The 101,143-nt window shown below is 72.3% G+C and carries 91 protein-coding genes, 3 pseudogenes and 1 riboswitch (1 of these 95 running past the window's edge); of the genes and pseudogenes, 56 read left to right on the plus strand and 38 right to left on the minus strand.

Features of this window, described 5'->3' with window-relative positions; genetic code table 11:
• Together aroA and ABTY04_RS04100 are read right to left on the minus strand one after the other, a co-directional pair.
• On the minus strand, window positions 1–996 hold the 5' portion of the coding sequence (aroA, locus tag ABTY04_RS04095) for a 3-phosphoshikimate 1-carboxyvinyltransferase (RefSeq protein ID WP_352211733.1). It extends 342 nt beyond the left edge of the window; the window shows 996 of its 1,338 coding nt (coding positions 1–996); its start codon is at window positions 994–996; the stop codon falls past the left edge of the window.
• 65 nt (window positions 997–1,061) lie between these two features.
• On the minus strand, window positions 1,062–1,775 hold the full coding sequence (locus ABTY04_RS04100) for a M50 family metallopeptidase (RefSeq protein WP_352211734.1): 714 nt from the start codon (window positions 1,773–1,775) through the stop codon (window positions 1,062–1,064).
• A 53-nt stretch (window positions 1,776–1,828) separates the two neighbouring features.
• Here ABTY04_RS04100 and ABTY04_RS04105 point away from each other — a divergent pair, with 53 nt between their 5' ends.
• The 9 genes from ABTY04_RS04105 to ABTY04_RS04145 all read left to right on the plus strand — a co-directional run bounded on the left by ABTY04_RS04105 (window position 1,829) and on the right by ABTY04_RS04145 (window position 10,267).
• Window positions 1,829–2,644: an SOS response-associated peptidase gene (locus ABTY04_RS04105; protein ID WP_352211735.1), complete on the plus strand. Its 816-nt coding sequence runs from the start codon at window positions 1,829–1,831 to the stop codon at window positions 2,642–2,644.
• Between the two features lie 18 nt (window positions 2,645–2,662).
• Window positions 2,663–3,319 carry an alpha/beta hydrolase family protein gene (locus ABTY04_RS04110; protein WP_352211736.1) on the plus strand — a complete coding sequence of 219 codons (657 nt, stop codon included), beginning with the start codon at window positions 2,663–2,665 and terminating at the stop codon, window positions 3,317–3,319.
• A gap of 384 nt (window positions 3,320–3,703) precedes the next feature.
• Window positions 3,704–4,348 (plus strand): sigma-70 family RNA polymerase sigma factor, encoded by a 645-nt coding sequence (locus tag ABTY04_RS04115; protein ID WP_352211876.1) that lies wholly within the window; start codon window positions 3,704–3,706, stop codon window positions 4,346–4,348.
• Entirely contained in the window at window positions 4,345–4,647 is a 303-nt protein-coding gene (gene rsrA, locus ABTY04_RS04120) for a mycothiol system anti-sigma-R factor (RefSeq protein ID WP_053784609.1), read from the plus strand. Before ABTY04_RS04115 ends, rsrA begins: the two co-directional genes overlap by 4 nt.
• Window positions 4,648–4,822: 175 nt before the next feature.
• Complete coding sequence (locus tag ABTY04_RS04125) at window positions 4,823–6,406, plus strand: HD-GYP domain-containing protein (RefSeq protein WP_352211737.1); 1,584 nt, start codon at window positions 4,823–4,825, stop codon at window positions 6,404–6,406.
• On the plus strand, window positions 6,403–7,674 hold the full coding sequence (locus tag ABTY04_RS04130; protein ID WP_352211738.1) for an HD-GYP domain-containing protein: 1,272 nt from the start codon (window positions 6,403–6,405) through the stop codon (window positions 7,672–7,674). The genes ABTY04_RS04125 and ABTY04_RS04130 overlap by 4 nt, the downstream gene beginning before the upstream one ends.
• A gap of 130 nt (window positions 7,675–7,804) precedes the next feature.
• Complete coding sequence (locus tag ABTY04_RS04135) at window positions 7,805–8,794, plus strand: tetratricopeptide repeat protein (protein ID WP_352211739.1); 990 nt, start codon at window positions 7,805–7,807, stop codon at window positions 8,792–8,794.
• Between the two features lie 66 nt (window positions 8,795–8,860).
• Window positions 8,861–9,496 carry a peptide deformylase gene (gene def / locus ABTY04_RS04140; RefSeq protein WP_352211740.1) on the plus strand — a complete coding sequence of 212 codons (636 nt, stop codon included), beginning with the start codon at window positions 8,861–8,863 and terminating at the stop codon, window positions 9,494–9,496.
• Between the two features lie 36 nt (window positions 9,497–9,532).
• A complete protein-coding gene (locus tag ABTY04_RS04145; protein ID WP_352211741.1) occupies window positions 9,533–10,267 on the plus strand; it encodes a hypothetical protein in 735 nt (244 codons plus the stop codon).
• 108 nt (window positions 10,268–10,375) lie between these two features.
• Here ABTY04_RS04145 and ABTY04_RS04150 read toward each other — a convergent pair whose 3' ends face one another.
• The 3 genes from ABTY04_RS04150 to ABTY04_RS04160 all read right to left on the minus strand — a co-directional run bounded on the left by ABTY04_RS04150 (window position 10,376) and on the right by ABTY04_RS04160 (window position 14,645).
• Window positions 10,376–11,392 carry a ribonucleotide-diphosphate reductase subunit beta gene (locus ABTY04_RS04150; protein WP_352211743.1) on the minus strand — a complete coding sequence of 339 codons (1,017 nt, stop codon included), beginning with the start codon at window positions 11,390–11,392 and terminating at the stop codon, window positions 10,376–10,378.
• A complete protein-coding gene (locus ABTY04_RS04155) occupies window positions 11,392–13,830 on the minus strand; it encodes a ribonucleoside-diphosphate reductase subunit alpha (RefSeq protein ID WP_352211744.1) in 2,439 nt (812 codons plus the stop codon). The genes ABTY04_RS04150 and ABTY04_RS04155 overlap by 1 nt, the downstream gene beginning before the upstream one ends.
• Before the next feature lie 140 nt (window positions 13,831–13,970).
• Window positions 13,971–14,093: riboswitch (cobalamin riboswitch) on the minus strand.
• A gap of 51 nt (window positions 14,094–14,144) precedes the next feature.
• Window positions 14,145–14,645, minus strand: coding sequence for a GNAT family N-acetyltransferase (locus ABTY04_RS04160; RefSeq protein WP_352211745.1), 501 nt, complete (start codon window positions 14,643–14,645; stop codon window positions 14,145–14,147).
• A gap of 78 nt (window positions 14,646–14,723) precedes the next feature.
• Here ABTY04_RS04160 and ABTY04_RS04165 point away from each other — a divergent pair, with 78 nt between their 5' ends.
• Window positions 14,724–15,308, plus strand: a complete 585-nt coding sequence (locus ABTY04_RS04165; protein ID WP_352211746.1) for a Uma2 family endonuclease — start codon at window positions 14,724–14,726, stop codon at window positions 15,306–15,308.
• Window positions 15,309–15,351: 43 nt separating this feature from the next.
• On the opposite strand, the gene ABTY04_RS04170 is transcribed toward ABTY04_RS04165, so the two are convergent.
• The 3 genes from ABTY04_RS04170 to ABTY04_RS04180 all read right to left on the minus strand — a co-directional run bounded on the left by ABTY04_RS04170 (window position 15,352) and on the right by ABTY04_RS04180 (window position 18,812).
• Window positions 15,352–15,549 carry a YbdD/YjiX family protein gene (locus tag ABTY04_RS04170; RefSeq protein ID WP_352211747.1) on the minus strand — a complete coding sequence of 66 codons (198 nt, stop codon included), beginning with the start codon at window positions 15,547–15,549 and terminating at the stop codon, window positions 15,352–15,354.
• Entirely contained in the window at window positions 15,546–17,792 is a 2,247-nt protein-coding gene (locus ABTY04_RS04175; RefSeq protein ID WP_352211748.1) for a carbon starvation CstA family protein, read from the minus strand. Before ABTY04_RS04175 ends, ABTY04_RS04170 begins: the two co-directional genes overlap by 4 nt.
• Window positions 17,793–18,047: 255 nt before the next feature.
• Complete coding sequence (locus ABTY04_RS04180; protein WP_030153577.1) at window positions 18,048–18,812, minus strand: GntR family transcriptional regulator; 765 nt, start codon at window positions 18,810–18,812, stop codon at window positions 18,048–18,050.
• 287 nt (window positions 18,813–19,099) lie between these two features.
• Between ABTY04_RS04180 and ABTY04_RS04185 the strand changes: the two genes are divergently transcribed.
• From ABTY04_RS04185 to ABTY04_RS04200, 4 genes are all read left to right on the plus strand, one after another.
• Window positions 19,100–20,386: an extracellular solute-binding protein gene (locus ABTY04_RS04185; protein ID WP_352211749.1), complete on the plus strand. Its 1,287-nt coding sequence runs from the start codon at window positions 19,100–19,102 to the stop codon at window positions 20,384–20,386.
• A 102-nt stretch (window positions 20,387–20,488) separates the two neighbouring features.
• Window positions 20,489–21,505, plus strand: coding sequence for a carbohydrate ABC transporter permease (locus tag ABTY04_RS04190; RefSeq protein ID WP_352211750.1), 1,017 nt, complete (start codon window positions 20,489–20,491; stop codon window positions 21,503–21,505).
• Window positions 21,506–21,558: 53 nt separating this feature from the next.
• Window positions 21,559–22,395, plus strand: coding sequence for a carbohydrate ABC transporter permease (locus ABTY04_RS04195; protein ID WP_352211877.1), 837 nt, complete (start codon window positions 21,559–21,561; stop codon window positions 22,393–22,395).
• A 6-nt stretch (window positions 22,396–22,401) separates the two neighbouring features.
• Window positions 22,402–23,889 carry a glycoside hydrolase family 3 protein gene (locus ABTY04_RS04200; protein ID WP_352211751.1) on the plus strand — a complete coding sequence of 496 codons (1,488 nt, stop codon included), beginning with the start codon at window positions 22,402–22,404 and terminating at the stop codon, window positions 23,887–23,889.
• A 150-nt stretch (window positions 23,890–24,039) separates the two neighbouring features.
• On the opposite strand, the gene nagB is transcribed toward ABTY04_RS04200, so the two are convergent.
• Complete coding sequence (gene nagB / locus ABTY04_RS04205; protein WP_352211752.1) at window positions 24,040–24,825, minus strand: glucosamine-6-phosphate deaminase; 786 nt, start codon at window positions 24,823–24,825, stop codon at window positions 24,040–24,042.
• Window positions 24,826–25,639: 814 nt separating this feature from the next.
• Between nagB and ABTY04_RS04210 the strand changes: the two genes are divergently transcribed.
• A complete protein-coding gene (locus ABTY04_RS04210) occupies window positions 25,640–27,109 on the plus strand; it encodes a sensor histidine kinase (RefSeq protein ID WP_352211878.1) in 1,470 nt (489 codons plus the stop codon).
• A gap of 170 nt (window positions 27,110–27,279) precedes the next feature.
• On the opposite strand, the gene ABTY04_RS04215 is transcribed toward ABTY04_RS04210, so the two are convergent.
• Window positions 27,280–27,537 (minus strand): WhiB family transcriptional regulator, encoded by a 258-nt coding sequence (locus ABTY04_RS04215; RefSeq protein WP_004937597.1) that lies wholly within the window; start codon window positions 27,535–27,537, stop codon window positions 27,280–27,282.
• Between the two features lie 322 nt (window positions 27,538–27,859).
• Window positions 27,860–28,825 carry a diacylglycerol/lipid kinase family protein gene (locus tag ABTY04_RS04220; RefSeq protein ID WP_352211753.1) on the minus strand — a complete coding sequence of 322 codons (966 nt, stop codon included), beginning with the start codon at window positions 28,823–28,825 and terminating at the stop codon, window positions 27,860–27,862.
• An 84-nt stretch (window positions 28,826–28,909) separates the two neighbouring features.
• Here ABTY04_RS04220 and ABTY04_RS04225 point away from each other — a divergent pair, with 84 nt between their 5' ends.
• Window positions 28,910–29,347 (plus strand): hypothetical protein, encoded by a 438-nt coding sequence (locus ABTY04_RS04225; RefSeq protein ID WP_352211754.1) that lies wholly within the window; start codon window positions 28,910–28,912, stop codon window positions 29,345–29,347.
• 42 nt (window positions 29,348–29,389) lie between these two features.
• On the opposite strand, the gene ABTY04_RS04230 is transcribed toward ABTY04_RS04225, so the two are convergent.
• The 3 genes from ABTY04_RS04230 to ABTY04_RS04240 all read right to left on the minus strand — a co-directional run bounded on the left by ABTY04_RS04230 (window position 29,390) and on the right by ABTY04_RS04240 (window position 31,293).
• A complete protein-coding gene (locus ABTY04_RS04230) occupies window positions 29,390–30,397 on the minus strand; it encodes an RNA polymerase sigma factor SigF (RefSeq protein ID WP_502996551.1) in 1,008 nt (335 codons plus the stop codon).
• 17 nt (window positions 30,398–30,414) lie between these two features.
• The gene (locus tag ABTY04_RS04235) at window positions 30,415–30,828 is read right to left on the minus strand and encodes an ATP-binding protein (protein WP_030153599.1); all 414 of its coding nucleotides are present in this window, start codon (window positions 30,826–30,828) and stop codon (window positions 30,415–30,417) included.
• A gap of 204 nt (window positions 30,829–31,032) precedes the next feature.
• Complete coding sequence (locus ABTY04_RS04240) at window positions 31,033–31,293, minus strand: UBP-type zinc finger domain-containing protein (RefSeq protein WP_352211756.1); 261 nt, start codon at window positions 31,291–31,293, stop codon at window positions 31,033–31,035.
• Between the two features lie 145 nt (window positions 31,294–31,438).
• Here ABTY04_RS04240 and ABTY04_RS04245 point away from each other — a divergent pair.
• The 3 genes and pseudogenes from ABTY04_RS04245 to ABTY04_RS04255 form a co-directional block, all read left to right on the plus strand.
• Window positions 31,439–31,618 (plus strand): annotated as a pseudogene (locus tag ABTY04_RS04245) (helix-turn-helix domain-containing protein); the annotation flags it as partial.
• A 242-nt stretch (window positions 31,619–31,860) separates the two neighbouring features.
• The gene (locus ABTY04_RS04250) at window positions 31,861–33,438 is read left to right on the plus strand and encodes a Na+/H+ antiporter (protein WP_352211757.1); all 1,578 of its coding nucleotides are present in this window, start codon (window positions 31,861–31,863) and stop codon (window positions 33,436–33,438) included.
• A 72-nt stretch (window positions 33,439–33,510) separates the two neighbouring features.
• Complete coding sequence (locus tag ABTY04_RS04255; protein WP_352211758.1) at window positions 33,511–34,392, plus strand: hypothetical protein; 882 nt, start codon at window positions 33,511–33,513, stop codon at window positions 34,390–34,392.
• On the opposite strand, the gene ABTY04_RS04260 is transcribed toward ABTY04_RS04255, so the two are convergent.
• The 4 genes from ABTY04_RS04260 to ABTY04_RS04275 all read right to left on the minus strand — a co-directional run bounded on the left by ABTY04_RS04260 (window position 34,376) and on the right by ABTY04_RS04275 (window position 37,831).
• Window positions 34,376–35,275, minus strand: a complete 900-nt coding sequence (locus ABTY04_RS04260; RefSeq protein ID WP_352211759.1) for a 1-aminocyclopropane-1-carboxylate deaminase/D-cysteine desulfhydrase — start codon at window positions 35,273–35,275, stop codon at window positions 34,376–34,378. The two genes, ABTY04_RS04255 and ABTY04_RS04260, sit on opposite strands and share 17 nt — an antisense overlap.
• Before the next feature lie 32 nt (window positions 35,276–35,307).
• Entirely contained in the window at window positions 35,308–35,898 is a 591-nt protein-coding gene (locus ABTY04_RS04265; protein WP_352211760.1) for an N-acetylmuramoyl-L-alanine amidase, read from the minus strand.
• Between the two features lie 152 nt (window positions 35,899–36,050).
• A complete protein-coding gene (locus ABTY04_RS04270; RefSeq protein ID WP_352211879.1) occupies window positions 36,051–37,256 on the minus strand; it encodes a globin domain-containing protein in 1,206 nt (401 codons plus the stop codon).
• 119 nt (window positions 37,257–37,375) lie between these two features.
• Entirely contained in the window at window positions 37,376–37,831 is a 456-nt protein-coding gene (locus ABTY04_RS04275) for an RrF2 family transcriptional regulator (RefSeq protein ID WP_352211761.1), read from the minus strand.
• A 246-nt stretch (window positions 37,832–38,077) separates the two neighbouring features.
• On the opposite strand from ABTY04_RS04275, the gene ABTY04_RS04280 reads away from it, so the two are divergent.
• The 5 genes from ABTY04_RS04280 (at window position 38,078) to ABTY04_RS04300 (ending at window position 42,121) form a co-directional block, all read left to right on the plus strand.
• Complete coding sequence (locus tag ABTY04_RS04280; RefSeq protein WP_352211762.1) at window positions 38,078–39,484, plus strand: family 2B encapsulin nanocompartment shell protein; 1,407 nt, start codon at window positions 38,078–38,080, stop codon at window positions 39,482–39,484.
• A 38-nt stretch (window positions 39,485–39,522) separates the two neighbouring features.
• On the plus strand, window positions 39,523–40,575 hold the full coding sequence (locus ABTY04_RS04285) for a family 2 encapsulin nanocompartment cargo protein polyprenyl transferase (protein ID WP_352211763.1): 1,053 nt from the start codon (window positions 39,523–39,525) through the stop codon (window positions 40,573–40,575).
• Between the two features lie 168 nt (window positions 40,576–40,743).
• The gene (locus ABTY04_RS04290; protein ID WP_502996552.1) at window positions 40,744–41,340 is read left to right on the plus strand and encodes a GNAT family N-acetyltransferase; all 597 of its coding nucleotides are present in this window, start codon (window positions 40,744–40,746) and stop codon (window positions 41,338–41,340) included.
• A gap of 131 nt (window positions 41,341–41,471) precedes the next feature.
• Window positions 41,472–41,852 (plus strand): dihydrofolate reductase family protein, encoded by a 381-nt coding sequence (locus tag ABTY04_RS04295; RefSeq protein WP_352211765.1) that lies wholly within the window; start codon window positions 41,472–41,474, stop codon window positions 41,850–41,852.
• 38 nt (window positions 41,853–41,890) lie between these two features.
• Window positions 41,891–42,121: a hypothetical protein gene (locus tag ABTY04_RS04300; protein WP_352211766.1), complete on the plus strand. Its 231-nt coding sequence runs from the start codon at window positions 41,891–41,893 to the stop codon at window positions 42,119–42,121.
• A 12-nt stretch (window positions 42,122–42,133) separates the two neighbouring features.
• On the opposite strand, the gene snpA is transcribed toward ABTY04_RS04300, so the two are convergent.
• Window positions 42,134–42,799, minus strand: coding sequence for a snapalysin (gene snpA / locus ABTY04_RS04305; RefSeq protein ID WP_352211767.1), 666 nt, complete (start codon window positions 42,797–42,799; stop codon window positions 42,134–42,136).
• 206 nt (window positions 42,800–43,005) lie between these two features.
• Between snpA and ABTY04_RS04310 the strand changes: the two genes are divergently transcribed.
• Complete coding sequence (locus ABTY04_RS04310) at window positions 43,006–43,938, plus strand: LysR family transcriptional regulator (RefSeq protein ID WP_352211768.1); 933 nt, start codon at window positions 43,006–43,008, stop codon at window positions 43,936–43,938.
• Window positions 43,939–43,944: 6 nt separating this feature from the next.
• On the opposite strand, the gene ABTY04_RS04315 is transcribed toward ABTY04_RS04310, so the two are convergent.
• A complete protein-coding gene (locus tag ABTY04_RS04315; RefSeq protein WP_352211769.1) occupies window positions 43,945–44,394 on the minus strand; it encodes a hypothetical protein in 450 nt (149 codons plus the stop codon).
• A gap of 98 nt (window positions 44,395–44,492) precedes the next feature.
• On the opposite strand from ABTY04_RS04315, the gene ABTY04_RS04320 reads away from it, so the two are divergent.
• Window positions 44,493–45,407 carry a DUF4097 family beta strand repeat-containing protein gene (locus tag ABTY04_RS04320; protein ID WP_352211770.1) on the plus strand — a complete coding sequence of 305 codons (915 nt, stop codon included), beginning with the start codon at window positions 44,493–44,495 and terminating at the stop codon, window positions 45,405–45,407.
• Between the two features lies 1 nt (window position 45,408).
• Window positions 45,409–46,314 (plus strand): PadR family transcriptional regulator, encoded by a 906-nt coding sequence (locus ABTY04_RS04325; RefSeq protein WP_352211771.1) that lies wholly within the window; start codon window positions 45,409–45,411, stop codon window positions 46,312–46,314.
• 25 nt (window positions 46,315–46,339) lie between these two features.
• On the opposite strand, the gene ABTY04_RS04330 is transcribed toward ABTY04_RS04325, so the two are convergent.
• The 4 genes from ABTY04_RS04330 to ABTY04_RS04345 form a co-directional block, all read right to left on the minus strand.
• Entirely contained in the window at window positions 46,340–46,900 is a 561-nt protein-coding gene (locus ABTY04_RS04330; RefSeq protein ID WP_352211772.1) for a Clp protease N-terminal domain-containing protein, read from the minus strand.
• Complete coding sequence (locus ABTY04_RS04335; protein ID WP_352211773.1) at window positions 46,900–47,109, minus strand: helix-turn-helix domain-containing protein; 210 nt, start codon at window positions 47,107–47,109, stop codon at window positions 46,900–46,902. The genes ABTY04_RS04330 and ABTY04_RS04335 overlap by 1 nt, the downstream gene beginning before the upstream one ends.
• Before the next feature lie 80 nt (window positions 47,110–47,189).
• Window positions 47,190–48,152, minus strand: coding sequence for a zinc-binding dehydrogenase (locus ABTY04_RS04340; protein WP_352211774.1), 963 nt, complete (start codon window positions 48,150–48,152; stop codon window positions 47,190–47,192).
• Between the two features lie 486 nt (window positions 48,153–48,638).
• The gene (locus ABTY04_RS04345; protein WP_502996553.1) at window positions 48,639–49,841 is read right to left on the minus strand and encodes an NAD(P)-dependent malic enzyme; all 1,203 of its coding nucleotides are present in this window, start codon (window positions 49,839–49,841) and stop codon (window positions 48,639–48,641) included.
• Window positions 49,842–50,366: 525 nt separating this feature from the next.
• Between ABTY04_RS04345 and ABTY04_RS04350 the strand changes: the two genes are divergently transcribed.
• Genes ABTY04_RS04350 through ABTY04_RS04360 form a run of 3 tightly spaced genes read left to right on the plus strand, consistent with a single transcriptional unit; the run spans window position 50,367 to window position 53,083 of the window.
• Complete coding sequence (locus ABTY04_RS04350) at window positions 50,367–51,329, plus strand: ABC transporter substrate-binding protein (protein ID WP_352211775.1); 963 nt, start codon at window positions 50,367–50,369, stop codon at window positions 51,327–51,329.
• 39 nt (window positions 51,330–51,368) lie between these two features.
• On the plus strand, window positions 51,369–52,319 hold the full coding sequence (locus ABTY04_RS04355) for an amino acid ABC transporter permease (protein ID WP_352211776.1): 951 nt from the start codon (window positions 51,369–51,371) through the stop codon (window positions 52,317–52,319).
• The gene (locus ABTY04_RS04360; RefSeq protein ID WP_053691788.1) at window positions 52,316–53,083 is read left to right on the plus strand and encodes an amino acid ABC transporter ATP-binding protein; all 768 of its coding nucleotides are present in this window, start codon (window positions 52,316–52,318) and stop codon (window positions 53,081–53,083) included. Before ABTY04_RS04355 ends, ABTY04_RS04360 begins: the two co-directional genes overlap by 4 nt.
• A 102-nt stretch (window positions 53,084–53,185) precedes the next feature.
• Here the strand turns inward: ABTY04_RS04360 and ABTY04_RS04365 are convergent, their stop codons facing one another.
• Window positions 53,186–53,941: a class I SAM-dependent methyltransferase gene (locus ABTY04_RS04365; RefSeq protein WP_352211777.1), complete on the minus strand. Its 756-nt coding sequence runs from the start codon at window positions 53,939–53,941 to the stop codon at window positions 53,186–53,188.
• A gap of 81 nt (window positions 53,942–54,022) precedes the next feature.
• Here ABTY04_RS04365 and ABTY04_RS04370 point away from each other — a divergent pair, with 81 nt between their 5' ends.
• Window positions 54,023–54,652: a CGNR zinc finger domain-containing protein gene (locus ABTY04_RS04370; RefSeq protein ID WP_053784645.1), complete on the plus strand. Its 630-nt coding sequence runs from the start codon at window positions 54,023–54,025 to the stop codon at window positions 54,650–54,652.
• Here the strand turns inward: ABTY04_RS04370 and sodX are convergent.
• Window positions 54,556–54,975, minus strand: coding sequence for a nickel-type superoxide dismutase maturation protease (gene sodX, locus ABTY04_RS04375; protein ID WP_352211778.1), 420 nt, complete (start codon window positions 54,973–54,975; stop codon window positions 54,556–54,558). The two genes, ABTY04_RS04370 and sodX, sit on opposite strands and share 97 nt — an antisense overlap.
• A gap of 172 nt (window positions 54,976–55,147) precedes the next feature.
• On the opposite strand from sodX, the gene sodN reads away from it, so the two are divergent.
• Complete coding sequence (sodN, locus tag ABTY04_RS04380) at window positions 55,148–55,543, plus strand: superoxide dismutase, Ni (RefSeq protein WP_008741558.1); 396 nt, start codon at window positions 55,148–55,150, stop codon at window positions 55,541–55,543.
• Window positions 55,544–55,670: 127 nt separating this feature from the next.
• On the opposite strand, the gene ABTY04_RS04385 is transcribed toward sodN, so the two are convergent.
• Window positions 55,671–55,856, minus strand: coding sequence for a DUF6104 family protein (locus ABTY04_RS04385; protein ID WP_010061466.1), 186 nt, complete (start codon window positions 55,854–55,856; stop codon window positions 55,671–55,673).
• 132 nt (window positions 55,857–55,988) lie between these two features.
• On the opposite strand from ABTY04_RS04385, the gene ABTY04_RS04390 reads away from it, so the two are divergent.
• From ABTY04_RS04390 to fxsT, 7 genes and pseudogenes are all read left to right on the plus strand, one after another.
• A complete protein-coding gene (locus ABTY04_RS04390; protein ID WP_352211779.1) occupies window positions 55,989–58,070 on the plus strand; it encodes a VMAP-C domain-containing protein in 2,082 nt (693 codons plus the stop codon).
• 25 nt (window positions 58,071–58,095) lie between these two features.
• Window positions 58,096–59,106 (plus strand): AAA family ATPase, encoded by a 1,011-nt coding sequence (locus ABTY04_RS04395; RefSeq protein WP_352211780.1) that lies wholly within the window; start codon window positions 58,096–58,098, stop codon window positions 59,104–59,106.
• A 6-nt stretch (window positions 59,107–59,112) separates the two neighbouring features.
• Window positions 59,113–62,274: an SAV_2336 N-terminal domain-related protein gene (locus ABTY04_RS04400; RefSeq protein ID WP_352211781.1), complete on the plus strand. Its 3,162-nt coding sequence runs from the start codon at window positions 59,113–59,115 to the stop codon at window positions 62,272–62,274.
• Window positions 62,275–62,384: 110 nt separating this feature from the next.
• On the plus strand, window positions 62,385–62,579 hold the full coding sequence (fxsA, locus tag ABTY04_RS04405) for an FxSxx-COOH cyclophane-containing RiPP peptide (RefSeq protein ID WP_352211782.1): 195 nt from the start codon (window positions 62,385–62,387) through the stop codon (window positions 62,577–62,579).
• Window positions 62,580–62,705: 126 nt separating this feature from the next.
• Window positions 62,706–63,944: pseudogene (locus ABTY04_RS04410) on the plus strand (FxsB family cyclophane-forming radical SAM/SPASM peptide maturase); the annotation flags it as partial.
• A gap of 419 nt (window positions 63,945–64,363) precedes the next feature.
• Window positions 64,364–65,620: an HEXXH motif domain-containing protein gene (locus ABTY04_RS04415; RefSeq protein ID WP_352211784.1), complete on the plus strand. Its 1,257-nt coding sequence runs from the start codon at window positions 64,364–64,366 to the stop codon at window positions 65,618–65,620.
• A gap of 64 nt (window positions 65,621–65,684) precedes the next feature.
• Window positions 65,685–68,690: an FxSxx-COOH system tetratricopeptide repeat protein gene (gene fxsT, locus ABTY04_RS04420; RefSeq protein ID WP_352211785.1), complete on the plus strand. Its 3,006-nt coding sequence runs from the start codon at window positions 65,685–65,687 to the stop codon at window positions 68,688–68,690.
• 176 nt (window positions 68,691–68,866) lie between these two features.
• Here fxsT and ABTY04_RS04425 read toward each other — a convergent pair whose 3' ends face one another.
• From ABTY04_RS04425 to ABTY04_RS04435, 3 genes are all read right to left on the minus strand, one after another.
• Window positions 68,867–69,193: a hypothetical protein gene (locus tag ABTY04_RS04425; protein WP_352211786.1), complete on the minus strand. Its 327-nt coding sequence runs from the start codon at window positions 69,191–69,193 to the stop codon at window positions 68,867–68,869.
• A gap of 219 nt (window positions 69,194–69,412) precedes the next feature.
• Window positions 69,413–70,141 (minus strand): hypothetical protein, encoded by a 729-nt coding sequence (locus tag ABTY04_RS04430; protein ID WP_352211787.1) that lies wholly within the window; start codon window positions 70,139–70,141, stop codon window positions 69,413–69,415.
• Window positions 70,142–70,844: 703 nt separating this feature from the next.
• The gene (locus ABTY04_RS04435; RefSeq protein WP_352211788.1) at window positions 70,845–71,423 is read right to left on the minus strand and encodes an HD domain-containing protein; all 579 of its coding nucleotides are present in this window, start codon (window positions 71,421–71,423) and stop codon (window positions 70,845–70,847) included.
• 135 nt (window positions 71,424–71,558) lie between these two features.
• Between ABTY04_RS04435 and ABTY04_RS04440 the strand changes: the two genes are divergently transcribed.
• The 3 genes from ABTY04_RS04440 to ABTY04_RS04450 all read left to right on the plus strand — a co-directional run bounded on the left by ABTY04_RS04440 (window position 71,559) and on the right by ABTY04_RS04450 (window position 74,205).
• Window positions 71,559–72,743, plus strand: a complete 1,185-nt coding sequence (locus tag ABTY04_RS04440) for a helix-turn-helix domain-containing protein (RefSeq protein ID WP_352211789.1) — start codon at window positions 71,559–71,561, stop codon at window positions 72,741–72,743.
• A gap of 113 nt (window positions 72,744–72,856) precedes the next feature.
• The gene (locus ABTY04_RS04445) at window positions 72,857–73,078 is read left to right on the plus strand and encodes a hypothetical protein (protein ID WP_352211881.1); all 222 of its coding nucleotides are present in this window, start codon (window positions 72,857–72,859) and stop codon (window positions 73,076–73,078) included.
• Window positions 73,079–73,434: 356 nt separating this feature from the next.
• The gene (locus tag ABTY04_RS04450) at window positions 73,435–74,205 is read left to right on the plus strand and encodes a hypothetical protein (protein WP_352211790.1); all 771 of its coding nucleotides are present in this window, start codon (window positions 73,435–73,437) and stop codon (window positions 74,203–74,205) included.
• 81 nt (window positions 74,206–74,286) lie between these two features.
• On the opposite strand, the gene ABTY04_RS04455 is transcribed toward ABTY04_RS04450, so the two are convergent.
• The 5 genes from ABTY04_RS04455 to ABTY04_RS04475 all read right to left on the minus strand — a co-directional run bounded on the left by ABTY04_RS04455 (window position 74,287) and on the right by ABTY04_RS04475 (window position 82,378).
• Window positions 74,287–74,652, minus strand: a complete 366-nt coding sequence (locus tag ABTY04_RS04455) for a hypothetical protein (protein WP_352211791.1) — start codon at window positions 74,650–74,652, stop codon at window positions 74,287–74,289.
• 1,101 nt (window positions 74,653–75,753) lie between these two features.
• Window positions 75,754–79,617 (minus strand): multifunctional oxoglutarate decarboxylase/oxoglutarate dehydrogenase thiamine pyrophosphate-binding subunit/dihydrolipoyllysine-residue succinyltransferase subunit, encoded by a 3,864-nt coding sequence (locus ABTY04_RS04460; protein WP_352211792.1) that lies wholly within the window; start codon window positions 79,615–79,617, stop codon window positions 75,754–75,756.
• Between the two features lie 259 nt (window positions 79,618–79,876).
• A complete protein-coding gene (locus ABTY04_RS04465; protein ID WP_352211793.1) occupies window positions 79,877–80,956 on the minus strand; it encodes a HAMP domain-containing sensor histidine kinase in 1,080 nt (359 codons plus the stop codon).
• Window positions 80,953–81,693 carry a response regulator transcription factor gene (locus ABTY04_RS04470; RefSeq protein WP_352211794.1) on the minus strand — a complete coding sequence of 247 codons (741 nt, stop codon included), beginning with the start codon at window positions 81,691–81,693 and terminating at the stop codon, window positions 80,953–80,955. Before ABTY04_RS04470 ends, ABTY04_RS04465 begins: the two co-directional genes overlap by 4 nt.
• 268 nt (window positions 81,694–81,961) lie before the next feature.
• Window positions 81,962–82,378, minus strand: a complete 417-nt coding sequence (locus tag ABTY04_RS04475; RefSeq protein WP_352211795.1) for a hypothetical protein — start codon at window positions 82,376–82,378, stop codon at window positions 81,962–81,964.
• A 330-nt stretch (window positions 82,379–82,708) separates the two neighbouring features.
• Here ABTY04_RS04475 and ABTY04_RS04480 point away from each other — a divergent pair, with 330 nt between their 5' ends.
• Window positions 82,709–83,983: a glycosyltransferase family protein gene (locus tag ABTY04_RS04480; protein WP_352211796.1), complete on the plus strand. Its 1,275-nt coding sequence runs from the start codon at window positions 82,709–82,711 to the stop codon at window positions 83,981–83,983.
• 84 nt (window positions 83,984–84,067) lie between these two features.
• Here the strand turns inward: ABTY04_RS04480 and ABTY04_RS04485 are convergent, their stop codons facing one another.
• Window positions 84,068–84,616: a GNAT family N-acetyltransferase gene (locus ABTY04_RS04485; RefSeq protein ID WP_352211797.1), complete on the minus strand. Its 549-nt coding sequence runs from the start codon at window positions 84,614–84,616 to the stop codon at window positions 84,068–84,070.
• A 69-nt stretch (window positions 84,617–84,685) separates the two neighbouring features.
• On the opposite strand from ABTY04_RS04485, the gene ABTY04_RS04490 reads away from it, so the two are divergent.
• The 8 genes and pseudogenes from ABTY04_RS04490 (at window position 84,686) to ABTY04_RS04525 (ending at window position 92,000) form a co-directional block, all read left to right on the plus strand.
• Window positions 84,686–85,120 carry a MarR family winged helix-turn-helix transcriptional regulator gene (locus ABTY04_RS04490; protein ID WP_352211798.1) on the plus strand — a complete coding sequence of 145 codons (435 nt, stop codon included), beginning with the start codon at window positions 84,686–84,688 and terminating at the stop codon, window positions 85,118–85,120.
• Window positions 85,117–85,539 (plus strand): hypothetical protein, encoded by a 423-nt coding sequence (locus tag ABTY04_RS04495; protein WP_352211799.1) that lies wholly within the window; start codon window positions 85,117–85,119, stop codon window positions 85,537–85,539. The genes ABTY04_RS04490 and ABTY04_RS04495 overlap by 4 nt, the downstream gene beginning before the upstream one ends.
• Before the next feature lie 120 nt (window positions 85,540–85,659).
• Window positions 85,660–86,517 (plus strand): annotated as a pseudogene (locus ABTY04_RS04500) (sulfurtransferase); the annotation flags it as partial.
• Window positions 86,500–87,054, plus strand: coding sequence for a DinB family protein (locus tag ABTY04_RS04505; protein WP_502996558.1), 555 nt, complete (start codon window positions 86,500–86,502; stop codon window positions 87,052–87,054). The pseudogene ABTY04_RS04500 and the gene ABTY04_RS04505, both read left to right, overlap by 18 nt.
• Window positions 87,055–87,153: 99 nt before the next feature.
• Window positions 87,154–87,906 carry a DUF4097 family beta strand repeat-containing protein gene (locus tag ABTY04_RS04510; protein ID WP_352211800.1) on the plus strand — a complete coding sequence of 251 codons (753 nt, stop codon included), beginning with the start codon at window positions 87,154–87,156 and terminating at the stop codon, window positions 87,904–87,906.
• Window positions 87,907–88,052: 146 nt separating this feature from the next.
• Entirely contained in the window at window positions 88,053–88,886 is an 834-nt protein-coding gene (locus ABTY04_RS04515; protein ID WP_352211801.1) for a hypothetical protein, read from the plus strand.
• A gap of 150 nt (window positions 88,887–89,036) precedes the next feature.
• Window positions 89,037–91,433: an endopeptidase La gene (gene lon, locus ABTY04_RS04520; protein ID WP_352211802.1), complete on the plus strand. Its 2,397-nt coding sequence runs from the start codon at window positions 89,037–89,039 to the stop codon at window positions 91,431–91,433.
• 114 nt (window positions 91,434–91,547) lie between these two features.
• On the plus strand, window positions 91,548–92,000 hold the full coding sequence (locus ABTY04_RS04525) for a MarR family winged helix-turn-helix transcriptional regulator (RefSeq protein WP_502996554.1): 453 nt from the start codon (window positions 91,548–91,550) through the stop codon (window positions 91,998–92,000).
• A gap of 35 nt (window positions 92,001–92,035) precedes the next feature.
• Here the strand turns inward: ABTY04_RS04525 and ABTY04_RS04530 are convergent, their stop codons facing one another.
• A complete protein-coding gene (locus ABTY04_RS04530) occupies window positions 92,036–92,809 on the minus strand; it encodes a protein phosphatase 2C domain-containing protein (RefSeq protein WP_352211804.1) in 774 nt (257 codons plus the stop codon).
• A gap of 399 nt (window positions 92,810–93,208) precedes the next feature.
• Between ABTY04_RS04530 and ABTY04_RS04535 the strand changes: the two genes are divergently transcribed.
• The 5 genes from ABTY04_RS04535 to ABTY04_RS04555 all read left to right on the plus strand — a co-directional run bounded on the left by ABTY04_RS04535 (window position 93,209) and on the right by ABTY04_RS04555 (window position 99,227).
• Window positions 93,209–96,385 (plus strand): sensor histidine kinase, encoded by a 3,177-nt coding sequence (locus ABTY04_RS04535; RefSeq protein ID WP_352211805.1) that lies wholly within the window; start codon window positions 93,209–93,211, stop codon window positions 96,383–96,385.
• Entirely contained in the window at window positions 96,382–96,861 is a 480-nt protein-coding gene (locus ABTY04_RS04540; protein WP_352211806.1) for a roadblock/LC7 domain-containing protein, read from the plus strand. The genes ABTY04_RS04535 and ABTY04_RS04540 overlap by 4 nt, the downstream gene beginning before the upstream one ends.
• Window positions 96,858–97,253, plus strand: a complete 396-nt coding sequence (locus ABTY04_RS04545; RefSeq protein ID WP_352211807.1) for a DUF742 domain-containing protein — start codon at window positions 96,858–96,860, stop codon at window positions 97,251–97,253. The genes ABTY04_RS04540 and ABTY04_RS04545 overlap by 4 nt, the downstream gene beginning before the upstream one ends.
• On the plus strand, window positions 97,234–97,866 hold the full coding sequence (locus ABTY04_RS04550; RefSeq protein WP_352211808.1) for a GTP-binding protein: 633 nt from the start codon (window positions 97,234–97,236) through the stop codon (window positions 97,864–97,866). Before ABTY04_RS04545 ends, ABTY04_RS04550 begins: the two co-directional genes overlap by 20 nt.
• A gap of 101 nt (window positions 97,867–97,967) precedes the next feature.
• The gene (locus tag ABTY04_RS04555; RefSeq protein WP_352211809.1) at window positions 97,968–99,227 is read left to right on the plus strand and encodes a styrene monooxygenase/indole monooxygenase family protein; all 1,260 of its coding nucleotides are present in this window, start codon (window positions 97,968–97,970) and stop codon (window positions 99,225–99,227) included.
• Here the strand turns inward: ABTY04_RS04555 and ABTY04_RS04560 are convergent.
• On the minus strand, window positions 99,179–101,143 hold a 1,965-nt coding region (locus ABTY04_RS04560), incomplete at its 5' end, for an NlpC/P60 family protein (protein WP_352211810.1). The genes ABTY04_RS04555 and ABTY04_RS04560 overlap by 49 nt on opposite strands.

Genomic DNA, 101,143 nt, shown 5'->3' on the forward strand with positions numbered 1-101,143 from the left:
CGTGAGCTCGCCGACCTCGCCCAGGTCCACGTCGATGCCGTGGATCTCGCCGCTGCCGGTGAAGACCAGGCCCGCTTCGGTCAGCTCGCAGGAGCCACCCATCGCGGTGAAGATCCGGCGCAGCGCGTCACCGGGCTGGGTGGTGCGCAGCGGCCAGTCCGGGACCGTGACCGTACCGCCGGTGATCAGCGCCGCGGCCAGGAACGGCTGGGCGTTGGAGAGGTCCGGCTCGACGACCACGTCGCGGCCCAGCAGCGCACTCGGCGCGACCCGCCACACGTTCGGCTCGCCGCCCGCCTCGGGGGTGTCGACCTGGGCGCCCGCAGCGCGCAGCATCTCCACCGTCATCCGGATGTGCGGCATCGACGGCAGGGTGGTCCCGACGTGCCGGACCTCGACGCCCTGGTTGAAGCGCGGGCCGGAGAGCAGCAGGGCCGAGACGAACTGCGAGGAGTTCGAGGCGTCGATCTCGACGACGCCGCCCTCCAGGGCCCCGCCGCCCTGGACGGTCAGGGGCAGCGCGCCCCGGCCGTCGTCGTCGATCCGGGCGCCGAGGGTGCGCAGGGCGCTGATGACCTGGCCGAGCGGGCGCTCGTAGGAGCGCGGGTCGCCGTCGAAGCGGATGTCGCCGGCGGCCAGGGTGGCCACGGGGGGCAGGAAGCGCATGACCGTGCCCGCGTTGCCGACGTCGATGGTGGCCGGGCCGTGCAGGGCGGCGGGGATGATCCGCCAGGCCTCGCCGCCGGCTCCGTCGCCGGAGCTGGAGGAGGCCGTCTCCTCGATGCCGACGCCCAGCGCGCGCAGCGCGTCCGACATCAGCTGGGAGTCGCGCGAGCGCAGCGGGCGGCGTACCCAGCCCGGCTCGGCGGCGAGCGCGGCCAGGACGAGGGCACGGTTGGTGACCGACTTCGACCCGGGCACGGTGACGGTGGCGTGGACGGTGCCGTCGGCGAGCGGAGCGGGCCAGAGGGCGGGGAGCGCGGGGGTCTCGGTCATGGCCCCCACTTTAGTGGCTCCCCCAGGACCCAGATCTTGATCGCGCCGCCGGTGCGGGGTCGGTCTCAGAGGGTGAGAAGCCAGCGCCCGCCGCCGATGAGCGAGCACAGCGCGACCGCGTGGAAGAGGAGCAGCCAGGCCACCGGGTGGACGTGGGTGAGCCGCCCCAGCTGGTCCGCGTCCGAATCGGGCGCTCCGCCGTGCCGCCGCTTGGCCCCCAGCTCGAAGACCGGCCGCACACCACCCATCAGCAGGAACCACACCGCCAGGTACGCGAAGACCGCTTGGACCCCGGCCGGGGCCAGCCAGGAGACCAGGACGAACGTACCGCCGGACAGCACCACCGTCAGGGCGCCGTACGCGTTCCGGATCATCACCAGCATGGCCAGCAGCAGCGCGGTGGCCGCCCACAGCAGCAGGGTGATCCGGTGGGCCGACAGCAGCGCGGCCCCGCCGAGCCCCAGCAGGGAGGGCGCCGTGTACCCGGCGGCGGCGGTCAGGATCATCCCGAGCCCGGTCGGCTTGCCGCGGCTGACGGTGACCCCGCTGGTGTCGGAGTGCAGCCGGATCCCGTCGAGCCGCCGTCCGGTCAGCAGCGCCAGCAGCCCGTGGCCGCCCTCGTGGGCGATGGTCACGGCGTTGCGGGACAGCCGCCACAGCGGGCGCGGCCCCACGGCGGCCAGCGCGACCACGCCCGTCACGATCACCAGCCACAGGGCCGGCGGGGTCTGTATGCCGGTCAGCCGGTCCCACAGGCCGGCGGTCGTGGTGCTGTCCATAGAGTGGCGTACTCCTTGCGATGGTGGTCGGATGTCGTGGCAGTGTGGCAGCCATGTGCGGAAGGTATGCAGCGAGTCGCGGACCCGAGGACCTGGCCGAGGCCTTCGGTGTCGAGAAATGGGAGCCGGAGGAGACCCTGGCCCCCGACTGGAACGTGGCCCCGACGAAGGAGGTCCACGTCGTCCTGGACCGTCCCCTGAAAGACGCTCCGGACCGGCGTCCGGTTCGGCAGCTGCGGACCCTGAAGTGGGGGCTCGTCCCGTCCTGGGCCAAGAACCCCGACGGCGCCGCCCGGATGATCAATGCCCGGTCCGAGACCCTGGCCGAGAAGCCGTCCTTCCGCCGCCCCTTCGCGCAGCGCCGCTGCATCGTCCCCGCCGACGGCTACTACGAGTGGGTCACCGCCCACGACGAGCGCCAGCTGGAGGTCGAGGGGAAGAAGAAGCGGGCCCGCAAGCAGCCGTACTTCGTGCTGCCCGCCGACGGCTCCGTCTTCGCCATGGCCGGCATATACGAGTTCTGGCGCGACCGGACCCTGCCCGACGAGCACCCGCAGGCCTGGTGGGCGACCTGCTCGGTGATCACCGCCGAGGCGGAGACCGGGCCGCTGGGCGTGGCCCCCGCCGAGGGGCCGGCGTCGCTCGCCGACATCCACCCCCGGATGCCGCTGATGCTGACCCCGGACCGCTGGGACGCCTGGCTGGACCCGGCCCGGACCGACGCCGCTGAACTCCAGGCCCTGCTCGCACCGCCCCCGGGCGGGCTGATGCGGGCCTACCCGGTGTCCACCGCCGTCAGCAACGTGCGCAACAACGGGCCGGAGCTGCTCCACGAGCTGGCCGCGCCGGAGGAGGGCACGCTCTTCTAGGCCGTGCAGGATGGCTGCATGACCACGCGTACCGAGAGCGTCGACACCCCGGCGGGCGAGGCCCGCATCACCTGGCACCACGCCCCCGCCCGCACGGCCCGCCTCGTGCTGGCCCTCGGCCACGGCGCCGGCGGCGGCATCGAGGCCCGCGACCTCCAGGCCCTGGCCGCCGCCCTGCCCGCCCAGGGGGTCACCGTGGCGCTCGTCGAGCAGCCGTGGCGGGTCGCCGGGAAGAAGGTGGCCGCCGCGCCCAAGGTGCTGGACGAGGGCTGGCGGGGCCTGTGGCCGGCGCTGGCGAAGCCCGGACTGCCGGTGGTGGCGGGCGGACGCAGCGCCGGGGCCCGGGTGGCCTGCCGGACCGCCGCCGAGCTGGGGGCGGCCGGCGTGCTGGCCCTGGCGTTCCCGCTGCACCCGCCCGGCCGGCCCGAGAAGTCCCGGGCCGAGGAGCTCACCGGCGCCGGGCGGCCCGCCCTGGTCGTCCAGGGCGGCCGGGACCCCTTCGGGCGGCCGGCCGAGTTCCCGCCGCCGACCGCGCAGGCCGCGTACGAGCTGGTGGAGGTCCCGCACGCCGATCACGGCTTCGCCGTGCCGAAGACGGCCGGTCCGACCCCGGAGGAGACCCTTGAGGTGATCACCGGGGCCGCTGCCGCATGGCTCGCCGCACTTCCCCTCTGAACCCCGCTCGAACCCGGCCACAGGGCCGCTCGAAATCCGGTGGAGCGCCGTCGCGGGGGCGCGACGGATTTCGCGGGTCCCGTACGTGATGTGGACCACCGTGCGGCCCAGGACCTGACAGAGGCGGAAAACCCGGCCCCCGCCCGGGAATGCCCGGCCCCACCCTTCTGTTGTCCCCGATGTCAGAAGCACGGGAAATCGTCGGAGGAGAGGGAGCGCATGACCCAGGTCATCAGCCAGTACCGTCCGCAGGCGGCAGGCCTGGACTGGACGGTCCTGCCCGGGCCGAAGCGCGGCCCGCTTCAGGCGGCGGAAGGCCGGGATGGTCGACTATTCTCCGATTCGAGCGGGTCCGCTTTCGGAGCCGTCACGCAGTCGGAGGAGGTGGGTCCTGTCGCTGGGACCGACGAAGGCCACGCGGAGGAGACGACCCAGGAGCGCAATGCGCGCTTCGAGAGGGACGCCCTCGGCTACCTCGACCAGATGTACTCGGCCGCACTGCGCATGACGCGCAATCCGGCCGACGCCGAGGACCTGGTCCAGGAGACGTACGCGAAGGCATACGCGTCCTTCCACCAGTTCCGCGAAGGCACCAATCTCAAGGCGTGGCTCTACCGCATTCTGACCAACACGTTCATCAACTCCTACCGTAAGAAGCAGCGTGAACCGCAGCGCAGCGCCGCGGAGGAGATCGAGGACTGGCAGTTGGCGCGCGCCGAATCGCACATGTCGACCGGGCTGCGTTCCGCCGAGTCGCAGGCGCTCGACCACCTGCCCGATTCGGATGTGAAGGAAGCGCTCCAGGCCATTCCGGAGGAGTTCCGCATCGCGGTCTATCTTGCCGACGTAGAGGGCTTTGCGTACAAGGAGATCGCGGACATCATGGGTACACCCATCGGTACAGTCATGTCGCGACTGCACCGTGGCCGCCGTCAACTCCGCGGAATGCTGGAGGACTATGCCCGTGAGCGCGGGCTGGTCCCCGCCGGCGCGGGAGAGTCGAACGACCTGAAAGGCTCGGGCTCATGAGCTGCGGAGAGCCGCACGAGACGGAGTGCTCTGAGGTCCTGGACCACCTGTACGAGTTCCTGGACCACGAGATGCCGGACAGTGATTGCACGAAGTTCGAGACGCACTTCGGCGAGTGCAATCCCTGCCTGGAGAAGTACGGCCTCGAACAGGCCGTGAAGAAGCTGGTGAAGCGTTGCTGCGGTTCGGACGACGTGCCGACCGACCTGCGCTCGAAGGTCATGGGACGGATCGAGCTGATCCGTTCCGGCCAGGCCGTCCCCGATCACGACGTGACCGCGGATCCCGCCACCGGCTGACCGAACAACCGCCCCTGGAAGCCCACTTCGTTCACCCGAAGGTGCTAATCCGGGGGCGCCCGTACGGCGCAATACGAAAATGTGGCCCACTGCGCAAAGGGCCCCACCTATTCTCCCCAGACGGCGCCGGTGAGATCCGGTGCCGGGTGTGCACGGCACAGGGGAGGAGAGCGCCATGCGGGTACTTCCGCCGGCGGCGCGTGCATACATCCTGTGCGCCGTCCTCGCGGCATCGGCCTGCGCCGCCCCGGCCTTCGCCGGCTCCGGAACCCCCTGGCCCGCCGTGGGACTGCTGGCCTTCCTCTACCTCGGCTGCGAACTCGCCAAGATGTGCCCGTTGCCGGGCGGCCGGGTCCCCGAGGGCATCGGCTCCTTCTTCCCCGTGGTGCTCGCCGCCGTCTTCCTGCTGCCGCCGGCCGCGGCCGCGCTCGTCGCGCTGCCCGGCGGGTTCGCCCAGGCGGTGGTCCGGCGGCCCGTCAGGGTCCGCCGGGTGTGGCACGCGGCGCAGCAGGCCACCGCCGCCTGGGCCGCGGGAAGGACGTTCGGGCTGCTGGGCGGCCCGGCCGCGCTGGGCGGAAGCTCCTTCGGCCGGGCCTTAGGGGGGTCAGGGGCGTCCGGTGCGGCCGGCCCGGTCGCCGACTTCCCGTACGTGATGCTCCCCGCGGCGGCCGCGGCCGCCGCCTTCTGCCTCGTACTGACCGCCCTCGACGCGGGCGTCCTGGCCGCCGCCGAGCGCCGGCCCGCGCGGCCCGCCGGGCGCGGACCGCTCAACCTCCCCCGGATTCCGTCCGGGGGGACCCCCACCCTGGCCCCGCACTGCGTGCACGGCCTCGCCGGGCTGGTCATGGCCGTCATGTGGCGCAGCCCGTACGGGGTCCCGGCCGCGCTGCTCGCCCTGCTGCCGATGTACATCTCCTGCTGGGTCTTCGCCCAGTACCAGCGCGAGCGGGCCGCCCACCAGGCGGCCGTCCGGGCGCTCGTCCAGGCCGTCGACCTCAAGGACCGCTACACGCGCGGCCACGGCGAGCGCGTCGGCCAGGCCTCGGCGATGATCGCCCGCGAGCTGGGCATGGCCGAGGACCGGCTGGAGGTCGTCCGCATCGCCGGGATCCTGCACGACGTCGGCAAGATCGGCGTCCCGACCCGGCTGCTGCGCAAGGACGGCCCGCTGACCCCCGAGGAGCGCCGGGTCATCGAGCTCCATCCCGAGTACGGGCACGAGATGGTGCGCGGCATCGGCTTCCTGGGGGAGGCCCGGTCCGCGATCCTGCACCACCACGAGCGGGTCGACGGCTCCGGCTACCCGTACGGGCTGTCCGGCGAGCAGATCCCGGTGCTGGCCCGGGTGGTGGCGGTGGCCGATGCCTTCGACGCGATGACCTCGACCCGCTCGTACAGCCGGGCCAGGCCGGTGCCGACGGCCCTGGCCGAGCTGGAACGGTGTGCGGGGGCGCAGTTCGATCCGGCGATGGTGCACGCGCTGGCCGACGCGATCGGCCGGGACGGCTGGCACCCGGTGGTCACCGCGGACGACGACGACCTCCAGGTGATCCCGGCCGGTTCCGGTTCCGGTCCTGGTTCCGGTGCCGCGTGTGCCGCCGCCGGGGCGGCCCCCCTGCCGGGCGGGACCCCCGCGCCGGCACTGCCCGCACTCCCCGCCCAGGGCCGGCTGGCCATCCGCCGCTCGCGCACGCGCGCACGCTCGCGTACGCGCACCCGCACACTTGCCCGGGATGCGGACAGCGGGGACGGCGCGTGAGGGCCCGGGTGGTGTGGACGGTGCGCGCGGCCGCCGGACTGCTCACCCTGGCCGGGCTCGGGCACACCCTGTGGCACGGCGTCGTCGAGCCCGGTACGGCCCTGGCCTTCGGCACCCTGATCGCCTGCGGTGAGCTCGCCCGCCGCGACACCCGGGCCGCCCGGGACGAGGGCGGGGACCGCAGGCCGGCGCCGCTGGGCTGCGCCGGCGCCCTCGCGTACGCCCTGCTCGGCCCGAACGCCGCCCAGCCCACCCACCACGGGGCGCTCCAGGTCGTCGCGGTCGTCGTCGGCGCCGCGCTCGCCGGGACGGTCCCGCACATCGCCCTGGGCCGCGGGCCGGCCGCCGATCACCTGGCCCGGCGGGTCCTGACCGTCGCCTTCGCCGCCGCCTGCTTCCAGCCGCTCTACGACTCCGGCCGGCTCGGGCACGGGATCGGGCAGGGCCCGTACCTCGTTCTCTACCTGGTCTTCCTGCTCGGCCTCACCGCCCTGTGCGACGCCGTGCTCGCCGCCGCGCTCGCCGGCGCCGGCACGGCCCGGCCGTACGGGGCCCTGCTGCGCGACGAGCTGCGCGCCCGGCTCGGCATCGGCTCGGCGATCCGCGCAACCGGGGTCGTCATGGCCCTCGGCGTGGCCGTCGCCGGCCTGTGGACCCTGCCCGTCCTCTGCGTGCCCCTGCTGCTGACCCAGATGTCCTCCCACCGGATCAGCGCGATCCGCACCACCTACCGCCAGACCATCACCTCCCTGGCCCGGGCCACCGAGATCGCCGGCTGCACCCGTCCGGGGCACTCCCGCCGGGTCGCGGCGCTGAGCTGCGCCGTCGGCCGGGAGCTGGGCCTGTCGGAGCGGGAGCTCACGGTGCTGGAGTACGCCGCCCTCATGCACGACATCGGCCAGCTCTCCCTCGTCGACCCGGTCCGGTCCGGGGCCACCGCGGCCCTGCCCGCCGCCGAGGCCCGCCGGATCGCCGCGCTCGGCGGGGAGGTGGCCCGGCAGACCGGGGTGCCCGCCGAGGTGGCCGTGATCGTGGAGCGGCAGGCCGACCCGTACCGGGAGCAGCCCGTCGCCGCGCGCATCGTGCGGGCGGTCAACGCGTACGACGACCTGCTGGGCGGGAGCCGTCACCCGGGAGGCTCACTGGCGGCCCTGGAGCAGCTCCGGCTGGGCACCGGGCGCGACTACCAGCCCGAGGTCGTGGAGTGCCTCGCAAGGGTTCTGGCCAGGGACGGACGTGACAGAGTTGTTCCCGTCCCACCTGGGTAACCCATGGGTAATGAGCGGCCGTCCGAGTGGGCATGGTTGGATGCCAGTAGGAGTGTCCGTGAGGGTGTCCGCAAGGCTGCACCGTAGTCCCCCAGCCACCGCTGGGGGTGCCCCCAAGCAGGCGGGAATCGTGAGGATCTTCGGGAAGGTACGGCATCGGCCCTCCGCCTCGTGGCGGCAGGCCACCGACCGCGCGTTCACGCTGATCGGCGACGGGCGGTACGAGGACGCGGGTGCGCTGCTGACGAGAGCCGCGGACCTGGAGCCCTGGCTGTCCGAGTCCTGGTTCAACCTCGCCCTGCTGCACAAGTTCCGGCACGACTGGGAGCAGGCCCGGGCCGCCGGGCTGCGCGCCGTGGCCCTGCTGGACCGCGAGACCGGCGCCCCGGACTGGTGGAACGTCGGGATCGCCGCGACCGCGCTCCAGGACTGGCCGCTGGCCCGCCGGGCCTGGCAGGCGTACGGGCTGAAGGTGCCCGGGGACCCGCACGGCAAGGGCGGCGAACCGGTCGGCATGGAGCTCGGCAGCGCCGCCGTGCGGCTGTCCCCCGAAGGGGAGGCCGAGGTGGTCTGGGGCCGCCGGCTCGACCCGGCCCGCATGGAGGTCCTGTCGATCCCGCTGCCCTCCTCGGGGCGGCGCTGGGGCGAGGTCGTCCTGCACGACGGCGTCCCGCACGGCGAGCGGGTCACCGCGGCCGGCCCTTCGTACCCGGTGTTCGACGAGATCGAGCTGTGGGCGCCCTCGCCGGTGCCGACCTGGGTGGTGCTCCTGGAAGCGGCCACCGAGGCGGACCGCGACGCACTGGAGCAGCTGGCCTCGGACGCGGGCTTCGCTGCCGAGGACTGGTCGTCCTCGGTGCGGCTGCTGTGCCGGACCTGCTCGGAGAGCGTGATGCCGAGCGGTGAGGGCGACGGGGAGCAGCTCGACCCGCACGACCACAGCGAACCGGGACATCCGGGGCCGCTGGGCCACCGTACGAACGGCTCCGGCCCGCTGTGGGTGCCGGAGCGCGAATGCGGCATCGCGGCGCCGGCCGGTCTGGTGCGCGGACTGCTCGACGGCTGGGTCGCGGACAGTCCGGACACCCGGGAGTGGCGGGATCTCGAAGAAGTCTGCTGACCGGGCACCGTAGGCTGTACCGGCACATTGGTGAACGGGTGGACTTACGGAAGGCGTACGGCGGACATGGCGCAGCAGGAGAACGAGGTCGTCGAGATCGTCAACGACGGGTACGTCGTGGACACCGAGGACTGTGAGGCGCGCGAGCTCGCCCACCGCGAGCGCGGCACCGTCCGCCCCATCACGGTGGTCGGCAACCCCGTCCTGCACCGCGAGTGCAAGGACGTCACCGAGTTCGGCGACGAACTCGCGCAGCTGATCGACGACATGTTCGCCAGTCAGAAGGCCGCCGAGGGCGTGGGCCTCGCCGCGAACCAGATCGGCGTGGACGCGAAGGTCTTCGTCTACGACTGCCCGGACGACGAGGGCATGCGCCACACCGGTGTCGTGGTCAACCCGAAGCTGGTGGAGCTGCCGGCCGCCTCCCGCGTGCTCGACGACTCCAACGAGGGCTGCCTGTCGGTCCCGACGGCGTACGCCGCACTGGCCCGCCCGGACTACGCCGAGGTGACCGGCCAGGACGCCCAGGGCAACCCGATCAAGGTCCGTGGCACCGGCTACTTCGCGCGCTGCCTCCAGCACGAGACGGACCACCTGTACGGGTACCTGTACATCGACCGCCTCTCGAAGCGGGACCGCAAGGACGCCCTGCGCCAGATGGAAGAGGGCACCCCGCGCTACGAGACGGTTCCGAACGCGTAATCCCTCCGTTCGACACGGCTCCCGGGGCGGGCCGGCATGGACGTGGTGCACGACTTCCGGCCCGCCGGCGCCTTGTGGTTCATCACGACCACGTTCGTCGGCGGGGTCGGGAAGGACACGAAGACCATCACCGCGACCCTGGGGGCGGCGCCTCCCGCCTGCGACCCGATCGCGCTGGACAAGGACGCGTTCGCGGTGGGCCACAGCGAGGGCCTCAAGGACGGCCGCGTGGACGGCTTCGCGGACACCTACCGCCAGAGCTACGACGACGCGTTCAACAAGAAGAAGCCCGGCCTCACGGCCGACGAGTGCCAGGACCTCGCGCTCAAGACCTTCCAGGACGCCTACGGCAAGGGCTACGAGACCGGGTTCAAGGAGGGCCAGGCCAAGGGCGGCAAGGTGGGCGAGAAGGAGGGCCAGGAGGACCGCCAGAAGGGGAACACCTCCCGCAACGTCACCATCAGGCTGGTCCAGGTGACGGCCACTCCGGCGTCCGGCGAGGCCGACTGCGCCCAAGGCATCCGGTTCACCGCGAACCTCGTGGGCATGGGCGCCGGCACGATCCAGTACCACTGGGAGCGGGCCTCCGGAAAGGTGCCGGGAACCGTGGAGTTCTCCGGCGGCGACAACGAGGTCAAGACGGTGACCGACCAGGCGGCCGTTCCGGCCGGTGTGACGACGGCCACCCTGACCCAGAAGATCGTGATCGACAACGGGCCTTCGCAGGGCAAGACGGCGCAGGCGAGCGCCAACGTCACCTGCAAGAAGTAGGGCGAACGGCACGCGCGCACGGCGGAACGTCCGCGCCCCCGGGTCTCCCCGGGGGCGCGGACGTTTCCGAGCCGGCTGCGCGGACGGGCCGCGGCGGCCGGACAGGACTTAGAAGTCCTCGTCCAGGTCGACCGTGCCCTCGACCGCGACCTGGTAGGCCGACGGACGCCGCTCGAAGAAGTTCGTCAGCTCCTGGACGCCCTGGAGCTCCATGAACGAGAACGGGTTCTGCGAGCCGTAGACCGGCGGGAAGCCGAGGCGGACAAGGCGCTGGTCCGCGACGCACTCCAGGTACTCGCGCATCGACTCGGTGTTCATGCCGGGCAGGCCGTCACCGCACAGGTCGCGGCCGAACTGCAGCTCCGCCTCGACGGCCTCCTTCAGCATGTCCGTGACCTGCTGCTGGAGGGTCTCGTCGAAGAGCTCCGGCTCCTCCTTGCGGACCGTGTCCACGACCTCGAACGCGAAGTTCATGTGCATGGTCTCGTCGCGGAACACCCAGTTGGTGCCGGTGGCCAGGCCGTGCAGCAGACCGCGGGACCGGAACCAGTACACGTACGCGAAGGCGCCGTAGAAGAACAGGCCCTCGATGCACGCGGCGAAGCAGATCAGGTTCAGCAGGAAGCGGCGTCGGTCGGCCTGCGTCTCCAGCCGCTCGATCTTCTCGACCGAGTCCATCCACTTGAAGCAGAACTGCGCCTTCTCGCGGATCGACGGGATCTCCTCGACCGCGTCGAAGGCGGCCGCGCGGTCGTCCGGGTCGGGCAGGTAGGTGTCGAGCAGCGTCAGGTAGAACTGGACGTGCACGGCCTCCTCGAACAGCTGGCGCGACAGGTACAGGCGCGCCTCCGGGGAGTTGATGTGCTTGTAGAGCGTCAGCACCAGGTTGTTCGAGACGATCGAGTCGCCCGTGGCGAAGAACGCGACGAGGCGGCCGATCATGTGCTGCTCGGCGGGCGTCAGCTTCGCGAGGTCGGCGACGTCCGAGTGGAGGTCGACCTCCTCGACGGTCCAGGTGTTCTTGATCGCGTCCCGGTAGCGCTCGTAGAAGTCCGGGTAGCGCATGGGGCGCAGGGTCAGCTCGAAGCCCGGGTCGAGGAGGTTCTTCTTTTCCGTGGAGCTCATTACTGGCAGGCCTCGCAGGACTCGGGGTTCTCAAGGGAGCAGGCCAGCGCCTCGGCGTCGAGGGCCTGCGGAAGGGTGGTGGCGTTCGCGGGGGCGGCGGCCTGGGCGGCGGCCGGGACGGCGGCGCCGGACGCGGCGCGGGCGATCTTCGTCGCCGGGCGGGAACGCAGGTAGTACGTGGTCTTCAGGCCCTGCTTCCAGGCGTACGCGTACATCGACGACAGCTTGCCGATGGTGGGCGTCTCCAGGAAGAGGTTCAGCGACTGCGACTGGTCCAGGTACGGGGTACGGGCCGCCGCCATGTCGATCAGGCCGCGCTGCGGGATCTCCCACGCCGTGCGGTACAGCTCGCGGACCTCGGCCGGGATCCAGTTGAAGCCCTGAACCGAGCCGGAGGAGTCGCGCAGCGCCTCGCGGGTCTGGGCGTCCCACACGCCGATCTTCTTCAGGTCCTCCACCAGGTAGCCGTTGACCTGGAGGAACTCGCCCGACAGCGTCTCGCGCTTGAAGAGGTTGGAGACCTGCGGCTCGATGCACTCGTACACGCCCGCGATCGAGGCGATCGTCGCCGTCGGCGCGATGGCCAGCAGCAGCGAGTTGCGCATGCCCGTGGCGGCGATGCGGGCGCGCAGCGCGTCCCAGCGCTCCGGCCAGGAGAGCTCGACGTCGTAGTGGTCGGGGTGCAGCACGCCCTGGGCGGTACGGGTCTGCTCCCAGGCCGGGAGGGTGCCGTGCTTCTCGGCCAGGTCCGCGGAGGCCTCGTAGGCCGCCAGCATGATCCGCTCGGCGATCCGCGTCGAGAGGGCCTTGGCCTCGGCGGAGTCGAAGGGCAGGCGCAGCTTGAAGAAGACGTCCTGGAGGCCCATCGCGCCCAGGCCCACCGGACGCCACTTGGCGTTGGAGCGGCCGGCCTGCTCGGTCGGGTAGAAGTTGATGTCCACGACGCGGTCGAGGAAGGTCACGGCCGTGCGGACCGTCTCGTCGAGGCGCTCCCAGTCCATCGCCCCCTCCTCGCCGCGGGCTCCTGTGAGGACGAACGCGCCGAGGTTGACCGAGCCGAGGTTGCAGACGGCGGTCTCGCCGTCGTTGGTGACCTCGATGATCTCGGTGCACAGGTTCGAGGAGTGGACCACCGTGCCGGGCAGGGCGGTCTGGTTCGCGGTCCGGTTGGAGGCGTCCTTGAACGTCATCCAGCCCTGGCCGGTCTGCGCGAGGGTGCGCATCATGCGGCCGTACAGGTCGCGGGCGGGCATGGTCTTCCTGGCCAGCCCGGCGGCCTCGGCCTTCACGTAGGCGGCGTCGAACTCGGCGCCGTACAGGTCGACCAGCTCGGGCACGTCGGCCGGGGAGAACAGCGACCACTGGCCGTCCGCGTTCACGCGGCGCATGAACTCGTCGGGGATCCAGTGCGCCAGGTTCAGGTTGTGGGTGCGGCGGGCGTCCTCGCCCGTGTTGTCGCGGAGCTCCAGGAACTCCTCGATGTCCGCGTGCCAGGTCTCCAGGTAGACGGCGGCGGCGCCCTTGCGGCGGCCGCCCTGGTTCACGGCGGCGACGGAGGCGTCGAGCGTCTTCAGGAACGGCACGATGCCGTTGGAGTGGCCGTTCGTACCGCGGATCAGCGAACCGCGGGCGCGGATGCGGGAGTACGAGAGGCCGATGCCGCCGGCGTGCTTCGACAGGCGCGCGACCTGGTGGTAGCGGTCGTAGATCGAGTCGAGCTCGTCCAGCGGGGAGTCCAGCAGGTAGCAGGAGGACATCTGCGGGTGCCGGGTGCCGGAGTTGAAGAGCGTGGGGGAGGACGGCAGGTAGTCGAGGCGGCTCATCAGCCGGTACAGCGAGGCCACTTCCTCGACGGCCTGGACGCTGTCGTTCTCGGCGAGGCCGCAGGCCACGCGCAGCATGAAGTGCTGCGGGGTCTCGATGACCTGGCGGGTGATCGGGTGGCGCAGCAGGTAGCGGCTGTGCAGGGTGCGCAGGCCGAAGAAGCCGAAGCGGTCGTCGGCGCCCTCGGCGAGCGTGTGCTCGACCAGCGCGTCCAGGCGGCTCGCGTGCAGCGCCACGAACTCGGCGGTGCGGTCGGCGATCAGGCCCTCGCGGTGGCCGACCGCGACGGAGGCGGAGAACGAGGTGGCTCCCTGGCCGGCGGCTTCCTCGGCGACGGCCAGCGTCAGCAGCCGGGCGGCGAGCCGGGAGTACGCCGGGTCCTCGGAGATCAGACCGGCGGCGGCCTCCGTGGCCAGCCCGCGCAGTTCGGCCTCGTCGGCGGCGGCGCTGCGCCCGCGGAGCGCGGCGGCGGCGACCCGGCCCGGGTCGGTGTCGGGGAGGTCGGCCGTCAGCTCGGTGAGGGTACGCAGCAGCGCGGCCCCAGGTCCCCCGGTCTCGATTCCGGTGTCGGACGGGTCGGACTCGGCGCGCGGTGCGGAAGGCGCGATGGTCACGGGGGGAGCTCTCCCTCGCTCGGCTCCGGGACACCTGTGGTGCGGGCGCGAGCGGGCGCGCGCGGGCCCTGTCGGGGCACACCGCGCGGCGTCCACCGGCCCAACCGCGAGGCCCGGACGTGTCGGCACCCGGTTCGGTCGAGCCGGGCGCACTGTCGGCAGGTCCTCGGACTTCGGTGACACCTATGGGTGTACTTCATACCGTTGCGGGACAGTTCCGGATTCGCACCGGATTCCCCTGCGGCGACAGCGAAGATGAGCATACATGTGGGGGCCACCCCCTGGGTGACCCCCTAGATGTTGTGTCGCAGTGGCTACAGATCGAGACCGTACGTGAGCAGAGAGAGGCCGGGGAAAGGCTCCCAGTCGCGTTCCGGGGTCCGTGTGAAGCCCAGGCGTTCGTAGATCCGGTGGGCCCCGGTCATGTCGTCCGACGTGGACAGCACCAGGCGCCGTACCCCGTCGAGCGCCCGGGCGCGCTCGATACAGGCCCGTACGAGAGCCTCGCCGGCGCCCCGTCCGCGGCCCTCCCGGGCGACTGCCAGCATCCGGAACTCGGCCTCGTCGGTACCGGCGATGTCGCGGAACGAACTCCCGGGCGGGGCGAAGGCCACGCCTCCGAGCAGCTGCCCGTCGCTCCGCGCGGCGACCAGTATCTCGCTGACGGCGGCCCGCCCGGCCACGTCCCGCAGCCGCGCGAGGTACGGGTCCTCCTCGCCGAAGGTCAGCAGCCCGTCGCCGAGATAGGCCTGGGCGGTGATCTCTCCGAGCGTCCCGTACTCCGCCGCCAGCGCCTGCCTGATCACGATGTCCATGCGGTCGAGTGTGCCGGACGGCTGTCGGCGCCCGGCGCTATCGTCGGAGACAGCACCGTCGAGGAAGGCGAGCGAGGCATGACCGTGATGACCGACCGGCCCCACATGACGACCGAAGACTTCGAGGACCTGGCGCGCATAGCGGCTCGCATGAGGGAGGGGACGCGGCTGGAGTTCATCGACGGGGTTATCAGGAGCAAGGCCATGCCGGACGGCGACCACCAGACGATCATCGAGTGGCTGACGCGGATCTGCATGCAGTACCGGCCGGAACTCTGGCTGCACGGGGGGCAGGGCATCAAGGCCCAGTCGTATCGGGGAGGGCGGGCCATCCCGGACGCGGTGCTGGCGCCTTCCAGGGCGTTCGCCGGGCAGGGCGACTGGGTCGACCCCGACCCGATCCTCATGGCCGTCGAGGTGACCTCGTGGGATTCGGACACCCACCGGCGTGACCATGTCGAGAAGCCCCGCGCATACGCGGAGACGGGTATCCCGGTCTACCTGCTGATCGACCGGGCCAAGTGTGAGATCTCCGTCTACAGCGAGCCCAACGGCCGACGTTACGAGAACGTCCGTACTGTCCCCTACGGCAAGGACATCTTGCTCCCGGACCCTGTCGACATCACCCTCCAGACCGAGCCCCTCAAAGACTGGGTGCGCTGAACGGTGAAGGGCCGCCGCGGTGCGCGGCGGCCCTTCACCCGGTTCAGCAGCAGCGGAAGCCCTCGCGGGGGTCCGCCTCGCGGGAGTCCGTGCGGGCGCGTTCGAAGGCGCGCCGGGTCAGGACCTCGGCCTTGGGGTCGTGCGAGCGGGCGTGCGCGACGTACCGGTCGTACGCCGCCTCGCCCGAGAACTCCCGTACGAAGAACCGCGCCTTCGCCAGCGCCGCGCGGACGCCGCTCACGCCACCGGCTCCTTCGCGCGGCCGCCGCCCGCGTCCAGGCCGGCGGCGGCGAGCTCGGCCCGCTCCTCGGCCGTCGCGATGAGCCCGGCCGGGGCGATGATCTTCGACTCGGTCCACGGGACCTCGGACAGCCTGACCGTCTCGGGGCTGCCGACCGCCTTGAGGCAGGTCCGTGCCGCGTCCAGCAGCACGATGATGATCAGGGCCGCGAAGAGCGCCGACAGCACGCCGTCGACCGTGGCGTTGGTGACGATGGTGTGCATCTCGTCCATGTTCTTGGCGGGCTTGAGTACCTTCCCGGCGTCGATGCCCTCCTGGTACTTGTCGCGCTGCGCGAAGAAGCCGACCTTCACGTCGTCGGAGAACACCTTCTGGTAGCTCGCGGTGAGCGTGACGGCCACGTCCCAGGCCAGCGGGACGCCGGTCACCCAGGCCCACGTGAGCCGCCCGGACTTCACCAGCAGCGTGGTGCAGACGGCCAGGGCCACCGCCGCCAGCAGCTGGTTCGCGATCCCGAACAGCGGGAACAGCTGGTTGATTCCGCCCAGCGGGTCCTTGATGCCGACCCACAGGAAGTAGCCCCAGCCGCCGACGACGAGCGCGCTGGCCAGCCATACGCCCGGCTTCCAGCTGATGTCCTTGAAGGGCTTGTGCACGTTGCCGAGGGTGTCCTGGAGCATGAACCGGCCGACCCGGGTGCCCGCGTCGAGGGTGGTCAGGATGAACAGGGCCTCGAACATGATCGCGAAGTGGTACCAGAACGCCTTCGTCCCGGCGCCGCCGATCACGGACGAGAAGATCTCCGACATTCCGAGTGCGAAGGTCGGCGCGCCGCCCGTCCGGGACAGCAGGCTCGCCTCCTCGACGTCCTTCGCGGCCTGGGTGAGGTACTCGGGCGAGATGGCGAAGCCGAAGTGGGCCACGGCCTGGGAGGCGGTCTCGACCGTGGTGCCGATGACGCCGGCGGGGGAGTTCACCGCGAAGAACAGGCCGGGCTCGATGATGGTGGCCGCGATGATCGCCATGACGGCGACGAAGGACTCCGTCAGCATGGCGCCGTAGCCGATGACCCGGACCTGGGTCTCCTTCTGGATCATCTTCGGCGTGGTACCCGAGGAGACCAGCGCGTGGAAGCCGGACAGGGCGCCGCAGGCGATGGTGATGAAGACGAAGGGGAACATCGACCCGGCGAAGACCGGACCGTCCCCGCGGGCGGCGAAGTCGGTGACCGCAGGCATCTTCAGGGTCGGCATGGCGACGACCACGCCCAGGGCGAGGAGCGCGATGGTGCCCACCTTCATGAAGGTGGAGAGGTAGTCGCGGGGCGCGAGCAGCATCCACACCGGAAGCACCGACGCGATGAAGCCGTACGCGACCATCCAGAGGACCAGGGTCTCCTTCTCCAGCGTGAAGGTGCTCGCCAGCGAGGACTCGGCGACCCAGCCGCCCGCGACGATGGCGAGCAGCAGCAGCGCGACGCCGATGACGGAGATCTCGGTGACCCGGCCCGGCCGCAGTACGCGCAGGTAGAAGCCCATGAAGAGGGCGATCGGGATCGTCATGCCGATGGAGAAGACGCCCCAGGGGGAGTGCGCCAGCGCGTTGACGATCACCAGGGCGAGCACCGCCAGCAGGATGATCATGATGGCGAACACGGCGACCAGGGCGGCGGCTCCGCCGACGGGGCCGATCTCGTCGCGCGCCATCTGGCCGAGCGAGCGCCCGTCGCGGCGGGTGGAGAAGAAGAGGGTGACCATGTCCTGGACGGCGCCCGCGAATATGACGCCCGCGACGATCCAGATGGTGCCCGGCAGGTAGCCCATCTGCGCGGCGAGCACGGGGCCGACCAGCGGGCCGGCGCCGGCGACGGCGGCGAAGTGGTGGCCGAAGAGCACCCGGCGGTCGGTGGGGTGGAAGTCGACACCGTTGTCGAGGCGTTCGGCCGGGGTGGCCCGCGTCTTGTCGACCTTCAGGACCCGCTCGGCGATGAAGCGCGCGTAGAACCGGTAGCCGATGGCGTACGAGCCCAGCGCGGCGGCGAGCAGCCAGGCGGCCGAGATCTCCTCGCCGCGCGAGAGCGCGAGGATGCCCCAGCCGAGTGCTCCGACGAGGCCGACGAGCACCCAGACGGCGACGGACTTCGCCGATTGCGGGGACGCGCCCCCTGCCGGGGAGGGCGAGTCCACCGCCGTGCCCGGACTCGCCTCGTTCCGTTCTGTACCTGTTGCTTCCGGTTCCGGCATGATCCTCGTCCCCTCGTTGATCATCTGCGTAAGCGCAGGGAATCTACGGGGGCCCGCCCGGTGAACGTAAGCCCCCGTCCGTATAGCGGAACGAGAGTCAAGCACGGATCAGTTGGCCGGGCCCAGAGACGAGCGACGAACTTTTGACGTAGCCCCGATCTTGCCGAAGCGGCGACCGACGGGTGGGGTGGGGCCGGACGGGCCGGTCCGCCCGTGCCGAGCGGGGCCCGTCCACGTGCTGCGGTCGCCGATCCGTCAGACGGCAGGGCGCTGGAGGCGTGCCACGAATTTGTAGCGATCGCCGCGGTACACCGACCGCACCCACTCGACGGGCTCGCCGTCGGCGTCCAGCGAGTGCCGGGAGAGCATCAGCATCGGCAGGCCGACGTCGGTGCCCAGCAGGCCCGCCTCGCGCGGGGTGGCCAGGGAGGTCTCGATCGTCTCCTCGGCCTCCGCGAGCCGTACGTCGTACACCTCGGCCAGGGCGGTGTAGAGGGAGGTGTACTTGGCCAGCGACCGGCGCAGCGCGGGGAACCGCTTGGCCGAGAGGTGGGTGGTCTCGATGGCCATCGGCTCACCGCTGGCGAGGCGCAGCCGCTCGATGCGCAGCACCCGGCCGCCCGTGGCGATCTTGAGGAGCCCGGCCAGGGTGTCGTCGGCCGTCACGTAGCCGATGTCGAGGAGTTGGGAGGTGGGCTCCAGCCCCTGCGCCCGCATGTCCTCCGTGTACGAGGACAGTTGGAGGGGCTGGGAGACCTTCGGTTTCGCGACGAAGGTGCCCTTGCCCTGGATGCGCTCCAGCCGGCCCTCGACGACGAGCTCCTGGAGTGCCTGGCGCACGGTGGTCCGCGAGGTGTCGAACTCGGCCGCGAGCGTGCGCTCCGGCGGTACCGGCGTGCCGGGGGGCAGCGTTTCGGTCATGTCGAGCAAGTGCCGCTTGAGTCGGTAGTACTTGGGCACGCGCGCCGTGCGAGTGGCTGCCCCGCCCTCCGGCTCCGTGGTCGCCCCTTCGGTGGACATCGCCGCCCGCCTTCCCGACTCCAGTTTCGCTGCCGTCACCGGCTCCTCCGATATGTGCGGTCACATGGTGACACGGGTGGGAGGGCAGGCCTCCTCCCTCCCCCAGGTGTCGGTCCGGTAACGGACCGATCACCCGCTCATTAGACCCTTGACACCCCTAAAGGTCTAGGCCAAGCTCCCGGTTACTGGTCTACACCAATATGGATCGGATCCCGGCCCCACGGGCAGTACTTGGTACGTCACCGCGGCGGGCGAGGGAAGTGCAGAGCATCCCTGAGGAGGGTGGCGTGAAGCGCAAGCTCATCGCGGCGGTCGGTGTCGCGGGCATGGTGGTCGGCCTCGCGGCGTGCGGCGGCAACGACGGCGACGACAAGGGCAAGACCGACGCCGGCGGCGCCAAGGAGATCACCGTCTGGGTGATGGACGGCTCAGCGCCGAAGGCCTGGATCGACGAGGTCAACAAGGAGTTCTCGGCCAAGCACCCGGGTGTCACCGTAAAGGTCGAAGAGCAGCAGTGGAAGGGGATCCAGGAGAAGGTCACCACGGCCCTCTCCGAGAACACTCCGCCGGACGTCCTCGAGCTCGGCAACACCCAGACCGCCGGCTACGCGGTCACCGGCGGCCTCGCCGACCTGACCAAGGACAAGCCCAAGTTCGGCGCGGACGCCTGGCAGAAGAGCATGCTCGCCTCGGCCGAGTACGAGGGCAAGCTCTACTCCGCCCCGTGGTACGCCGCCAACCGCGTCGTCGTCTACGACAAGAAGGCCTTCGCCAAGGCCGGCGTCACCCCGCCGACCACCCGCGACGAGTGGATCGCCGGCCTGGAGAAGCTGAAGGCCTCCGACCCGTCCACCCAGCCCATCTACCTCCCCGGCCAGAGCTGGTACGTCCTCGCCGGCTTCATCTGGGACGAGGGCGGCGAGCTCGCCGTCAAGGACGGCGGCAAGTGGAAGGGCGGTCTCGGCACCCCCCAGGCCGCCTCCGCGATGGAGTTCTACAAGAAGCTCCAGGCCTACTCCACCGCCCCGAAGGACAAGGACGAGGCCACCCCGCAGCAGTCCACCGACATCGTTCCCAAGGGCGGCGTCGCCTCCTGGATCGGTCTCGGCTGGGAGGCCGGCGGTGCGGAGAAGGCCCTGAAGGACGCGGGCAAGGAAGCCGACTTCGGCTACTTCCCGATCCCGGGCAAGACCGCCGACAAGCCGGGCACCGTCTTCCTCGGCGGCTCGAACCTCGCCGTCGCCGAGCGCTCCAAGAACAAGGAGCTCGCCAAGGAGTGGCTCGCCCTCGCCGCCGGCAAGGACCAGATGACGAAGTACGCCGCCGAGGTCAAGGGCGCGCTGCTCCCGAACCAGGCCGCCGCGAACTTCGCCCCCGCCGCGGGCTCCTTCGCCGAGGCCATGGGCAAGGGCGGCGTCAACGGCCGCATCACCCCGGTCACCCCGGGCTGGGCGAACGTCGAGACCGAGCCCAACCCGCTCAAGGAGTTCATGACCAAGGTCCTGAAGGGTGAGGACGCCGCCAAGGCGGGCGCGGACGCGGACAGGGAAATCGCGAACCGCATCAACAAGTAGCACGCAGCACCGGGGGTGCGGCCGGCGCCCGGCGTCCGCCGTACCCCGGTCGCGCATTGACAGACGTATGCGACGCCCGACCGCAGCCGAGGTAACCAAGACATGACCGTGCACTCCCAGGGAGCGGTGACCGCTCCACAGGACGCACCACCGAAGTCCGCCGGACGGCAGCAGACGCCGCCCACCACCACCGGGACCACTCCCTCGTCTCCTCGCCGGGGCAGAAAGTCGCTTCCCTCGGGCTGGCTGCCGTACCTCCTGATCGGGCCCGCGGTCCTCAGCCTGGCCACGCTGCTGCTGTACCCGCTGGCCAAGAACGTCGTCCTGTCGTTCCAGAAGGTCGACAAGATCGAGTTCATCCAGCGGAAGGCGCCCTTCAACGGCGTCGAGAACTACACCCGGCTGCTGGGCGATTCGCACTTCTGGACCGTCGTCGCGCGCACCTTCGCCTTCACCGCGGCCAACGTCGCCCTGATCATGGTGATCGGCAGCCTCCTCGGGATCCTGCTGAACCGCCTCGGCAAGTGGATGCGCCTGGTCCTGTCGATGGCCCTGGTGATGGCCTGGGCCATGCCGATCGTCGCGTCCGTCACCGTCTTCCAGTGGCTGTTCGACGAGCAGTTCGGCGTCATGAACTGGGTCATGCGCACCGCCGGCTTCTCCGGCTACGAGCAGCACAACTGGTTCGAGTCCGGCTTCTCCACCCTGGTGATCGTCACGATCCTGGTGGTCTGGGGCTCCGTCCCCTTCGTCGCCCTCAACATGTACGCCGGCCTGACCACCGTCGGCGGCGAGCTGTACGAGGCCGCGCGGATGGACGGCGCGAACGGCTGGCAGACGTTCTGGCAGGTCGTTTTTCCGAACCTCAAGCCGTTCTTCCTCGTCACCACGTTCCTTGAGGTGATCTGGGTCTTCAAAGCCTTCACCCAGGTCTACGCGATGAACCGCGGCGGCCCCGACCGCGGCTCCGAGACCCTGCCCGTCTTCGCCTTCGTCGAGGGTCAGAGCCAGAGCCACTACGCGCTCGCGGCCGCGATCTCCGTCCTGACGATCGTGATGCTCGTGATCGTCATGTCCTTCTACTTCCGCCTGATCCTGAAGCAGGAGGAGGAGCAGTGAGCACCACCACCGCGCCGAAGCCCGCACCCGCCGCCCCGAAGCCCGCGCGGCAGCTGCGCACGCGCCGCCCGCTGCGTCCCGCCGCCGTGGCGAAGAACCTGGGCGCCCTCGTCCTGGCCGTGGTCTTCGTCTTCCCCGTCTACTGGATGTTCTCCTCGGCCCTCAAGCCGTCCGGGCAGATCCTCTCCAAGGACCCCGTCTTCGTCTTCACCCCGACGCTGGACAACTTCACCAAGGCCACCGGTGTCGAGCTGTTCTGGACGTACGTGCAGAACAGCCTGCTGGTCACCGTCGGCGCCGTGGTACTGGCCCTGGTCGTGGCCCTCGCCGCGAGCTTCGCCATCGCCCGGATGAAGTTCAGGGGCCGCAAGGGCCTGGTGCTGGGCGTCATGATGGCGCAGATGGCCCCCTGGGAGGTCATGGTCATCGCGATGTACATGATCGCCCGTGACGCCGAGATGCTGAACAGCCTCCCGCTGCTGACCGCGATCTACTTCGTGATGGTCCTGCCCTTCACCATCTGGACCCTGCGCGGCTTCATCGCCGCGGTCCCGGTGACGCTGGAGGAGGCCGCCCAGATCGACGGCTGTACCCGCGGCCAGGCCTTCCTCAAGGTGATCTTCCCGCTGCTGGCGCCCGGGCTGATGTCCACCTCGCTCTTCGGCTTCATCACCGCCTGGAACGAGTTCGCAATGGTCCTGATCCTCAACAAGGACAAGACCGCCCAGACCCTGCCCCTGTGGCTGACCCAGTTCCAGACGGCCTTCGGCAACGACTGGGGCGCCACCATGGCCGCGTCCACGCTGTTCGCGGTCCCGGTCCTGGTGATCTTCGTCTTCCTCCAGCGCAAGGCCGTCGGCGGCATGACCTCCGGCGCCGTGAAGGGATAACGGCACATGACTGTCCTTGCGCACCGCGTCGACACGTTGACCCGCGACGCCCTCGCGGTCCTGCAGCCCGGCTTCGAGGGCACCACCGCCCCGGCGTGGCTGCTCCGCCGGGTCGGCGAAGGGCTGACCGCCGTCGGCCTCTTCGGCCGCAACATCGCCACGCCCGAGCAGCTCGCCGCGCTCACCGCGCAGCTGCGGGCCGAGCGGGACGACGTCCTCGTGGCGATCGACGAGGAGGGCGGCGACGTCACCCGTCTGGAGGTCCGGGGCGGCTCGTCCTTCCCCGGCAACCTGGCCCTCGGCGCCGTCGACGACACCGTACTGACCCGCGACGTCGCCCGCGAGCTGGGCCGCCGCCTCGCCGAGTGCGGGGTCAACCTCAACTGGGCCCCGTCCGCCGACGTCAACTCCAACCCGGACAACCCCGTCATCGGCGTCCGGTCCTTCGGCGCCGACACCCGCCTCGCCGCCCGGCACACCGCCGCGTACGTCGAGGGCCTCCAGTCCGCGGGCGTCGCCGCCTGCACCAAGCACTTCCCGGGCCACGGCGACACCAACGTCGACTCGCACCACGCGCTGCCGCGCATCGACGTGGACCTCGACACGCTCCAGGCGCGCGAACTGATCCCGTTCAAGGCCGCCATCGAAGCCGGCACCAAGGCCGTGATGAGCGCGCACATCCTGGTGCCTGCCCTCGACCCTGCCCGCCCGGCCACGCTCAGCCCGCAGATCCTGACCGGCCTGCTGCGCAAGGAGCTCGGCTACGAGGGCCTGATCGTCACCGACGGCATGGAGATGAACGCCATCGCCGGGACGTACGGCATCGAGCGCGGCTCGGTCCTCGCCATCGCGGCCGGTGCCGACGCGATCTGCGTCGGCGGCGGGCTCGCCGACGAGGCCACCGTGCTCCGGCTGCAGGGCGCCCTGATCGCGGCCGTGCGGGAGGGCGCGCTCCCCGAGGAGCGGCTCGCCGACGCCGCCGCCCGGGTACGGGAGCTGGCCGCATGGACCCGGCAGGCCCGGGCCGCCGCCGTGCCGGGCGCGCCGGAGGGGGGCGCGCCCGGCATCGGCCTGGCGGCGGCGCGGCGCGCGGTGGTCGCCAGCGGCGCCGCCGCGCCCGTGTCCGACCCGTACGTCGCCACGCTGGCGCCCGTCGCGAACATCGCGGTGGGCGACGAGACCCCGTGGGGCGTGGCCGGTGAACTGGCCGCGCTGGTGCCGGGGTCCGGGTCCGGGGTGTTCGCGGAGGGCGCCGCGGCCGGGGACGTCCTCGCGGCGGCCGGCGGGCGCACCGTCGTGGCGGTGGTCCGCGACGCGCACCGGCATCCGTGGATGACCCGGGTCCTGGACGCGCTGGTCGCGGCCCGTCCGGACACGGTCGTCGTGGAGATGGGCGTTCCGCGGGCCGAGCCGCGCGGGGCACTGTACATCGCGACGCACGGTGCCTCGCGGGTCTGCGGCAGGGCGGCGGCGGAGCTCATCGCCGGGGTCTGACCAGCCCCGGATCCCGGTCCGCCCTGTCCCGTGCCCCCGGACGCCCTGTCCGGGGGCACGGGCATGCCCGGGGCCGTTCGGGCCCCCACGCGCACGAAGGGCCGGGCCCCCGCGGGAGCCCGGCCCTTCGTACGTGTGGGGAGGTGCCGCCTAAAGCCCCTGCCACGCGGGCTTGTTGGCGTAGGTGTGCCGGAAGTAGTCCGCCAGCTTCAGCTTGGAGGCGGCGGCCTCGTCCACGACGACGGTCGCGTGCCGGTGCAGCTGGAGCGCGGAGGCGGGGACCAGCGCGGACAGCGGGCCCTCGACGGTCTGCGCGACGGCCTCGGCCTTGCCCTCGCCGGTGGCGAGCAGCACCAGGTGGCGGGCGTCGAGGATGGTGCCGATCCCCTGGGTGATGACGTGGTGCGGAACCTGGGCCATGTCGTCGTCGAAGAAGCGCGCGTTGTCGATGCGGGTCTGCTCGGTCAGCGTCTTGATCCGGGTGCGGGAGGCGAGCGAGGAGCAGGGCTCGTTGAAGCCGATGTGCCCGTCCGTGCCGATGCCGAGCAGCTGGAGGTCCACGCCGCCGGCCTCGGCGAGGGCGCGGTCGTACGCCTCGCAGGCGGCGACGAGGTCCGTGGCGGAGCCGTCGGGGCCCATGAAGGAGGCCTCGGACAGGCCCAGCGGCTCGACGACCTCGCGGAGCACGACGGCGCGGTAGGACTCGGGGTGCCCGGCCGGCAGGCCGACGTACTCGTCGAGCTGGCAGATGCGGGCCCGGCCGGCGTCGACCTCGCCGGCCTTCACCTTGGCGGCCAGGGCCTCGTAGATCGGCAGCGGGGTGGAGCCGGTCGCCACGCCGAGCAGGGCGTCGGGCTTGCGGCGGACCAGGGCGGCCACGGCCTCCGCGATGAGCTCGCCGCCTGCCTTGGCGTCCGGGACGATGACAACTTCCACGCGGGGCCTGCCGATCTGGAGTGGGACGATGTGGTATAGACCAATCTAGCAGAGGCCGGGCGTCCTGGACCGGTCTTCCGCCCCTCTCATCGTGATCCGGGTCCCCGCCCCGCCCCGCCCCGCCCCCGGCCTCCCGGCGCCAGGACGTACAGCGCACCCGCGGCCGGCTCGGCGGCCAGGGGGACGGTCAGCGCGTTCACCGCGCCCTTGTTCGTGATCGTGGCCGGGATCCGCCGGATGGGCGATCCCGGGGGTGCCGGTCACGTTCACAGATCCGGCCCCCGTCCCGCAGCCGCGCCGGCCCGTGCTCGATCACGAAGAACGGCGCCTTGGTGCTGTACGTGGGGATGTCCCGGCAGTCGCGCGACGGGGCGGGCCGGGAAGGACCGGAAGCGGTGGCGGAGCCGGCGACGGGGGCCTGGCCGCAGTAGGGCGGAAGCCGGACGACCCCGGGATCTTTCCGCCGGAATTCCTCTGGGCCACGGTGCCGGGACGGGACCCTCAACCCGTCCGGCACCGTAGCCCGGAGTACTTTCGGCCGGCGGGTGTGCGGTTCCCGGCGGCCGTTTGAGAGGTGCCTGCGCGGTCAGGGCAGAGCGCGCCGCTCACCTCGATCCGTCCTCCTGTGCGGGGAGGGCGGAAGCTTAGCCAATTGTGGACTAGACCATTCTGTTCTGTCCATCCAATGTCGGGCCCTGGAAACCCGTCACTTCCTCCAACAGTACGCGGACTCGGCCCTTCCTGGGTACTCCTGAGTAGTCGCCGTGGGGAAAGTCATGGCCCATACCCGAGGTACGCTCGCCACGTGCCCTCCATGAACGACCTCGTACGCCAGCACACCGCTCTCAGTGAAACCGACCTGGAGTGGCTCCACCTGCTGGTCTCGGAGTGGCAGCTGCTCTCCGACCTCTCCTTCGCCGACCTCGTGCTGTGGGTTCCCACGCTCGACGGCACCCGGTACGTCTCGGTCGCGCAGATGCGCCCCAACACCGGCCCCACCTCGTACCAGGACGACATGGTCGGCCACCTGGTTCCGCGCGGCCGGCGCCCGCTCCTGGACGCCGCGCTCGACGAGGGCCGGATCGTGCGCGAGGGCGACCCGGAGTGGCGCGAGGAGGTGCCCGTCCGGGTCGAGTCCATCCCGGTGCGCCGCGAGGGCCGGGTCCTGGGCGTGATCGCGCGCAACACCAACCTGCTCACTGTGCGTACACCCAGCCGACTGGAGCTCACCTACCTCCAGTCCGCCTCCGACCTGGCCCAGATGATCGCGGCCGGCTCCTTCCCGTTCCCCGGCCAGCAGGTCGACATGGACGCCTCCCCGCGCGCCGGGGACGGCCTGATGCGGCTCGACGCCGACGGCGTGGTCACGTACGCGTCGCCGAACGCGCTCTCCGCCTACCACCGCCTCGGCCTCGCCTCCGACCTCGTCGGCCAGCACCTGGGCACCACCACCGCCGAGCTCGCCCCCACCCGCGGCCCCGTGGACGAGGCGATCGGCAAGCTCGCCAGCGGCTGGGCCCCGCGCGAGACCGAGGTCGAGGGCAACGGCGGGGTCATCCAGCTGCGCGCCATCCCGCTCAAGCCCAAGGGCACCCGGATCGGCTCCCTCGTCCTGTGCCGGGACGTCACGGAACTGCGTCGTCGCGAACGTGAATTGATCACCAAGGACGCGACCATCCGGGAGATCCACCACCGGGTGAAGAACAACCTCCAGACCGTGGCCGCACTGCTGCGGCTGCAGGCCCGCCGGATGGATTCCGAGGGCGGCCGCGAGGCGCTCAACGAGGCCGTGCGCCGTGTCGGTTCGATCGCGATCGTGCACGAGACGCTCTCTCAGAACCTGGACGAGCGGGTCGAGTTCGACGAGATCGCCGACCGTGTGATCGCGATGGTCGCGGAGATCTCGCCGGGCAAGGTGGAATGCCGGCGTACCGGCCGGTTCGGGATCCTGGACGCGGAGGTCGCCACTCCGCTGTCGATGGTGCTGACCGAGATCCTCCAGAACGCCCTGGAGCACGCCTTCACGCAGGGGGAGGGCGGCCGGGTGGAGGTGTCCGCGACCCGCACCGGCTCCGGCCGTACGGACGGCCGGCTGCTGATCACGGTGCTCGACGACGGCTCCGGTCTGCCGGAGGGCTTCGACCCGCAGAAGGCCGGCAACCTCGGGCTCCAGATCGTACGGACCCTCGTGGAGGGCGAGCTCGGCGGCACGTTCGACATGCTCCCGGCCGAGCCGCGCGGCACCAAGGTCGTCCTCGAAGTCCCGGTCAGCCCGCAGAAGTAAGAGCGGAACCGGCAGCACGCCGGTCACTCAGTGTGACGAGTGCGTCCGGACGGACCCCGGACAGCACTGAGCCCCGGACCGAAAGGTTCTCGGTCCGGGGCTCAAGAGCACGTTGCTGAGCGCTTGTCTGGTGTTGCTACGCGCTGCGGCTCGAGGCTCGAAAGTCGATGTCAGGCGGTGGCGTTGCGCGCCCGATTGCGAGCGGCGCGGCGCTTCATCGCGCGGCGCTCGTCCTCGCTGAGACCGCCCCAGACGCCGGAGTCCTGACCGGACTCAAGCGCCCACTGCAGGCACTGCTCCATGACGGGGCAACGGCGGCAGACGGCCTTGGCTTCCTCGATCTGCAGCAGCGCAGGACCGGTGTTGCCGATGGGGAAGAAGAGTTCCGGGTCTTCCTCGCGGCAAACGGCGTTGTGACGCCAGTCCATGGCTGCTCCATCTCCTTGTATTGCGGGCAGGTTGCTTGTGAATGTGAACGCTTTCACGAATCCCCCCGTGAGGGAAGGGCGACCGCCCAGTTTCCTGGAAGGTCAGTCAGGGACTCGTGGAGGGGTTCTGGCGGTCTGTGTGGGTGCCGGGTTTTGCGGGCTGTCCCGATCGCCATGAAGAGATTCGCAAACCTCGGACGGGGATACAACCCCTTCCGGAAAGTTTTTTTTGATTCGTCGGTGTCTACTAGGTCACAGCCCTACATCGTGAGGGTGGACCGGCGTGTAAACGTTCGAGTGAAAGGACTTTTGCCCCTTCCACTCACACAATCACACGCAGTGCACGGCGTACGCCTGTGAACCGAACGCTGGTCCGCACGCCGAGATGGTCTCCGTCCATCTGGAACGGAAGCGGAACCTTCGAATGCAAGGTGAAGTCGGTCAGATCGTGCAGAGACACCGCGTGCTTGCCGCGTGGACCGCGCTCAGGAGTCGAGGTCAGGAGCTGTGTCGCGTAGCGCGCGACCGCCGGAGTTGACAAACGATTGAGTGCCAATACGTCAAGTGCGGTGTCGAACGACGCCTCGGGAGAGGCGTAAAGCGGACGATTGCCCAGATAAGTCCACGGCGAGGTGTTGCAGACTATCGACAGCACCAGATCGGTCACGGGATCCGCGCCGGGGCGCTCCAACGTCACCGTGCCGTGGCGCCGGTTCGGCTCCTCCCAGAACTGGCGCATCAGCTGCCGTACGTACAGGGCGTGCGTCGAACGCTTGCCGCGCTCCCGCTGCTGCTCGACCCGGCCCACCACGCCCGCGTCGAAACCGAAGCCCGCGCAGAACGTGAACCAGCGCGCCGGTACCGACTCGTCCTCCGTGCCCGGGGTGCCGGCCGCCAGGCCCAGGCCCACCGTCCGCTCGCGCCGCTCCCGCAGCGCGTCCAGCAGGGCGCCGGTCGCCTCGACCGCATCGTTGGGCAGTCCGAGCGCGCGGGCGAACACGTTGGTCGAGCCGCCGGGGACCACTGCCAGCCGGGGCAGCCGGTCCGGATCCGGCCCGTTGTGCAGGAGGCCGTTGACCACCTCGTTGACCGTGCCGTCGCCGCCCAGCGCCACGACGAGGTCGATGCCCTGCTCGGCCGCCCTGCGGCCCAGGTCCCGGGCGTGCCCGCGGTATTCGGTGGTCACCGCTTCCAGCTTCATCTCGCTGGCCAGGGCGTGGGTCAGGACATCGCGCGTACGCGCACTGGTGGTCGTCGCTGCTGGGTTGGCCACGAGGAGTGCACGCATGAACGCCAGCCTACCGACCCGTTTACATGCCGCCCATACTGCCCGTCCCCTCCGGGGCCGGGGGTGCGCGGCTACCCTGCTGGGGTGAGTACGAAGCCCACCGCCGCCACGGCCCAGCCGACCGCCCCGCTGCCCGGACGGCTCACCGCCGCCGCCGCGCTGACCGCCCTGGAGGGTCTGGCGCTGGCCGGCCTCGGTGTCTACATGCTGTTCGTGGGCATCGCGGGCGACCCCGATTCCCCGCAGCAGGCCGAGACCGGCGGGGTCACCCTGCTCGTGCTCGCCGCACTGCCGCTGATCGCGGCCCGCGGGCTGCGGCGGGCCCGCCGCTGGAGCCGCGGGCCCGCGCTGATCACCCAGTTGATGGCGCTGCCGGTGGCGTGGACCCTGTACTCCACGGGCGGGGCGATGATCGCCGCCGCCGTGGCGCTGGCCGTGGCCGCAGTGGCCGTCGTGGCCCTGCTGGTGAACCCGACGGCGACCGAGGCGCTGGGAATCGGGCCCGGCGAGCAGACCCGATAGCCCGTACGAGCCCTGCGGCCCGTATTCGTATCCGTACTCCTGCTACTCCTCGACGAGGAGCTTCTCGCGCAGCTGGGCCAGGGTGCGGGCCAGCAGGCGGGAGACGTGCATCTGGGAGATGCCGACCTCCTGCGCGATCTGCGACTGGGTCATGTTGCCGAAGAACCGCAGCAGCAGGATCCGCTTCTCCCGCGGAGGCAGCCCCTCCAGCAGCGGCTTGAGCGACTCCCGGTACTCGACGCCCTCCAGCGCCTCGTCCTCCGCCCCCAGGGTGTCCGCCACCGCCGGCGACTCGTCGTCGGTGTCCGGGACGTCCAGCGAGAGCGTGCTGTAGGCATTGGCCGATTCCAGCCCCTCCAGCACCTCCTCCTCGGAGATCCCGAGCCGTTCCGCGAGCTCGTGGACCGTGGGGGAGCGGCCGTGCTGCTGGGACAGCTCGGCCGTGGCCGTGGTCAGCGAGAGCCGCAGCTCCTGGAGGCGCCGGGGCACGCGCACGGCCCAGCCCTTGTCGCGGAAGTGCCGCTTGATCTCTCCGACCACGGTGGGGGTCGCGTACGTGGAGAATTCGACCCCGCGGTCCGGGTCGAACCGGTCCACCGACTTGATCAGACCGATCGTGGCGACCTGGGTCAGGTCGTCCAGCGGCTCACCGCGGTTGCGGAACCGCCGGGCGAGGTGCTCGACCAGCGGCAGGTGCATCCGCACCAGCCGGTTGCGCAGCTCCGCCTTCTCCGCCGAACCGTCGGGCAGCGCCCGCAGCTCGATGAACAGGGCCCGCGCGCCGCTGCGGTCGCGCGGATCGGGCAGCGCCGCGGACACCGGCGGCACCGGTGCGGATACCGCGTCCGGGGCCGCGGCAGCGGCACCGGGTGGCTGTGAGGATTGTGGTTCTTCGTGCTGGTTCTCGCTCATAGGGCCCGCCCGTCGCTCCGCCGAGTCCAAAAAGCCGTATTCCGCATCCGCGTCAGCCGGGTGCGGCCGGGCGTGCTGCTGCTCCGGGATGCCGCCGTCGACCTCGTGCCGTACCCGGGGCCGATCCCCGCCCCGCACCGGGATCTCCCCGCCGCTCACGCCGGGCCTGGACCCGCGCCGCGCTGTTTGTAGAGGCTGATGCTCACTGTCCGGTCCTCTTCGACCGTGGACTCGACCTTGCCGGCCAGCGCCGACAGGACGGTCCAGGCGAACGTGTCGCGCTCCGGTGCGCGCCCGTCCGTGGTCGGCGCCGAGACGGTCACCTCCAGCGAGTCGTCGACCAGCCGGAACACGCAGCTGAGGACGGAGCCCGGCACGGCCTGTTGGAGCAGGATCGCGCAGGCCTCGTCCACCGCGATGCGGAGGTCCTCGATCTCGTCGAGGGTGAAGTCCAAACGTGCCGCGAGGCCGGCCGTGGCCGTTCGCAGCACCGACAGGTAGGCACCCGCAGCGGGCAGCCGGACTTCCACGAAGTCCTGGGTCCCGGGCTCGCCTGCGATCTGGGACACCCTCACCTCCAAGGTGGTACGAGCTCTGTTCGCCGGTGACGCTATCGCGATCCGGTCGATCGTGTCGCGGCACCCCTGATGGCGCCCGTTTCAGGACCCCCGACCCGCGGTCAGTGACTGATGGTAAGCCCATGGGTACGCACAGTGGCTAGGGGTCTGCGGGCCCAAATCAGGGGAACCGGCGGAGGGTTGACCTACCCCGGTTCAGACGATCGAACCGTCGACAAAACACCACCGCCACGTCTCGCCCGGCTCGAAGCTGCGCATGACCGGATGGCCGGTGCTCTGATAGTGCGCAGTGGCGTGCCGGTGCGGGGAGGAGTCGCAGCACGCCACGTGCCCGCACCACAGGCACATCCGCAGCTGCACCGGATGGCTGCCGAGCACCTGACATTCGGGGCAGGTCAGGGCGGTCGGGACAGGCTCGGGGTGCGGCAGCTCGGGAACGTGGGTGCACTCTCTCATCGCACTCTCCTTGTACGGATACGACGGCCTTCAGTTTCGGGGCGAACCGCTTCCATGGGCCGGAGCTGCGAAGCAGCGGGGTGTTCTTGCATCACGCCTTGACCGGAGCTTGATCCTTACAGGGTACGTCCCTACTGTGTGAGCCGTGCCGACCCCCACCGTCAAACGGGCGTTCAAGTACCGCTTCCATCCGACCGGGGAGCAGGCCTCCGAGCTGGCGCGCACGTTCGGATGCGTGCGGAAGGTCCACAACCTGGCACTCGCGGCGCGCACGGAAGCCCGGACCCGTCAGGAGCGCCTGAACTACGCCCAGACCTCGGCCATGCCGAGGCCGTTGCCGGAGGGTGTGGAGCCGACCACGGTCACCGGGTCAATCTTCTGGCCGCCGGGCTGGCGGTGTCTGCCTGCGGAGCGGGCGTAAGACCTCAACGGGAGTCTTCCCGGACGGGCGGGCCGTGCTGAACCAGGAATTCCCGTCCACGAGGTCGGGGCTTTCCGCTCGTCAGAGAGGAAAGGAAGCCAAGATGGCCCGCGTACGGGTGGCCGAGGAATAAGGATCGATCTTCGATGGAGGTATTGCCGCTGGTGGCGCTGGTGGCGGGCAGCGCGATCGTGGCCGGCGCCGCGCGCTGGACCCGGGTGCCCGCGCCCCTGCTGCTGGTCGCCGCAGGCCTGCTGGCCTCGTACATCCCGGGCGTGCCCTCGTACGCCCTCGATCCGCACATCGTGCTGCCGCTGCTGCTCCCGCCGCTGCTGTACACGGCCGCCGTGGACAGCTCGTACCTGGACCTGCGGGCGAACGTACGGCCCGTCGCACTGCTGTCGGTCGGGTACGTGCTGTTCGCGACGGTCGCCGTCGGGTACGCGGCCTACCTGGTGGTGCCGGGGCTCTCGCTGCCGGTGGCGCTGGTGCTGGGGGCCGTGATCGCGCCGCCCGACGCGGTGGCCGCGACGGCGATCGCCCGCAAGCTGGGGCTGCCGAACCGGATCACGACGATCCTCCAGGGCGAGTCCCTGGTGAACGACGCCACCGCCATCACCGCGTACAAGGTGGCACTGGCCGCGGCGATCGGGGTGAGCGCCGGCTGGGCGGGCGGGATCGCGGAGTTCCTGCTGGCCTCGGTGGGGGGCATCGGCGTGGGCCTGGTGCTGATGGTGCCGATCCACCTCCTGCGCAGGCGGCTGCGGGAGCCGCTGCTCCAGAACACCCTGTCGCTGCTGATCCCGTTCGTGGCGTACGCGGCGGCCGAGCGGGTGCACGCATCGGGCGTGCTCGCGGTGGTCGTGGTGGCGCTGTACCTCGGACACCGCAACTGGCAGGTCGACTTCGCGACCCGGCTCCAGGAGGAGGCGGTGTGGCGGATGATCGCCTTCATCCTGGAGTCGGTGGTCTTCGCGCTGATCGGCCTCCAGCTGCCGGTGGTCCTGAAGGGGGTCGCGGAGTACGAGGGCTGGGACGCGGCCTGGTACGCGCTGGCGGTGTTCCTCGCGGTGGTGGTGGCCCGCTTCGTGTGGGTCTTCCCGGCCACCTTCGTGCCCAGGCTGTCGGAGCGGATCCGGATCCGGGAGCCGGACACCACCTGGAAGGCGCCGGTGATCGTCGGCTGGGCCGGAATGCGGGGGGTGGTGTCGCTGGCGATCGCCTTCTCGGTGCCGATGAGCGTGCCGCACCGGAACCTGATCCTCTTCCTGACCTTCACGACGGTGATCGGCACGCTGGTGGTGCAGGGCCTGACGCTGCCTCCGCTGATCCGGCTGCTGCGGCTGCCGCCGCGGGACGTGCAGGCGGAGACGCTGGCCGAGGCCCAGGCCCAGAGCGAGGCCTCGCGGTCGGCGGAGGACCGGCTGGCGGAGCTGCTGGCCCAGCCGGAGAACGCGCTGCCGCCGCCGCTGGCCGAGCGGCTGCGCACGGTGATGGAACGGCGGCGCAACGCGGTGTGGGAGCGGCTGGGGGAGGTCAACCCGGTCACCGGCGAATCGGCGGACGACGTCTACCGGCGCCTCGCGCGGGAGATGATCGCGGCCGAGCGGGAGGTGTTCGTGGGCCTGCGCGACCGCCGCCGGATCGACGACGAGATGCTGCGGAGCCTGCTGCGCAGGCTGGACCTGGAGGAGGCGGCGGCGTACCGCGAGGACGCGGCCTGATCCCCCGGGCGGGGGAGCGGGATGGCACCGGGGGCGGACGCGCGGGGCCTGCGCCGCCGCGAGGCTCGGGGCATGACATCGAAAAGTCTCGGATGGTGGGCCGCCGTCGCGGGTCCCGCAGGGCTCGGGGCCGGCGTGCTGGGGTGGGGGCCGCCGCTCGCGGCGTGGCCCCTGGCCGTGGCGGCGGCCGTGGCGGCCCTGGCGCAGGCGGCTCGCCTGCGGGTGCTGTGGTGGGCGGCGTGCGGGCTGTCTGCCACGGCGGGGTGCCTGCTGCTGATGGACGTGATCACGCTGCTGTTCGGGCAGCCGCCGGACAGCTGGACGGGCGCGGTCCTGCACACCCTGGGGCTGGTGGGCGCGGTGCTGTCGGGAGTCGCGGCAGGGCGGGGCCGGAGCCTGGACGCTGCCGCACCGGGGCGGCCGGGGCGGTGGATCGCGTACGTGGGGGTGCTGAGCTTCCTGCCGTACGCGGCGATGAAGCTCACCTGGGCCCTGGGCGGCACTTTCGCCGGCATCACCGGAGCCGAGATGCTCGCCGCGTACGAGCGCAACGGCGCGTCCGGGCTGTGGATGACCCTGGAGCGGTGGGGGCTGGACGGCACGGTGCTGATGGCGCTGATCGGGATCCTGCTGCTGTTCTGCCTGATCCGCCCGTGGGGCATGCGGCTGCCGCGGTGGCTGCCGCTGACCCCGGCGCTGATCGGCGTGGGCACGCTGGTCCCGTACGGACTGCTGGGGCTCGGCTGGCTGGCGCTGGCCCAGCTGGGCGCGGTCCCCCTCCGCCAGGGGGACAGCCCGTCCCGCAACAGCACCCTGCTGGTGGGGTGGATCGGGTACGTCGCGTTCGCGGGTTACGGCGTGGCCCTCCTCGCGGCGACCCGCTGGTACTGGCGCCGTACGTCGCGCCGGTCCGCTTCCGGCTCCGCCGCGGGCAGCGTCACGGGCGGCCCGTGACGACGGCCGCCAGCGTGGTGCCCGGGGGGAAGGCACCCGACTCCGTGAGGGCCGCCAGGGCCCAGAGCAGCTTGGCCACGTAGATCCGCTCGACCGGGAACCCGTGCCGCTCCTCGAAATCGGCGGCGAACGCCTCCAGGAGTGCGGGGACGCGGGCGTAGCCGCCGTGGTGGAAGTCCTCCGCCAGGCTCCAGACCCCGGCCGGGCCGCCGAAGGCCGCCTGCTGGAGGGAACGTATCTCCGCGCCGAGGAACCCGCCCGCCAGGACGGGGACGCCCAGCGCCCGCTGGTCCGGGGCCAGCCCCGCCGCCAGGCCGGCCAGGGTGCCGCCCGTGCCGCAGGCCACCGCGACGACGTCGGACATGCCCCGCAGCTCGCGCCCGAGCTCCGTACAGCCGTGCAGGGCGAGGGCGTTGCTGCCGCCTTCCGGGACGACGTACGAGGCGGCCGCGCCGGCCCCTGCGAGCAGCCGGGCCAGCATCTCGGGCTCGGCCTTGCGGCGGTACTCCGTGCGCGTGACGAAGTGCAGCCGCATCCCGTCCGCCGCGCACCGGGCCAGGGAGTCGTTGAGGGGCCGGCCCGCGAGCTCGTCGCCCCGGACGATCCCGGTGGTCGGCATCCCCAGCAGCCGCCCGGCCGCCGCGGCGGCCCGCAGATGGTTCGAGTACGCCCCGCCGAAGGTGACCAGCCCGGGGAAGCCCCCCTCGACGGCGGCCCGCAGATTCGGCGCGAGCTTGCGCCACTTGTTGCCGGGCAGCTCCGGATGCACGAGGTCGTCCCGCTTCAGCAGCAGCCGTACGCCATGCGCGGAGAACCGCCCGTCCACCGCTTCGACCAGCGGGGACGGGGGGCGGGGGCGCAGGGCGGGGGGCTCGGGCGTCACCCGTACATTGTCCCCGGCGCGCCCCCGGTGGGTTACTTGAGGCGTTCGCCGACGCGGGTGCGGAAGTCGTCCATGCTGAAGCCCTTCGGGTCGATCTTGCCGGGCTGCCATTCGAGGTGGCCGATCACCGAGCGCTCGGTCCAGCCGTGGATGCGGCACACGGCCGCCGCCGCGCGGGCCATGGCGTCGAGCTGGACCTCCGGCCAGGGGTCGTCGCCGTCGCCGAGGTTCTCGCACTCGAAGCCGTAGAAGTGCCGGTTGCCGTCAGTGTTTGCCTGGCGGTCCGGCGGCAGCCGCTTCTCGACGATCACTGCCGCCAGGACGTCGGAGTCGCCCAGCCCTGCGTGGTTGGCGCGGCCGTAGCCGACCAGGTGGACCCGGCCGTCCTTGGTGATCACGCCGTGGCAGAGCGGGCCGGGGAGGTCCTCGTCGCCGTCGCGGCAGAGTGCGACGGTGAACGCGGTGCCGTGGGTGACGGTGTGGTGGATCATCACCCCGTTCACCGGGCCCCACGGGCCCTTGTGGTTGCGGTTGTGGGTGCGCCAGGCGCCGACCTCGACGACGGTCAGGCCCTCGGCCCTCAGCGCGCTGATGAACCGGTCCGCGGACATGGGTGCGGACATGGCCGCCTCCTCTCCGGGTGCATGGCGGTCACCTTGCGTGTCCACCTCGTTGCAGTCCGGTGTAGTGGAGGCCGCCCTTCCGGGCTAGTGTGTTCGTACAGTGAGCGAGCCGATCCGGACACTCGTCCCGATCGGCCCACCCGTCGCGGGGGTTACGCGGAGGCCAGCCACAGGTCCGGGCCGAACACCTCGTAGTGGATGTCCGAGGCGGGGACGCCCTTGGCGAGCAGCTGTGCGCGCACGGCCCGCATGAAGGGGAGCGGCCCGCACAGGTACGCCGTGGTGCCCGGGGCCACCGGGACGTCCGACAGCTCGAGGAGGCCCTCGCCGTCACCCGGCTCCGCGTCCTCGGAGGCGGCCTCGTACCAGAAGCGGGCCGAGGCGTCGGGCAGCTTGCGCGCCAGCGCCCGGTGGTCGTCCCGCAGCGCGTGGTCGGCGGGGGACCGGTCGGCGTGCAGGACGGTCACCGGGGCGGTGTGCCCGGTGTCGGCGAGGTGCTCCAGCATCGACAGCATCGGGGTGCAGCCGATCCCGGCCGAGGCGAGCAGGACCGGGCCCGCGGGATCTCGCAGGACCAGGTCGCCGTACGGGGCCGAGACCCGCAGGGTGTCGCCGGGTGCGACCCGGGCGTGGAGGTGGTTCGAGACCTCGCCGTCGGGGCCCTCGGCGGCCGGGCCGTGGACCCGCTTCACGGTGATCGAGCGGACCGGGGAGCCGGGGGCGCTGGACAGGCTGTACTGGCGTATCTGGCGGGCCCCGTCGGGCAGTTCGACCTGGACGGAGACGTACTGGCCGGGCTTGAAGGAGGGGGCGGGGCCGCCGTCCGCCGGGGTGAGGTGGAAGGTGGTGCAGTCCGCGGTCTCCTCGACGCGGCCGGCGACCGTCCACGTGCGCCACACGTCGCCGGCGAGGACCTGCTGCTCGGCGTAGAGCCGCTCCTCGATCGCGATCAGGGCGTTGGCCATCAGCCAGTAGACCTCGTCCCAGGCCTCGGCGACCTCGGGGGTGACAGCCTCGCCGAGGACCTCGGCGATCGCCGCGAAGAGGTGGCGGTGCACGACCGGGTACTGCTCGCGGGTGACGCCGAGGGAGGCGTGCTTGTGCGCGATGCGGTGGAGCATCACGTCGGGGCGGGCGTCCGGGCGGGCGACGAGGTGGGTCGCGAAGGCCGCGATGGAGCCGGCGAGGGCCTGCTTCTGGAGTCCGGCGTTCTGGTTGCCGCGGTTGAACAGGTCGCGGAGCAGTTCGGGGTGGGCCGCGAACAGCTTCGCGTAGAACAGCTCCGTGATGTCCCCGATGGCCGCGCCGACGGCGGGCAGGGTGGCGCGTACGGTCTCGGTCGACTTCTCGGACAGCATCCGGATCTCCTGGTGGTCGTTCAAGGTTAATTGGCATTTGGGATGCGTATTTTTGGGTGTGGGTCACCCGTTCGGTCCGCCCTGCGCGGGCGGCGGGAACCGGCCATCCGGTCCCGGGCTCAGAGGGTTTCGGTCCGACCTGGCGGTCCGCCCGAAATGCCCAGCAGCAGCGGGCCGGTGGGCGCCGCGACGAGGTCGTTCACCGTCAGCGGGTCCAGTGCGGCGAAGAACGCCTCCTGGGCCCGGCGCAGTGCGCCCCGCAGGAGACAGGCCCCGCGCAGCGGGCAGGGGGTGGCGCCCTCGCATTCGACGACGTCGCCCGCACCCTCCAGTTCGCGGACCACCCCGCCCACCGAGGCGGCCCGCCCGGCGGCGGTCAGGGCGAGCCCGCCGCCGCGCCCGCGCCGCGCCTCGACCAGGCCGAGGTGCTGCATCCTGGTGACCACTTTCGCCGTGTGCGTGTACGGGACCTCCATGGTCGCCGCCACGTCGCGCGTGGTCGGGAGGTCCGCCTCCGCGACGGCCAGGCGCATCAGGACGCGCAGGGCCAGGTCGGTGAATCGGGTCAGCCGCATGACTGCACTCTAGAAAACTCGCATCTGTGATGCAACTTAAAGCCTTGCGGGGGCCTCGGAGGATCGTGTTGGCCGGGTGGCCGGTGGCCGGAACCGGTGGGCCGCCAGAGGGCGTGAGGGAGGTGAACTCCAAAGGGTGCCCACGCCCCGACGGAGTAGTCCCACCCTTTTGTGTAATGGTCCCATCACGTTCCGTGCTGGAAGGCTGCATCCTGCAGATCCATGGAGTGATCGAAAGGGAAACACATGTCGGTCCAGGCGGGTTCCGAATCCGAGGTCCGGACACCACAGCGGAGTCTTGCGACAGCGGCCGCGCGGAACTTGGCAACCACGACCAAGTCGGCGCCGCAGATGCAGGAGATCACCTCCCGGTGGCTCCTGAAGATGCTCCCGTGGGTGTCGGTGCAGGGCGGCACGTACCGGGTCAACCGGCGGCTGAGCTACTCGGTCGGCGACGGACGCGTGGAGTTCGTCAAGACCGGCTCCCAGGTCCAGGTCATCCCGGCCGAGCTGGGCGAACTCCCGCTGCTGCGCACCTACGAGGACCTGGACGTGCTGGGCGAGCTGGCCCAGCGGTGCCGGCAGATCGATTTCGAGGCCGGCCAGGAGCTGACCTCCTTCGGCAGCGCCTCCGACAGCGTGTTCCTGCTCGCCCACGGACGCATCGAGCAGATCGGCCCCGGCCCCTACGGCGAGGACGCGGTCCTGCGGACCGTCGCCGACGGCGCCTACTTCGGCGAGGACTCCCTCGTCGACGCGGAGGCGATCTGGGAGTACACCGCCCGCGCCGTCACCTCCGGCACCGCACTCGTCCTGTCCCGCCAGGACTTCCAGCTCCTCGCCGACCGGGTCGACTCGCTGCGCGCGCACGTGGAGACCCAGCGGTCCCTGCCCGCCCAGCGCACCAACACGTACGGCGAGGCCGCGATCGACCTCTCCGCCGGCCACCGGGGCGAGGCCGTCCTCCCCGGCACCTTCGTGGACTACGAGGCCAGGCCCCGCGAGTACGAGCTGTCCATTGCACAAACGGTCCTGCAGGTGCACACGCGCGTCGCCGACCTGTACAACCAGCCGATGAACCAGACCGAGCAGCAGTTGCGGCTCACGGTCGAGGCGCTGCGCGAGCGCCAGGAGCACGAGATGCTCAACAACCCCTCGTTCGGCCTGCTCCACAACGCCGAGTACGACCAGCGCATCCAGCCGCACGACGGCGGGCCCGGCCCCGACGACATGGACCAGCTGCTCAGCATGCGGCGCGGTTCCAAGATGTTCCTCGCCCACCCCAAGGCCATCGCCGCCTTCGGCCGCGAGTGCAACAAGCGCGGGCTGTACCCGGAGTCGATCGACGTCGGCGGCAACCGCATCCAGTCCTGGCGCGGCGTGCCGATCTTCCCGTGCGACAAGATCCCGATCAGCGGCGCGCGGACGACGTCCATCCTCTGCATGCGCACCGGCGAGGACGAGTCGGGCGTCATCGGCCTGCACCAGCCCGGCATCCCGGACGAGATCGAGCCGAGCATGTCGGTGCGCTTCATGGGCATCAACGATCAGGCGATCATCTCGTACCTCGTCACGGCCTACTTCTCCGCCGCGGTGCTGGTGCCGGACGCGCTCGGCATCCTGGAGAACGTCGAGATCGCCCGCTGGCGCTGAGCGGCCGGCCGGGCACCACCGGGGATCGGGGACACGCCATGGGCACCACTGAGGTGATCACGACCAGCGAGGGGCAGGAGGCCGCGGCCCTGCTGGAGCGGACGAGAGAAACGGTCAACCCGGAACTGCGCCGCACGGTCGAGAGCCTGCCGGGTTCGATGCGGCGCGTGGCGATGTACCACTTCGGCTGGGAGGGGGCGGACGGCACCCCGGCCGCGGGCAACGCGGGCAAGGCCATCCGGCCCGCCCTCGTGCTCGCCGCGGCCGGGGCGCTGCAGGGCGGCGGCGGCACGCCGGCCGAGGGCGCCGTGCGGGCGGCGGTGGCCGTGGAGCTGGCGCACAACTTCACGCTGCTGCACGACGACGTCATCGACAAGGACGCGGAGCGCCGGGGCAGGCCCACGGCCTGGACCGTGTTCGGGATGCCGGACGCGGTCATCACCGGAGACGCCATGATGGCGCTCGCGCTGCGGCTGCTGGCGGAGGATCCGCATCCCGCCTCCGCGGCGGCCTCGGCGAGGCTCGCGGCCTGCGTCATCGAGATGTGCGCCGGCCAGCAGGCGGACTGCGCGTTCGAGCAGCGGCCGTACGTCTCGCTCGACGAGTGCTTGGCCATGGCGACGGCCAAGACCGGGGCCCTGCTGGGCTGTGCCTGCGCGCTCGGCGCCCTCTACGCTGGTGCCGGGCCGGACGAGGTCGACACGATGGACGCCTTCGGCCGGGAGGCCGGGCTGGCCTTCCAGCTGATCGACGACCTGATCGGCATCTGGGGGGATCCCGGGCACACCGGCAAGCCCGCCGGGGCCGATCTGATCGCCCGCAAGAAGTCGCTCCCGGTGGTGGCCGCCCTCACCTCGGGCACGAGGGCCGGCGAGGAGCTCGCGGCCCTGTACGCGGGTCCCATGACCGGGGACGACGTACGGAAGGCCGCCGACGCGGTGGACCTGGCCGGCGGGCGCGACTGGGCGCAGGCCCATGCCGCGGACCGGATGGGCCGGGCGGTGCAGTTGCTGTCCCGGGCCGTACCGGACCTCGGGGCGGCGGGCGGTCTGCTGGCGCTGGCCGAGTTCGTCACGCGGCGTACCCGGTGAGCCCGTGGCGGGGCCCGTGGCCGGGGCCGTAGCGCGGGGAGGGCGGTACGCAAGCCCTGTTCCGGCACCGCATGGTGCCGGAACAGGGCTTTTCGCCGTTCCGGCCCAACTCTAGTATCGCTCGCGGCAGTTGAACGCGAGCGAAGGGTGTGACCAGTGGCGCTGGAGATGCGGCGAGCGGATCAGTCGGACCGGGATGCGGTGGCGCGGCTGCTCGACGAGGCCTTCCGCACCGACCCGGTGAGCAGCTGGGTCTTCCCGGACCCCGGGCACCGGGCCGCGGTGCACGGCAGGTTCCTGGGTGTCTTCGTGGACGTGGCGCTGGCCGAGGGCCGCATCGACTACGCGGCGGACGGCTCCGCGGCCGCCCTGTGGCTGCGGGTCCCGGCGGGAGATCCGGAGGGGGAAGCCGCCGAGGACGACGTCCCGGCGATGATGCGCGCGGCCGCCGATCCCGACAACGAGCGGTGCGAGCTGGTCGGCCGGCTGACGGGCGCGGTGCACCCGACCGCCGAGGAGCACGAGTACCTGCTGATGATCGCGGTCGCCCCGGGCCGCCAGGGTCAGGGGCTGGGCACCGAGCTGATGCGGCCGGTGCTGGAGCGCTGCGACCGCGAGGGCGTGCCGGCCTACCTGGAGGCGAGCAGTGAGCGCAGCAAGGGGCTGTACGAGCGGCTCGGCTGGGAGTTCACCGGCGAGGCGGTGCAGCTGCCGGAGGGGCCGCTGATGTGGCCCATGTGGCGCAAGCCGCAGGGGCCCGCATGAATTCACCTTTGCATGACCACTGCATGCGAAGTACTTTGATCGACGTGTACCGGAGTGGTGGCACTGTCCAGTGAAAGAGATCCCGGCTCGGGATCGGCGACACCCCGCCGAAGCGCTTCGACACGGTCCTGATGGGCCGCAACTCGTACGAGCCGGGCCTCAAGGCGGGCATGACCAGCCCCTGCGGCCACCTGCCCGAGCAGTACGTCGTCTCGCGCTCGCTGACCACCTCGCCGGACCCGCAGGTGCAGCTGATCAGCGGCGACCTCGTCGCCGAGGTGCGCGAGCTGAAGGCCAGGGACGGGCTCGGCATCTGGCTGTGCGGCGGAGCGGACCTCGCCGCCCAGCTGATCGACGAGATCGACGAGTTCATCGTGAAGACCTACCCGGTCTTCGCCGGCACCGGCATGCCCATGTCCCGCGCCGGATTCGGGGCGCGCCCCCTGGAGCTGACCGGCGTCCGCACCCTCGGCGGCGGCCAGATCGTCAGCTCGTACGCGGTCAAGCGCTGAAACCGGCCGAACGCCCGGAACCGGCCTACCGTGGAGGTATGGCCGGTGAACAGCACCAACAGCACGATCGGCGCCACCCGCACCCGTACGAGACGGTCGCTCCGCAGGCCGGGCACGAGCAGCACACGTGCCCGGTCTGCGGGCGCTCCGTCGAGACCGTCGTCCGGCGGCGCAAGGCGCTCGGGATCTTCATCCCGGAGTGGGTGCCGGGTCCCTGCCGGAACCCGGACTGTCCGGAGTACGTACCCGAGGTGGGGAAGCTGCCCTAGCTCTCCGGGCGCCTAGCCCTTCGAACCCAGACCCGACGCAGCCAGCCCGTTGCGCCACAGCTGGTCCACGCGCGAGCGCTCCTGGCTGTTCGGGTAGGGGTTCTGGCACGAGGTGCCGGGGCCGCCGCCGGACATCAGCTCGGAGCAGGGGCCCGAGTAGTGGTCCGGCAGACCCAGCACGTGGCCGGTCTCGTGCGCGGTCACCCGGGTGGAGTTGTACTGCTGGTTCTGCTGGTAGTCGAGGAAGATGTAGCCCCGGCCGTGGCCGTCGGTGCTCGCGTACGAACCCCGCGAGTCGTTCCCCTCGTAGTACGAGAAGTTCCCGCCGGAGGAGACCTCCTGGAGCTTCACGTTGGAGACCGAGCTGTTCCATATCTGCGCGGAGCGGGATATCTGGCTGCGGAAGCTGGGCGCATTGCGCGTGTTGTAGGTGACGGTCACCGCGAGGGCGGCCGGGTTCGCGGCGCGCTGCTCGGCGACCGAGCGCTGCACGGCCTCGAAGAAGGCGCGGTTGGCGTCCTGGTTCTCCTGCGAGCGCTCGTACGCCGCGTAGGACGCGGTACTGGCGACGGGGGCGGGGGCGGCGCTGGCGGTGGGGACGACGCCGAGGGCGGCCGCGAGGCCGAGGCCGACGGTGGCGGCCACTACGGCCTTCCGGGACATACGGGAGTGACGCATGTGGGGGCTCCTGCTCAATCCGGTGTGGGGGGTGGATCGTTCGAACCGGAGTCTGAGGGAGCGGGGGCGGCCGGCGGATGATGTCAGCCACCGATAACGCCGGCCTATCGGGGAGATTTCAGAAGGTCAACTTCCACGAGAATGGCGGGATTCGGTGGGGTATCAGTGGCTGGTGCGGTCCGCTGGGACCGGCCTACCCTCGGGTCATGGAGCTCGAGGTGAGGCACCTGCGCGCACTGTGCGCCATTGCCGACGCCGGCAGTCTGCACAAGGCCGCGCGGCAGCTCGGTGTGAGCCAGCCCTCCCTGACGACCCAGCTGCGCCGAATCGAACGCGCCCTGGACGGCGAGCTGTTCCTGCGCGAGCGCACCGGCTGCCGCCCGACCCCGTTCGGCCGCAGCGTCCTCGGCCGGGCCCGGCCGCTGCTCGAAGACATGGCCGCACTCGTCGCCGAGGCCAGGGCGCTGGCCCGCGGGCCGCGGCTGAACATCGGCTCCACGGCCAGCCGCGCCCTGCCCGGATGGCTGCGCCGCATCCACCGCCGGCTGCCCGACACCGAGACCTCGCTGGTGGTGGACGTGTCCGCCAACGCCCTGCTGCGGATGGTGGCTTCGGGGCAGCTGGACGTGGCGTACGTCCACGAGGTGGAGGGCAGCCCGCTGCGGGTGCCGGCCGGGCTGGAGCTGCGGGTGCTGATGGAGCGGGAGCCGCAGTTCGTGTCGATGTCCCGGGACCATCCGGCGGCGCGTCGGCCGGTGGTGGAGTTACAGGACCTGGCGGCCGACCGGTGGACGGTCGACCCCTCCGTCGACGGCGAATGGGACGGCCTGCGCCGGGTGTTCGCCGGGGCCGGACTGGACCCGCCCGTACTGCACGCCGACTACCACACCGCGACCTCGCTGATCGTCTCCGGCGAGGCGGTGGCCCCCTGCCAGCCGACCTCGGGGCCGCGCGACGACATGGCGATCCGGCCGCTGTCCGGCGACCCCCTGGCGGTCCGCCTGCTGGTGGCCACCCGGCCCGGCGCGCATGCCGAGGTCTACGAGGACCTCCGGGCGGCCTACCGCGAAGCCGCCCTCCGCACACCGCCGTACCGCGCCTGGCTCCACCACCACGCGAGCCCCCTCCTGGTGGCCTAGGCCCTGTCACCAGACCCCGATCGCGAAGAGGGCGGTGGCCACCTCTAGGAGCGGTGCCCGGGAGAGTCCGCCGCAGGGCAGCGGGGTGCAGCCCATGCCGGTGATGAGCTCGGTGGTGAGCCGTACGGCCTCCGGTGCGTCCGCGGCGAAGGGCACGGCGAGCGGGGCGCCCTCGAAGACGGGCTCGTCGAGGGTCCGGATGCTCTCGTGGACGAGGCCGGACACCTTCGCCAGGTGCGCGCCGGGAGCCGCTGCGGCGAGGCGCAGGGCTCCGTGTCCGGACGGCTCGGGGCCGCCGTCGCCCGGCCGCATCGGGACCGTCCGTGCAGTCGAGCAGGACCCGCCCGGCGAGCACGGGGCCGGCTGCCCCACGACGGCGCAGGCGGCGTCGGCGGCCAGGGCGAGCAGCACGGCGTCGCCGTGGACGGCGGCCTCGGCGAGGGCGGGCCGATGCACGGGAACAGTCTTGACTTCGCGCTACCGCGATATATCGTGTTAGCCAGAAGACGCGATATGTTGCGTGCCGAGTCCGTACGCCGAGGAGGATCAGCACCATGGCAGAGCAGAAGACGTGGTCGGTCGCCGAACCGCAGAAGCTCACCTTCGAGGAGCCGGTGACCGAGCTCCGCGTCCGTCTCGTCGGCGGCACGGTGAACGTCGTCGCCGACGAGGGTCCGGCCCGTCTGGAGGCGGCCGCGGTCGACGGACCGCCCCTGTACGTCGTGCAGGAGGGCGGCATCCTCACGGTGTCTTACGAGGACCTGCCCTGGAACGGTTCCCAGGGCTTCAAGAAGTGGTTCGAGGGCAAGCCCTGGAAGGCCTGGTCCCGTTCCGGCGAGGGACGCAAGGCCTGGGAGCGCAGCGCCACCGTCACCCTCACCGTCCCCGCCGCGACCCGCGTGCAGCTGGCGGCGGTCAGCGCCGCCTCGGTCGTCTCCGGCATCGGCGGTGGCACCGACGTCCACGGGGTCTCCGGTGACGCCACGCTGGTCGGCCTGTCCGGCCGGGTCAACGCGAACACCGTCTCCGGCAGCGTCGAGGTCCAGTCCGTCGCCGGCGAGCTCGGCTTCCACTCCGTCTCCGGCGGCCTGACCGTGGTCGACGGCGCCGGCGGCAGCGTACGGGCCGACTCGGTCAGTGGCGACATGCTCATCGACCTGGCCCTCGACCCGGCCGAGCCGCGGCCCGTGGACATCTCCCTGAACTCCGTGTCCGGGCAGGTCGCGATCCGCCTTCCGCACCCCGCCGACGCGCGCGTGGAGGCCAACACGGCCAGCGGCGGCATCTCCAACGCCTTCGAGGACCTGCACGTCACCGGCCAGTTCGGCGCCAAGCGGATCACCGGCACCCTGGGCGCCGGCACCGGTACCCTGCGGGCCACCACGGTCTCGGGTGCCATCGCCCTGCTGCGCCGCCCGGCCGCCGACACCCAGGCCGCCCCCCTCGTGCTCGACAAGAAGGTGCTCTGACATGCCGCCCGTCTTCGCCCACGGCCGACTCCGCCTCTACCTGCTCAAGCTGCTGGACGAGGCCCCGCGGCACGGGTACGAGGTGATCCGCCTGCTGGAGGAGCGCTTCCAGGGTCTGTACGCGCCCTCGGCGGGCACGGTGTACCCGCGCCTGGCCAAGCTGGAGGCCGAGGGGCTGGTCACGTGCGCCAACGAAGGCGGGCGCAAGGTGTACTCCATCACCGAGGCGGGCCGCGCCGAACTGGCCGACCGCGGCGGTGAACTCGCCGACCTGGAGCTGGAGATCCGCGAATCGGTCTCCGAACTGGCCGCCGAGATCCGTGACGACGTACGGGGTGCGGCGGGTGCCCTGCGGCGCGAGATGCGGGCAGCGGCCTCCGCGACGGAGACCCCGGTCGAGGACGCCTCCTGGGCGGCGACCAAGGAGGAGCTGCGCAAGGCCAGGCAGGAGTGGAAGGAGCAGACCCGTCGGGCGAAGGACGAGAGCCGCCGGGCCCGCGAGGAGGCCCAGCGGGCCCGCCGCCAGGCCAAGGAGGCGCAGGAGCGGGCGCGCGAGGAGGTCATGCGGATCGCGGGCCAGCTCCAGGAGCAGTTCGCGAAGTCCGGCGGGGTGCTCGGCAACCTGGCCGGCAGCTGGCTCTCCGCGGCCACGAACGGTCCGGACACGCCCGCGCCGGCCACCGTGCCCGAGTCCGCCGCCGCTGCGGCGGACTCGCACTGGGCCGAGGACCTCACCCCGACCGGCGACCCGGCCCGTGACCTGGACCGGCTGCTGGACCGCTTCCGCGACGACGTCCGCGACGCGGCCCGCGACCACGGCGTCACCCCGGCCGGGCTGGCCGAGGCCCGCGCCCACCTCGCGGCGGCGGCGGACCGCCTCGCCGCGACGCTCCGGCCGTCGCGATAGGTCGCGAGCTCGCGAGCTCGCGCGGTCAGGCCGCCAGGCCCGCCTCGGCCGCCGCGTACGTGATGCCGTGGTCCGCGAGGACCTCGGCGGCCGTGCCGGGGCGCGAGAGCAGGGCGAGCAGCAGGTGCAGGGTGGCGATGTGGCGGTCGTGGCGGCCCAACGCGATGCGCAGGGACTGTTCGAGGGTCTTCCTCGCGCCCTGGGCGAGGGGGACGTGGCGGCCGGCCGGCTCCGGGCGGCCCAGTGCCGAGCGGAGCGACGAGCCCAGGGTCCGCCGCCGGGGGGCCGTCGAGGCCAGTGCGCCCTCGCCGTGGGTCTCCTCGACCCGGGAGACGATCTCGGTGAGGTCGATGCCCAGGTCCGCGAGGGCCTCCTGGTCCGCCCTGGACATGCCGCCCCGGCGGCGGGCGGCGGCGAGGTCCGCCACCACGGCGGCGCGGTCGACGCCCAGAGGGTCCAGTGCGCCGCGGTCCAGCAGGGCCAGGAGCAGGTACTCCTCGGTGACCGCGGCGGCCCCCGCCTGCCGGGCCCCGGCCACGGCGTCCGTCACGACGTCCCGGGCGTCCTGAGTGAAGCGTTCGAACATCAGACCCTCCCGTGCTTCTTGTGTACGGCCTGCCGGCTGACGCCCAGCTCGGCCGCGATCTCCTGCCAGGACCACCCCTGCGTGCGGGCGCTGCGTACCTGCACGGCCTCCAGCTGCTCCAGCAGCCTGCGGAGTGCGGCCACGGCACGCAGGCCCACACGCGGGTCGCGGTCACCGGCCCGCTCGGCGAGATCGGTTGCTTCCGTCACGCCTGTCAATTTAGGTTGACGAACATGACGGTGTCAACCACCGTTGACGGACGGATCGGGTTCCCTGCCGGGGTCTCCCCTCACACGGTCAGGACGATCTTGCCGAAGAGGTCGCCCGCCACCAGCTTCTCGAAGCCCTCCCGGGCCCGGTCCAGCGGCAGGACCTCGTCGATCACCGGCCGTACCCCGGTCGCCGCGCAGAACGCCAGCAGGTCCTCCAGCTCGTCCTTCGACCCCATCGTCGAGCCGACCACCTTGAGCTCCAGGAAGAAGATCCGGGTCAGTTCGGCGTGCGCGGGGCGGTCGCCGCTCGTGGCGCCCGAGATGACCAGGGTGCCGCCGGGGCGCAGCGACTTGACCGAGTGCGACCAGGTGGCCGCACCGACCGTCTCGATCACGGCGTCCACCCGCTGCGGCAGCCGTGCGCCCGGCTCGTACGCCTCCACCGCGCCCAGCTCCACCGCGCGCTTGCGCTTGGCCTCGTCCCGGCTGGTCGCGAAGACCCGCAGGCCCGCCGCCTTGCCGAGGACGATCGCGGCGGTCGCGACCCCGCCGCCCGCGCCCTGCACCAGCACCGAGTCGCCGGGGCGCACGCCCGCGTTCGTGAACAGCATCCGGTACGCCGTCAGCCATGCCGTCGGCAGGCAGGCGGCCTCCTCGAAGGACAGCTCGGCGGGCTTGCGCAGGACGTTCCAGGCGGGGACGGTCACCTGCTCCGCGAAGGTGCCCTGGTACCGCTCGGTCAGGATCGAGCGCGGCTCGTCGGGGCCGACCCCGTGGCCGCTCTGGCCGATCACGGAGTGCAGGACGACCTCGTTGCCGTCCTGGTCGATGCCGGCGGCGTCGCAGCCGAGGATCATCGGGAGTTTGTCCTCGCCGAGGCCGACTCCGCGCAGCGACCACAGGTCGTGGTGGTTGAGGGAAGCGGCCTTGACGTTCACGGTCACCCAGCCGGGGCGGGCCTCGGGGGCCGGGCGCTCGCCCAGCTCAAGGCCGCTCAGCGGCTGGTCACGGTCGATTCGGGCGGCGTAGGCAGCGAACATGCCGCGACGCTACCCCTCGGTAGCGCGGCGGACCAGCCCTGCCGGGGCTCTGTGGGTGAGGCCTTCGTCGCACGGATGCCTGGACGAACGGTGTCCGCAGGCGGGAACCGAACGGGGGTGTCCGTGCGTCCGTGATGGGTCCGCGAAGAGCCTGAACGGAATCATTCAGTGCACGCTCAACTACGGCTTGTACGTGCAGTCTTGTGTGATTGGGATGCGGAAGTGGAACGTCAAGATCAGGCCTCGGGGGGCGGTAATATTCACGCCATGCGGCCCGGCTCGTCACGAGTCCGATACCTTCCGGCCGCATTCCCATTGACGAAGCGTCAGTTTCGTCGAGGCGCTGAGCGGAGCACCCCCTCCCGGTTCGGGGGCGGGGAGGGTGTGCCCTGTGCGAGCGGCGAGAGCAGTGCGTGAAGGTGCGAAAAAGGCGGGGCCCGGCCGGATGTCGCATCCGGCCGGGCCCCGCCTCGTGTCTGCCCCGGGTCAGGCCAGGCGGGCCACACCGTCGGCCTTGGCCGCCGCGGCGACCGCGGCAGCGACAGCCTCGGCTACGCGCTCGTCGAACGGCGACGGGATCACGTAGTCGGCGGCGAGCTCGTCACCCACGACACCGGCGATGGCGTCGGCGGCGGCGATCTTCATGCCCTCGGTGATCCGGCTGGCGCGGACCTTCAGGGCACCCGCGAAGATGCCCGGGAACGCCAGCACGTTGTTGATCTGGTTCGGGAAGTCCGAGCGGCCCGTGGCCACGACCGCCGCGTACTTGTGCGCGACGTCCGGGTGGACCTCCGGGTTCGGGTTGGCCATGGCGAACACGAAGGCGTTCTTCGCCATCGAGGCCACCGCATCCTCGGGCACCGTGCCGCCGGAGACGCCGATGAACACGTCCGCGCCGTTCAGGGCCGCTTCCAGGGAACCGGTCTGGCCGGTCTTGTTCGTCAGGCCCGCGATCTCAGCCTTGACGTCCGTCAGGTCGGAGCGGTCGGCGGAGACGACGCCCTTGCGGTCGGTGACGCAGACGTCGCCGATGCCCGCGTCCACGAGGATCTTGGCGATGGCGATGCCCGCCGCGCCCGAACCCGAGATCACGGCGCGCAGGTCGCCGAGCGTGCGCCCGGTCAGCTTGGCGGCGTTGCGCAGGGCGGCCAGCGTCACGATCGCCGTGCCGTGCTGGTCGTCGTGGAAGATCGGGATGTCCAGCTGCTCCTGCAGCCGGCGCTCGATCTCGAAGCAGCGGGGGGCGGAGATGTCCTCCAGGTTGACCCCGCCGAAGGACGGAGCGAGACGGACGACCGTCTCGATGATCTCGTCCGTGTCCTTGGTGGCGAGCGCGATCGGCACCGCGTCCACACCGCCGAACTGCTTGAACAGGATGGCCTTGCCCTCCATCACGGGGAGGGAGGCCTCGGGACCGATGTCACCGAGTCCGAGCACGGCCGTACCGTCGGTGACGACGGCGACCACGTTGGACTTCCAGGTGTACTCGTTCACCAGCTCGGGCTGCTCCGCGATGGCGCTGCACACCTTCGCCACGCCGGGCGTGTACGCGAGGGACAGGTCATCCTTGTTCTGGACCGGCACCGTGGCCTGGATGGCCATCTTGCCGCCCCGGTGCAGCGCGAACACCGCGTCCGGGTTGTTGTCCGTCGCGCTGTCGCTGCGAGGATTGACGATCTCCGCTGCCACTTTTCTTGGCCCCTTAAGTCTTTGAATCATTGAGGGTGACCACTCCTGGTTAAGGGGTGGGCGGGCACCGCGTCCGTACTCCGCATCGACGGTTGGCCCGTCTCCGCGAAGGGGAGGTTCGTACGCGCGGGCGCGCCGCACGCGCGCCCTGAGCCCCGGATGAGGGGTGTAAGGATCCGTTGTACCCGAAGAACGCTTGCTCAGACGAGTCGATTCCTGCTCGACTGTAGACCTCTTGTCCTGTTTTCGGTGAAAGGTCCAAACGGGTCTGTCCAATGGGCGAGACGGACCGCAAATAGTCCGTCAAAAGGGCCTGGTCACGGCGGTTCCTGCGGCGGTGGAGGCCCCATCCCGCAGTCCTGTTGGGCACCCCCACTCACCCGTTATCCGATTTTGACCTGACGAACTGCCTGAATGCGTCAGTCCGAATGGCAAGATGCCGTAATCACACGAGGTCGCGACACTCGAAGGTGCGTGCCCGACCGCTCTCGGATGCTTTCCCCAGCCAGCCGGAGGAACCAGCTCATGACCGCTAGCACCACTCGTCGTACGACCGCCGCCCGGTCCCGGATCGCCGCGGTCGGCGCGATCGCGGTCGCCGGAGCCCTGATCCTCACCGGCTGTGGTGACCAGACGGACAAGGGTTCCTCGACGGCCCCGTCGGGCGGCACTTCGAAGGCCGACAGCTCCGCCCCGCTCTTCTCGGCCCTGCCGAAGAAGATCCAGGACTCCGGTGTCATCAAGGTCGGCACGGACTCCGCCTATGCCCCGATGGAATTCGTCGAGGGCGGCAAGATCGTCGGTGTCGACCCCGACATCGCCGAGGCGCTCGGCAAGCAGCTCGGCGTGAAGTTCCAGTTCACCGCCGGCACCTTCGACGGCCTGATCACCTCGATCTACACGGGCCGCGAGGACGCGATCATGTCCTCCATCACCGACAACAAGCAGCGCCAGGAGGGCCTGGACGACAAGGGCCAGAAGATCGGAAAGGGGATCGACTTCGTCGACTACTTCTCCTCCGGCCTCTCGCTCCTCGTCAAGAAGGGCAACCCCGAGGGCATCAAGTCCATGGACGACCTCTGCGGCAAGACCGTGGCCGTCCAGCGCGGCACGACCTACGAGGACGCCTTCAAGGCCCAGGCCGAGAAGTGCGGCGACAAGAAGCTCACCATCCAGGCCTTCGACACCGACGCCGAGGCGCAGACCCGCGTCAAGGCCGGCGGCGCCGTCGCCGACCTGAACGACTACCCGGTCGCCGCCTACACGGTGAAGACCTCCGGTGGCGGCAACGACTTCGAGATCGCCGGCCAGCAGAGCGGCGTCGGCCTCTTCGGCATCGGCGTCAGCAAGGACAACAACCAGCTCCGCGACGCCCTGAAGCAGGCCCTCGACGCCGCCATCAAGGACGGCTCCTACGCCAAGGCCCTGGAGAAGTGGAACGTGCAGGACAGCGCCGTCAAGTCCGCGACGGTCAACGCCGGTCAGTAAGTCCCTCGCTCCACGCTCCATTTTTGAAGGGCAGTCATTGTGACTGACAAGATCGAAAAGGGTCCGGCCGACAACGAGCCGGCCGGACCCGGCGCCTCGGGCACCCCGTACGAGGCAATCAAGGCCATCCCGGTGCGGCACTACGGCCGCTGGGTCAGCGGCGTGATCGTGGTCGCGCTGCTGGGCTGGATCGCCTACGCGTTCGCCAACGGCAACGTCATCTGGGCGACGGTTCGCGACAAGCTGTTCGACCCGGCGGTCCTCAGCGGTCTCGGCAACACCGTGATCATCAGCGTCTCCGCCATGGCGCTGGGCCTCGCGCTCGGCATCGTCTTCGCGGTGATGCGCCTCTCGAAGAACCCGGTGACGGGCGCCGTCTCCTGGCTCTACATCTGGTTCTTCCGCGGTACCCCGGTGTACGTGCAGCTGCTGGTGTGGTTCAACCTGTCGCTGATCTTCCAGTACATCAACCTCGGTCCGATCTACAAGAACGAGACCGTCGACGTCATGACCCCGTTCATGGTCGCCCTCCTGGGCCTCGGCCTGAACGAGGGTGCGTACATGGCGGAGATCGTCCGGGCCGGCATCCAGTCGGTCGACGAGGGCCAGACCGAGGCCGCCCACGCGCTCGGCATGCCGCAGTCGAAGACCATGCGCCGGATCGTGCTGCCGCAGGCGATGCGCGTGATCATCCCGCCGACCGGCAACGAGTTCATCAACATGCTGAAGACCTCGTCCCTGGTCTCGGCGGTGCAGTACACGGAACTCCTGCGGGCTTCGTCGAACATCGGCAACACGGCCGGTGCCATCATGGAGATGCTGTTCGTGGCCTCCTTCTGGTACCTGGCCCTGACCAGTGTGTTCAGCGTCGGCCAGTACTACCTGGAGCGCCGCTTCGCCCGTGGTTCCACGCGGAACCTGCCTCCGACGCCGTTCCAGCGTCTGAAGGCCAACCTGAACATGTTCCGCCGTACGGAGGTCGCGCGATGACCGCTCAGCCGATGGTCAAGGCCGAGGGCGTCCACAAGTCGTACGGCGCCGCCCACATCCTCCGGGGCATCGACCTCGAAGTCGCCCCGCGCGAGGTCTTCTGCCTGGTCGGCCCGTCCGGCTCCGGCAAGTCGACCTTCCTGCGGTGCATCAACCACCTGGAGCGCATCAACTCCGGGCGGCTCTCCGTGGACGGCCAGCTGGTCGGGTACAAGCAGAAGGGCGACAAGCTCTACGAGCTGAAGGACAGCGAGGTCGCGGCCCAGCGCCGTGAGATCGGCATGGTCTTCCAGCGCTTCAACCTGTTCCCGCACATGACGGCCATAGAGAACGTCATGGAAGCCCCGGTCATGGTCAAGGGCGAGAGCAAGGCCGTGGCGCGCGAGCGCGCGGTCAGGCTCCTCGACCGCGTCGGCCTGGGCGACAAGGGCGGGAATTACCCCTCGCAGCTCTCCGGCGGCCAGCAGCAGCGCGTGGCGATCGCCCGCGCGCTGGCCATGGAGCCGAAGCTGATGCTCTTCGACGAGCCCACCTCGGCGCTCGACCCGGAGCTCGTCGGCGACGTCCTCGACGTCATGCGGGACCTGGCCGAGTCGGGCATGACCATGATCGTGGTGACCCACGAGATGGGCTTCGCCCGCGAGGTCGGCGACAACCTCGTCTTCATGGACGGCGGCGTCGTGGTCGAGTCCGGCCACCCGCGCGAGGTCCTGGGCAACCCGCAGCACGACCGGACGAAGGCGTTCCTGTCGAAGGTGCTGTAACCGCACACGGAGCGTGAGAGGGGCGGTACGGAAATCCCGACACCGGGAATCCCGTACCGCCCCTTCCTCATGCCCTGAAGTTCTCACTTTCCGACAAGTGCGCTACTTCACCGCCAGGACCAGCCCGTCGGAGGGCGAACGCCAGACCGTGCGGGCCTCCGCGAAGCCGGCCCCGCGCAGGGTCCGGGCGTGCCAGGCGGCGTCCGGGGTGTCCCCGTCGGCGTGCTCGCCGTAGATCTCGAAGCGGTGCTTCGTCGGCTCGGCGAGCACCGGGTCGGCGGCCGCGAGGGCCCACCAGTCGGCCCAGTCGAGGGCGCCGGCCGCGCGGGCCCGGTCCATCCCGGCGTGCCGGTGGGCGCGCTCTGCGGCATTGATGCGCGGGGTCGCCGGGTCGGGCATGTGGTCGGCGTTCATGAAGACCCCGCCCTCGCGCACCAGCGGGGCGAGCTGCCCGTAGAGCACGGCGAGCTGCGGGCTGTGCAGCCAGTGCAGGGCGGTCGCCGTGAGGACGGCGTCGTACGTGTCGTACGGGAGCGCCGCGGTCCAGTCGGGGTCCTTGAGGTCGGCGGTGACGAAGGTGACGCGCTCGTCGCCGTCGAAGTGGCCCCGCGCGATGGTCAACAGCGCCGGGTCGAGATCGACGCCCGTACTGGTGGATTCCGGGAACCGAGCGAGGGCGCGGTCCGTGATACTTCCCGTACCGCACGCCAGATCGAGCACCCGGGGGGTGGGGCCGACCAGTGCCTCGACCATGTCCAGCATCACCCGGAACCGCTCCTCGCGGTCGGGCATGTACCACTCCTGCTGCCGGTCCCAGCTCTCCTGCCAGGCCTGCCAGTCGGTCGTGGTCTGCGCCATCGTCCACCCTCCAGCCGTAATACCCTCGAATACGTCTTAGCCGTTACCCAAGACACTAATCCGCAGCCGTAAGGACTACAAGTGGAACTGGCCCATTACTCGGACTATGCCGTGCGCCTGGTCAACACCGAGGAGCCGGCCCGCAACAAGGATTCGCTCACCTCCGTGGACGCCGTCCGGGGCCTCTTCGGCACCGGGGTCCAGGCCGCCCGCCGGGTCACCGACGCCGACGTCACCCGCTTCCGCAACGTCCGCGGCCGGCTGCGCGCCGTCTTCGAGGCCGCCGACGGCGGCGACCACGTCCTCGCGGTCGACCTGCTGAACTCCCTGCTCATGGAGTTCCCCGTCAGCCCCCAGGTGTCCGGCCACGAGTACCTCGACGACGAGGGCCGCCCGAACTGGCACATCCACCTCGCCGACCACCCCTCGAACGCCTCCGCCGGCTACGCCGCGCTCGCCTCCTTCGGCCTGGCCTTCCACCTCACCGAGCACGGTCCCGACCGCCTCGGCCTGTGCCAGGCCGCGCCCTGCCGCAACGCCTACCTCGACACCTCCACCAACCGCTCCCGGCGCTACTGCTCCGACCGCTGCGCCACCCGCGCCAACGTGGCCGCCTACCGGGCCCGCAAACGGCTGGAAGCCGAGGCGTCCGGCCAGAGCGGCCGCAGCGCCGACACCGCCCAGGACAGCCGCGCCCTCAGCGAACTCTGATCCGCCGCGCGCGGCCTGAAGCGCAGCACCGCCGTCGCCAGCACCAGCTCCTCGGGCACCGTCCCGTAGGTGGTGCTGTCGCCGGTCTCGTTGTACGGGTTGTCCCCGAGCACCCACCAGCCGCCCGGCCGCCGCTCCACCGCCCGCTTGACCACCAGCAGGTCCTGCTGGAACGGGTGCCGCAGCACCACCACGTCACCCGGGCGCACGGCGGCCCCGTACCGGACCACCAGCCGGTCCCCGTGCAGCAGCGTCGGCACCATCGAGGGCCCCGCCACCTCCAGCACCTCGAACGCCATCCGCGCACGCCTCCTCTGCGTCATGTGCGACCTCCTCGCCCACTGCGCATGCTGCCGCACGCTTCCGTACATTCGCTCACTGCTCCGGGCGCCACCCTGGACTTTTGTCCCAACCCCATGGGGCCGCTCGCGAAATCCGCTTTCCCACGGAGTAATCTCCCGTCTTGAGAAGACGATCACGAGGAGGACAAACTCCATGCTTTCCCGCCTCTTCGCCCCCAAGGCGAAGGTCTCCGCCCACTGCGATCTTCCGTGCGGCGTGTACGACCCTGCCCAGGCCCGCATCGAGGCCGAGTCCGTCAAGGCCGTCCAGGAGAAGTACCAGGCCAACGAGGACGCCGACTTCCGCGCGCGTGCCATCACCATCAAGGAGCAGCGCGCCGAGCTCGCCAAGCACCACGTCTCGGTGCTGTGGAGCGACTACTTCAAGCCCCCGCACTTCGAGAAGTACCCGCAGCTGCACACCCTGGTCAACGACACCCTGAAGGCCCTCTCGGCCGCCAAGGCGTCGAACGACCCGGCGACCGGCCAGAAGGCCCTTGAGCTCATCGCCGAGATCGACCGCATCTTCTGGGAGACCAAGGCCGCCTGATCCAGGCCTGCTCCCGACGGCGAAGGGGCCCGACCGTCACCGGCCGGGCCCCTTCGCCGTACCCGGGGACCGCGCGTCCCCGCGCGGACGACCCGCCCCGTTCGAACTGCTCGAACCGGTGGTCGGGCTACTCGTCCTCGTCGTCCTCGTCGTCCAGCCGCGCGAGCCACGTGGCCAGGCGTTCCACCGGGACCTCGAAGTCCGGGTTCAGGTCGACGAAGGTGCGCAGCTGCTCGGCGAGCCACTCGAAGGTGACCTCCTCCTCGCCGCGCCGCTTCTCCAGCTCCTCGATGCCGCGATCGGTGAAGTACAAGTCGGGCTCCGTGCCGTGATGAAGGTGTGCAGGGGATGTTTCCCGCCAGGATAATCCGCATACCCGGCGAGACCTCCCGCCCCGCAGGACCCGGCGCTAGCCTGGTTTGTCTCATACCTGAGGGGGCGGGGGATGCAGGACGGGCGCACGGGAGGCACCGCGCGCGCCTTCGAGCTCCTCGAACCCCTCGTCCAGGCGGCCACCGTGCGCGTCCACGCGGCCCCCGGCGGGTATGCACCCCATGGGACCGGTCCCACCTGGGGGAGTGGCTTCTTCATCGCCCCGGGCTGGGTCCTGACGTGCGCGCACGTCGTCGGTGAAGGGGGTGCGGCAGTGCGTCTCGTGGGGCGTGAGCTCGGCATCACCTTCTCCTCCGGCGCCGACGGCGCCACCGGGACCGTCACCGGCCGTGTCGAGTGCGTCCTGCCCGAGCGGCTGGAGGAGCGCCGGCCCGCCCGCCACGCCCTGTGGGACCTGCCCGACCTGGCGCTGGTCCGGGTCCTCGCACCGATCACGCACGCCTGCGTACGGCTGACCGACCGCGGCAGACCGCGCCTCGACGAGGTCGCCTACTTCGGCTGCACCGAGGACCTCGGCACCCCCGAGATCACCGGCCGCACCACCCGGCTGCGCGGCACCGCCGCGGGCGGCGCCGCCCTGCGCCTCGGCGACGACGACGAGATCGAACCCGGCATGTCCGGCGGCCCGGTCGTGGACCTGGCCCGCGGCGAGGTCGTCGGCGTGGTCAAGGCCCGCCGGCAGACCGGCGGCGGCGGACTCGCCGTGTCCGTCGTGCAGTTACGCACCCTGCCGCTGACCGCCACCGGCCAGGTCGGGCTCTACCGCCGCGTCATGCAGGCCCACGACCTCTACCACTACGACCAGCACCTGAGCGATCTGGGCAGCCGCCGCACCTGGACCGACGTCCACGACGAGCTCCCGGCGGGCGGCGACCCGTACGAGGGCCGCAGACGGCTCACCCCCGCCGAGCGCACCACTCTGTGCGGGCTCCTCGCCGAACTGCCCCCGCCGAGTTCCTCGGAGGCCGTCCGCGCCCTGGTCGAGGCGGCCCGCGGCGAGGAGCCGGACCCGGGCCTGCCGGCCCCGCTCGGCTGGCGCGACGGGCTCGGCATGCTCCACGACCCGCCCGGCGGCTCCGGCGAGGCCGCCGCGATGCTCCGGTACGCGACCGACGTGAGCGTGGCCGACCACCGCGAGCCGCCCTCCCCGGGCGCCGACGAAGAGCTGTGGGACTGGGTACGGGCGACGGCCGAACGGCTGTGGCGGCCCCTGCGGCGCGAGTTGGGCGAGCGCCACGAGCAGGGCCTGGCCCGGCGCGACCGGCTCCGGCGCGCCCGCGCGGCCCCGCAGCTCCACGGGCACGCCCGCCCGCACGGCGGCCTGCCCCAGGGGCCCTCGGTGCTGCTGGAGGCCTGGGCGCACGGCTGGGAGGACGTCTACGACTGGCGAGTCTCGGTGCTCGCCGGACCCGACCACCCGGGACGGGTGACCCCGGTGGACTCCGGCGTACGCGCCACCCGCGCGGGTCTCGCGGAGGCGCTGCGGGTCCCGCTCGCCGAGGCCTTCCGCCGCTGCGACACCCACGAGGCGGCGGCCCTCCTCGAAGTCGCCGTCGCGCCCGAACTGTTCGGGCTGCCCGTGGACACCTGGACGGTGGCGGGCCGGGCTCCCCTCGGCGTCCAGCGGCCGGTGGTGTTCCGCTACCCGGCCGGGAGCGGCGCCGCCCCGCCCGACGACGAGGCCGTGCACCGCCGGGCCGACCGCTGGACGCGCGTCCAGGGCGGGCCGCTGCTCGACGAGCGGGCCGACTGCGCGCGCGGGCGCCCCAGGACCCCCGCGCCGGAATGGCTCGACGTGCTGCCGGACAACACCGTGCCCGTGCACTGCCGGGCCGCCGACGAGGAGCCCACCCGCGGCTCCCTGCACGCGGTCCGCGACGCCGGATACGGAGTGGCCGTCACCCGGCGGCCACCGCCCGATCCGGCGGCCGACTGCGCGCCCTTCCACCGCGGGCTGCGCGAGGAGCTGACCGAAGCGGGGCGGGGAGCGCCGCTGCCGGTCCGGCTCCAGGCACTGCGGGCACGCGCGCACGGGGCCGACCCCGACGCGTACTGGGCGGACGGGATGGCCCTCGTATGGGACGACCCGACCCGCGCGCTGCCCGACGACGAACCGCTGCAGGGCGACCTGTGACGGGCGGGAGGGGGAGGGAGCAGCCGTGAACGAGGAATGGCTCATCTACCGGGGGGTCGGCGAACCCCACGACGGGATCGAGGCCCTGCCCGAACCGCCGCCGTGGCGGGACTTCGACGGCGGCCCCGTGGGCGAGCCCGGGGGACTGGCGGACACGGCCGACGGGAACGTCGCGCGGCGCCTCGGGGCGCACCGGCAGGCCGCCGAGCTGCACCGGCCCGAGCCCGAGGAGCTGGAGGCCATCAACGCGGCCCTGTACCTGCGCCGGCCGCTGCTCGTGACCGGGTACCCCGGAACCGGGAAGTCCACCCTCGCGCACGCCGTCGCGCACGAGCTGAGGCTCGGCCGGGTGCTGCGCTGGCCCGTGGTCTCGCGGACCGTGCTCCAGGAGGGCCTGTACCGCTACGACGCCATCGCCCGGCTCCAGGACGTGCAGATCGCCGCGAGCGGCGGCGCACCGGGCGGGGCGCCCGGCATCGGCAAGTACATCCGGCTCGGACCGCTGGGGACGGCCCTGCTGCCCACCGAACGGCCCCGCGTCCTGCTCATCGACGAGCTCGACAAGAGCGACATCGACCTGCCCAACGACCTCCTGAACGTCCTGGAGGAGGGCGAGTTCGCCCTGCCCGAGCTGGAACGGGTCGCCGACACCGAGCCCGAGGTGCAGGTCCTCACCGACGACGGGGCGAAGGTCACCGTCCAGGGCGGCCGCGTGCGCTGCCGGGCCTTCCCCTTCATCATCCTGACCAGCAACGGCGAACGGGACTTCCCCGCCGCCCTGCTGCGCCGGTGCATCCAGCTCAAACTCGGCCAGCCCGGCGAGAAACGGCTCGCCACCATGGTCCGCGCGCACCTCGGCGAGGAGGCCGCCCAGCTCGGCGCCGACCTCATCCGGGAGTTCCTCAGCCGCTCCCAGTCCGAACTCGTCGCCGCCGACCAGCTGCTGAACGCCATCTACCTCACCCACTACGCCGCCCCGCCCACCCGGGAGGACCTCGCAGACCTGCTCATCCAGCGCCTCGACCGCCCGAGGTGAGGGCCCGTGTCCCCCGACCGGCCACCCGTTCCCGCGGCCATCCGCGACCTCGCCGCCCTGCTGCGCGCCGCCGGGCTCGACCCCACCGCCGAGGAGCTCGCCGACGCCCTGTGGCTGGCCGGGCGGATCGGCCCGCCCTGCCCCGCCGCCCCGGAACGGGACCTGACGGCGCCGCCCCGGCGGCCGCGGACCGCCGGCGACGCGCCGCCGCCCGAGGAGGAGCCCGTACGGCCCGAGCCCGAGCCCGAGGACCCGGTCCGGCTCTACGCCTCCCGGGTCCTCGGGACCGTGGCGGAGGAGGCGGCCGAGTTCCCGGGAGGCGCCGGAGTGCCCGTACGCGTCCCCGGGGCGGCCGCGCTGCCCCGGATACTGGAGATCCAGCGGGCCCTGCGCGCCCTCCAGCGCCACCGGCCGCCCGGCCCGCCCACCCGCCTGGTCCTCGACGAGCCGGCCACCGCCGAGGCCAGCGCCCGCGCCCTCGGGCTGGTCATCCCGGTGCTGCGGCCGGAGAGCCGGCGCGAGGCGACCGTACGGCTGGTGATGGACGCCTCGCCGTCGATGGCCGTCTGGCACGACATGTTCGAGGAACTGCGGTCCGTGTGCGAACGCCTCGGCGCCTTCCGCGACGTGCAGATCCACTATCTGCACCGGCTCGCCGACGGCCGCGCCGCCGTCGGACGCGGACCCGGCCCCGGCACCCGGCTGCGCTCGGGGGACCAGCTGCGCGACCCGACCGGGCGGGCACTGACCATGGTCGTCTCCGACTGCGCCGGACCGCTCTGGCGCGAGGGCGAGGCCCAGCGGCTGCTGCACCGGTGGGCCGAGTGCACCCCCTGCGTCGTCGTCCAGCCGCTGCCGCAGCGGCTGTGGAACCGCAGCTGGCTGCCGACCGAGCGGGGCACCCTGACCCGCGTCGAGGGCGGCCCCGGGAAGCTGCACTTCCGCCCGGACCGGCCGGCCCGGCCCGGGCGGTCCGCCGGCGGGCTGACCGTCCCCGTCCTGCCGCCCAGCGCCACCGCGCTCGGCGCCTGGGCTCGCCTCGTCGCCGGGCTGGGCACCGGGCCCGTCTCCGCCGAGGTGGGCCGCGTGCTCGCCGACCACCCCGCCGCGCCCGTCCCGCCGCCGCGCGCCGTCCGCCCGCCGCGCGAGCTGGTCCGCCGCTTCCGGGCCTCCGCCTCGCCCCGCGCCGTACAGCTCGCGGTGTACCTGTCGGCGGCTCCGCTCACCCTGCCCGTGATGCGGCTGGTGCAGCGCACGATGCTGCCCGACTCGGAGCCCTCGGACCTGGCGGAGGTGCTGCTGAGCGGGCTGCTGCGGCGCGGCCAGGCCTCGGGGCAGTGGTACGAGTTCGTGCCCGGCGTCCAGGACGTCCTGCTGGGGCCGCTCGGCCGCGACGAAGCCGCGCTCGTGCTCAAGCACTGCTCCGAGTACGTGCTCGCGCACTTCGGGCGGGGCGTGCGCAACTTCCCCGCCCTGGCCGTCTCCCAGCTGACCGGGGCGCCGCTGGTCGAGGAGGGCGGCGAGGAACGGGTCCCCGCCGGGCCGCTCCCGCAGGCCTTCGCCGAGGTCTCGGCACGCGTCGTACGGCGCTACCTGCCCGGCCCGCCCGCCGAGGACCCGGCCGTCGCCGAGCCCGTCGCACCCCCGCCCGGACGGGCCTGGGCGGTGCGCACGGCCCGCGACCGGCTCGCCGCACAGGACCGTCAGGGAGGCGACGGCGGGCAGCGCGGACTGTACGAGGCCGTCGCCGTGCTGCGCCGGGCCGTCGCCGCACCCGCCGGGCCCGAGGACCCGCCGGGCGAGGCGGAGTGCGAGCTGGCCGGGGTGCTGCTGCGGCTGTGGGCCGGGCAGCGGGACCCGGAACTGCTCGCGGAGGCCGAGCGGGCGGTCACCGGGATCGGGACGCCGCCGGCCCGCGCCGTGCTCGGGCGGGTGCTGTACGAGCGGGCCCTGGCGGCCGAGCCGGACACGGAGCTGCTGGCCGCGGCGGAACGGGAGTTCGCGGCCGTCGGCGGCGCCCCGGACCCGGACCTGGACCCGCGGCTGCGGCTGGACTGCGTGGTGCGGCGGGCGCAGACCCTGGTCCGCCTCGGCGAGCTCCGCGAGGACACGGGCGCGCTGCGCGAAGCACGGTCCGCACTGGAGGCAATCGCCGGCGGCCCCGCATCCGACCCGGCGGTCCGGCCGGCCCTCGGCCGGGTCCTGCTCGCCCTGCTGCCCCGCACCCCCGACCCGGCGGAACGCACGGCGCTGGCCGGGGAGGCCGCCGACCACCTGGCGGCCGGCCTGGCCGCCGAGCCGTCGGGAGCGGCGGCCGCCCGCGTACGGGTGGAGCTGGCCACGGCCCTGCGGTACCTGCCCGGGCGGCTGGAAGAGGCGGCCGGGCAGCTGGACCTGGCCCTGGCCGAGGCCACCGGGGACCCGGAGCTGCGGCTGGCCGGACTGGTCTGCCTGGCGCGGGTGCACCGGGCCCGGTACGCGCGGGACGCGGATCCGGCGGCCCTGGAGGACGCGGCCGAGGCGTACGGCAGGGCCCGCCGGCTGATCCCCCGCGACGGGGAGGCCTACGGGGAGCTGCTGCCCGAGTGGGGCGACGTACTCCTGGACCGGGCACGGGCCGCCGACGGGCGGCGGTTCACCTCGGCCGCCGTACGGGTGCTGCGCGACAGCCGGGCAGCGGTCCCGCAGTCCGACCCCCGCTCCGCGCAGCGGCTGATCCGGCTCGCGGCCGGGCTGCGGCTGCGCCACGGGTACGAGGGGGACGTGGTGGACCTGCGGGAGGCGGAGTACCTGCTGGAGCTGGCCGTCCGGCAGAGCCGCAGTCCGCTGGAGCAGGCCCGCGCCTGGCGGGAACACGGCGACGTCCAGCAGGAGATCCACGCGCACACCCGGGCGCTGGACCGGCTCGACCGGGCGGCGGACTCCTACCGGCGGGCCTGGCGGGCCGCGCTGGCCGCCGACCGCGAGGAGCGGCGGGACATCGCGGTGGAGCTGGCGGCGCGGGTGCAGGAGCTGCGCGGGGAGGTGCTGGAACGGCTGGCCAGGCCGCGGGCCGCGCTGGACGCGTACCGCTCGGCGGTGGAGCTGTGGACCCGGCTCGGCGAGCCGGCCGCCGACCGGCGGGAGGCCCTGCGGTCCCGGGTCCGCACCCTGGAGGCGGGGCTGTGACGTCCGGGCCCCGCGCCCCGGACGCCGGCCGGGCCGGATTGGGTGCTCCGCCTCCGGGAAAAAGGCAGTGGACCACCGGACACGCGACTCAACAGGGGGACGGGCAGCCCATGGTGACTCGGCAGCAGGAAGCGGAAACGGCGGCCTCCGCCTGTCCCGCGCAGTTACCGGACCTCTCCGGGTGCGACCTGGCCGCACTGCGCGGCATCGACCATCCCGTGCTCGCCCGGGTCATCGAAGGCATGGTGGAGCGGGTCACCCATCCCGCCGAGATCCTCAACGCCTTCGACTCGGGAGTCGCCTGACCCGGCCCCCTCACGCACCGCATTCCCAAGGCCACGCAGAGCAGCCGCGGTTGTCCCGTTTCCGCCGTTAGCCGGTGCCGTCCGCCGGGCAGGGATGGACCGTCCGCGGCGCGGGAGGTACAGGCAATGAGGCAGACCGACACGAGCGACGCCGTGCTGCCCTCCCATCGGATCCACGCGCCCTGGCCGTACGCCCGGCTCGACGTGCCCGCGCTGCGCGCCGCGGGCCACCGGCCCCATCCGATACGGCAGTTCGTGCTCAAGACCCGCAGTCGCTGCAACCTCGCCTGCACCTACTGCTACGTGTACGAGATGGCCGACCAGGGCTGGCGCGGCCAGCCCGCCGCCATGTCCCCGGCCACCGTCGCCCGCGCCGCCGACCGCATCGCCGAGCACGCCGCCGCCCACGGCCTGGCCCGCGTCGACCTCGTCCTGCACGGCGGCGAACCCCTGCTCACCGCTCCCGCCGAACTGGCCGCCCCCGTCGACGCCGTACGGGCCGCCCTCGCCCGGACCTCCCCGCGGACCCGGGTCACCGCCACCGTCCAGACCAACGGCACCCTGCTCACCCGCGGCCGGCTCGCCGCGCTCGCCGCCGCCGGGATCCGCATCGGCGTCAGCCTCGACGGCGGGCTGCCTGCCCACAACGCGCGCCGCGTGGACCGCACCGGCCGCCCCGGGTTCGCGGCCGCCGCCCGCGGCCTGCGCCTCCTCGCCCGGCACCCCGAGAGCTACGCCGGGGTGCTCTGCGTCGTCGACCTCGCCCAGGACCCGGTGGAGACCTACGAGTCCCTGCTCGCCTTCGCCCCGCCGGCCGTCGGACTGCTGCTGCCGCTGGCCAACTGGAGCACCCCGCCGCCGGGCCACCACCCGCCCGGCACCCCGTACGCCGACTGGCTCCTCGCCGTCTTCGAACGCTGGTGGCACGACGGGGTGCTGCGGACCCGGATCCGGATCTTCGAGGAGATCATCGCCCTGCTGCTCGGACTGCCCGCCGCCACCGAGACCCTCGGCCTCGCCCCCGCCGCCACCGCCGTGATCGAGACCGACGGGGGCATCGAGCAGGCCGACTCGCTCAAATCCGCCTACGAGGGCGCCGCCACCACCGGGATGACCCTGGAGCGCCACAGCTTCGACGCGTTCCTCGACCACCCCGGGCTCGCCGCCCGCCAGCTCGGCCGCGAGGCACTCGCCGACGGCTGCCGCTCCTGCGAGCTCGTCGAGGTCTGCGGCGGCGGCCACTACCCGCACCGCTACCGCGCCGGCGAGGGCTTCCGCCAGCCTTCCGTGTACTGCGCCGACCTCCAGGCCGTCATCCGGCACATAGCCGCCGCCCTCCACCGGGCCACCACCGGGGCCGTGCCCCGGCAGCGGGAGCCCCGGCAGGTCACGGCCACCCCGCAGGCGGCGGGTCCGGGCGTGGGCCCCTCCGCCGTCGGCCGGGCGCCGGGCCAGGGTGTCGGCTCCTCCGCCGTCGGCCGGGCGCCGGGCCAGGGTGTCGGCTCCTCCGCCGTCGGCCGGGCGCCGGGCCAGGGTGTCGGCCCCTCCGCGGCCGACCGGGCATCCGACCTGGGCGTCGGCTCCTCCGCCGTCGGCCGGGCGCCGGGCCAGGGCGTCGGCCCCTCTGCCGTCGGCCGGGCATCCGGCCCGGGAATCGGTCCCTCCCTCGACCGGGCAGCCGGCCGGTGCACCGCCGGCCGGGCGACCGGGCGCGCCGCCGACGAGGACGCGGGCCCGCCCGGCGCGTTCCCCGCCGGCCAGGCGACCCCGCGGGCGGCCGCCTCATGAGCGCCCCCCTGACCGGGTTCACCGTCACCTCGGCCACCCTGAGCGCCCTCGCCTCCACCGAACCCTCCGCGGACGGCACCCGCCTGGTCCGCGACGTCCGCCGCTCCAAGCGGCTCGTCCTGCTGCGCGGGGTGCTCGACGCCGCCCCCGGCGGACGGTCCGGCGAGTCCGCCGAGCACTGGGCGCTGCTGGAAGAGGCCGAACGGCACGACCCCGACGCCGTGCGCGACGTACTGCACTACCCGGCCACCGGGGTGTGGGCCGAGGAGACCCTGCGCCGGCTGCACGCCCCGTACGGGCCCCCGGCCGACCTCGGTCACCTCGGGGCCCTCGCCGTCGCCGCGGCCCTGCGCTCCGGAATCGCCTTCAAGGCGACCCTGCGGCCCGTCCACGGCCGGCTCGTCCTGCCCACCCTCGGGCTGCTGCGCCCCGCCCGGCCCGGCCCGTTCTCCCTCACCTCGTGCTCCTGGGACCCCGACGACCCCGCCACCCTCGCCCTGCACACCCTCCCCGACGGCCGTACCGCCCTCGACGACCTCGACCCCTACCGGGCGCCCGGCCCCGCCCACCCGGCGCCCGTCCGGCCCGCCCGCCGGCTCACCCCCAAGGGCCACAAGCGCTGGGACACCCAGTGGTCCGGCGCCCTCACCCTGCTCGACCGGTACGACTCCGCCCGGGCCGAGGAGATCGGCCTGCTGCTGCGCTCCGTCGTCCCGCTGGGCGGCGGCTCCCGCTCAAGCGGTGCCACCCTGCCCGCGGCCGCCGGGTCCGTCCTCGCCCGCACCCAGGCCCCGCCCGCACTGGCCGCGACCCTCGTCCACGAGGTCCAGCACGGCAAGCTCGCCGCCCTCGCCGACGTCCTGACCCTGCACACCGCCGACCGCACGCCCCGCCACTGGGCCCCCTGGCGCAGCGACCCCCGCCCGTTGGAGGGACTCCTGCACGGCGCGTACGCCCACCTGGCCCTCGCCGGGTACTGGCAGCGCGCCGCCCTCTACGGGGCCCGCGGCGCCTGGGCCCAGCACGCCCGGATCCGGGCCCAGGTCGCCGCCGTCCTCCCTGCACTCCACCGGTGCCCCGAACTCACCACCGCCGGGCGGCAGTTCACCGCGGCCATGGCCGCCGCCGAACGGGCCATGGACGAGCTGCCGCCGCCCGGCGACCAGCACGCCGTCGCCCGCCGCGCCGTCGACCTGGAACGCCGCGCCTGGTGCGCACGGCACCCCGAACTCGCCCCGTTCGCGCAGGGCTGACGGGCCGTCCGCTGCGGTACCTTTTCAACCCCGTCCATCGCCCGGATTCCAGGGAGACGGCCGCATGACCACCGGACTTCGCCAGGAACGAGACCGCGACGGAGCCGCGCAGCCACAGCGCTTCGTCATCAGCTTCGCGGGGTTCAACCGGCCCTGGGCCGTGTGGATCGCCCACCGCCTGGAGGAGCACGGCCACCGGGTCGCCCTCGCGCGCTGGGACCCGCAGTCCAGCCCCGGCCTCGCCCCGGCCCTCGACGACCTGGCCCGCAGCGGCAGCCGGGTCCTGCTCATCCTCAGCGAGCGCTACTTCTCCGCCGGAACCCACACCGACGAGGAGTGGAACACCGCGCTGCGCACCGTCACCGACAGCCATCCCGACCGGTTCGCGGCCGTCTGCCTCACCGACGCCCCGCTGCCCAGCGCCGTCGCCGTGCTGGAGAAGACCGACCTGTGGGGCCTGGACGCGTACGAGGCGGAGTACCGGGTGCTGCGCCGGCTCGAACTGCCCACCGACCGGATCGGCGCCGACTCCGGCCGCCGCGGTCCCCGCTTCCCCAACGACCCGCCCGAGATCTGGGGCCGGGTCCCGCGCCGCAACCCGCGCTTCACCGGCCGCAACGACGTCATCGGCAGGCTGCGCGCGGCCCTCGTCGACGCCCCGCCCGGCGCGTCGACCGTCACCCTGCTGGGGCTGTCCGGGGTGGGCAAGACGCAGGTCGCCACCGAATACGCGTACCGCTTCGCCTCCGAGTACGACGTGGTGTGGTGGGTCCCGGCCGGGGACCGGCCCACCCTGCGCGAGCGGCTCGCCGAACTGGCCCCGGCGATGGGCCTGCCGCGCGGCGCCGGCAGCTACGGCGAGCAGATCCGGTCCGTCCTGGAGGCGCTGCGGCGCGGATCCCCGTACAGCCGCTGGCTGCTGGTCTTCGACGGCTGCGACAACCCCGACGACCTCACCGACCTGCTGCCGTCCGGCGCGGGCGACGTCATCATCACCTCCCGCAACCGCGAATGGGCCTCCCGGCACACCAGCCTCGTCGAAGTCCCGCTGTACGCCCGGCCCGAGTCCGTCACCTTCATCCGCCGCCGGGCCCGCCGGCTCACCGGCGAGGAGGCCGACCAGCTCGCCGAGGCCCTGGAGGACTACCCCCTCGCCCTCGACCAGACCGCCGGCTGGCTCGCCGACTCCCCGCTGACGGTGGGCGACTACCTGGGCCTGCTCCAGCGCCGACTGGACTCCCGGGAGGCCGTCACCGTCTCCGACGACTACCCGCTGCCCTTTCCCACCGCCCTCGCGATACTGCTGAACAACGTCCGGGAGAACTTTCCTGACGCGCTCGCCCTGCTGCGGCTGTTCGTGTTCTTCGCCCCCGGGCCGGTGCCGCTGCGGCTGCTGCGCGAGTTCCCCGCCGACGACGTGCCCGAGCAGCTCGCCGGGCTGATCAACGACCAGATCCGGTGGAACGCCGCCCTCAACAAGCTCGTCCAGTTCTCCGTCGTCCGCCTCGAATACTCCGACCTGTCGGTGGAGGAGGGCGGCGGCCTGGAGACGGTGCAGCTGCACCGCATGGTGCACGGGATCGTCCGCGAGAACCTTTCCGAGGAGGAGGCCGAGCCGCTCTCCCGCGCCGTCCGGCAGGTCCTGGCCGCCGCCGACCCGGGCCGGCCCTCCGATTCCCGGCTGTGGCCCCGCTACGCCGAGCTGATCCCGCATCTGGAGACCGCCGGCGTGCTGACCAGCAGCAACCCGCGGATCCAGACCTTCCTGCTGCACTGCCTGCGCTACCTGATCCTCGCCGGCGAGTACCGCACCTGCCTGCGGCTCGCCGAACAGACCGACGCGGTGTGGCGCACGATGCTCGGCGACCACCACGACCAGGTCCGCGAGCTCAGCTACCACTACGGCGGAGCCCTGCGGATGCTCGGGCACTTCAAGCGCGCCGAGATCCTCGCCAAATCGGTCGCCGACCGGATGCTCGCCGAACGGGGCGACCGGGACCTGGAGACCCTGCGCGCCACCAGCACGTACGCCGGGGTGCTGCTCGCCACCGCCAAGTTCGAGCAGGCCCGCGAACTGCTGGAGCACGCCTTCGCGCGCTACCGCGAGCTCCTCGGCGAGGACGACTCCACCACCCTCAACGCCGAGAACAACGTCGCCGTCGCGCTCCGGCTGCTGGGCCGCTACCAGGAGGCCTACGACGCCGACCTCGACACCCTGCGCCGCCGCGAACGTGTCCTGCGCGTACGGCACATCGCCACGCTTTCCTCCGGCATCGGCTGCGCGATGGGGCTGCGCCTGATGGGCCGCTACCGCGAAGCCCTCGCCCGGCAGGAACAGGGCCTCAAGCTCAACTCCCAGGTGCTGGGCGTCAACCACCCCCAGACCCTGCGCGCCGAGCACAACCTCGGCATGTGCCTGCGCCGCTCCGGGGACATCCCCGGCGCCGGGGCCAGGCTGCGCAGCGTCCTGGAGCGCTCCACCCGGGTCTTCGGCGCCGAGTTCCCCTGGACGCTGATGGTGGCCTCGGACTACGCCACCTACCTGCGGGAGTACGGGGACATCGGCGAGGCCCGCCGGATTTCCGAGGAGGTCGTCCGCGGCTACCAGACGCAGCTCGGGCTGGCCCACCCGTACAGCATCGGTACGGTCGGCAACCTCGGCCTCGTCCTGCGCGCACAGGGCGAACGGGTCGAGGCCCTCAACCTGGCGGAACAGGCCCTGGTCGGCATGCGCGGCGCGGTCGGCGACCGCCACCCGTGGACCCTGGGCTGCGCCCTGAACGCCACCGGCCACCGCAACATCACGGGCCGCCTCGCGGACGCCCTGGACCTGAGCCGCGAAACCCTCCGCGGCTGCGAACAGGTCCTGGGCCCGGACCACCCGATGACCCTGAGCGCCCAGATCGCCCTGGCGGCGGACCTCCGCTCGGTCCGCGAGGACGTGGAGGCCCAGAAACACGAGGACGCGGGAATCAAGGCCCTGACCCGCACCCTGGGCCCCCAACACGTCCACACGGTCTCGGCCCGCCAGCAGAACCGCCCGTACTGGGACTTCGAGCCGCAGCCGTAGCCGGCGGACGCGGTACGCCTGGGTTGCGTCCGGCGCCCGGTCTCGTGGCGGCACTGGCCATGAGGCCGGGCGGCGGGATTCTCAGCCGTCGTTCGATGTGACGACGGCGCTGGAGTTATCCCGATTGCTCGGCCGTAATATGAGGCGGAGACGATTTTCGGAGACCCCGGTGGTGGTCACTTGAGCTGGATGCTGGCTCCGAAAATGTTGCCGACCTCCGCGCATTCCTTGACGTCGTCCCGGCTGAAATAAGGAGTGCTGGCGGCGCCGGTCAGTCCTTTCGCGGTCGAAGTGCAGTACCAGTGCTGCGGCCCCTTGTACTCCACCTTGTAAACCGTGCTCTTTCCTGCCGCTATGTTTCCCGAGCACTTCACTGCGACGTCCGTGTGGACGCAGACGTTCGCGATGGTTGCCGAGAAGTTGCTGAGGCGGAAGGCCGCGAGCGGTGCCGCCTGGCTCGCAGGTGCGGTCACGACCATTCCCGCGCTGACAGCTGCCACCATCCCGGCGACCGTTGCCAGCCTGGTGGTCCGCTTGACGGTTCGAGACGCGTTTCCTCCAGTTGCGGTGATTCTGTGCTGCGACATGTGAATGGACCGGCCTGTGAGTGCGTGAGAGGCGCATCGGCGGAGCTCTGGCTAATCGGCGCATTGATCCGTAAATCCCTGAGGCTGAAACTCGCCGTCGCCGTTGTCTCGATCCTGGCGGTTCGGGGGCGGTCGTCAGACCTCGCACCGGTGCTGTTCGGCCTGCCGTGCGAGCTCGCTGCGCTCCCGGCGGGCCGTGTCCGCCTCCTCGCGTACCGTGTCGAGTCGCTCCTCCAGCTGGGCGACCCGCTCGCGGTAGCGCTCCAGCTCGGCCCGTACGAACGCCACGTCCGCCACCTGCTGCGCGGCCTCCTGGCGGATCTTGTCCGCCTCCTCCTCGAACCGGTGCTTGGCCACGTCCAGTTGGGCGACGGCCATGTCCGCGGCCTCCTCCGCCAGTGCGGTGCGCTGTTCGGCGTCCAGGGTCCGCTGGGCCGCGGCCTGGGTCACGGTCCGGATGCGTTCCTCGGCGGCGGCCGAGTCCGTGATGATGGCCAGTTCCTCGATGTAGCCCGGCAGGTCCGTGGACAGCTGGGAGATGAGTGCCACGAGGTCGGCGCGAGGGCCGGATCCGTCCATGCCCGACATCGCGGCTTCCACAGCGGCTTCCATCGCGGACTCCATCGTCCGCTCGATGGGAAGGGCGTCCGCGGCGGGCGCCGTCCTGGCCGCCTTCTTGGCCTCGGCCGCCTGGCGCTTCTCGTCCTTGCGCTGCTGCCGCTTGGCCCGGAACTTGCGGAACGCGCCCAGCGCGTTGTGGTCGGGGTGAGCGCAGTACCGGGGCTCGGGGTTGCCGGGCGTCGGCGCCTCGGGGTGGTTGGTGCACTCCGGGTAAGCGCAGAGGGGAAGCGTCTCGACCATCATTTTTCCGCCTTCTCACGAAATTTCGGGCTTCCCCAGAGTCGAATCGGCATCGGGTGCGGCTTGCGCCGACCGGTCGCACTCGGGGATGTACGAACACGCTAGAGGCAACAGGGGACTTGTGGGCGTCCCAAGAGGGTGCGTCAGAAATCGGTAAGATCATCGGCTGGCCCGGGCCTTCCGGCTGTGGGGGTGCCGACTTCGGGGTGCGGCATCCCGTCATCCCGGATCAGGGAGGGCTCGGGGGTTTCCCGTCAGTCCCATCGTCCTTCCGGTGCGGGCCGGCCCGTCAAGGGCGCTCCCTGCGGTCGCGTCGCTCCGCGATGGCCTGCGGCCACCCTTGACCGACCGTCCCACCCCGGAAAGACAAGGACTGCCGGGAAACCCCCAAAAGAACGGCACGGGTCAGAGGGCCATGAGCGGGCAGTTCAGGGATCGGCTGCCCGGTTCCCGGGGGCAGCATCCGCTCAAGGGCCACCACCCCGGCCCGTCAGGATGCGGGCCCGACCCGGGCAGATCCCCGCCCGGGGCACATCGCCATGGGCTTCCGGGTCGGTGGCGGCTCTACCCGCACGAAACAGCGACCAGCAGCCCATCAGGAGTCACTGATCGCATCCGATCGCTACGCGCTCCTCGTCGACGGCGTCCGACGGCCGTCCGGGGCTGGGCGCCCCAAGGGTGCGTGAGCGGATGGCCATCCATGGTGTCAGGCCTTCTCGCCGAGGGCGTTCCGCAGCCAGTCCAACGGTCCTTGTGCGAGCAGTTCGTCGGCCAGTCGCCGCCCTGTACCGGTCGTGAGCCGGGCCCGGCTGCTGTCGATCCACCGCTGCGCGTTCTCGTGGCCCTGGGCCTTGTACTCGATGCCCTGGAGCATGCACTCCAGCTTGTCCGCGTCACGCGCGCAGATCGCCTCGGGTGAGTCTTTCGCCTCGTACTCGGCGACCAGCTCCCGGATCGCCGAGGCAAGCACGTCGGGCATGCCCGCGGTCTGGTCGGCGGTCACGGCCTGCGGGTCGCCGGCCGGCGCGTACTTCTTCCCGAGGTGGTTGACGTCCCCGGTCCGGGTCTCCTGGGTGTCGTGCCACACGGCGAGGAACGCGGCACGGGCGGGATCGGCGCCCTCCAGCTTCGCGATGACCGACGCGATCAGCGACGTCCGCCACGAGTGCTCGGCGACGCTCTCGGGGGTGTTGACGCCGGCCATCCACCAACCGGTACGGCGGCTGTGCTTGAGCGTGCCCGCCTCGTAGAGGAAGCGCGCCACCGCGGACAGATCGTCAGCCACTGTCTCTCCTTCTCACGTCTCGACGCACACGCCGAGGCCGTTGCGCCATCCAAAACGGCATGGGCCGTTGGACCGGGAAGGGGATTCTGGCGTGTGCCGGTACCGTTCAAGTGTCGAGTCTGAACGGGAGCCAGCATGCACTCTCTACCGAACGACCACACCGGCGCGCGCATGAAGCGCCTGCGCCTCGAACGCCACCTCACCCAGCAGGCCGTATCGGATCTGTCCCAGGTCCCGTACAGCACCTACACCAAGACCGAACAGGGCGTCATCCCGGCCAGCCCGCACCTGATCGCCGCGGTGGCCCGCGCACTTCGGGTGTCCGTCGACACGATCACCGGACAGCCGTACGCCACCGAACTCCGGGCCGACGAGCTGGACATCCTGATCCGGCCGATCCGCGAGGCCCTCGATGTGTACGATCTCGGCGCCGACCCGGACATCACCCCGAGAGTGCACCGGCTCCTCACCGACGACGCCGAGGCCCTCCTCGTCGCGGTCCGGGCCGGGGAGATCAAGCAAACCGCCAGCCAGCTCCCCGGACTCATCCAAGAGGCGACCACGGCCGCCCACGCGGCGCCTGGCCGGGACCGGTGGCTGCTGCTGGCCAGCCTGTACCGCACCGCCTACGACGTCGCCAGCAAGCTCGGCTACTACGACCTCGCCGCACTGGCCCTCGCCCGCATGGACTGGGCGGCCGAGCGGGGCTCGGACGCGGTGTTCGGCGGCATGTACCGGTACATGCGCGCCCTCACCTACCTCAGGGACGGCGAGTACCGCACCGGGGAGCGCCTGGTGGACCTCGGACTGCGCACCCTGACGCAGGCGGACCCGTCCCGGGAACGGGATGTCGTCACGGGGCAGCTGCACCTTGGCGCAGCGGTGATGGCCGGCCGGTCGAAGGACGGAGGCCGGGCCGAGGGCCACCTCGCCGAAGCGGAGCGGATCGCGGTGGGCACGGGCGAGGCCGTCAGTACGCACTGGCTTGCGTTCGGACCGACAAACGTTGCGGTACACCGCGTCAGCGTGCTCGCGGAGCTCGACGAGTACGGGCGGGCCGCGCAGACGGGCCGCAGCGTGACGATCCCGGCCGACTGGCCCAAGTCCCGCCGGTCGCACCACTACGCAGAGCTGGCCCGGGCACAGATGTGGACGGGGGACCTCGACGGGTCGTTCCAGAACCTGTTGAACGCGAGAAAGTCCGCGCCGCAACAGGCCCGGTACCACCAGACGGTCCGCGAGACCTACGCGGGCCTGGAGGCGGCCCGCCGCCAACTCCCCGACTCCTTCCTGTCGTACGGGTCCTGGCTGGGCGCATAGCGCTGTGCGAAGCCTTGGCCCCGACTATCAATATGTCGTGATAGTCGGGGCCTTGTCGTGCTCCCACACTCGTCTCACCACCCGCAGACGAGGCAGGGAGTGAGACCCCCGTGATGCATGAAGCAGTACCCCGCCCCTTCGAGGAGGTCCCTCACGCACTGCTCCACCGGCGGGTGCGGGATATCGCGTCCGGCGTCGAAGGGGAGCTCATGGCGGTGGTCCGGGAGGACGTCTCCGATACACCGGCTCGTCAGCACTGGGTGGAGCTGGCGTACGTGCGGGGCCCCTCCGGCCGGGAGATCTCCGCGGCCGTGGCCAACATCGAGGCCGTGTAGTGGAGGCTGCCGACCTGTTCCCGCGGCTGCCGGTCCCCCCCCGGGTGACTGCACCGAGTGCGCCGCGCACGTCCTGGCCCGTTTCCAGGCCCACGTGGAGCGCGACCGCTCGCGCGTCAGTGACATGAACGTCCTGATCCTGCGCCACCACCCCGAGCTGCGGGGCCGCTGAGCCGACACGCTCTCCCTCTGCCAAGACCCAACCGGCGGTCGAGCAGGCCCAGAAGCCGATGCCAGCCGTGATCGCGGCCCGGCCCGAGCAGGAACCGCTCACCCCGTCCGCCCGTCATGTACACGGGGGTTGTCAGAGACCCAACACCTTTTACGCTCTTCACCACCGAGGTCCGAGGAGATCCATGGTCGACACCGTCAACTCACTGGCCGCCCGTGTTCACGAACTGCTGGTGGAGGTCATGACCAATGGTCCCGCCGCGGTGGGCACCGCGGGCTTCCACGACGTCGTCGTGCGCGCCACGGCGCTCGGTCCCGACGGCACCTGGCTCGTCGCCGCGGGCCACGCGAGCCTCGGCGTCCTGGCCGTCCTGCGCGGAGAGGCGGACCAGGCGATCTTCCACCTCGACGCCGCGGTGGCAGCCGGTTACAACGACTGCGTGGCGCTCCACGTCGCCCCCATACGTCCGCTGCACGACGATCCCCGCTTCCGGGCCCTGTACCAGCGGATGCGCATCACCCAGGCCGACCTCGACGAGTTCTTCTGGCTGCACCAGGAAATGCAGCTCATGTCGCAGGACGCCCAGACAGCGGCCGTCGACAACATCGGCCGCCTCGACACCGGGGTGTCGCCGCTCCCGCAGGCCCCCATGCCGACCCGGGAACCGAACACCCCCGGCGTCCTGATCACCCGCATCGATCTCGCCGCGGTCCAGACCGCACTCCAACAGGCCGCCCTGAAAGCGGAGTTCCAGCGCAGCTCCGGCAATACCAGCCTCAGTCTCATCGACGACTCGTGGGACTACGACCGTGCCAGGCGCGACGCCTGGCACGCCGACGGGCTGGATTCCCAGCGCCTGCGGGCCGCCGAGGCCCGTGCTTTCGTCGAACGCCCCGGCGCCGGCACCATGCTCATTCCCTGCCCGCCGCTGGGCTCGATTGCATACCCGGTTTGAGGAGGACCGCACCCGCACGTTGGCCGGTGAGGCCACAGAGACCGCGCCCCCGCCGGCCGGCGGGGGCGCGGTGGCAGGCACTCAGGCTCGGGTCAGCCAGCCTTCTTCAAGACCGCCCAGAACGAACCCGTTCTCGAAGCGCACCCTGTATCTGATCTGAGCGCCGACTCCGGCGCCGAACCCTCCGTGCCGGGTGATCTGCTGACGGAGGTTGTCGATCACGCCGGCCGTGAAGCCATCGAACTGGACGCCGCCGACTCGCCGTTCGAATTCCGCGAGCCCGTCCTGGGCCATGCCGCCGGCTTCCTCTGCCGAGCCCGTGACGATGCCCTCCAAGCCCTCGGCCAGGCACAGCGGACCGGGGAAGCCGATCCTGGCCGCCGTGTCGTTCGCGGTGAGCTGCACATCCCTGGTCAGCTTCACCTTCGCGCCGGTCTCGTACGGCATGGGTGTGCCCCCCTCGTTCGATCTTGGCCGTGACCATGGCAAGCGTAGTCGGGATGCCGTGGAAGGAATGGGCGTCCGGCAAGATCAGGAGCCCCACGTCTCGCCGGGCACGGCCCTTCGTATCGGCCTCGGCCTGCGACTGCTCGGAGATCCGCTTCCAAGTCAGGCCCGGCTTCTTGCCTACCGGCAACAACGGCTCCAACCGTTTCTCCATCTGGCCTGCATAGCCACCGGTTGCGCCGGCCCCGCCCAGCCGCGCGGGCGGTTCATCATCGGCTCGTGCCGGGTTGACTGACGCCAGGTCACCTCAGCCGCGTAGCGATCCGTGGCGGCTTATGTCCAGCCCAGGACGGGGGTCGGACGCCGTCGGCGAGGAGCGCGTAGCGATCGGATGCGACCGGTGGCTCCCGATGCGCTGCTGGTCGCTGTTTCGTGCGGGTAGGGCTGCCACCGGCCCGGGGCCCGCCTGCTTGTGGGCCCCGGGCGCGAGTCTGCCCGATGCCCGAGCCTCCGACGCCGGCCTGCCGGGCGGTGGTGCTTGGCCGGCTGCCGCCCCGGGGACCGGGCAGCCGCTCCCTGATCTCCCCGCTCATGGCCCTCTGACCCGTGCCGCTCTTTTGGGGGCTTCCCGGCAGTCCTTGTCTTTCCGGGGTGGGACGGTCGGTCAAGGGTGGCCGCAGGCCATCGCGGAGCGACGCGACCGCAGGGAGCGCCCTTGACGGGCCGGCCCGCACCGGAAGGACGATGGGACTGACGGGAAACCCCCAAGCCCTCCCTGATCCGGGGTGATCGGGTGCCGCCCTCCGGGAGCCACCGCCCTCGCGGCCGACCCGGCTCAGCGGAATGCCGCTGCTCGCGACCCCGTACGGCGTTTCACCGCGCCCATCCTCGCCGCCGCAAGCGAAGCCCCGCGAACAGCCGGGAACGCGGGCCATGAGAGACACGGGCAAGGCCCCGAGCCGGCGGAGCCCCCCGGACAGCCGGGAACGCGGGCCATGAGAGACACGGGCAAGGCCCCGAGCCGGCGGAGCCCCCCGGACAGCCGGAAGGCCCGGCCCCCAATGGGACCGGGCCTTCCAACTGCTCAGCTCAGCGCAGCGACTAGGCCTCGAAGACCTCGTTGATCAGCTGCTGCTGCTCCGCCTGGTGGCGCTTGGCGGAGCCCACCGCGGGGGACGAGCCGTGCGGGCGCGAGATGCGCCGCAGGCGCTCGCCCGCCGGGACGTCCGCGCCGACCGCCAGGTCGAGGTGGTCGATCAGGTTCAGCGCGATGAACGGCCACGCACCCTGGTTCGCCGGCTCCTCCTGCGCCCAGATGTACTTGGCCGCGTTCGGGAACTTGGCGATCTCCGCCTGGATCTCGGCACCCGCCAGCGGGTACAGCCGCTCGATGCGGATGATCGCGGTGTCCGTGATGCCGCGCTTCTCCCGCTCGGCCTCCAGGTCGTAGTAGACCTTGCCCGCGCAGAAGACGACCTTGCGGACCGCGTTCGGGTCCACCGTGGTGTCGCCGATGACCGGACGGAACGAACCGCTCGTGAACTCCTCCGCCTTCGACGCCGCAGCCTTCAGACGCAGCATCGACTTCGGGGTGAAGACGATGAGCGGCTTGTGGTGCGGGTTGTGGACCTGCCAGCGCAGCAGGTGGAAGTAGTTCGACGGCAGGGTCGGCATGGCGACCGTCATGTTGTCCTGCGCGCACATCTGGAGGAAGCGCTCGGGACGCGCGGACGAGTGGTCCGGGCCCTGGCCCTCGTAGCCGTGCGGCAGCAGCAGCGTGACGCCGGAGGTCTGGCCCCACTTCTGCTCAGCCGAGGAGATGAACTCGTCGACGACGGTCTGCGCACCGTTGACGAAGTCACCGAACTGGGCCTCCCAGAGGACCAGCGCGTCCGGGCGGGCCAGCGAGTAGCCGTACTCGAAGCCCATGGCCGCGTACTCGGAGAGCAGCGAGTCGTAGACGTTGTAGCGGGCCTGCTCGTCCGAGAGGTACTGCAGCGGGGTGTAGTCCTCGCCGGTCTCCCGGTCGATGAGCACCGCGTGGCGCTGGCCGAACGTGCCGCGGCGGGAGTCCTGGCCGGACAGCCGGACCGGGGTGCCCTCCATCAGCAGCGAGCCGAAGGCGAGGGTCTCGCCCATGCCCCAGTCGATGGTGCCGTCGTCGATCATCGCGGCACGGCGCTGCAGCTGCGGCAGCAGACGCGGGTGCACGGTGACGTGCTCGGGGATGTTGACCTGGGACTCGGCGATCCGCTTGACGGCGTCCTGCGAGATGGCGGTGTTCACCGTGACCGGGAACTCCTGCGCGGTCTGCGCGGGCGGCACCGGGGCGCCGGCGGGCTGCGTGGCGGCCTCGCGGACCTCCGCGAAGACCTTCTCCAGCTGGCCCTGGAAGTCCTGGAGCGCCTGCTCCGCCTCTTCCAGCGTGATGTCGCCGCGACCGATGAGGGACTCGGTGTACAGCTTGCGCACCGAGCGCTTCTTGTCGATCAGGTCGTACATCAGCGGCTGCGTGAACGCCGGGTTGTCCGACTCGTTGTGACCGCGGCGGCGGTAGCAGATGAGGTCGATGACGACGTCCTTGTTGAACGCCTGGCGGAACTCGAAGGCGAGCCGCGCGATGCGGACCACGGCCTCCGGGTCGTCGCCGTTCACGTGGAAGATCGGCGCCTCGATCATGCGGGCCACGTCGGTCGCGTACATCGACGAACGCGAGGACTCCGGGGCGGCGGTGAAGCCGACCTGGTTGTTGATCACGACGTGGACGGTGCCGCCGGTGCGGTAGCCGCGCAGCTGCGACATGTTCAGCGTCTCGGCGACGACACCCTGGCCGGCGAAGGCCGCGTCACCGTGCAGGGCGACGGGCAGGACGGTGAAGTCCGTGCCGCCCTTGTTGATGACGTCCTGCTTGGCGCGGACGACGCCCTCCAGGACCGGGTCGACGGCCTCCAGGTGCGAGGGGTTGGCGACGAGCGAGACCTTGATCTGCTCCCCGTCCAGGCCCGTGAAGGTGCCCTCGGCGCCCAGGTGGTACTTGACGTCGCCGGAGCCGTGCATGGACTTCGGGTCGAGGTTGCCCTCGAACTCGCGGAAGATCTGCGCGTACGACTTGCCGACGATGTTGGCGAGGACGTTCAGGCGGCCGCGGTGGGCCATGCCGATCGCGACCTCGTCGAGGCGGGCCTCGGCGGCCGAGTCGATGACGGCGTCGAGCAGCGGGATGACGGACTCGCCGCCCTCCAGGGAGAACCGCTTCTGGCCGACGTACTTCGTCTGCAGGAAGGTCTCGAAGGCCTCCGCCGCGTTCAGGCGGCGCAGGATGCGCAGCTGCTCCTCGCGCTCCGGCTTGGAGTGCGGGCGCTCGATGCGGTCCTGGATCCAGCGGCGCTGCTTCGGGTCCTGGATGTGCATGAACTCGACGCCGGTGGTGCGGCAGTACGAGTCGCGCAGCACGCCGAGGATGTCGCGGAGCTTCATCATCGACTTGCCGGAGAAGCCGCCGACCGCGAACTCGCGCTCCAGGTCCCACAGGGTGAGGCCGTGCTCGGTGATGTCGAGGTCGGGGTGCTTGCGCTGCTTGTACTCCAGCGGGTCGGTGTCGGCCATGACGTGGCCGCGGACCCGGTAGGAGTGGATCAGCTCGAAGACGCGGGCGGCCTTCGTGACGTCGTCGTCGTGCGAGGCGTCGATGTCCCGGAACCAGCGGACCGGCTCGTACGGGATGCGCAGGGCCTCGAAGACGTCGTCGTAGAAGCCGTTCTCGCCGAGGAGGAAGTTCGCGACGATGCGCAGGAACTCGCCGGAGGCCGCGCCCTGGATGACCCGGTGGTCGTAGGTCGAGGTCAGGGTCATGACCTTGGAGATGCCCAGCTTGTTCAGGGTGTCCTGGGAGGTGCCCTGGAACTCGGCCGGGTAGTCCATCGAGCCGACGCCCATGATGACGGACTGACCGGGCATCAGGCGGGGCACGGAGTGGACGGTGCCCAGGCCGCCGGGGTTGGTCAGCGAGACGGTGACGCCGGTGAAGTCGTCCATCGTCAGCTTGCCGACGCGGGCGCGGCGGACGATGTCCTCGTACGCCTGCCAGAACTCGAAGAAGTTGAGGGTCTCGGCCTTCTTGATGCCGGCGACGACGAGCTGGCGGTCGCCGTTGGGCTTCACCAGGTCGATGGCGAGGCCGAAGTTCACGTGGTCGGGCTTGACCAGGGTGGGCTTGCCGTCCTTCTCCGCGAAGGAGTAGTTCATCGACGGCATGGCCTTGATCGCCTGCACCATCGCGTAGCCGATCAGGTGCGTGAAGGAGATCTTCCCGCCCCGGGCGCGCTTCAGGTGGTTGTTGATGACGATGCGGTTGTCGAACAGCAGCTTCACCGGGACGGCGCGGACGGACGTGGCCGTCGGCACATCGAGGGAGGCGTTCATGTTCTTGGCGACCGCAGCGGCGGGGCCGCGGAGCGTCACCAGCTCGGGGCCCGCCGGGGCCTCGGTGGCGGGCGCGGCCTTCTGGGCGGCGACGGGGGCGGCGGCGGCCGGGGCGGCGGCCTGGGCCTGGGAGGTGACAGTCACAGCAGGGGCACCAGAGGGGGTGGCAGGAGCAGGGGCAGGAGCTGACACAGGTGTGGGCGCGGCGGCAGGAGAGGGCGCGGCGGCGCTCGCCGCCCCCGTGGCGGCGGCGTCGGAGACCTGCGGGGCTGCGGCGACGGCAGGGGCGGCCTGTGCGGAGGCGCCGTCCGTCGTCGGGGATTTCTTGGGCTCTTCCGGCTTCACCGGAGACACAGTGCCCCCCGGCTTGTAGTCGGCGAAGAAGTCCCACCAGGCCCGGTCGACCGAATTCGGGTCCTGGAGGTACTGCTGATAGATCTCGTCGACGAGCCACTCGTTGGCACCGAAGCCTGAGGCAGGGGTCTTCCCGCCCTCTGCTGCTTCGGTCGTGGTGCTCGGGTTACTGGGGGACTGTGGCGACACGGCGGCAACCGCCCTCTTCCGCTTCACAAGGTATGGACAGCGGGAATAAAGGCTACGCCTCCCGCGGCGCTGGATGCAGACCGGGCGGGACTTCCGTCACGTAGGTCACACCGAACGGCGGGTTTCGCCGCTCTGAATGGCGGGAAACCAGCCTGGTTCGGGTAGGCGGCAGCGTGGTTGCGGCCCCCATGGCTTCGCACCCCTGACGGACCCCGGGCACATGTGGCCGAGATCATGTCCTACGCACTCGAACCCTACGTCAATGCGGCGCCTGCGAACTGCCCGGAAGCGTGACAAGGATGCGGCAGCCGCGTGACGATTCGGCCACTCCGATGTGCCCTCCGTGCAGGCCGACGGCCCAGCGGGCGATCGCGAGCCCCAGTCCGGTGCCACCGTCGCCGCCGTTCGCGCTGCCCCGGTTGAACCGCTCGAAGACCCGGTGCCGCTCGGACTCCGGGATGCCGGGGCCTTCGTCCCGTACCTCCAGCGCCAGGCTTCCGGGCGCGTCGCCGCCCCGGGCGCGGACCGTGACCCGGCCGTGCGGCGGGCTGTGCTTGACCGCGTTGTCGATCAGGTTCGCCACCACCTGGTGCAGGCGTTCGGCGTCCGCGTACGCGGTGAGCTCGGGCGGGAACACGTCCAGGTGCAGGTGCACGTCGTTGCGGGTGTGCCCGCCCGACCCGGAGAGCAGCCCCGGCCGGCCGGCGGCCGCGAGGCCGGACTCCTTCAGGACCCCCGACAGGTACGGCCACACCTCGAAGCGGCGGGCCTTCAGCGGGACCACGCCGTTGTCCACCCGGGACAGGTCCAGCAGGGTCTCCACGAGCCGCCCCAGGCGCTCGGTCTGCTTCAGCATCGTCCGCATGGTCTCCGGATCGGCCTCGGAGACCCCGTCCACCACGTTCTCCAGCACCGCGCGGAGCGCCGCGATCGGCGTGCGCAGCTCGTGCGAGACGTTGGCGACCAGCTCCTTGCGGTGCCGGTCCACCGCCTCCAGGTCGTCCGCCATCAGGTTGATCGTGGAGGCCAGGTCACCCAGCTCGTCGCGGCGCCCGGCCCCGCGCACCCGGCGCGTGTAGTCCCCGTGGGATATCGCCCGGGCCACCCGGGTCATGTCGTCCAGCGGCGCCGTCAGGCTGTGTGCCACGAACTGGGTGATCAGCATCGAGGCGATCACCGAGAACACCGTGATGAAGCGCAGCTCGGTGTCCGTGCGCAGGGCGACCATCAGCAGGCCGGTCGTGATGAAGACCGACACCACGACGAGCGTGCCCAGCTTGGTCTTGATCGAGAACGGCGAGAAGGGCCGCAGCCCTCCCGGCGGGCGCCCGCCGCTCACGCCTGGGCCGGGGTCTCCAGGGCGTACCCGACGCCGTGGACCGTACGGATCCGCTCCGCCCCGATCTTCCGGCGCAGGGCCTTGATGTGGCTGTCGACCGTACGGGTCCCGGACGCGTCGGCCCAGTCCCACACCTCGGCGAGCAGCTGCTCGCGCGAGAGCACCGCCCGCGGGGTCCCGGCCAGGCACACCAGCAGGTCGAACTCGGTCGGCGTGAGGTGCACGTCCTCGGTCTGCACCCGGACCCGGCGCTGGGCGTGGTCGATCTCCAGGTCGCCGAGGCGCAGGGTGGCCCCGCGCGGGGCGGTGGCGGCCAGGGTGGCCCGCTCCACTCGCCGCAGCAGGACGTGGACCCGGGCGGCGAGCTCGCGCATAGAGAACGGCTTCGTCATGTAGTCGTCCGCGCCGACCCCGAGTCCGACCAGCATGTCGGTCTCGTCGTCGCGCGCGGTGAGCATCAGCACCGGCACCGGCCGCTGTGCCTGGACCCGGCGGCAGACTTCGAGGCCGTCGAAGCCGGGCAGCATGACGTCGAGGACCAGCAGCTCGGGCTGCCAGCTCTCGGCCGCCGCCACGGCGGCCGGGCCGTCGAACGCGGCCTGTACCTGGAAGCCCTCGGCGCGCAGCCGGGCCGCGATGGCGTCGGCGATCGTGCGGTCGTCCTCGACCACGAGCACGCGCCGCTGAGCGCCTGGGGTGGCCGCGGCGCCGCTATGGGTGGTGTGTGTCTGTTCCATGTCCCGCCCCTGAAGATCCGCGTGGTAGGGGTGCAGCGTAGAGGAGGCACCGGCCTGCGGCTATGCGGGGTTCAGACAGGGAAACCAGCGGAAGCAGTGATTCCGATTATGGCGGGAATGGGGATATGGGCGGTGATGCCGGGTGGCCGTCCCTTCACTGCACGGCCACCCGGTGCGCAGTGATCATCGGCCACCGCGTGCTTTTGTCGACCCCCTACAGAGGCAGCCCGTGTCCGTGGGGGAACACGGCCGACGCGCGGCGGTGGGCCTAGTGTTCGAACGGGGGCAGTGCGTCCAGCACGTTCTGCAGGCGCGGCGTCAGCGACCCCTGGTCGGCGGCCACCTCGTAGCCGCCGTGCACGAAGACGTAGGAGTACCCGTCGAAGACCGTCGGGCCGCTCGTCGGGATCCGCGGCAGGTGCGCGAAGTCCGCGTCCCCGAGCGCGGCGCGCAACTTCGTCACCCCGTCCGGTGACAGCTTCCCGGAGCCCGCCGGCTTGGCCTGCCCGTCCAGCCGGGTCCACGAACCGTCGCCCTTGACCAGCAGGCTGCTCGTCGTCCCGGCGAAACCGCCGCTGCGGGTGACCGTGACCAGGCGTTCCAGCGCCGAGGAGGGCCCCGGCGGGAGGGGCGCGGCCGAGGCCGTCGGCGTGCTCGTCGGCTTCCCCGTCGGAGCGCCGCTCACGCTCGACGCCGGTCCGGGAGACGGCTGCGCCGAAGCGGACGCCGTACCGGCGCCACCGGACGAGGGGCTCGCGGCCGGCTTGTCGTCCGATCCGCCGTTCCCCGGGCCGCACCCGCCCAGGACCGCCACACTCAGCAGTACCGCCGCCACCGCTCGGAACGCGCGCACACCCACCCCCGGAGGTTTTCGGGCCGACCCCGAGTATGGAGTCGGCACCACCCCTGCGGAAAGCACCGGGAGGACGACATCCGCCGCATCGCCGCCTGGCGCTGGCTGCCGCCGCTGCTCGCCGCCCTCCTCGGCCTCCGGGGGCTGCGCCGCGGCGGCAGCATGTGGCGCGACGAGTCCGTCACCTGGCAGGTGGCGCACCGGCCGCTCGGCGCGATCTGGGAGCTGCTCGGCCAGGTCGACGCCGTGCACGGGCTGTACTACCTGCTGATGCACGCGGTGTTCCAGGCGTGGGACGGCGGCGGGCCGGCGACCGGCGGCCTGTGGGCGCTGCGCCTGCCCTCCGTCGCCGCCACCGCCCTCGCGGCCGCCGGGGTGGCGGCCGTCGCCCACCGGCTCGCGGGGGAGCGGGCCGCACTGTGCTCCGGCGCGGTCTACGCCGTGCTGCCGCCCGTGCAGATGTACGCCCAGGAGGGCCGCTCGTACGCCCTCGTCGCGGCGGCCGTGGTGTGGGCGACGTACCTGATGCTGCGCGAGCGGTGGGTCGCGTACACCGCGGTCCTGCTCCTGGGCTGCTGGCTGCACGAGTTCGCGGCACTGGCCCTGCTCGCGCACGCCTTCTGCGCGGGGCGCTCGCGCGGCTGGCGCCTGAGCGCGGCGGTGGTGGCGGTCCTGCTGGTGCCGCTGGCCGTGGCGAGCGTGCGGCAGGCGGAGCTGCAACTGGGCTGGCTCGGGCGGCCCGGCTGGCAGGACTGGGCGGCGTACGGGGTGGTCGCGGCGGCCTCGCTGCTGCTCGCGCGGGGGGCCGGACGGGAGCTCGTACGGGTGGCCCTGCCGCTGGTGCTGCTGCCGCCCGGGCTGCTGATGACGGTCTCGCTCGTGAACCCCTGGTACGTCGACCGGTACGTGCTCTACGCGCTGGCCGGGCTCGCCCTGCTCGCCGGGACCCGGCTGGCGGCGGCGCGGGGGTGGCGGCCGTGGGTGATGGTGGCCGCGCTGCTGGTGCCGTTCGGGTGGTGGTCGGTCTGGCTGCGCACCCCCGAGAGCCGCAAGGACGACGTGCTCGCGGTGGCCGCCGCGGTCCGGGAACGGGCCCGGCCGGGGGATGCGGTGCTGTTCATGCCGTCGCGGCGGCGCGAGTGGCTGCTGTCCTCGCCGCAGGTGTACGGGAAACTGCGAGACCTGGCCCTGGACCGCACCCCGACGGCTTCGCACAGCCTCTGGGGCACGGAGCTGCCGCCGGAGCGGATCCGGGCCCGCCTGGTGGACGCCCCCCGGGTGGTGGCCCTGATGGACCCCGCTGACGAGCCGCTGGACCCGTACCCCCGGGAGGCGGTCAAACGCCAGGCGCTGGCCTCGTACTTCGACCTGTGCTCGGTGGACGCGGTCCGGGGGGCCCGGATCGCGGTGTACGCGCGGCCGGGGCACTGCCCGTAAGGCGCAGCCCTTTCGCATTCGCTCCACCGGCGTGCCCGCGCGGGTCTGCCGTTCTTCCCGCCTCCGGGCGGCGCCACGGGCCGATTACACCGCCCGGGCCGCCCGCCGGACACGGAAGTCCTGCATGTAGAAGACCTTGTCGTAGCGGCGGTCCCCGACGGCGACGAAGTCGCGCAGGCGCCCGTACTCGGTGAAGCCCAGTGAGCGGTAGAGCCCCAGGGCGTGGGTGTTGTCGCCGCGGGCGTCCAGGGTGAGGACCTCGATGCCCGCGGAGCGGGCGTCCCCGATCAGGGCTGCGGTGAGCGCCCGGCCGATGCCGCGGCCGTGGGAGGCGGAGTCGACCGCGACCTTCTCCAGATCGGCGTGCGGCCTGTGCGTCGGCCGGGCGTAGCGCCGCCAGTAGCCCAGCCCCACGACGCCGCCGCCCAGGTGGGCGACGCGCAGGGCCGCATCCCCGGACCGGGCCGCCGCCAGCACGTCGTCGAGCAGCTGCGCGACCTCGTCCGGCGAGGGCGGTTCGACCCAGCCGAGGGCGGCGCCGCCGGCGACCAGGTCCGCCAGGATCCGGTGCACCGGTTCCGGGTCGGGGGTCCACTCGCGGGCATCCAGGACGGTGATCGTTTCCGGCTCCATGGCCGCACCCTAGCGGCCCGGGGGGCGCGGCTTGCAAGCCGGTGCTACGAAATCGTATAGTCCGGAATCGTGAACTCCGAAACCGTGCCATCCGGGTGGTCCGCCCTGCTGGCGCTCCAGCGGGCCACCCACGCCACCCTCCAGCTGCTCGCCGCGGAGCTGGTCGACCTGGACCTGACCGCATCCGAGATCAATGCGCTGGCCAACCTCGCCGACGGCCGCGGGCGCACCGTGTCCGAACTGGGGGCGGCCGTGGGTACCCGGCCCACCACGCTGACCAGCGTGCTCGACCGCCTGGAACGGCGCGGCCACATCACCCGGGGCACCCGCCCCGGAGACCGCAGGGCGGTGCTCATCGAGCTCACCGCCTCCGGACAGGTGGCCGCAGCCACGATCCGCCGGGCCGTCGCCGACCTGGAGCAGCGCGCTCTGGGCGGGCTGCCCGCCGACGCGATCGCCGGTCTGCGCGCCGGCCTGGAAGCACTGACGGAGGTGTCCCCGTGACCGGGACGAAGGCCGACGACACCGGGCCCGCGTTCGAGGCGCTGATGGCCGAAGTGATGGCGACCGCCGAGCGGTTCGGCCACCGGGAGCACGTGCACCTGACGTGGCTGGCCGTGCGGCGGTGCGGCGTGCCCGCAGCGGTGGGCCTGGTCAGCGACGGGATCCAGCGCACCGCGCGCTACGCGGGTGCACCCCAGAAGTACCACGCCACCGTCAGCCGCGCCTGGGTGGAACTGGTCGGACACCATGTGGCCGAAGCCGGTGAGGCCGGTGGGAGCGACTTCGCCGCGTTCGCCGGCCACCACCCCGCGCTGCTGGACAAGCGCCTGCTGACCCGGTTCTACCGTCCGGCGACGCTCGCCGGAGCAGAGGCGAAGAACGGCTGGGTCGAGCCCGACCTCGCCCCGTTCCCCCGGTAGGCGGATCCCCGCGAACTCCCCTCCCGGCACAAGGCTTTGCCGGGGTGGCCGGCCCCCCGTAGGAGGATGTGCGGCGGGCCGCTCTCCCCCGTGGCCCGCCGACTCCTGCGGAGGTGCCGTATGACCCTGTCCCGCCCTGCCGAAGCCGCCGACGCGGCCCTGCCCGGACCGCTGGTCGGGGCGGACTGGCTGGCCGGCCGCCTCGGCGAGCGGGGCCTCGTCGTGTTCGACGCCTCCGTCGGCGCCCACCGCGGCGCGGCCCGGCGGATCCCCGGCGCGCGGCCCTTCGACCTCGACGGCGCCCTGTCCGACCACGACGCCCCGGCCCCGCACACCATGCCCGGGGCGGCCAGGTTCGAGGAGGCGATACGCGCGCTCGGCGTCGACGACGCCAGCACCGTCGTCGTCTACGACGGCGCCGGCATCTACTCCAGCGCGCGGGCCTGGTGGATGCTGCGCGCCATGGGCTTCGGCCGGGCCGCCGTCCTGGACGGCGGATTGCCCGCCTGGACCGCCGCCGGACTGCCCGTCGAGGAGTGCGGTCCCGCGTACGAGGGCCCGCGCGGCTCCTTCACCGCCCGGCCGCGGACCGGGCTGCTGGTGGACTCCGCCGCCGTCGGGGCGGCCCTCGCCGACCCGGCGGCGGTCGTACTGGACGCCCGTACGCGCGAACGCTTCACCGGCACGGCCCCGGAACCGCGCCCGGGGCTGCGCGGGGGCCACATGCCGGGCGCGGTGAACCTGCCGTTCGGGGACCTCCAGAAGGACGGCGGCCTGATGCGGCCCGCCGGGGAACTGCGCGAGGCCTTCGCCGCGCTGACCGGTGACCGGGAGCAGCTGTACTTCAGCTGCGGCTCGGGTGTCACGGCGTGCGTCCTGGCCCTGGGCGCCACGCTGGCCGGGTACTCCTCCCTGGCCGTGTACGACGGCTCGTGGACGGACTGGGCCATGCGCCCGGAGCTGCCTGCGGTGACGGGCCGGCGCGCGCAGTTCTTCGGAGTGTCCGAGGACCGGTTCACCGGGCCCACGACGGGCGACGAGCGGGTCATGCTCGCCGACGTCCTGGGAGCGCAGCGCGCAACGCTGGAGCTGAAGTGCGCGGGCCTGGAGGCGGGGCCCCTGTCCCTGCGGTCGGTGGAGCCGTCCACGCTCTCGCTGCTCGGCCTGGTCCGGCACCTCGCCGACGTGGAGCGCCGCTGGTTCCGCCAGGTCCTGGCCGGGCAGGAGGTGCCGGCCCTGTTCTCGTCGGAGGCGGACCCCGACGGCGACTTCGACGGGGCGGTGTCCGGCCCGGGAGCCGTTGCGGCGGCCTGGGAGGCCTGGCGGGGCGAGGTGGCCTTCGCGGAGTCGTTCACGGCCGCCGCGCCCGACCTGGACGTGGAGGGCGAGGACGAGGCGTGGCGGGGGAAGGTGTCGCTGCGCTGGGTGCTGATCCACATGATCGAGGAGTACGCACGCCACAACGGTCACGCGGACCTGCTGCGCGAGCGGATCGACGGGGCGGTCGGCATCTGAGGAGGGGGCCAGGGCGGGGCCGGGGTGGTGCCAGCACCACCCCGGATACGGGTACGGACACCATCTGTATGTGGATCACGCCTCGGCACACTGGTGTGCATGCCTTCCCACATCACGTCATCCCGGCTCGCCCACACGGCGGTTGCCGTTCTCGCCACCGGATTGCTGCTCTCCGGATGCTCCCTCGACGACACGGAGCAGAAGAAGGCGGCCGCCGATGCCACGGTCGGCGAGGCCGTCACGGCGGTCGAGGTGAAGGACGCGCGGAGCGGCTCCATCGAGGTGACCCCCGGCACCGGCCCGGGGGTCACGGTCCACCGGACCGTCCACTACCGCGGGGACACGGAGCCGAAGCCGGGCCAGCAGGTGTCGGGAGGCGTCCTCACGTTCACGGACGGCTGCACGGACACCTGCTACATCGACTACCGCCTGGAGGTCCCGGCCTCGGCCACGGTCAAGCTGGGGAGCAGCAGCGGCAACGTCACGGTGACCGGTGTGGCGGCGGCCGACCTCGCCTCTTCCTCCGGCAACGTGAAGGCCGAGGGCATCGCCGGCCCGCTGAAGGTCCACACTTCGTCGGGGTCGGTCACCGCCACCGGCCTGGACGGTCCGACCGCACAGGTCCACTCCTCCTCGGGCGACGCCCGTCTGACGTTCACGAAGCCGCCGACCTCGGTGACGGCGGAAACCAGCTCGGGGAACGTCACGCTGAGCGTCCCGCAGGCCCCGTACCGGATCACGACGGCGACCGACTCGGGCAAGCAGGACATCCTCCCCTCAACCCCGGCGGCCACGTCCCACGTCTCGGTCCAGACCTCCTCGGGCGACATCCGCATCGCGGCGGGGGCATAGGGACGGTCAAGTGCCGGGGGTGGCACAGAGAGTGCGAGTGGGAGCGCACGCGCCTGCCGAGTGCGCCCCGCAATGCCTCACCCCACGTACCAGCTTTCGGCCAACCCGCGATCGATGCCGCTGCCCCGGTGCCAGCATCGGCCGCTATGACGCCCTATGCGGGTACCGCCCCGTTCACCCCGGACACCTGCCAGAGCGGCCCGGCCGACTGGAGCGCGGTCGCGTCCGCGAGTGCGATGAGCGCCTTCTGCGGCATCTTCGCCGGCTTCGTCTTCGCCGGGGTCGTCGTGGTGATCGGCGAGAAGAACCCGCCCGGCGGGGACGGCCACGCCTCGCGCGGTCTGAGGCTGTTGCTCCCCTGCTTCTTCGGACTTGCGGCGGCCTCGTACCTGTACGCCCTGGCGTCGGGCGAGCTGGTGTGCCTGCGGGCCACGACGGAGCAGCTGTTCTCCGGGGCGATCCTTGCCGCGGACGCCGTCGTGGTGATCGCCGCACTCGCGTGGCTGCTGCCGGCGTACGAGCGCAACCAGCACGGGGAAGTCCACTTCTTCCGCGGCCTGGTCCAGTTCGCCGCACAGTTCTCGATGCTGATGCTGATCGTGTCGTCCATCGGCTTCGACAACTCGGTGCTGCGCCGGCAGGCGTCCCCGTGGTCCGACGACGCACTGTGGGCGAGCGGGGCCGCGCTCATGCTGGCGGTCTTCCTCTGCTGGTGGAAACCCCTCCCCGGCCCGCAGCCGCCCTTCGCGCCCGGCCATTGGCGGGACGAGATCCTGCTCAACCGCAGGGTCTCGATGTGCGCGTGGACGACCCTCCTGCTCAGCGGTCTTCTCGCGGTGGCCAGCGGGATCGCCGTCGGCATCCCCTACGAGCACTGGGCCGACATGCCGCACTGGCTGGTCTACGCGCTGGGGGAGGCCGGGCTGCTGATCCCCGGAGCCGTGGTGGTCGCCGCCGTACGGTCCCTGCCCCGGCCCTGACCTGGCGTACGCGGTGCGCGCACGCGCGGGGCCACGGCCGGCGTCAGGGCGCAGTGCGCGTTCGCCGGGGGCGAACGGGTGTTGGGGAACATTGGGAGGCGCACATGCATTGAGTCGGCATAGCTCAACTTCACTGCCGGAGGGAAGATCATGGCTTCGACGTCCGTAACGCTCACTCTGCCCGTGCTGCCGCTCGACGACGAGGTCGTGCTGCCCGGGATGGTCGTCCCGCTGGACCTGTCCGACGCCGAGGTGCGGGGGGCCGTCGAGGCCGCCCAGGCGGCGGTCCGCAGCGGGAAGCCCCGGGTGCTGCTCGTGCCGCGGGTCGACGGGAAGTACGCCGGCACCGGTGTGCTCGGGACCGTCGAGCAGGTGGGGCGGCTCTCCGACGGGGATCCCGGCGCGCTCATCCGCGGTGTCGGCCGCGTCCGGATCGGGGCGGGGACCACCGGGCCCGGGGCGGCGCTCTGGGTCGAGGGCGAGAGCGTCGACGAAAGGCTCGCCGACCCGCTGCCCGGGTCCGTCACCGAGCTGGTCAAGGAGTACAAGGCGCTCGCCACCAGCTGGCTCAAGAAGCGCGGGGCCTGGCAGGTCGTCGACCGGGTCCAGCAGATCGAGGGAGTCTCGGCCCTCGCCGACAATTCCGGGTACTCGCCGTTCCTGACCGTGGCTCAGAAGGTCGAGCTGCTGGAGACCGCCGACCCGGTGGCACGGCTCAAGCTGGCCATCACCTGGCTCCGCGACCACCTCGCCGAGCAGGACGTCGCCGAGTCCATCGCCAAGGACGTCCAGGACGGCGTCGACAAGCAGCAGCGCGAGTTCCTGCTGCGCCGCCAGCTGGAGGCGGTGCGCAAGGAACTGCGCGAGCTGAACGGCGAGAAGGACGGCGAGGAGTCCGACGACTACCGGGCCCGCGTCGAGGGCGCCGACCTCCCCGAGAAGGTACGGGAGGCCGCGCTCAAGGAGGTCGAGAAGCTGGAGCGGGCCAGCGACCAGTCCCCGGAGGGCTCCTGGATCCGCACCTGGCTGGACACCGTGCTCGAACTGCCCTGGAACGAGCGGACCGAGGACGAGTACGACATCCGCAGCGCGCGGGCCGTCCTCGACGCCGAGCACGCAGGGCTGAGCGACGTGAAGGACCGCATCACCGAGTACCTCGCCGTGCGCAAGCGGCGTTCCGAGCGCGGCATGGGCGTCATCGGCGGGCGCCGGGGCGGGGCCGTGCTCGCGCTCGTCGGGCCGCCCGGCGTGGGCAAGACCTCCCTCGGGGAGTCCGTCGCGCACGCCATGGGACGCAAGTTCGTACGGGTGGCACTCGGCGGCGTCCGTGACGAGGCCGAGATCCGCGGCCACCGGCGCACGTACGTCGGTGCGCTGCCCGGCCGGATCGTCCGCGCCATCAAGGAGGCCGGGTCCATGAACCCCGTCGTCCTGCTCGACGAGATCGACAAGGTCGGGTCGGACTTCCGGGGAGACCCGGCGGCCGCCCTGCTGGAGGTCCTCGACCCCGCCCAGAACCACACCTTCCGGGACCACTACCTGGAGGTCGAGCTCGACCTGAGCGACGTGGTCTTCCTCGCCACGGCCAACGTCCTGGAGGCCATCCCCGAGGCGCTCGCCGACCGCATGGAGCTCGTCCGCCTCGACGGCTACACCGAGGACGAGAAGGTCGTCATCGCCCGCGACCACCTGCTGCCCCGGCAGCTGGAGCGCGCCGGACTCGGCGCCGACGAGGTGGTCCTGGAGGAGGACGCCCTGCGCAGGCTGGCCGGCGAGTACACCCGCGAGGCCGGGGTCCGCACCCTGGAGCGCTCTATCGCCCGGCTGCTGCGCAAGGTCGCCTCCCAGCACGAACTGGGGGAACGGGAGCTGCCGCTGCGCATCGGCGCCGACGACCTGCGGGGGCTCATCGGGCGCCCGCACCACGTCCCGGAGTCCGCGCAGGACCCCGCCGAGCGGCGCACCGCCGTCCCCGGTGTGGCCACCGGGCTGGCGGTGACCGGCGCGGGCGGCGACGTCCTCTTCGTCGAGGCCTCGCTCGCCGACCCCGAGACGGGAGCCGCAGGGCTCACCCTGACCGGGCAGCTCGGCGACGTGATGAAGGAGTCCGCCCAGATCGCGCTCAGCTTCCTGCGCTCGCACGGCGCGGAGCTCGAACTCCCGGTCGCCGACCTGAAGGACCGGGGCGTGCACATCCACTTCCCGGCCGGAGCCGTGCCGAAGGACGGGCCGAGCGCGGGCATCACCATGACCACCGCCCTCGCCTCGCTGCTGTCGGGCCGGCAGGTCCGGACCGACGTGGCCATGACCGGCGAGGTCTCGCTGACCGGGCGCGTCCTGCCCATCGGCGGGGTCAAGCAGAAGCTGCTCGCCGCGCACCGGGCCGGCCTGACCACCGTGATCATCCCGAAGCGGAACGAGGCCGACCTGGACGACGTCCCGTCCGAGGTGCTGGAAGGCCTGGAGGTGCACCCCGTGACGGACGTGCGGCAGGTCCTGGAACTGGCGCTCAGCCAGGCGGAGGCCGCCGTCGCCGCGGCCGCCTGATGCCCGGCCGGGCCCGGCCCGGCCCGGCGCGCACGGCCCGGGACCCTCCCCACGGCGGGGTCCCGGGCCGTCGCCGTACCCGCTGCGAAATACTGGTGCCTCAGGACACCACCGATGGGAGCGGACGTGCAGGGAAGCGAAGACCAGGAGTTCCTCGCCCTGGAGCGGGAACTGTCCGTCTTCCTCCGGCGTGCCCGCGCCTCCTCCGGGGAGATGGCGCGCGCCCTGCACCCCGAGCTGGAGCCGGCCGCATACGGGCTGCTCGTCCGCCTGGAGGCCGCCGGCCGCCAGCGGGCCACCGACCTCGCCGCCTACTTCGGCGTCGGCAAGGCCACCATGAGCCGGCAGCTGCGCGCCCTGGAAGTGCTGGGCCTGGTGGCCCGCGAGCCGGACCCCGCCGACGGCCGGGCCTTCCTGGTCGGGCTCACGGACGAGGGCCGGGAGCGGTTCCTGCGCGTACGGGGCGCCCGGCGCGAGCAGTACATGCGCAAGCTCGCCGGCTGGGACCGGGAAGAGGTCGCGGAACTGGCCCGGCTGCTGAACCAGTTGAACCAGGGCGAGGAGTAGGGCCGCACGGTCCCGGGCCCCGCCGGCGGCTCCGGCTACAGCTCCGCGTACGCCGCCGAGGCGTCGTCGTGGCGCTTGCCGCGGGTCAGCGGGCGGGCCGGGTCCGACTCCAACTCCCGGACCCGGTCGATCAGCCTCTGCGCGCCCTCCTTCCGGAGGACCTCCAGGCACTGCGCCCAGTCGCCCTGCCCGAACGTGTCCGTCCACCGGCTCGCCCCGTCGGTGAGCGCCGCCACCGCCCGCACCCGCTCGCGCGGGCTGCGCCCGGTCACCGCGCGGGCGGCGACCGCCGGGTCCGTGGCCGCCGTGAAGAAGCCGCCCTCCGCATTGCGCAGCGCGTCGGCGGAGGCCTGCGTCCGCAGCAGCTCGCGCGGTATCCGGTCCAGCCGGTCGTCGAGCACCGCCGTGACCCCGCCCCCGGGCGCTTCGAGGAGCAGTACGGAATCCGAGAGCACGAGGTGCTCCACGTACGCCCCGTCCCAGCGGACCATCACCACCGTCGCCTGGGGTGTCCTTGCGTGAGAAAGGTCACAGGTGTCCCGGTGTGCGTCGGCGGTGGTGCGGATGGCTTCCGCAAGGATCCGACCCAGCGGCATGTCCCGCCGCGATCCGGACAGTTCGGTCAATCGGCCCCCGAGCCGGGCCGTGAACCAGGGCACCCCGTGCGCGCACCCCGTGTCGCCGGCCGGCGGAGTGACGCCGTCCAGGGCGACGAGGACTCCGCCGCCCGCGGCGGGCATCGCCGCCGATAGCCAGTCCTCATTGGGGCGTTCCGGGTTGCCGGGGACCGAGGCGAGGTCGATGCGCATGCGGACATTCTGCCCGCGGTGCGCCCGCCGGGCAGGCGCGACGGACGGAAAAGTCCATACCAATGCGGAACCGGAGGAGCGGGCCGCGCCGGCCCGTCCACGGAGGCGCTCGGCCGCCTCCCGGGGAATGTGGGCGGGCATACTGCCAAAGCCCCCATCGATGTTTCAACCACCCGGCCGTGACAGCCCCCAGAAGGCGCCCCGCCGAGTTGGTTGCCAACTGATCCGTGATGTTCACTCGTTCGAGTGGCCGGGTGGGCGATGTCAGGCTCTCCCCCCAACACACTGCAAAGGTCTGAGGCGGTACGAGGGGGCAGGGGGCGTTTACTTGTTGACCGGCCGTTACCTCGGCCACACGAGTAGACGAGCACGAGCACACGTACAGGATTGCGAGCACCGGTGCAGAAGAAGCGGTCTCGGAAGAACGGCACCGCCACCGACGGACCCGCCCCCGCAGGACGCCGCGTCCGCGTGCGCAGCAGGCTCGTCCTGGGCGTCGCCGTCGCCGGCCTCACCGTCCTCGCGGCCGGCACCCCAGCCGTCGTCTCCGCGACACGGGAGCTGAACGACTCCCAGAACCTGGTCACGCTCGCCGAGCAGACCCAGCACACCCTCACCCTCGCGCACCTCCTCGGCGACGAGCGCGACGCCGTCGTCGAGTACGTGGCCAAGGGCCGTCCCGGCGCACAGGCGAAGGGCCCCGTGCAGGAGCGCACCGCGCTCACCGACCGCCAGCTCGCCGAGGTCCAGGACGAGGCCGACGAGGAACTCGCCCACGCCCTCGCCCGCGTCCAGACCGTCCGCAACGAGGCCGTCGACGGCAAGGGCACCGCCCTCGCCGCCCAGCAGGCGTACAGCGGCGTCATCGCGGAACTGCTCGCCCCGGGCGACCGGCTCGCCCAGCTGACCCCGCCGCGCGCCGGCGCCGCCCTCGCCACCACCCGCCCGCTGGCCCCCCTCGGCCAGGCCGTGGAACAGGCCTCGGCCACCCGTGGACTGCTGCTCGCCGCACTGGCCGTCCCCCGCGGTGAGCAGCCCCCCAACGCTGCCGTCGTGGACGAACTGACCACCGCCGCCCAGCGGGCCCGCGTACGGGAACAGGCCGCCCTCGACGACTTCACCCGCGTCGCGCGGCCCGACGTACGCCAGACCCTTGCCGCCACCGTCACCGGCCCCGAGGTCAAGGCGGCCGACGACCACCTCAAGCGGCTCACCGAGCGGCCGACGCTGTCCTCGGCCGACCGCAAGCTCGACGGCGCCTCCGTCGCCCCCGCGCTCACCGCCCGCATCGACCGGATGCGGTCCGTGGAGTCCACCCTCGCCGGGCAGCGGGCCACCGCCCTGGCCACCCAGCGCGACGACGACGTGACCCGGCTGGAGCTGCTGGTCGCCGTCCTCGGCCTGCTGTTCCTCGTCGCCGTCGGCTTCACCACGGCCGTGGCACGTTCGCTGACCCGGCCGCTGTCCGTACTGCGCCGCGGCGCGGCCCGGCTGGCGACCCCGGAAGGCTCGGTGGAGCCGGTCCGCTTCACCGGCCGCAACGACGAGTTCGCCGAGGTCGTACGCCACCTCAACGCGGTCCGCGACCAGACCGTCTCCCTGCACACCCGGATCGCCGGCCTCGACGCCGACGGGCGCCGCCTCATCGGCCGCAACGAGGCGCTGGCCTCGGGCCGGGAGGAGCTGGAGGCGGAGCTGAAGCAGCTGCGCGCGGGCCTTGAGGAACACCGCCGCGTCATGTCGACGACGTCCGTCTCGCTGTCGCTGCGCACCCTGGGCCTCGTGGAGCGCCAGCTCGCGGTCATCGAGGAACTGGAGTCCAGGGAGCAGGACCCGGACCGGCTGGCGACCCTGTTCAAGATGGACCACCTGGCGACCGTCATGCGCCGCCACAACGAGAACCTGCTGGTGCTGGCCGGACAGGAGCACGGCCACGGCGCCGGCGCCGCCGTCCCGCTCATCGACGTCATGCGGGCCGCGGTCAGCGAGATCGAGCGCTACGAGCGCGTCGACCTGGCGGCGCTGCCCCCGTTCACGCAGGTCGCGGGACACGCGGCCGACGACATCTCGCACGTGCTCGCCGAGCTGCTGGAGAACGCGACGACGTTCTCCCCGCCCGAGGCCAAGGTGAAGGTCTCCGGGTGGCTGCAGGACTCCGGCGACGTCGTGCTGTCCGTCGTGGACCAGGGCATCGGGGTCACCGGCGGCCGGCTGGAAGCGCTGAACGCCCGCCTGGCCACGCCCGAGGCGTACGACGAGGAGCCGGAAGCGGAACACGGCCTGGGCCTCGGCCTGTACGTGGCGGGGCGCCTCGCGGCCCGCCACGGCGTGACCGCGAAGCTGCGCGCCCCGCGCCACGGCGGCACGGAGGCCCTCGTGGTCGTGCCGGCCGCCCTCCTCCCGGCCACCCCTCCGAACTCGCCGGTGCACACCTTCGCCACGCCGGGCCTCCCGGAGCTCCTGCTGCCGGGCGTGATCGCCGAGGCGAACGAGAACACGATCCCGTCCCGCCGGATCCCGCCGGCGGCGGAAATGTTCGCGGAGCCGCAGGCCCAGGACGAGCCCGAGCCCTTCCGGGACCCGGGCCCGGAGGCGGACGCGGAGCTCCTGCGGAGCATGGAGTGGGACGACACCCCGGCGGACGCCCTGGTGGACGCCCCGGCGGAAACCGCTGAGGACACCACGGCCGAGGCTCCGGACGCGGACCCGCACGGGGACCTCGCCGCGGACGCGGGTGAGGGCGCCGACGGATCCGACGGTGCCGCGGCCGAGGCTCCGGCCGAGAGCCTGGCCCCGGAATTCGGACCGGACCTGGCGGGAGGCCTGGAGCCCGACGCGGACGCACGGTCCGACGCCGCAGCCGACGCCCCGGACACGGACCCGGCGGCCACCGAGCAGGCGTTCGCCGTGCACGACGCCGAGCCGGCCCCGGGCGGCCACGCCTTCGCGGCACCGGAGGGGGCACTCCCTCCCGCCGACCAGGTGTACACCGCCCAGGCCCCCGGCGAGGAGCCGTCGGCCGAGCAGGAGTTCACGGTGGCCGGCGGACCCGCAGAGGTCCCGGTCGACCGGGATGCCGGTGACGAACTGCTCGCGCGGGTCGTCCCCGACGCGGGACCGGAGGCCTCCACGGGGTCCGACCCCGCCCCGGCGTCCCCGGACCCGCTGCCCGATGCCGGCCCGCGGGCCGACGTACCGGAAGCAGGACTGCCGCTCCCCGGGCAGACCACCGCCACCGCCGTCGCCCCCGACGGCCCGGCGGAGCCCCACCGGCACGCACCCGACGGGGCCGACCGGATCCCCCGCCAGGGGAGCCACCGCGAACAGGCCCCGGAGGCCGTCACCGACAAGGGGCTGCCCAAGCGCACCCCGCGCACCGTGGCCGCCAAACGCACCGGACGCACCGGACGCACCGAAGCCGTACGGCCCGAGCCGCCGCGCCGCGTCGACGCGGACGAGCTGCGCCGCCGGCTGGGAGGCTTCTACCAGGGGACGCGGGACGGGCGGCGCGTCGTGGCCGCCGAGCTCGCACAGGACACCGACCAGGGGGACACCGCACAGGAGGCACGCACATGACCGCGCCCAGTACGTACGGACTGAGCACCCAGGCCCGCAACCTGCAGTGGCTGCTGACCGACCTGGTCGAGGAGGTGCCCGGCGTCAACTCCGTCGCCGTCGTGTCCTCGGACGGGCTCCTGCTGCTGTCCTCCGACCCCGGAGGAGCCGCAGGCGAGAGCCCCGCGCCCACCAAGGGCCCGCGCGGCGCATCCGCCGACCTGGCCACCATCGTCTCCGGCCTCGGCAGCCTCACCACCGGCGCCGCCGAGCTCATGGACGGCGGCGCGGTCAAGCAGACGATGGTGGCGATGGAGCACGGCTCCGTCTTCGTCATGGCCATCAGCGACGGCTCGCTGCTCGGCGTGCACGCCACCCCCGACTGCGACATGAGCGTGGTGGCCTACCACATGGCTCTGTTCGTCGGCCGCGCCGGTCACGTCCTGACCCCCGAAGTCCGCAGCGAGCTGCGCCAGTCGATGGAGAAGACCCCGTGAGGAGTACGGCCTCGGCGTCCGACCGGCTGCCGATACGCGGAGCCGACCGCCGGCCCGCCCGCGTCCGCCCGTACTCCCTCACGGGCGGCCGCACCCGCTTCGCGCAGGTCCTGCACGTGGAGACGTTCGTCGCCTCCCTCGACACCCGGGCGTCGCAGCCGCAGGCCCCCGACCGGATGCCCGAGATGCCGGCCATCGTCGAGGTCTGCCGCCGCATGCGCACCATCGCCGAGATATCCGCGCTGCTGAAGCTGCCGCTCGGAGTGGTCCGCGTCCTGGTCAGCGACCTCGCCGACCAGGGACGCGTACGCGTCTACGGGACGGGGCACGGCCCCGGGCGCCCCGAACGCGCTCTGCTGGAAAGGGTGCTCAGTGGTCTTCGCCGTCTCTGATCCGCCCCTCGGCCCGGACACCCTGGACGACGAGGCCGTCCAGCCCTGGCAGTACGACCGCTCCCGCGCACCCGTCGCCGTCAAGGTGCTCGTCGCGGGCGGCTTCGGTGTCGGCAAGACCACCTTCGTGTCCTCCGTCTCCGAGATCGCCCCGCTGCGCACCGAAGCGGTGATGACCCAGGCCAGCCTCCCGACGGACGACCTGTCCGCGACCCCGGACAAGAGCACCACCACCGTCGCGATGGACTTCGGCCGCATCACCCTCGACGACGACCTCGTGCTGTACGTGTACGGGACCCCGGGCCAGGAGCGGTTCTGGTTCATGTGGGACGACCTGGTGCGCGGCGCCATCGGCGGCATCGTCCTGGCCGACACCCGGCGGCTGCGCGACTGCTTCCCGGCCCTCGACTACTTCGAGAGCTGCGGGCTGCCGTACGCCGTCGCCGTCAACCACTTCGAGGGCTCGCACGCGTACGAGCCGCAGGACGTGCGCGAGGCACTGACCATCCCGGCGCACGTGCCGGTGGTGATCATGGACGCGCGGCGCCGGGACACGGTCGTCGAGTCCCTCCTGACGCTGGTGGGCCACGCGCTGGACGCGACTCCCGAATAGGCCTCGAAGACCACCGCACTGCCGAACCGCCGCACTGCCGATCGGCCCCCACTGCCCGACCGCCGAACCGCCCGACCGCTCACCCGAATCGAGAACGTGAGATGCGCAAGATACTCGTCGTCGGGGCCGGTCAGTCCGGCCTCCAGCTCGCCCTCGGCCTCCAGGCGAAGGGCTACGAGATCACCCTCATGTCCAACCGGACCGCGGACGAGATCCGCACTGGGCGGATCATGTCCACGCAGGTCATGTTCGACACGGCGCTCCAGCACGAGCGCGACCTCGGGCTGAACTTCTGGGAGCGGCAGGCCCCGCGGATCGAGGGCATCGGCGTCTCCGTGGCCGCCCCGGACGGTTCCCGACCCGTCGACTGGCTCGGCCGCCTCAAGGGGTACGCGCAGTCCGTGGACCAGCGCGTGAAGATGGCCGGCTGGCTCGACACCTTCGTGCAGCGCGGCGGACAGCTGGTGATCCACGGTGCTTCCGTCGCCGACCTGGACTACTTCTCCCGCACGTACGACCTGGTGCTGGTTGCCGCCGGCAAGGGCGAGCTGGTCTCGATGTTCGGGCGCGACGCGGCACGCTCCCCGTACGACGCGCCGCAGCGCGCGCTGGCCGTCTCGTACGTGCACGGGCTCGAACCCCGTCCCGAGCACCCGGAGACGGAGGCCGTGCGCTGCAACCTGGTCCCGGGCGTGGGCGAGCTGTTCGTGATGCCCGCGCTGACGACGTCGGGGCGGGCGGACATCCTGTTCTGGGAGGGGCTCCCGGGCGGTCCGCTGGACGTGTTCCGCGGGGTGAAAGACCCGGCGGAGCACCTCGCGCTCACGCTGGACCTGATGGAGAAGTTCACGCCCTGGGAGTACGCGCGGGCGAAGGACGTGGAACTGACGGACGCGGGCGGCACGCTGGCCGGCCGTTACGCGCCGGTGGTCCGCAAGCCCGTCGGGCGGCTGCCGGGCGGCGGGGTGGTGCTGGGCGTCGCAGACGTGGTCGTCGCGAACGACCCGATCACCGGCCAGGGCTCGAACTCCGCGTCGAAGTGCGCCGCCTCGTACCTGTCGTCGATCCTCATGCACGGGGACAAGCCGTTCGACGAGGCGTGGATGAAGGCGACCTTCGACAGGTTCTGGTTCACGACCGGCAAGCCGGTGACCGAGTGGACGAACGCGATGCTGGGTGTCCCGCCGGAGCACGTGCTGAACCTGATCGGGGCGGCCGGGCAGTTCCAGCCGGTGGCGGACCGTTTCGCCAACGGCTTCGACAACCCGGCCGACTTCGACACGTACTTCTACGACCCGCAGGACGCGGCGGACTACGTGGCGGAGGTCGCCTCGTCCGCCGGAGCCTCCTGCGAGGAGTAGCCGGTGTCGCCGCCGTCCGCCGCCGCGGACAGCGGCGGTGCGGTATAGCCGGCGAGCGGGGCCCCGTCGGGGTCCGGCCGCACGGCTCCGAGCAGCGGATTCGCGGCGATCGGCGAGACCTTGACCTTGGCCCCGGGCCGCGGGGCATGGATCACCTTCCCGTCGCCGACGTACAGGGCCACGTGCGTGGCGGTGGGGAAGTAGACCACCAGATCGCCGGGGCGCAGCTTGTTCAGGGGCACCTTGGGGAGCTGCGCCCACTGCTCCTGGCTGGTCCGGGGGATGGATCGGCCGGCGTGCGCCCAGGCCTGCGAGGTGAGCCCGGAGCAGTCGAAGGACCCCGGCCCCTCGGCGCCCCAGACGTACGGTTTGCCGATCTGCTGGGCGGCGTACGTCAGGGCGGCGCCGCCGGCGGCCGTGGGGGTGAGGGCGGTGGCGGCGAGCCGGCCGGAGTCCAGCAGCTCCCGCTGCGCGGTGGCGGTGTCCGCGGCCTCGCGGGAGCCGAGCCGGGCGAGCTGCCCGGCACTGAGCGAGGCGAGCAGCCGCTCGACCTGCTTGAGCTTGAGGTCGGCCTCCTGCTTGTGCAGCCTGCGCTGCGCGGTCAGGATCTGCCGGGCGTCGAGGGACTTGCGGGCGGAGGTGGCGAGGGCGTCGGCCCGGCGCTCACCGCGGGTGAGGCGGGCCAGCACCCCGGCCCGCCGGGCGCCCTCGCGGGCGGCGAGCCGACGCTGGTCCTGGGCGGCCTGCACGTCGCCGGTGAGCAGCATCCGGGCGTACGGGGAGAAGCCGAGGGCGTCCCGGTACTGCTCCCGGGCCATCCGCCCGGCGGCGGCCTTCTCCGCGCCGAGGGCGGTACGGGCCTTCCCGAGCTCGGCACTGAGCCGCCGCTCCTCGTCCTGCCCGGCCTTGAGGGCGGCCTCGGTGGCGTTGTAGGCCTCGGCGGCCGCCTCGGCCTGCCGGTAGAGCCCCTGCAACCGCGCGAGCAACTCCCCGACACCGGGCCCTTGCGGCGCCCCGCCGGCTCCGCCGCCCCCCTTGCCGGGGGCCGAGGGGACACCCCCATCCCCTGATCCGGTCCCCTGCGGGACAGCGGCATCCGCCGAGGCGGCGGCCTGCGGCGTGGCGGTGCTCCCGGCCCCGGCGGCCCCGGCGGCGCCATCCCCCGAGCCGGTCCCCTGCGGGGCGGCGCCCCCCGAGGTGTTCCCCTGGCGGGCGGTGGCATCCGCCGGGTCGTTCCCCTGCGGGGTGGCGGTGCCCCCGGAGCCGGGTCCCTGCGGGACGGCCCCCGCCCCGGGCCCCCGCCGGGTGGCGGTGCCCTCCGGGGCGTTCCTCTGCGGGGCGGCGCCCCCCGGGGTGTTCCCCTGCCGGGCGGTGACATCCCCGGATCCGTTCCCCTGCGGGATGGCGGTGCCCCCGGAGCCGGGTCCCTGCGGGACGGCCCCCGCCCCGGGCCCCCGCCGGGTGGCGGTGCCCTTCGGGCTGGGGCTCGGCCGGGTGGTGGCGGCTTTTGGGCTGGGGGTCTGCCGGGTGGTGGTGTCCCCGCGGCTGGGCTCGTGCCGGGCGGAGGTGCGCCCGGGGCCGGGTCCTTGCGGGACGGCCCCCGCCCCGGGCTCCCGCCGGGTGGCGGTGCCCTTTGGGCTGGGGGTCTGTCGGGTGGTGGTGCCCCCGGTGCCGGGTCCTTGTGGGACGGTCCCCGACGCGGGTTCCCGCCGGGTGGCGGTGCCCTTTGGGCCGGGGGTCTGCCGGCTGGCGGTGCGCCCGGGGCCGGGTCCTTGCGGGACGGCCCCCGCCCCGGGCTCCCGCCGGGTGGCGGTGCCCTTCGGGCTGGGGGTCTGTCGGGTGGTGGTGCCCCCGGTGCCGGGTCCTTGTGGGACGGTCCCCGACGCGGGTTCCCGCCGGGTGGCGGTGCCCTTTGG

Source organism: Streptomyces sp. NPDC097981 (genome assembly GCF_040302565.1).
Lineage (GTDB): Bacteria > Actinomycetota > Actinomycetes > Streptomycetales > Streptomycetaceae > Streptomyces.

Excerpts from the sequence above, each read along its gene's own strand:
- ABTY04_RS04100 (WP_352211734.1), bottom strand. The coding sequence starts at position 1,775 with ATGGACAGCACCACGACCGCCGGCCTGTGGGACCGGCTGACCGGCATA.
- ABTY04_RS04105 (WP_352211735.1), top strand. The coding sequence starts at position 1,829 with ATGTGCGGAAGGTATGCAGCGAGTCGCGGACCCGAGGACCTGGCCGAG.
- ABTY04_RS04110 (WP_352211736.1), top strand. The coding sequence starts at position 2,663 with ATGACCACGCGTACCGAGAGCGTCGACACCCCGGCGGGCGAGGCCCGC.
- rsrA (WP_053784609.1), top strand. The coding sequence starts at position 4,345 with ATGAGCTGCGGAGAGCCGCACGAGACGGAGTGCTCTGAGGTCCTGGAC.
- ABTY04_RS04125 (WP_352211737.1), top strand. The coding sequence starts at position 4,823 with ATGCGGGTACTTCCGCCGGCGGCGCGTGCATACATCCTGTGCGCCGTC.
- def (WP_352211740.1), top strand. The coding sequence starts at position 8,861 with ATGGCGCAGCAGGAGAACGAGGTCGTCGAGATCGTCAACGACGGGTAC.
- ABTY04_RS04145 (WP_352211741.1), top strand. The coding sequence starts at position 9,533 with ATGGACGTGGTGCACGACTTCCGGCCCGCCGGCGCCTTGTGGTTCATC.
- ABTY04_RS04150 (WP_352211743.1), bottom strand. The coding sequence starts at position 11,392 with ATGAGCTCCACGGAAAAGAAGAACCTCCTCGACCCGGGCTTCGAGCTG.
- ABTY04_RS04160 (WP_352211745.1), bottom strand. The coding sequence starts at position 14,645 with ATGGACATCGTGATCAGGCAGGCGCTGGCGGCGGAGTACGGGACGCTC.
- ABTY04_RS04165 (WP_352211746.1), top strand. The coding sequence starts at position 14,724 with ATGACCGTGATGACCGACCGGCCCCACATGACGACCGAAGACTTCGAG.
- ABTY04_RS04175 (WP_352211748.1), bottom strand. The coding sequence starts at position 17,792 with ATGCCGGAACCGGAAGCAACAGGTACAGAACGGAACGAGGCGAGTCCG.
- ABTY04_RS04180 (WP_030153577.1), bottom strand. The coding sequence starts at position 18,812 with ATGTCCACCGAAGGGGCGACCACGGAGCCGGAGGGCGGGGCAGCCACT.
- ABTY04_RS04190 (WP_352211750.1), top strand. The coding sequence starts at position 20,489 with ATGACCGTGCACTCCCAGGGAGCGGTGACCGCTCCACAGGACGCACCA.
- ABTY04_RS04200 (WP_352211751.1), top strand. The coding sequence starts at position 22,402 with ATGACTGTCCTTGCGCACCGCGTCGACACGTTGACCCGCGACGCCCTC.
- ABTY04_RS04210 (WP_352211878.1), top strand. The coding sequence starts at position 25,640 with ATGAACGACCTCGTACGCCAGCACACCGCTCTCAGTGAAACCGACCTG.
- ABTY04_RS04215 (WP_004937597.1), bottom strand. The coding sequence starts at position 27,537 with ATGGACTGGCGTCACAACGCCGTTTGCCGCGAGGAAGACCCGGAACTC.
- ABTY04_RS04220 (WP_352211753.1), bottom strand. The coding sequence starts at position 28,825 with ATGCGTGCACTCCTCGTGGCCAACCCAGCAGCGACGACCACCAGTGCG.
- ABTY04_RS04240 (WP_352211756.1), bottom strand. The coding sequence starts at position 31,293 with ATGAGAGAGTGCACCCACGTTCCCGAGCTGCCGCACCCCGAGCCTGTC.
- ABTY04_RS04250 (WP_352211757.1), top strand. The coding sequence starts at position 31,861 with ATGGAGGTATTGCCGCTGGTGGCGCTGGTGGCGGGCAGCGCGATCGTG.
- ABTY04_RS04255 (WP_352211758.1), top strand. The coding sequence starts at position 33,511 with ATGACATCGAAAAGTCTCGGATGGTGGGCCGCCGTCGCGGGTCCCGCA.
- ABTY04_RS04265 (WP_352211760.1), bottom strand. The coding sequence starts at position 35,898 with ATGTCCGCACCCATGTCCGCGGACCGGTTCATCAGCGCGCTGAGGGCC.
- ABTY04_RS04270 (WP_352211879.1), bottom strand. The coding sequence starts at position 37,256 with ATGCTGTCCGAGAAGTCGACCGAGACCGTACGCGCCACCCTGCCCGCC.
- ABTY04_RS04275 (WP_352211761.1), bottom strand. The coding sequence starts at position 37,831 with ATGCGGCTGACCCGATTCACCGACCTGGCCCTGCGCGTCCTGATGCGC.
- ABTY04_RS04280 (WP_352211762.1), top strand. The coding sequence starts at position 38,078 with ATGTCGGTCCAGGCGGGTTCCGAATCCGAGGTCCGGACACCACAGCGG.
- ABTY04_RS04285 (WP_352211763.1), top strand. The coding sequence starts at position 39,523 with ATGGGCACCACTGAGGTGATCACGACCAGCGAGGGGCAGGAGGCCGCG.
- ABTY04_RS04290 (WP_502996552.1), top strand. The coding sequence starts at position 40,744 with ATGCGGCGAGCGGATCAGTCGGACCGGGATGCGGTGGCGCGGCTGCTC.
- ABTY04_RS04295 (WP_352211765.1), top strand. The coding sequence starts at position 41,472 with ATGGGCCGCAACTCGTACGAGCCGGGCCTCAAGGCGGGCATGACCAGC.
- ABTY04_RS04300 (WP_352211766.1), top strand. The coding sequence starts at position 41,891 with ATGGCCGGTGAACAGCACCAACAGCACGATCGGCGCCACCCGCACCCG.
- snpA (WP_352211767.1), bottom strand. The coding sequence starts at position 42,799 with ATGCGTCACTCCCGTATGTCCCGGAAGGCCGTAGTGGCCGCCACCGTC.
- ABTY04_RS04310 (WP_352211768.1), top strand. The coding sequence starts at position 43,006 with ATGGAGCTCGAGGTGAGGCACCTGCGCGCACTGTGCGCCATTGCCGAC.
- ABTY04_RS04320 (WP_352211770.1), top strand. The coding sequence starts at position 44,493 with ATGGCAGAGCAGAAGACGTGGTCGGTCGCCGAACCGCAGAAGCTCACC.
- ABTY04_RS04325 (WP_352211771.1), top strand. The coding sequence starts at position 45,409 with ATGCCGCCCGTCTTCGCCCACGGCCGACTCCGCCTCTACCTGCTCAAG.
- ABTY04_RS04330 (WP_352211772.1), bottom strand. The coding sequence starts at position 46,900 with ATGTTCGAACGCTTCACTCAGGACGCCCGGGACGTCGTGACGGACGCC.
- ABTY04_RS04340 (WP_352211774.1), bottom strand. The coding sequence starts at position 48,152 with ATGTTCGCTGCCTACGCCGCCCGAATCGACCGTGACCAGCCGCTGAGC.
- ABTY04_RS04350 (WP_352211775.1), top strand. The coding sequence starts at position 50,367 with ATGACCGCTAGCACCACTCGTCGTACGACCGCCGCCCGGTCCCGGATC.
- ABTY04_RS04360 (WP_053691788.1), top strand. The coding sequence starts at position 52,316 with ATGACCGCTCAGCCGATGGTCAAGGCCGAGGGCGTCCACAAGTCGTAC.
- ABTY04_RS04365 (WP_352211777.1), bottom strand. The coding sequence starts at position 53,941 with ATGGCGCAGACCACGACCGACTGGCAGGCCTGGCAGGAGAGCTGGGAC.
- sodX (WP_352211778.1), bottom strand. The coding sequence starts at position 54,975 with ATGACGCAGAGGAGGCGTGCGCGGATGGCGTTCGAGGTGCTGGAGGTG.
- sodN (WP_008741558.1), top strand. The coding sequence starts at position 55,148 with ATGCTTTCCCGCCTCTTCGCCCCCAAGGCGAAGGTCTCCGCCCACTGC.
- ABTY04_RS04390 (WP_352211779.1), top strand. The coding sequence starts at position 55,989 with ATGCAGGACGGGCGCACGGGAGGCACCGCGCGCGCCTTCGAGCTCCTC.
- fxsA (WP_352211782.1), top strand. The coding sequence starts at position 62,385 with ATGGTGACTCGGCAGCAGGAAGCGGAAACGGCGGCCTCCGCCTGTCCC.
- ABTY04_RS04415 (WP_352211784.1), top strand. The coding sequence starts at position 64,364 with ATGAGCGCCCCCCTGACCGGGTTCACCGTCACCTCGGCCACCCTGAGC.
- fxsT (WP_352211785.1), top strand. The coding sequence starts at position 65,685 with ATGACCACCGGACTTCGCCAGGAACGAGACCGCGACGGAGCCGCGCAG.
- ABTY04_RS04425 (WP_352211786.1), bottom strand. The coding sequence starts at position 69,193 with ATGGTGGCAGCTGTCAGCGCGGGAATGGTCGTGACCGCACCTGCGAGC.
- ABTY04_RS04430 (WP_352211787.1), bottom strand. The coding sequence starts at position 70,141 with ATGATGGTCGAGACGCTTCCCCTCTGCGCTTACCCGGAGTGCACCAAC.
- ABTY04_RS04440 (WP_352211789.1), top strand. The coding sequence starts at position 71,559 with ATGCACTCTCTACCGAACGACCACACCGGCGCGCGCATGAAGCGCCTG.
- ABTY04_RS04445 (WP_352211881.1), top strand. The coding sequence starts at position 72,857 with ATGCATGAAGCAGTACCCCGCCCCTTCGAGGAGGTCCCTCACGCACTG.
- ABTY04_RS04450 (WP_352211790.1), top strand. The coding sequence starts at position 73,435 with ATGGTCGACACCGTCAACTCACTGGCCGCCCGTGTTCACGAACTGCTG.
- ABTY04_RS04455 (WP_352211791.1), bottom strand. The coding sequence starts at position 74,652 with ATGCCGTACGAGACCGGCGCGAAGGTGAAGCTGACCAGGGATGTGCAG.
- ABTY04_RS04470 (WP_352211794.1), bottom strand. The coding sequence starts at position 81,693 with ATGGAACAGACACACACCACCCATAGCGGCGCCGCGGCCACCCCAGGC.
- ABTY04_RS04480 (WP_352211796.1), top strand. The coding sequence starts at position 82,709 with ATGTGGCGCGACGAGTCCGTCACCTGGCAGGTGGCGCACCGGCCGCTC.
- ABTY04_RS04485 (WP_352211797.1), bottom strand. The coding sequence starts at position 84,616 with ATGGAGCCGGAAACGATCACCGTCCTGGATGCCCGCGAGTGGACCCCC.
- ABTY04_RS04510 (WP_352211800.1), top strand. The coding sequence starts at position 87,154 with ATGCCTTCCCACATCACGTCATCCCGGCTCGCCCACACGGCGGTTGCC.
- ABTY04_RS04515 (WP_352211801.1), top strand. The coding sequence starts at position 88,053 with ATGACGCCCTATGCGGGTACCGCCCCGTTCACCCCGGACACCTGCCAG.
- lon (WP_352211802.1), top strand. The coding sequence starts at position 89,037 with ATGGCTTCGACGTCCGTAACGCTCACTCTGCCCGTGCTGCCGCTCGAC.
- ABTY04_RS04525 (WP_502996554.1), top strand. The coding sequence starts at position 91,548 with ATGGGAGCGGACGTGCAGGGAAGCGAAGACCAGGAGTTCCTCGCCCTG.
- ABTY04_RS04530 (WP_352211804.1), bottom strand. The coding sequence starts at position 92,809 with ATGCGCATCGACCTCGCCTCGGTCCCCGGCAACCCGGAACGCCCCAAT.
- ABTY04_RS04540 (WP_352211806.1), top strand. The coding sequence starts at position 96,382 with ATGACCGCGCCCAGTACGTACGGACTGAGCACCCAGGCCCGCAACCTG.
- ABTY04_RS04555 (WP_352211809.1), top strand. The coding sequence starts at position 97,968 with ATGCGCAAGATACTCGTCGTCGGGGCCGGTCAGTCCGGCCTCCAGCTC.